General features: G+C 68.8%; 90 protein-coding genes, 1 tRNA gene, 1 other RNA gene and 1 riboswitch (2 of these 93 running past the window's edge). Of the genes, 49 read left to right on the forward strand and 43 right to left on the reverse strand.

All coding sequences use genetic code 11. The features are described from left to right. Window positions 1-243: the 3' end of a sulfotransferase family protein gene (locus tag LQ772_RS01795; RefSeq protein ID WP_231323446.1), read on the forward strand. It extends 600 nt beyond the left edge of the window; only the last 243 of its 843 coding nucleotides appear in the window; the start codon falls outside the window, past its left edge; it ends in the stop codon at window positions 241-243. A 263-nt stretch (window positions 244-506) separates the two neighbouring features. After that, on the forward strand, window positions 507-1,118 hold the full coding sequence (locus LQ772_RS01800; RefSeq protein WP_231323447.1) for a sulfotransferase family protein: 612 nt from the start codon (window positions 507-509) through the stop codon (window positions 1,116-1,118). 156 nt (window positions 1,119-1,274) lie between these two features. On the opposite strand, the gene LQ772_RS01805 is transcribed toward LQ772_RS01800, so the two are convergent. Next, the gene (locus LQ772_RS01805; protein WP_231323449.1) at window positions 1,275-2,168 is read right to left on the reverse strand and encodes an ATP-grasp fold amidoligase family protein; all 894 of its coding nucleotides are present in this window, start codon (window positions 2,166-2,168) and stop codon (window positions 1,275-1,277) included. 285 nt (window positions 2,169-2,453) lie between these two features. Next, window positions 2,454-3,317, reverse strand: coding sequence for a hypothetical protein (locus tag LQ772_RS01810; RefSeq protein WP_231323451.1), 864 nt, complete (start codon window positions 3,315-3,317; stop codon window positions 2,454-2,456). Between the two features lie 317 nt (window positions 3,318-3,634). Here LQ772_RS01810 and LQ772_RS01815 point away from each other — a divergent pair, with 317 nt between their 5' ends. The 3 genes from LQ772_RS01815 (at window position 3,635) to cysN (ending at window position 7,710) form a co-directional block, all read left to right on the forward strand. Next, window positions 3,635-4,489 (forward strand): hypothetical protein, encoded by an 855-nt coding sequence (locus LQ772_RS01815; RefSeq protein ID WP_231323453.1) that lies wholly within the window; start codon window positions 3,635-3,637, stop codon window positions 4,487-4,489. A 339-nt stretch (window positions 4,490-4,828) separates the two neighbouring features. Then, entirely contained in the window at window positions 4,829-5,806 is a 978-nt protein-coding gene (cysD, locus tag LQ772_RS01820; RefSeq protein WP_231323455.1) for a sulfate adenylyltransferase subunit CysD, read from the forward strand. Beyond that, window positions 5,806-7,710, forward strand: a complete 1,905-nt coding sequence (cysN, locus tag LQ772_RS01825) for a sulfate adenylyltransferase subunit CysN (protein WP_231323457.1) — start codon at window positions 5,806-5,808, stop codon at window positions 7,708-7,710. Before cysD ends, cysN begins: the two co-directional genes overlap by 1 nt. A gap of 402 nt (window positions 7,711-8,112) precedes the next feature. On the opposite strand, the gene LQ772_RS01830 is transcribed toward cysN, so the two are convergent. From LQ772_RS01830 to LQ772_RS01850, 5 genes are all read right to left on the reverse strand, one after another. Then, complete coding sequence (locus tag LQ772_RS01830) at window positions 8,113-9,078, reverse strand: ATP-grasp fold amidoligase family protein (protein WP_231323459.1); 966 nt, start codon at window positions 9,076-9,078, stop codon at window positions 8,113-8,115. 376 nt (window positions 9,079-9,454) lie between these two features. Beyond that, window positions 9,455-10,522, reverse strand: a complete 1,068-nt coding sequence (locus tag LQ772_RS01835) for an MraY family glycosyltransferase (protein WP_231323461.1) — start codon at window positions 10,520-10,522, stop codon at window positions 9,455-9,457. A 342-nt stretch (window positions 10,523-10,864) separates the two neighbouring features. Beyond that, window positions 10,865-12,682 carry an SLC13 family permease gene (locus LQ772_RS01840; RefSeq protein ID WP_231325840.1) on the reverse strand — a complete coding sequence of 606 codons (1,818 nt, stop codon included), beginning with the start codon at window positions 12,680-12,682 and terminating at the stop codon, window positions 10,865-10,867. Between the two features lie 406 nt (window positions 12,683-13,088). Beyond that, window positions 13,089-13,718, reverse strand: coding sequence for a tRNA (guanosine(46)-N7)-methyltransferase TrmB (trmB, locus tag LQ772_RS01845; RefSeq protein ID WP_231325841.1), 630 nt, complete (start codon window positions 13,716-13,718; stop codon window positions 13,089-13,091). A 171-nt stretch (window positions 13,719-13,889) separates the two neighbouring features. After that, window positions 13,890-16,142 carry a FecR family protein gene (locus tag LQ772_RS01850; protein WP_231323463.1) on the reverse strand — a complete coding sequence of 751 codons (2,253 nt, stop codon included), beginning with the start codon at window positions 16,140-16,142 and terminating at the stop codon, window positions 13,890-13,892. A gap of 217 nt (window positions 16,143-16,359) precedes the next feature. On the opposite strand from LQ772_RS01850, the gene LQ772_RS01855 reads away from it, so the two are divergent. The 5 genes from LQ772_RS01855 to LQ772_RS01875 all read left to right on the forward strand — a co-directional run bounded on the left by LQ772_RS01855 (window position 16,360) and on the right by LQ772_RS01875 (window position 20,159). Then, window positions 16,360-16,433, forward strand: a tRNA-Gly gene (locus tag LQ772_RS01855). Window positions 16,434-16,534: 101 nt separating this feature from the next. Further along, window positions 16,535-17,026, forward strand: coding sequence for an ATP-dependent zinc protease family protein (locus LQ772_RS01860; protein ID WP_231323465.1), 492 nt, complete (start codon window positions 16,535-16,537; stop codon window positions 17,024-17,026). Further along, a complete protein-coding gene (gene rimK / locus LQ772_RS01865; protein WP_231323467.1) occupies window positions 17,023-17,901 on the forward strand; it encodes a 30S ribosomal protein S6--L-glutamate ligase in 879 nt (292 codons plus the stop codon). The genes LQ772_RS01860 and rimK overlap by 4 nt, the downstream gene beginning before the upstream one ends. Window positions 17,902-18,199: 298 nt before the next feature. Beyond that, entirely contained in the window at window positions 18,200-18,886 is a 687-nt protein-coding gene (locus tag LQ772_RS01870) for a response regulator transcription factor (protein WP_091340102.1), read from the forward strand. Continuing rightward, the gene (locus LQ772_RS01875) at window positions 18,870-20,159 is read left to right on the forward strand and encodes a sensor histidine kinase (RefSeq protein ID WP_231323469.1); all 1,290 of its coding nucleotides are present in this window, start codon (window positions 18,870-18,872) and stop codon (window positions 20,157-20,159) included. The genes LQ772_RS01870 and LQ772_RS01875 overlap by 17 nt, the downstream gene beginning before the upstream one ends. Window positions 20,160-20,291: 132 nt before the next feature. Here the strand turns inward: LQ772_RS01875 and LQ772_RS01880 are convergent, their stop codons facing one another. The 3 genes from LQ772_RS01880 to metF form a co-directional block, all read right to left on the reverse strand. Then, window positions 20,292-21,209, reverse strand: a complete 918-nt coding sequence (locus LQ772_RS01880) for a branched-chain amino acid transaminase (protein ID WP_231323471.1) — start codon at window positions 21,207-21,209, stop codon at window positions 20,292-20,294. A gap of 61 nt (window positions 21,210-21,270) precedes the next feature. Next, a complete protein-coding gene (locus LQ772_RS01885) occupies window positions 21,271-21,768 on the reverse strand; it encodes a DUF4124 domain-containing protein (RefSeq protein ID WP_231323473.1) in 498 nt (165 codons plus the stop codon). Between the two features lie 37 nt (window positions 21,769-21,805). Then, window positions 21,806-22,630: a methylenetetrahydrofolate reductase [NAD(P)H] gene (metF, locus tag LQ772_RS01890; RefSeq protein ID WP_231323475.1), complete on the reverse strand. Its 825-nt coding sequence runs from the start codon at window positions 22,628-22,630 to the stop codon at window positions 21,806-21,808. Between the two features lie 257 nt (window positions 22,631-22,887). On the opposite strand from metF, the gene LQ772_RS01895 reads away from it, so the two are divergent. Next, a complete protein-coding gene (locus LQ772_RS01895; protein WP_231323477.1) occupies window positions 22,888-24,480 on the forward strand; it encodes a sensor histidine kinase in 1,593 nt (530 codons plus the stop codon). A 267-nt stretch (window positions 24,481-24,747) separates the two neighbouring features. Here LQ772_RS01895 and ahcY read toward each other — a convergent pair whose 3' ends face one another. Further along, window positions 24,748-26,187 carry an adenosylhomocysteinase gene (gene ahcY / locus LQ772_RS01900; protein ID WP_231323478.1) on the reverse strand — a complete coding sequence of 480 codons (1,440 nt, stop codon included), beginning with the start codon at window positions 26,185-26,187 and terminating at the stop codon, window positions 24,748-24,750. Between the two features lie 50 nt (window positions 26,188-26,237). After that, window positions 26,238-26,312: riboswitch (S-adenosyl-L-homocysteine riboswitch) on the reverse strand. Between the two features lie 151 nt (window positions 26,313-26,463). On the opposite strand from ahcY, the gene ppc reads away from it, so the two are divergent. From ppc to LQ772_RS01940, 8 genes are all read left to right on the forward strand, one after another. After that, the gene (ppc, locus tag LQ772_RS01905) at window positions 26,464-29,202 is read left to right on the forward strand and encodes a phosphoenolpyruvate carboxylase (RefSeq protein WP_231323480.1); all 2,739 of its coding nucleotides are present in this window, start codon (window positions 26,464-26,466) and stop codon (window positions 29,200-29,202) included. Window positions 29,203-29,438: 236 nt separating this feature from the next. Then, window positions 29,439-30,692, forward strand: a complete 1,254-nt coding sequence (locus tag LQ772_RS01910; protein WP_231323482.1) for an efflux RND transporter periplasmic adaptor subunit — start codon at window positions 29,439-29,441, stop codon at window positions 30,690-30,692. 112 nt (window positions 30,693-30,804) lie between these two features. Beyond that, window positions 30,805-31,569: an ABC transporter ATP-binding protein gene (locus LQ772_RS01915; protein ID WP_231323484.1), complete on the forward strand. Its 765-nt coding sequence runs from the start codon at window positions 30,805-30,807 to the stop codon at window positions 31,567-31,569. After that, a complete protein-coding gene (locus tag LQ772_RS01920) occupies window positions 31,566-34,049 on the forward strand; it encodes an ABC transporter permease (RefSeq protein ID WP_231323485.1) in 2,484 nt (827 codons plus the stop codon). Before LQ772_RS01915 ends, LQ772_RS01920 begins: the two co-directional genes overlap by 4 nt. Before the next feature lie 66 nt (window positions 34,050-34,115). Next, window positions 34,116-36,557, forward strand: coding sequence for an ABC transporter permease (locus LQ772_RS01925; protein WP_231323487.1), 2,442 nt, complete (start codon window positions 34,116-34,118; stop codon window positions 36,555-36,557). Window positions 36,558-36,561: 4 nt separating this feature from the next. Further along, a complete protein-coding gene (locus LQ772_RS01930; RefSeq protein WP_231323489.1) occupies window positions 36,562-39,000 on the forward strand; it encodes an ADOP family duplicated permease in 2,439 nt (812 codons plus the stop codon). A 78-nt stretch (window positions 39,001-39,078) separates the two neighbouring features. Beyond that, entirely contained in the window at window positions 39,079-40,461 is a 1,383-nt protein-coding gene (locus LQ772_RS01935; protein ID WP_231323491.1) for a sigma-54-dependent transcriptional regulator, read from the forward strand. Window positions 40,462-40,483: 22 nt separating this feature from the next. Then, window positions 40,484-41,803 carry a sensor histidine kinase gene (locus LQ772_RS01940; RefSeq protein ID WP_231323494.1) on the forward strand — a complete coding sequence of 440 codons (1,320 nt, stop codon included), beginning with the start codon at window positions 40,484-40,486 and terminating at the stop codon, window positions 41,801-41,803. A gap of 32 nt (window positions 41,804-41,835) precedes the next feature. Here LQ772_RS01940 and LQ772_RS01945 read toward each other — a convergent pair whose 3' ends face one another. Then, window positions 41,836-43,707 carry an ATP-binding cassette domain-containing protein gene (locus tag LQ772_RS01945; RefSeq protein WP_231323496.1) on the reverse strand — a complete coding sequence of 624 codons (1,872 nt, stop codon included), beginning with the start codon at window positions 43,705-43,707 and terminating at the stop codon, window positions 41,836-41,838. A 151-nt stretch (window positions 43,708-43,858) separates the two neighbouring features. On the opposite strand from LQ772_RS01945, the gene LQ772_RS01950 reads away from it, so the two are divergent. The 4 genes from LQ772_RS01950 (at window position 43,859) to LQ772_RS01965 (ending at window position 51,479) form a co-directional block, all read left to right on the forward strand. Next, window positions 43,859-44,935: a glycosyltransferase family 4 protein gene (locus LQ772_RS01950; protein ID WP_231323499.1), complete on the forward strand. Its 1,077-nt coding sequence runs from the start codon at window positions 43,859-43,861 to the stop codon at window positions 44,933-44,935. After that, window positions 44,932-47,064, forward strand: coding sequence for an amylo-alpha-1,6-glucosidase (locus tag LQ772_RS01955; RefSeq protein WP_231323501.1), 2,133 nt, complete (start codon window positions 44,932-44,934; stop codon window positions 47,062-47,064). The genes LQ772_RS01950 and LQ772_RS01955 overlap by 4 nt, the downstream gene beginning before the upstream one ends. A 241-nt stretch (window positions 47,065-47,305) precedes the next feature. After that, window positions 47,306-50,164 (forward strand): serine/threonine-protein kinase, encoded by a 2,859-nt coding sequence (locus LQ772_RS01960; RefSeq protein ID WP_231323503.1) that lies wholly within the window; start codon window positions 47,306-47,308, stop codon window positions 50,162-50,164. A 259-nt stretch (window positions 50,165-50,423) separates the two neighbouring features. Further along, window positions 50,424-51,479: a D-alanyl-D-alanine carboxypeptidase family protein gene (locus tag LQ772_RS01965; protein ID WP_231323505.1), complete on the forward strand. Its 1,056-nt coding sequence runs from the start codon at window positions 50,424-50,426 to the stop codon at window positions 51,477-51,479. Window positions 51,480-51,552: 73 nt separating this feature from the next. On the opposite strand, the gene metK is transcribed toward LQ772_RS01965, so the two are convergent. From metK to LQ772_RS02005, 8 genes are all read right to left on the reverse strand, one after another. After that, window positions 51,553-52,764 (reverse strand): methionine adenosyltransferase, encoded by a 1,212-nt coding sequence (gene metK / locus LQ772_RS01970; RefSeq protein WP_231323507.1) that lies wholly within the window; start codon window positions 52,762-52,764, stop codon window positions 51,553-51,555. 364 nt (window positions 52,765-53,128) lie between these two features. After that, on the reverse strand, window positions 53,129-54,115 hold the full coding sequence (gene dusB / locus LQ772_RS01975; RefSeq protein WP_231323509.1) for a tRNA dihydrouridine synthase DusB: 987 nt from the start codon (window positions 54,113-54,115) through the stop codon (window positions 53,129-53,131). Window positions 54,116-54,207: 92 nt separating this feature from the next. Then, complete coding sequence (locus tag LQ772_RS01980; RefSeq protein WP_231323511.1) at window positions 54,208-55,149, reverse strand: phosphatidate cytidylyltransferase; 942 nt, start codon at window positions 55,147-55,149, stop codon at window positions 54,208-54,210. Further along, window positions 55,146-55,745, reverse strand: coding sequence for a lysophospholipid acyltransferase family protein (locus LQ772_RS01985; protein WP_231323513.1), 600 nt, complete (start codon window positions 55,743-55,745; stop codon window positions 55,146-55,148). The genes LQ772_RS01980 and LQ772_RS01985 overlap by 4 nt, the downstream gene beginning before the upstream one ends. Next, a complete protein-coding gene (locus tag LQ772_RS01990; RefSeq protein WP_231323515.1) occupies window positions 55,742-56,362 on the reverse strand; it encodes a CDP-alcohol phosphatidyltransferase family protein in 621 nt (206 codons plus the stop codon). The genes LQ772_RS01985 and LQ772_RS01990 overlap by 4 nt, the downstream gene beginning before the upstream one ends. Before the next feature lie 61 nt (window positions 56,363-56,423). Continuing rightward, window positions 56,424-57,527, reverse strand: a complete 1,104-nt coding sequence (locus LQ772_RS01995; protein ID WP_231323517.1) for a PepSY-associated TM helix domain-containing protein — start codon at window positions 57,525-57,527, stop codon at window positions 56,424-56,426. Between the two features lie 2 nt (window positions 57,528-57,529). After that, window positions 57,530-59,650 (reverse strand): TonB-dependent receptor, encoded by a 2,121-nt coding sequence (locus tag LQ772_RS02000; protein WP_231323519.1) that lies wholly within the window; start codon window positions 59,648-59,650, stop codon window positions 57,530-57,532. An 80-nt stretch (window positions 59,651-59,730) separates the two neighbouring features. Further along, the gene (locus LQ772_RS02005) at window positions 59,731-60,999 is read right to left on the reverse strand and encodes a nucleoside permease (protein ID WP_231323521.1); all 1,269 of its coding nucleotides are present in this window, start codon (window positions 60,997-60,999) and stop codon (window positions 59,731-59,733) included. 304 nt (window positions 61,000-61,303) lie between these two features. On the opposite strand from LQ772_RS02005, the gene LQ772_RS02010 reads away from it, so the two are divergent. Continuing rightward, window positions 61,304-61,927: a LysE family transporter gene (locus LQ772_RS02010; protein WP_231323523.1), complete on the forward strand. Its 624-nt coding sequence runs from the start codon at window positions 61,304-61,306 to the stop codon at window positions 61,925-61,927. 67 nt (window positions 61,928-61,994) lie between these two features. Here the strand turns inward: LQ772_RS02010 and LQ772_RS02015 are convergent, their stop codons facing one another. The 4 genes from LQ772_RS02015 to LQ772_RS02030 all read right to left on the reverse strand — a co-directional run bounded on the left by LQ772_RS02015 (window position 61,995) and on the right by LQ772_RS02030 (window position 66,490). Continuing rightward, window positions 61,995-62,585 (reverse strand): uracil-DNA glycosylase family protein, encoded by a 591-nt coding sequence (locus LQ772_RS02015; RefSeq protein WP_231323525.1) that lies wholly within the window; start codon window positions 62,583-62,585, stop codon window positions 61,995-61,997. 84 nt (window positions 62,586-62,669) lie between these two features. After that, on the reverse strand, window positions 62,670-64,049 hold the full coding sequence (locus LQ772_RS02020; RefSeq protein WP_231323527.1) for an FAD-binding oxidoreductase: 1,380 nt from the start codon (window positions 64,047-64,049) through the stop codon (window positions 62,670-62,672). A gap of 126 nt (window positions 64,050-64,175) precedes the next feature. Next, window positions 64,176-64,532 carry a YraN family protein gene (locus LQ772_RS02025; RefSeq protein ID WP_231323529.1) on the reverse strand — a complete coding sequence of 119 codons (357 nt, stop codon included), beginning with the start codon at window positions 64,530-64,532 and terminating at the stop codon, window positions 64,176-64,178. After that, complete coding sequence (locus LQ772_RS02030; protein ID WP_231323531.1) at window positions 64,532-66,490, reverse strand: penicillin-binding protein activator; 1,959 nt, start codon at window positions 66,488-66,490, stop codon at window positions 64,532-64,534. The genes LQ772_RS02025 and LQ772_RS02030 overlap by 1 nt, the downstream gene beginning before the upstream one ends. A gap of 87 nt (window positions 66,491-66,577) precedes the next feature. On the opposite strand from LQ772_RS02030, the gene rsmI reads away from it, so the two are divergent. The 17 genes from rsmI (at window position 66,578) to lpxC (ending at window position 85,003) form a co-directional block, all read left to right on the forward strand. Next, a complete protein-coding gene (gene rsmI, locus LQ772_RS02035; protein WP_231323533.1) occupies window positions 66,578-67,405 on the forward strand; it encodes a 16S rRNA (cytidine(1402)-2'-O)-methyltransferase in 828 nt (275 codons plus the stop codon). A 111-nt stretch (window positions 67,406-67,516) separates the two neighbouring features. Beyond that, an RNA gene (gene rnpB / locus LQ772_RS02040) (RNase P RNA component class A) lies at window positions 67,517-67,882 on the forward strand. Between the two features lie 401 nt (window positions 67,883-68,283). Then, window positions 68,284-68,730 (forward strand): division/cell wall cluster transcriptional repressor MraZ, encoded by a 447-nt coding sequence (gene mraZ / locus LQ772_RS02045; protein WP_231325842.1) that lies wholly within the window; start codon window positions 68,284-68,286, stop codon window positions 68,728-68,730. Between the two features lie 46 nt (window positions 68,731-68,776). Then, window positions 68,777-69,697 (forward strand): 16S rRNA (cytosine(1402)-N(4))-methyltransferase RsmH, encoded by a 921-nt coding sequence (gene rsmH, locus LQ772_RS02050; protein WP_231323535.1) that lies wholly within the window; start codon window positions 68,777-68,779, stop codon window positions 69,695-69,697. Beyond that, on the forward strand, window positions 69,694-69,966 hold the full coding sequence (gene ftsL / locus LQ772_RS02055) for a cell division protein FtsL (RefSeq protein ID WP_231323537.1): 273 nt from the start codon (window positions 69,694-69,696) through the stop codon (window positions 69,964-69,966). The genes rsmH and ftsL overlap by 4 nt, the downstream gene beginning before the upstream one ends. Beyond that, a complete protein-coding gene (locus tag LQ772_RS02060) occupies window positions 69,963-71,774 on the forward strand; it encodes a peptidoglycan D,D-transpeptidase FtsI family protein (RefSeq protein WP_231323539.1) in 1,812 nt (603 codons plus the stop codon). The genes ftsL and LQ772_RS02060 overlap by 4 nt, the downstream gene beginning before the upstream one ends. Next, on the forward strand, window positions 71,771-73,249 hold the full coding sequence (locus LQ772_RS02065) for a UDP-N-acetylmuramoyl-L-alanyl-D-glutamate--2,6-diaminopimelate ligase (protein WP_231323541.1): 1,479 nt from the start codon (window positions 71,771-71,773) through the stop codon (window positions 73,247-73,249). Before LQ772_RS02060 ends, LQ772_RS02065 begins: the two co-directional genes overlap by 4 nt. Further along, window positions 73,246-74,616, forward strand: coding sequence for a UDP-N-acetylmuramoyl-tripeptide--D-alanyl-D-alanine ligase (locus tag LQ772_RS02070; RefSeq protein WP_231323543.1), 1,371 nt, complete (start codon window positions 73,246-73,248; stop codon window positions 74,614-74,616). Before LQ772_RS02065 ends, LQ772_RS02070 begins: the two co-directional genes overlap by 4 nt. Then, window positions 74,606-75,688, forward strand: coding sequence for a phospho-N-acetylmuramoyl-pentapeptide-transferase (gene mraY / locus LQ772_RS02075; protein WP_231323545.1), 1,083 nt, complete (start codon window positions 74,606-74,608; stop codon window positions 75,686-75,688). Before LQ772_RS02070 ends, mraY begins: the two co-directional genes overlap by 11 nt. A gap of 3 nt (window positions 75,689-75,691) precedes the next feature. Beyond that, a complete protein-coding gene (ftsW, locus tag LQ772_RS02080) occupies window positions 75,692-76,936 on the forward strand; it encodes a putative lipid II flippase FtsW (protein WP_231323547.1) in 1,245 nt (414 codons plus the stop codon). After that, window positions 76,933-78,006, forward strand: a complete 1,074-nt coding sequence (murG, locus tag LQ772_RS02085; RefSeq protein WP_231323549.1) for an undecaprenyldiphospho-muramoylpentapeptide beta-N-acetylglucosaminyltransferase — start codon at window positions 76,933-76,935, stop codon at window positions 78,004-78,006. Before ftsW ends, murG begins: the two co-directional genes overlap by 4 nt. Next, the gene (murC, locus tag LQ772_RS02090) at window positions 78,003-79,442 is read left to right on the forward strand and encodes a UDP-N-acetylmuramate--L-alanine ligase (protein ID WP_231323551.1); all 1,440 of its coding nucleotides are present in this window, start codon (window positions 78,003-78,005) and stop codon (window positions 79,440-79,442) included. The genes murG and murC overlap by 4 nt, the downstream gene beginning before the upstream one ends. Before the next feature lie 71 nt (window positions 79,443-79,513). Further along, window positions 79,514-80,413 carry a D-alanine--D-alanine ligase gene (locus LQ772_RS02095; protein ID WP_231325844.1) on the forward strand — a complete coding sequence of 300 codons (900 nt, stop codon included), beginning with the start codon at window positions 79,514-79,516 and terminating at the stop codon, window positions 80,411-80,413. Beyond that, window positions 80,410-81,141 (forward strand): cell division protein FtsQ/DivIB, encoded by a 732-nt coding sequence (locus tag LQ772_RS02100; protein WP_231323553.1) that lies wholly within the window; start codon window positions 80,410-80,412, stop codon window positions 81,139-81,141. The genes LQ772_RS02095 and LQ772_RS02100 overlap by 4 nt, the downstream gene beginning before the upstream one ends. Window positions 81,142-81,151: 10 nt before the next feature. Continuing rightward, window positions 81,152-82,384, forward strand: a complete 1,233-nt coding sequence (gene ftsA, locus LQ772_RS02105; RefSeq protein ID WP_231323555.1) for a cell division protein FtsA — start codon at window positions 81,152-81,154, stop codon at window positions 82,382-82,384. A gap of 112 nt (window positions 82,385-82,496) precedes the next feature. Beyond that, a complete protein-coding gene (gene ftsZ, locus LQ772_RS02110) occupies window positions 82,497-83,678 on the forward strand; it encodes a cell division protein FtsZ (protein ID WP_231323557.1) in 1,182 nt (393 codons plus the stop codon). Between the two features lie 410 nt (window positions 83,679-84,088). Further along, entirely contained in the window at window positions 84,089-85,003 is a 915-nt protein-coding gene (gene lpxC / locus LQ772_RS02115) for a UDP-3-O-acyl-N-acetylglucosamine deacetylase (RefSeq protein WP_231323559.1), read from the forward strand. Window positions 85,004-85,222: 219 nt separating this feature from the next. On the opposite strand, the gene LQ772_RS02120 is transcribed toward lpxC, so the two are convergent. After that, window positions 85,223-85,702, reverse strand: coding sequence for a DciA family protein (locus LQ772_RS02120; RefSeq protein ID WP_231323561.1), 480 nt, complete (start codon window positions 85,700-85,702; stop codon window positions 85,223-85,225). 27 nt (window positions 85,703-85,729) lie between these two features. On the opposite strand from LQ772_RS02120, the gene LQ772_RS02125 reads away from it, so the two are divergent. Together LQ772_RS02125 and secA are read left to right on the forward strand one after the other, a co-directional pair. Next, window positions 85,730-86,659 carry a M23 family metallopeptidase gene (locus tag LQ772_RS02125; RefSeq protein WP_231323563.1) on the forward strand — a complete coding sequence of 310 codons (930 nt, stop codon included), beginning with the start codon at window positions 85,730-85,732 and terminating at the stop codon, window positions 86,657-86,659. A 230-nt stretch (window positions 86,660-86,889) separates the two neighbouring features. Next, the gene (secA, locus tag LQ772_RS02130; RefSeq protein ID WP_231323565.1) at window positions 86,890-89,607 is read left to right on the forward strand and encodes a preprotein translocase subunit SecA; all 2,718 of its coding nucleotides are present in this window, start codon (window positions 86,890-86,892) and stop codon (window positions 89,605-89,607) included. Between the two features lie 153 nt (window positions 89,608-89,760). Here secA and LQ772_RS02135 read toward each other — a convergent pair whose 3' ends face one another. From LQ772_RS02135 to LQ772_RS02175, 9 genes are all read right to left on the reverse strand, one after another. Beyond that, window positions 89,761-90,612 carry a symmetrical bis(5'-nucleosyl)-tetraphosphatase gene (locus LQ772_RS02135; RefSeq protein WP_231323567.1) on the reverse strand — a complete coding sequence of 284 codons (852 nt, stop codon included), beginning with the start codon at window positions 90,610-90,612 and terminating at the stop codon, window positions 89,761-89,763. 58 nt (window positions 90,613-90,670) lie between these two features. Then, window positions 90,671-91,054, reverse strand: a complete 384-nt coding sequence (apaG, locus tag LQ772_RS02140; RefSeq protein WP_231323569.1) for a Co2+/Mg2+ efflux protein ApaG — start codon at window positions 91,052-91,054, stop codon at window positions 90,671-90,673. A gap of 48 nt (window positions 91,055-91,102) precedes the next feature. Continuing rightward, a complete protein-coding gene (gene rsmA / locus LQ772_RS02145) occupies window positions 91,103-91,885 on the reverse strand; it encodes a 16S rRNA (adenine(1518)-N(6)/adenine(1519)-N(6))-dimethyltransferase RsmA (RefSeq protein WP_231323571.1) in 783 nt (260 codons plus the stop codon). 13 nt (window positions 91,886-91,898) lie between these two features. After that, window positions 91,899-92,891: a 4-hydroxythreonine-4-phosphate dehydrogenase PdxA gene (gene pdxA, locus LQ772_RS02150; RefSeq protein ID WP_231323573.1), complete on the reverse strand. Its 993-nt coding sequence runs from the start codon at window positions 92,889-92,891 to the stop codon at window positions 91,899-91,901. A gap of 8 nt (window positions 92,892-92,899) precedes the next feature. After that, window positions 92,900-94,258 (reverse strand): peptidylprolyl isomerase, encoded by a 1,359-nt coding sequence (locus LQ772_RS02155; RefSeq protein ID WP_231323575.1) that lies wholly within the window; start codon window positions 94,256-94,258, stop codon window positions 92,900-92,902. Between the two features lie 117 nt (window positions 94,259-94,375). Next, window positions 94,376-96,799 carry an LPS-assembly protein LptD gene (locus LQ772_RS02160; RefSeq protein ID WP_231323577.1) on the reverse strand — a complete coding sequence of 808 codons (2,424 nt, stop codon included), beginning with the start codon at window positions 96,797-96,799 and terminating at the stop codon, window positions 94,376-94,378. A 157-nt stretch (window positions 96,800-96,956) separates the two neighbouring features. Next, window positions 96,957-97,874: a histone deacetylase family protein gene (locus LQ772_RS02165; protein WP_231325846.1), complete on the reverse strand. Its 918-nt coding sequence runs from the start codon at window positions 97,872-97,874 to the stop codon at window positions 96,957-96,959. 12 nt (window positions 97,875-97,886) lie between these two features. Continuing rightward, on the reverse strand, window positions 97,887-98,447 hold the full coding sequence (locus LQ772_RS02170; protein WP_231323579.1) for a cob(I)yrinic acid a,c-diamide adenosyltransferase: 561 nt from the start codon (window positions 98,445-98,447) through the stop codon (window positions 97,887-97,889). After that, window positions 98,447-99,046: a hypothetical protein gene (locus LQ772_RS02175; RefSeq protein ID WP_231323580.1), complete on the reverse strand. Its 600-nt coding sequence runs from the start codon at window positions 99,044-99,046 to the stop codon at window positions 98,447-98,449. Before LQ772_RS02175 ends, LQ772_RS02170 begins: the two co-directional genes overlap by 1 nt. 108 nt (window positions 99,047-99,154) lie before the next feature. Here LQ772_RS02175 and ubiH point away from each other — a divergent pair, with 108 nt between their 5' ends. From ubiH to LQ772_RS02190, 3 genes are all read left to right on the forward strand, one after another. Then, entirely contained in the window at window positions 99,155-100,375 is a 1,221-nt protein-coding gene (gene ubiH, locus LQ772_RS02180; protein ID WP_231323582.1) for a 2-octaprenyl-6-methoxyphenyl hydroxylase, read from the forward strand. 65 nt (window positions 100,376-100,440) lie between these two features. After that, window positions 100,441-101,619 carry an FAD-dependent monooxygenase gene (locus LQ772_RS02185; protein ID WP_231325848.1) on the forward strand — a complete coding sequence of 393 codons (1,179 nt, stop codon included), beginning with the start codon at window positions 100,441-100,443 and terminating at the stop codon, window positions 101,617-101,619. A 67-nt stretch (window positions 101,620-101,686) separates the two neighbouring features. Then, complete coding sequence (locus tag LQ772_RS02190; RefSeq protein ID WP_231323584.1) at window positions 101,687-102,469, forward strand: dienelactone hydrolase family protein; 783 nt, start codon at window positions 101,687-101,689, stop codon at window positions 102,467-102,469. Window positions 102,470-102,530: 61 nt separating this feature from the next. Here the strand turns inward: LQ772_RS02190 and LQ772_RS02195 are convergent, their stop codons facing one another. Then, entirely contained in the window at window positions 102,531-105,605 is a 3,075-nt protein-coding gene (locus LQ772_RS02195) for a ligand-binding sensor domain-containing diguanylate cyclase (protein WP_231323586.1), read from the reverse strand. 46 nt (window positions 105,606-105,651) lie between these two features. Continuing rightward, window positions 105,652-106,653, reverse strand: a complete 1,002-nt coding sequence (locus tag LQ772_RS02200; protein WP_231323588.1) for a polyprenyl synthetase family protein — start codon at window positions 106,651-106,653, stop codon at window positions 105,652-105,654. A 133-nt stretch (window positions 106,654-106,786) separates the two neighbouring features. Between LQ772_RS02200 and LQ772_RS02205 the strand changes: the two genes are divergently transcribed. The 3 genes from LQ772_RS02205 to ssb all read left to right on the forward strand — a co-directional run bounded on the left by LQ772_RS02205 (window position 106,787) and on the right by ssb (window position 109,804). Then, window positions 106,787-107,986, forward strand: coding sequence for an MFS transporter (locus LQ772_RS02205; protein ID WP_231325853.1), 1,200 nt, complete (start codon window positions 106,787-106,789; stop codon window positions 107,984-107,986). Window positions 107,987-108,049: 63 nt separating this feature from the next. Continuing rightward, a complete protein-coding gene (locus tag LQ772_RS02210) occupies window positions 108,050-109,027 on the forward strand; it encodes a DedA family protein/thiosulfate sulfurtransferase GlpE (protein ID WP_425600819.1) in 978 nt (325 codons plus the stop codon). Window positions 109,028-109,264: 237 nt separating this feature from the next. After that, window positions 109,265-109,804 carry a single-stranded DNA-binding protein gene (gene ssb / locus LQ772_RS02215; protein ID WP_231323590.1) on the forward strand — a complete coding sequence of 180 codons (540 nt, stop codon included), beginning with the start codon at window positions 109,265-109,267 and terminating at the stop codon, window positions 109,802-109,804. Window positions 109,805-109,865: 61 nt separating this feature from the next. Here ssb and ptsP read toward each other — a convergent pair whose 3' ends face one another. From ptsP to LQ772_RS02250, 7 genes are all read right to left on the reverse strand, one after another. Next, on the reverse strand, window positions 109,866-111,596 hold the full coding sequence (gene ptsP / locus LQ772_RS02220) for a phosphoenolpyruvate--protein phosphotransferase (protein WP_231323592.1): 1,731 nt from the start codon (window positions 111,594-111,596) through the stop codon (window positions 109,866-109,868). Then, window positions 111,593-111,862 (reverse strand): HPr family phosphocarrier protein, encoded by a 270-nt coding sequence (locus LQ772_RS02225; protein WP_231323594.1) that lies wholly within the window; start codon window positions 111,860-111,862, stop codon window positions 111,593-111,595. Before LQ772_RS02225 ends, ptsP begins: the two co-directional genes overlap by 4 nt. After that, window positions 111,855-112,247: a PTS sugar transporter subunit IIA gene (locus LQ772_RS02230; RefSeq protein ID WP_231323596.1), complete on the reverse strand. Its 393-nt coding sequence runs from the start codon at window positions 112,245-112,247 to the stop codon at window positions 111,855-111,857. The genes LQ772_RS02225 and LQ772_RS02230 overlap by 8 nt, the downstream gene beginning before the upstream one ends. Window positions 112,248-112,331: 84 nt before the next feature. Beyond that, entirely contained in the window at window positions 112,332-113,237 is a 906-nt protein-coding gene (gene rapZ, locus LQ772_RS02235) for an RNase adapter RapZ (RefSeq protein ID WP_231323598.1), read from the reverse strand. A 4-nt stretch (window positions 113,238-113,241) separates the two neighbouring features. After that, on the reverse strand, window positions 113,242-114,144 hold the full coding sequence (gene hprK / locus LQ772_RS02240) for an HPr(Ser) kinase/phosphatase (RefSeq protein ID WP_231325856.1): 903 nt from the start codon (window positions 114,142-114,144) through the stop codon (window positions 113,242-113,244). Window positions 114,145-114,397: 253 nt separating this feature from the next. Beyond that, window positions 114,398-114,721, reverse strand: coding sequence for a ribosome hibernation-promoting factor, HPF/YfiA family (hpf, locus tag LQ772_RS02245; RefSeq protein ID WP_231323600.1), 324 nt, complete (start codon window positions 114,719-114,721; stop codon window positions 114,398-114,400). Between the two features lie 131 nt (window positions 114,722-114,852). After that, window positions 114,853-115,343 carry the end of an RNA polymerase factor sigma-54 gene (locus LQ772_RS02250; protein WP_231323602.1) on the reverse strand. 949 nt of this gene lie beyond the right edge of the window, so the window shows 491 of its 1,440 coding nt (coding positions 950-1,440); the start codon falls outside the window, past its right edge; the stop codon is at window positions 114,853-114,855.

The following is a 115,343-nucleotide window of genomic DNA, read 5'->3' on the forward strand; positions in this document are numbered from 1 at the left end:
GCGGGTACGCCGGTGCACCTGGTGCGCTACGAGGATTTCCTGGAGGACCGGGCGGCGTTTATCGCGGACCTGGCCGACCTGCTCGGCCTCGAGCTCAGGACCGACGTGAACGAAAGGCTCGCCCGGCGACCGGTCCATCACGGCTACCGCTCCCTTTCCACCGAGACATTCTTCGGCAAGCGCAACCTGTCGATCATCGAGCGCACCTGCGGCGAGCACATGGCGAAGTTCGGCTACGCCTGACGGAAGCCGAACAGGCATCCGGCGGGCATCCGGGCAGGGCCAGGGAGCCCGACCATTCACCCGGTTGCGACGGCACGGATGGCAACGTCTGCAGCGTTGCGGCCGAAGGCCAGGCAACGGCAACCCATGGGGTGCCGGCATCCTCGCCTCCATTGCGAAGGGGGCGCCGGCAACGCCCGAACACCCGCAACGACGTGCATGACGCCTAGCCGTCGCACACACAACCGCGCGTACCCGGTACCGCACACAAGGAGGATCCCAAGGTGACGGCCAAAGTTTTCTGCATCGGTTTCCACAAGACCGGAACCACCAGTCTCGCCGAGGCGCTGCAAGTGCTTGGCTACCGGGTGACCGGGCCGAACGGGGTGAGGGATCCGGACATCGCCAACCGGGTGCGCCCGATGGCCTGGGAACTGGTCGAGAAGTACGACGCGTTCCAGGACAACCCCTGGCCGATCCTCTACAAGGAGCTGGACGCGCGCTACCCGGGCAGCAAGTTCGTGCTGACCGTGCGCAGCACCGAATCGTGGATGCGCAGCCAGCTCAAGCATTTCGGCGAACGCGAGACGGCCATGCGCAAGTGGATCTACGGCGATGCTCACGGCTGCCCGCAGGGCAACGAGGAGGTCTACGTCCGCCGCTACGAGACGCACAACCGCGAAGTGCTGGAATACTTCCGCGACCGTCCGGACGACCTGCTGGTGATGGAACTGGCCAAGGGCGACGGCTGGGAAAAGCTGGCCCCGTTCCTGGGCAAGCCCATGCCCGCCATCGCGTTCCCGCACGCCAACAAGGCCGGCGATCGCGCGCTGGTCGCGAAGCTCCTGAAAAAGGGCAAGGCGCAGCTCGCTCACATGGGCGTGCACCTGGCCTGATGCCCGCATCCGTCGCGCGCGGCGTGGCCGCGGCGACGGGCGGGAAGGCAGCTCGATCCGGGTTGATGCGCGGACATGAAAAAACGCCCCGTTCGGGGCGTTTTTTCTTACGCGGGTCAGGTCATCCCGCGCGATGTCGCCGTTCGCGCCACGGCGTCAGGCCTGCGCCAGGTGTTCCGGCCAGCCGAACCGCTCGCCGAGCGACCGGTCCCAGTCCCTGGGGGTGAATACGTAGGTACCGGCGCCGGGCGTGACCGTCAACTCGCCGACGTAGACCTTGCCCTGGTGCACGTAGAAATCCACGCGCAGGTAACCGAACGGTTGCGCGAGCTTTTTCGCCAGCGCCAGCATCTCGGGCAGCGCCTGGGGTTTCTCGGTCGTACCGGTGCTCGGCCGCAGCAGCGGCAGATCCATCTGGAAGGGCGCCGGCGACCAGTCCTCCAGGTACAGCTGCTGCTCGAGGTCGCGGAAGCGGCCGTGCATGTGCTGGATGAAAACGAACGGTTCCTGCCCCGACGCATTGAACACGTTGAACTTGTAGTCGTCCGGCGCGTCGCCGCCGTCCAGCAGCGCCTTTTCGAAAAGGATCTTCGGCGGGATCGACAGGTAGTGCTTTTCCCGGCTGCGCGAGGCCGCGCCCGCGGCGAGCCAGCCATTGGCCAGGGCGGACAGCTGCACCAGGTCTTCCTGGTGCTTGTCGCGGATGATCTTCACCTGCCCGAAGCCGTTGCTCGTCTTCATCACGAACGCCCGGGGCAGGGCGTCGAAGGTTTCGGGCGTGACCACGTCGCAGGAAAGATAGGCCGGCACCACATAGTCAGAGCCGATCGTCCTGGCCACGTAGTCCCTGGCCGCGACCTTGTCCGCCAGCGTGGTGAATACCGGCTCCGGATAGCGCATCCGGTAGAAGATCTTTTCGGAGAAGCGCTTGGGGTTGCGGAAGTTGCAGAACCGGCCGTGCACCTGCAGCGACTTGTACTGGTAGAACCCAGCGTCGGGGAGCGAATTGAACAGGCGCTTGATGGCCTTCTTGGGCGCGAGGATCTTCATGACGCTCTCTCTTCCTGTCCTTCCGGCAACACGTCCATGGACGGTACGCAAGGCTGGTTTCGTGCAATCCGACGACGCGCCTGGTCGGGCTACCACCACCGCCCGAAGGCGGTGGGGCGACTCTACTTCAAGGCCCTGGGATCGTCATCACGGCGCATGCCTGCCGGTGAGTGCCTCCAGGGTGACGACGCGTTGCGTTCCGGTAGGGGCATCGCCTGCACGTGGGCGCATGGGAAACCTACCGCTTTGTGGGGGGAGGCCGGGCGGCGTGACCGGCCGCAAGATTCAGATTGCCTGCCGCGCCCGTTGCGCCTGGTCGCAGGCGGCCCGGGCGCTCGGTGCGAGGTACCCGAACTTCTCCACGATGAACCGGTCGCGGTCGCCGACGAGCTTTTCCGTCTCCGCGTCGTAGTAGTAGGCCGGGCCGCGCTTCTTGGACGAGGTGTTGGTCTTGGGCCGTTCCATCAGTTCGGCCGCCTTCTGCTTGGGTACCTCGACGTTCGCGGCCCGCAGCGCCTCCAGCAGGTCGGTCTCCAGATGCTCGTTCCTGATGAAGCGATCGACGAAGCAGTGTTGCCGCTCGTGCTCGATCAATTGCTTCGGCGTGGTGACGGTCCTGAGCGTGCCGAACTGGTTCTTGCGGCAGGTGAACAGCCGCATGTAGCGGTAGGTGAGCAAGCCCGCGAAGCGGTTCAGCGGGCAGCTCCAGTAGCCCTCGCCGATGTCACGCCAATAACCCGGGTCGTGGAGCATGTGCACCCACTCGCGGAAGGCCGCCGGATCGTTCACGTCGCGGAAGGTGTGCTTCCACTCCTTCGCATGCCAGTTCGGTCGCATGCCCATGACAAGCCGCAGCGTCGAGAAAAAGTCGCGCTTCCAGCCATGGTCGCGCCAGCGGATGCCGGGCGTGCTCAGGTTGCTGTAAAGGTCGCCCCGCCCGTCGCAGCAATAGGCCCAGAGCGAGACGTGCCAATCCCAGGGGTCGCGCACCGAACCGAGGAAGAACCGGTCGCCGGCGAACAGGTCCGCAGGCGCCTGGTTGTGCCGCATGACCAGGCGGCCGCCGACGATCTCCTTGAGCAGGTTGCGGATGTGCGTGCACCCGGTCTTCTGCAGTTCGAGGAAGACGATCCTGTCGGAAACGAACATAGGGGCTCCAGGTTGCTTGGTCCGACGCGCCACGCCCGTCGACGCACGCGCGCCCGCGCCGTGGCGCGGGCAGGCATCGGGGCCGACAGCGTGTCGCGTCCGTAGGGGCGATCACCGTAGATGGGGACGTTGCCATCCGGACTGTCGTAGAGGGGTGAACTGCTGACCTCGCTTGTGCCGCGCGGCAGCCGCCGATTCACCCGCCTACGACAAACGCGATGGCAACGTCCCGGCGTTTCGTGGCGCCCACGGGTGCCGCGCACCGACCGCATGCACGGATGCCACCGCCTGCGGGCACAGCCACCGATGGAGCCGATATGTTTGTTTCCGACAGGATCGTTTTCGTGGAGTTGCAGAAGACCGGGTGCACGCACATCCGCAAGCTGCTCAAGGAGATCGTCGGCGGCGAGCTCATCGACAAGCACAACCAGGCCGGATCGCACCTGTTCACCGGCGACCGGTTCTTCCTCGGCTCGATCCGGAACCCGTGGGACTGGTACGTCTCGCACTGGGCCTACGGTTGCGATGGCAAGGGCACGGTCTATTTCAACGTCACCACCGAGGGCTGGCGCGGTCGCGGCCGCGGCTGGAAGAAGCACCCGATGCAGACGCTGGCCGAATTCCTGCAGAGCCGTCCCAACCGGCATGCACAGGAGTGGCGGCGTACCTACCGCGATGCCAACGATCCGGGCGCGTTCCGGCAGTGGCTGCACATGCTGCACGACCCGACCTACTGGCCGGACGTCGGCGAGGGCTACTGGAAGTGGCCGGCCAGCCGCGTTGCCGGCCTGCTGACTTGGCGCTACATGAAGCTGTTCACCTGCCGCGAAGGCGGACTGGGCGCGCTGATGTCCATCGCCACGCCGGAGCAGCTGGCCACGCACGAGAGCAGGGATTGCTTCATTGACTGCTTCGTTCGCAACGAGCGGCTGGAATCGGACCTGCTCGACGCCCTGGCGCGCGCCAACATCGCCGTGCCGCCGGCGACCGTGGAGGAAATCCGGCAGCGCCCGAAGACCAACGCATCTTCCAAGAAGCACGGCGCGCAGTACTACTACGACGCGGCCACGGAAAGGCTGGTCGCCGAGCGCGAAAAGCTGATCGTCGAGAAATTCGGCTACCTCGCCCCGGGCGCCGGGGCCGCCGATCGGCGCGCGACCGCGCCGGTCTAGCGGCCGCGTTCACGCATCGGTCATCCGCACATTCGATGCGTGGCGGTGCGCCGGCCTTTGGGATCGCTCGGTTTCGCTCCCGTCGTTTCATCTATCGAGCACGCGGTACTGACAGCACATCGACGCCGCCGTTGAAAGAATTGCCCAGTCCGCCGGTGTTCGTTCAAAAGGCGTATGCCGGCAGTGAAGCGGAGCCGTCCCGACCTGGAAGAAGGCATTCCCCGACGGGTTCTTGTTCCGGAATCGCATAACGCAAAGCTACCGATTTCTTTCACAAGCGCTTGCCCAAGATGCAACGTTCCGGTTGCCTTTTGGCGCCCCCCTGCAACAGGACTGCCCATGACCCTGGCCGCCACGCCCCAAGACCACGCCTTCCCGCGCCCCGAACAGGCGCCGGACAACGACCTCCAGCGCCTTGCCGCCTCCTCGCACCTGAAGCGCCTGGAGGCCGAGGCGATCCACATCATGCGAGAGGTGGCGGCGGAGTTCGCCAACCCGGTGATGCTCTACTCGGTCGGCAAGGACTCCTCGGTGCTGCTGCACCTGCTGCAGAAGGCGTTCTATCCGGCGCCGCCGCCGATCCCGATGATGCACGTGGACACCACCTGGAAGTTCCGCGAGATGATCGCCTTCCGCGATCGCCGCGCGAAGGAAACCGGCTGCCGGCTTATCGTGCACACCAACCAGGAAGGCGTGGCGCAGGGCGTGAATCCGTTCAGCCACGGCGCCAGCGTGCACACCGACATCATGAAGACCCAGGCGCTGAAGCAGGCGCTGGACAAGTACAAGTTCGACGCGGCCATCGGCGGCGCCCGCCGCGACGAGGAGAAGTCCCGCGCCAAGGAGCGCGTGTTCTCCTTCCGCAACGCGCAGCACCGCTGGGATCCGAAGAGCCAGCGCCCCGAGCTGTGGAGCCTCTACAACACGCGCATCCACAAGGGCGAGAGCGTGCGCGTGTTCCCGCTGTCGAACTGGACCGAGCTGGACATCTGGCTCTACATCTACCGCGAGAACATCGAGGTGCCCTCGCTGTATCTGGCCAAGGAACGGCCGACTGTCGAGCGTGACGGCCAGCTGATCATGGTCGACGACGACCGCATGCCGCTGGAGCCGGGCGAAGTGCCGCAGATGCGCAAGGTGCGCTTCCGCACACTCGGTTGCTACCCGCTCACCGCGGCGATCGAGTCCGAAGCGGACACGCTGCCGGCGGTGATCCAGGAAATGCTCATCGCGCGCACCTCCGAGCGCCAGGGTCGCATCATCGACCAGGACGCCTCGGCCTCCATGGAAAAGAAGAAGCAGGAAGGGTATTTCTGATGGATCTGCAAATAACCGACAGCCAGCCGGACAACGCCGTCACCGCGATCAACGATTACCTGCAGCGGCACGAGACCAAGAGCCTGCTGCGCTTCATCACCTGCGGCAGCGTGGACGACGGCAAGAGCACCCTGCTCGGGCGCCTGCTGTACGACACCAAGCTGCTGTTCGACGACCAGCTGGCCGCGCTCGAGGGCGACAGCCTGCGCCACGGCACGCAGAACGGCGAACTGGATTTCGCGTTGCTGGTCGATGGCCTGTCGGCCGAGCGCGAGCAGGGCATCACGATCGACGTGGCCTACCGCTTCTTCAGCACGGACAAGCGCAAGTTCATCGTCGCCGACTGCCCGGGGCATGAGCAGTACACGCGCAACATGGCCACCGGCGCGTCCACCGCGGACCTTGCCGTGGTGCTGGTCGATGCGCGCAAGGGCCTGATGACCCAGACCCGGCGCCATACCTACATCTGCAGCCTGCTCGGCATCCGCAACGTGCTGCTGGCGGTCAACAAGATGGACCTGGTCGACTACGCGCAGAGCACCTTCAAGCGCATCGAGAGCGACTACCGCCTGGTCGCGGCGCAGATGGGCATCGAGAACGTCACCGCGATCCCGCTGTCCGCCCTGCAGGGCGAGAACGTTTCCACCCGCTCGCAGGTGATGGGCTGGTACAACGGCCCCAGCCTGCTCGAACACCTGGAGACGGTGCAGGTCGAGCGCGTCGCCAGCAAGCTCGGTTTCCGCATGCCGGTGCAGTGGGTGTGCCGCCCCAACCAGAACTTCCGCGGTTACGCGGGCCAGGTGGTGGCCGGTTCGATCGCCCCGGGCGACGAGGTCGTCGCGCTGCCCAGCGGCGTGCGCTCGCGCGTGGCGCGCCTGGTCACCGCCGACGGCGACCTGCCGCGCGCGGTCGCCGGCGACGCGGTCGCCATCCAGCTCGAGGACGAGCGTGACATCAGCCGCGGCGACGTGATCGCGGCAACCTCCTCGCCGCCGCAGGTGGCCGACCAGTTTGCGGCGCACCTGCTGTGGATGGACAGCGCCGCGCTGCTTCCCGGTCGCCCGTACTGGATGAAGATCGGCGCGCGCATGGTCACGGCGCAGGTCACCGAGATCAAGCACCGCGTCGACGTGAACACGCAGGAGAAGCGCCCGGCCAAGCGCCTGGAGCTCAACGAGGTGGGCTACTGCAACCTCGGTCTCGACCACGCGATCGCGTTCGAGTCCTACGAGGACTGCCGCGAGCTCGGCGCGTTCATCCTGATCGACCGCCAGACCAACGCCACCGTGGCCGCCGGCACGCTCAACTTCGCGTTGCGCCGCGCGGACAACATCCACTGGCAGCACACCGACGTCGATCGTACGGCGCGCGCCCGCATCAAGGGCCAGACGCCGGCGTGCCTGTGGTTCACCGGCCTGTCCGGCTCGGGCAAGTCGACCATCGCCAACGTGGTGGAGAAACGCCTGCACGCGATGGGCTATCACACGTACATGCTCGATGGCGACAACGTGCGCCATGGCCTGAACCGCGATCTGGGCTTCACCGACGAGGATCGCGTGGAGAACATCCGCCGCGTGGCGGAGGTGTCCAAGCTGATGGTCGACGCGGGCCTCATCGTGATGGTGTCGTTCATCAGCCCGTTCCGCAGCGAGCGTGGCATGGCGCGCAGCCTGTTCGAGAACGGCGAGTTCCGCGAGGTGTTCGTCGACACGCCGATCGAGGTGTGCGCGCAACGCGACCCGAAGGGCCTGTACGCCAAGGCGAAGGCCGGGCAGATACGCAACTTCACCGGCATCGACTCGCCCTACGAGCGGCCGGAGCACCCGGAGATGCACCTGGACACGATGGGCGCCTCGGTGGACGAGCTGGCCCAGCGGATCATCGACGGCCTGCTCGGGCAGTGACCTCGGCCCTGCGGCCGGTATAAACAAGCCCGCGTTACTGAGCCCTCTCCCTTCGGGGAGAGGGCTTTTTGTTGCGCGGCGCCTTCCCGAGCCGACGCGGATCTTTGCGTGGGACCAAGGCCAGTGCGGTCTCCTATCCCTAGTCCTCTCTCCGGAGGGAGAGGGGCTGATCGATCGTGTCGCCAAGGCGTCGCCCTGCTGTTTGAAACTCGCTCCCTGCGGGCAGAGGGAAGAGGTCAGGGCTCGCGGGAACGCTGCTTGTGATGGTCAGCTTTTGCGGCCATGCGTGGGACCGCCGCCAGTGCGAACCCTCACCAGCCCTCTCACAGGGCGAGAGGGGCAAGCTGCTCGCATCAGCCGAACCTGGCGTGGCTGCCTTTGCAGGAAGAACCGGAAACCACCTCAATCGAGGGTGCTGGCCACATGCGTCGCCGGCGCCGTGGCGGTCCTGCCGCTCGGCGGTGGGTCTTCCCCGTACGGGCTGGGTTCGGGCCAGCCGAACTTCGCGCCCAGCGCATCGTCCCACTCCCTGGGCTCGAACACGTACCGGCCGGCGCCGGGCGTGAGCGTGAGTTCGCCCACGTACACGCGGCCCTGGTGCAGGTAAAGATCCACGCGCATGTAGCCCAGCGGCTCGGCCAGCTTGCGCGCCACGTGCAACATCTCGTCCAGTTGCTCGGGACGCGGGGCGACGCAGCCGCTGGTTTTCTGGTGCAGCAACTGGAACGGGGCCGGGCGCCAATCCTCCAGGTAGAGATCCTGGGTCAGGTGTTCGAAGCGTCCCTGCATGTGCTGGATGAAGACGTAGGGCTTCTGGCCAGGGCCCGGATTGAACACGTTGAACTTGAAGTCGGCCGGCGGGCGGCCGTCGGTCAGCAGAGCATGTTCGAAGATGATGCGCGGACGGATGTAGCGGTAGTGCTTCTCGCGCATCCGCATGGGGAATTCCGAGGTCATCCACTCGTTGGCCAGGCGGGCCAGCGCCACCGGATCCTCGTCGCGCTTGTCCAGCACGATGCGCAACTGGCCAAAGCTGTGGTTGGCCTTCATCACGAAGCAGCCCGGCAGGGCGTCGAAGGTTTCCGGCCCCACCTTTTCGGCGATCAGGTAGGCCGGCACCAGATACTGCGAGCCCACCGCATTGGCCACGTAGCCGCGCACTTCGACCTTGTCCGCCAATCGCGAGAACAGCGGCGAGGGATAGCGCATGCGGTGGAAGATCTTTTCGGAGAAGCGGCGCGGCAGCTCGAAGCGGCAAGGCCGCCCGTGGGTCATCAGGTACTTGTATTGATAGAAGGCGCAATCGGGCAGCGCCATCACCAGCGGCGACACCTGTTCCCTGAAGGCTTTGAGCTTCCGCGTCGTCATCGTGTCGCCTGCTGCGAGGCGGGAAGTGCGCGATCGCTCGCGTCGCCGCCCGCCCGGTTTTGTCCGCCGACCCGCTGTTGCAGCCGGGCCGGCAAGCTGTCCTGCATTTTCGGATGGACGGTCGAACTCACGCGCTGGCGGTTTCCATGGAGTGGGATGACGGTGATTGTCGGGCGTGCCCGGTCGATGCAACGTGCAGTCTCATGGAGAGCCGGACGCCTGCATGCGGAAGAGGCTGCTGCGGGCCACACGGCGACCGGGTGGGAAGGGCGTCGCTCGCCGGGTTGCCGGGCCGGCCGCATGGGGTCTTCCATGCGGCGGCCACGGGGAGCCGGAAGAGGCGCGACGGCCGTGCCACGGCGCCTGGAGGAGATCCTTACTTGGCAGCCGAGCCGCGCTTGGGGCCGCGGCTGTCCTTGCCGTAGGTGGACAGCAGGGTGACCGACGAGCGCAGCCGCACCACGTTGCTCGGCAGTTCTGCCGGTTCGAGCGTCGGCCGGGGCTGAGGCACCGAGGGCGCTGACTGCTGCTTCTGCCAGATGCGTCCCATCGCAGTCACGTAGATCACCGACAGCGCGCCGAAGGCGATCAGGTTGCTGCCAGGGGCCAGCGAGTGGGTCAGCATGCCGGTCAGCGCAAGCAGGATGGCGAGCATCACCAGCGCCACCAGCGTGGTGCGCGGGCCCAGCCCTGCACGCAGCATCATGTGATGGATGTGGCCGCGATCAGGCTTGAACGGGCTCTTGCCCTCGCGGATGCGGCGAACCAGAACCTGCAGCGTGTCGAGCACCGGCAGGGCCACGCACCAGAGCACGTCGATGGTGGAAAGCTCGGTGTTGTTCCCGCTCTGGCTCAGGTGGATCAATGTCCACGCCAGGATGTAGCCCACCACCATGCTGCCGGCGTCGCCCAGGAAGATCTTCTTGCCGACGAGGCCCAGGTTAGCCGCCAGGTAGGGCACCAGCGCACCGGCCAGCAATACCAGCACGATCACGCCAGGCCATTGGGGCTGACCCTGGTACAGGATGATGGCAGCGATGCTGACCAGTGCCAGCATGCCGGCGAGGCCGTCGATGCCGTCCATCATGTTGAAGGCGTTGAGCAGGCCAATTACCGCGAGCACCGTCAGCGGGATGCCGAACACGCCCAGCTCGAACTCGTGGCCGAACAGGTGGCCGAGCGTGTGGATCTGGACGCCGGTCACCGCGACCATCGTAAGCACCGCGACTGTCTGCACCAGCAGCCGCGCGCGCACGCTCAGGTCGAAGCGGTCGTCCAGCGCGCCCACCAGTGCAAGCACTGCTGCGGTGGCGAGCAGCACGTTGGTGAACAAGTGGGCCTGGCCGTCGACCACCGCGCCGGCCAGCACGCCGATGAAGGCGGCCAGTCCGCCGATCAACGGGATATGGCCGACGTGATGCTTGCGTTCATCGGGACGGTCCACCAGGCCCCAGGACCCGGCGAACCGATAGAGGATGGCGATCGCCAGCGCAGAAACGCAGGCAGCCGTCAGACAAGCAATAAGTATCCGGGAGTACTGCATAGTGGCTAGTCCCATCGTCCTGATCGGGCCATGCCTGCAGACGTAACTCTCCCGTCGCTGACACGGCACCACCTGCATACGCAGGCAAAAACCGGATATCCCCGTTCCCTGGCCCCGGTGAAGGGGCTTCCGGGGAGAGTAAGCAGGCCCCAGTGCAATTCTCGTCAACAGGAAAACGGGCGTCTCGCCTGCAAGGGCGGGGCCTGCGGGCCCGTCGCGTCCGCTTGACGATTCAGTGAAGAATCAGTCGAAAAGCAGGTTGATGACCACCAGCGTGGCCACCAGCATCGTCAGCGTCAGCGGTACGCCGACGCGCAGGAAATCCTTGCCGCGGTAACCGCCGGGGCCGGCCACCATCATCAGCGCCGGGTGGCCCGAGCTGAGCAGGAAGGTGTTGGACGAGGAGACGGCCACGATCAGGGCGTAGGCCGAGGGATTGCCGCCGGTGGCGACCGCCACGCTGATCGCGATCGGCACCATCATCACCGTGGCGCCCACGTTGGACATCACCTGCGAGAACAGCAGGGTGAGCACCGCCAGGCAGGTCTGCAGCACCCACGGCGAGGCGCCGCCCAGCTTGTCGAGCACTTCCTGCGCCAGCCACGCGGCGGTGCCGGTGGCGTCCATCGACCAGCCCAGCGGGATCAGGCAGGCGGTCACGAAGATGGTCTTCCAGTTGACCGCCTTGTAGGCCTCGTCCATGTTGAGCACGCCGGTCAGCAGCATGCCGATCGCGCCGGTCATCATCGCCACCGAAAGATCCAGGTGGGTGAACAGCGCCAGGCACTTGGCCAGCAGGAAGAAGCCGACCGCCTGCCAGATCTTGCCCGGGCGCTGCTCTTCCTTGGGGATGTCGGTGACGACGACCAGGTCCTTGTCCTCGGCGGCCAGCGCCAGGTCGCGCCAACTGGAGTGCAGCACCAGCGTGTCGCCCGCGCGCAGGCTCACGCCGCGCAGGTCATCGCGGAACACCTGCTCGCCGCGGTTCACCGCCAGCACCGAGATGCCGTAGCGCTTGCGCAGGCGCAGGTCGCCGACGCTCTGCTTGAGGAAGCGCGAGGACGGTGGCAGCACCGCCTCGGAAATGCCCGCGCGCGTCGGGTTGAACAATTCGCCCAGCTGGCGCATGCGCGGCGACACCTTGCACAACTGGTTGTTGGCAAAGTGGTTGATCTCCTCGCGCGGCGCGAGCACGCCAAGCACCGAGCCGACCCAGATGACGTAGTCGACCGGCGGCGCCATGCGCGCGTCGTTGCCGCTCTTGATCGCCAGGATCAACGGCGCGCCATGCAACTGCTCGACCTCGCCGATGCTCATGCCGACCAGCGGGCTTTCGGCGGTAACGGTCAGCTCCGCGGTCTCGCCGCCGATGCCGTAGGTTTCGGCGAAGTAGCTCTCGGTGCGGCCAGGGGTGACCTTCAGCCGCTCGTCCTCACGCTCGGGCAGCAGCTTGCGGGTGAACAGCCAGAAGTAGGTAATGCCCAGCAGCGCCAGCACCAGGCCGACCGGCGTCACGCTGAAGAGGCCGAACTTCGGGATCGTGTGCGCGCCCGGCGGCAGGTTGGCGTTCGCGCTGGCGATCAGGTCGTTGAGGACGATCAGTGGCGAGTTGGCGATCAGCGTGGTGTTGGTCGCGGTCAGGATGCAGAAGCCCATCGGCAGCAGCAGCCGGGACATCGGCACGCCGGTGCGCGCGGACAGGCGGCTGGTCACCGGGATCATCAGGGCGGCCAGTGCCTGGCTCGGGATCACCGCGCTGAACAGGCTGGTGACCGAGTTGATCACGACGCCCAGGCGCGATTCCTTGCCACGCGCCATGCGCATCACGAAGCTGGCGGTCAGCGAAAGCACGCCGGCGCGGTCGAGACCTGCGCCCATGATCATGATCGCGATGATCGCGATCACCGCGTTGCCCGCGAAGCCGTTGAAGACGCGGTCGGAGGGGATCAGCCCGGTCAGGCCGATCACCACCACCACCAGCAGCGCCACCATGTCGGCGCGGATCCACTCCAGCACCAGCATCAGCATGGTGAAACCCACCAGCCCGAGTACCAGGATCATTTCGGGGGTGAGCGCAAGGGCCACTAGCGAGCGTCCAGGTAGGGCTGGTGGTGGAAGCGGATGGGATTGTGCAGTGGAAGCCTCACGCGGCGGCGGCCCGTCCCTGTTTGCCGGCCAGTATAAGCGGGCCATCGCAGCGACTGGTGAAGCTCGGGGACTAAGGAAGGCGCTCTTGAACTCTGCCCCCTCCGGGGAGAGGGCAGGGTGAGGGGGCGGGGCTCGCGGGAGGAGCTGTTTTTGGTGGGAGCACCTTTCGGAAGCCTGGCGTCAGCAGCGCTCGAGGCAAGCGCAACCCCTCTCCCGGAGGGGAGAGGGAGCAAAGCACTGGACTGGGGCCAGTGCGTCCTTTGCCTATAACGGCCTTCCAGGCCGACCGACCTCGCCCGCAGGAAGCGGAAGCACCAGCTCAAACCCTGCGGTAAAGCAGATCCCACACTCCGTGCCCGAGCTTCAACCCGCGCCGCTCGAAGTGTGTCTCGATGCGCCAGGCCGGTTTCTCGGCGTACAGGCCCGGCGCGATGGCGTTGCGCCAGGCAGGCGCGGCTTCCATCACTTCCAGCATGTGCTCGGCATAGGGTTGCCAGTCGGTGGCCAGGTGCAGCAGGCCGCCGGGCGCCATGCGCGAGGCGAGCAGCGCGACGAATTCCGGCTGCACGATGCGGCGTTTGTTGTGGCGCTTCTTGTGCCAGGGATCCGGGAACCAGATGCGTGCCTCGGCGAGGGTCTCCGGCGCGATCTCATGCTCGAGCACCTCCACCGCGTCGTGCTTGTAGAGATGCACGTTGCCGGCTTCGCGCGCGGCCAGCGCGTTCATCAGCCGGCCGACGCCGGGACCGTGCACTTCCACGCCGATGTAGTCGCGCACCGGATCGTGTTCGCTCGCCCAGGCCAGGGCCTCGCCATTGCCGAAGCCGATCTCCAGCACGCGCGGCGCGACACGGCCGAAGCGCGCATCGAAGTCCTGGACCGCCGCGGTGTAGTCGATGCCGAAGCGCGCCCAGTGGGCGTCGAACGCGCGCTGCTGCGCGGGTGTCATGCGGCCCTCGCGCAGCACGAAGCTGCGGATGCGACGCAGGTAAGGGGAGCTATGGGGATGTTCGGGCTGGTCGTTCACGGCGTGCGCCTGGGGTGCGATGGCATGACGACGGGCGCGCCATGCCGCGGGGGCGCATTGTAGCGGCGGCGCCGCGAGGGCGCCGCCTGGAGGTCAGTGTTGCGGGTCGAAGCGGCGTGCCGATTCGTGTCGCGGACGTGCCGCCGGGGCCTGCGAGCGTGGGGCTGGCGCCTGCTGCGGCGCCGGGGCGGACTCGCGTTGCATGGGAGCCGCATGCGGTACCGGCCGCATCTGGCGGAACTCCGGCGGCCGCTGGTATTGCTGCGGCGGCGGAGTCGCGCGGGCGCGCGGCTGGGCATCGAAGTCCGGCCGGCGCATGTTCGCAGGCTGGCTCGGGCGGTCGTTGCCGCGGAAGGCCGGCCCACGTTGCATGGTCTGCCGGGGCGCGATCCGTGCGTCGTCGGGCGCGCGCTGCAGGCGCGGGCCCGCATCCATGTCCGGCCGGCGCACCGGCGCACGCGGCGCATCGTTGCGCTCGAAGCGCGGCACCTGCGGCAGCGTCTTCGCGGTGCGTGCAGCCCGTTCGCGATCGGCTTCGGCCGTGGAGATGAAGCTCACTCCGGGACGCGGTTCGGCGGGCTGCCGGGACGCATGCGTCCGCACGAAGCGGGCCGAGCGCAGTTCGCCCGGACGCAGCGGGGCTTCGCGCGGCGCCATGCGCGCGGGGACATTCACGCTGCGGACCGCTCGCGCGTCGTCGCTGCGGACGTCCCTTGCGCCGATCCGATCGCCGCGTGCGTCGTCGCGGACCGGCGCGCGGTGCACGTCCGGCGCCGTGTCGGCGCGCCCGGCCGGCGCGATGTGCGCGATCGCAGGCAGCGTGTCGCCGCGCGGCCGCAGCAAGCGCACGTGGGAGGGCGGGGCCGTGCGCGGACGGGTGGCGTCGATGCGGTCGGCCACACGCTCCACGCGGGGCGCATGCCGGGCCACCACTTCGCGACGGAAACCCTGTGCCGGCAGCGGTGGCGCCTTGGTTCCGCGCGGCGGCGCGAAGCTGTGCGGGGTCGGTTTCGGCGTGGCGTTGCGGGTCAGCAGCCGGGCGCCGGCGAGCTTGTCCGGGTCGATCTTCAGCCGATGGCGCTGCACGCGGTCGGCGCCGGCGAAATTGCGCCCCGGGACCGCGGTGAAGCCGCGCGGCCCGTGCCCATGCAGCGCCCGTACCGGCGGCGCGATGCCGCGGTGCCAGTCGCGGTAGCGGCGATCGACGCGGTTGACGATCACCGTGTTGTGCACGTGGATGTTGGTCACGTTGACCTGGGTGTAGTAGCGGCGGCTGCCGCGGTACCACGGGTCGTAGACGTCGCCCGGGCCGAGCGGGTACCAGCCGACCGGCGCGTCGCCCACCGACACGCGCCAGTGGTTGCCACCGACGAAGGCGACCAGCGCCGGCGCATATACCGGGCGCCAGCCGATCGGGCCGGGCACCCAGCACCAGCCGCGGCTGCGCCAGGCCCAGCGGCCGTAGTGGTAAGGCGCGAAGCCCCAGGGCGCGTCATCCACCCAGGTCCAGCCCCACGGGCCGACATAGGCCCAGTGACCGTTACGGTACGGCGCCCAGCCGGCGTCGACCTGCGCCGGGTACCAGACCTGTCCGTACTCGGGGTCGCTGCGCCAGTCGCCGTAGCGATCCAGGTCCTGGTAGCCGATCACGTCCTCGGACACGTAGCGGCGCGACTCGGAGTCGGCGTACCGGCGGCTGCGTTCGTCGCTCCATGCATCGAAGTCGTCGCCACCGGCGGCGTCTTCGACGTCCACGTCGGCCAGCGTGGAGTCGGCGAAGCGGTAGCTGCGACCGGCGATCACCAGCCGTTGCGCGTCGTTCTCGCCGTACACCGTGGCGCTGCCGTCGAACGCGGTGACACGCGTGCCCTGACCTTCGCGATCGACATCCACGCGGTAGCTGCCCGGGTGATCGACCACCAGCGCCACGGTCGGGGTGTCGATCTCGTAGCTTTGGCCCTCGCCGAGCCGGCGCACGGTGAGGTTGAGCGTGCCTTGGGTCAGCTCCAGCTGCGCGAGTTGGTCGTCCAGCTGCAGGAATCCGACGTCGGTGTTGCCGTCCAGGCGGACCGCGGCGCCATCCAGTTCCAGCTCGGCACGCGCGCCGTTGCTGCTGGAAAGCTTGTCGCCGGTGGTCAGCGGACGGTTGATCCCGGCATCGCCCCAGTCCTGCGCGCCCGATGGCAGCAGGCCGACGTCGCCCTCCAGGTAGGACAGGCGCGCGACCCGGTCGGGTGGATCGCCGGCGTCGTCGGTCGCCTGCGCGTGCAGGACTCCGGCGCCGCACAGCAGCAGGGTGGCGGCGCAGGAGCGCCAGAACAGCTGCAGTCTCGAGAGTGCACGCATGGGTTTTCCCTCCGTCGTGTACGCGCCATGGAAACGGCTGGCGTCACGAGGCGATGACCGATTATGGGCTGGCGATTCACCGGACAATGCATCGGGTCGCCAACGGTTCAGCCGGCCGCCATGTGCGGTTCATGCGCCATGCGGGTAGCGCGCCTGCCCCGACGCGTCCGCGCCCGTTCCCCAACTCCCGCCTCCCGGGTTACCATCGGCGGCGAACGCGGGTGTAGCTCAATGGTAGAGCTGTAGCTTCCCAAGCTACTGACGAGGGTTCGATTCCCTTCACCCGCTCCAGCCTGCACGCAGCCCGTCCGCCTGGTCGGGCTGTTTTCACTTCCCCTTGAGGGGACGCGCCGCCACGCTTTCCGGCCTTCCCGACACCCATCCGTGCAGCGATGACAGACGTGATCACCCTCGGTTGGCGGGAACGCCTGGCTCTGCCCCAGTTGGGCATCGACGTGCTCAAGGCCAAGCTCGATACCGGCGCCCGTTCCAGTTCGTTGCACGTGGATACGCTCGAGGCGCACGATCGCGGCGGCGCCACCTGGTTGCGGTTCTCGCTCACCCTCGGGCGGCGTCATCCGCGCGTCGTGCAGTGCGAGGCCCAGGCGCTGGGCCGGCGCGTCGTGACCGACACCGGCGGGCACGGCACCGAGCGCTGGTTCGTGCGCACCGACGTGTCGCTGGCCGGCGCGTGCTACCCGATCGAGGTCAGCCTCACCGACCGCCGGCACATGCTGTTCCCGATGTTGCTGGGCCGCAGTGCGTTGCTCGGGCGCTTTGCGGTCGATCCCTCGCTTTCCTATACCCAGCCGCGCCCGCAACCGGCCTTCGCCGAAGCGGTGGCGCGGGTCGCCCACGAACGTCACCACGGTCAGCTTCCATGAAGATCGCGATCCTCTCGCGCAATACGCGGCTGTATTCGACCCGCCGGCTGGTCGAGGCCGCGCGCGAACGCAACCACGTGGTGCGCGTACTCGACCCGCTGCGCTGCTACGTGCGCATCGCGCCGAACAACGTGTCCATCCGCTACAAGGGCAAGGCGTTGCGGGACATCGATGCGGTGATCCCGCGCATCGGCACCACCACCACCTTCTACGGCACGGCGGTACTGCGCCAGCTGGAGATGATGGGCGTGTACACGCCCAATTCCTCCGACGCGGTGCTGCGCGCGCGCGACAAGCTGCGCGCCCTGCAGATCCTCGCCTCGCACGGGCTGGACATGCCGGTGACCGTGTTCGGCGACAACCCCGACGACACCAACGACGTGCTGGCGATGCTCGGCGAGCCGCCGCACGTCATCAAGCTCAACGAGGGCAGCCAGGGCACCGGCGTGGTGCTGGCCGAGAAGCGCAGCGCCTCGCAGAGCGTGATCGAGGCCTTCCGCGGCCTGTACGCCAACTTCCTGGTGCAGGAGTTCATCGCAGAGGCCAAGGGCAGCGACCTGCGCTGCTTCGTGGTCGGCAAGAAGGTGATCGCCGCGATGCAGCGCGAGGCAAGCCCTGGCGACTTCCGCGCCAACCTGCATCGGGGCGGCAGTGCGGTGAAGGCCACCCTGAGCGCGGAGGAAAAGCGCATCGCCATCCGCGCCGCCGGCGCGCTGGGCCTGGGAATCGCCGGCGTGGACCTGCTGCGTTCGGATCGCGGCCCGCTGCTGCTGGAGGTCAATGCCTCGCCCGGGCTGGAAGGGATCGAGACGGCCACCGGGGTGGATGTCTCCGGCCACATCATCCGCCACCTGGAAGAGCAGGCGGGCGGCTGAGCTTTCCTTCACGCGAACTGCACTAGAACGGGCGTGCAGACACGTCCGTTAACGGCCGTGTGAGACGCGGTTAACCGCACCGTAACCGCCCGGGCCCTATAAAGGCTCCACTGCAATGTGCTGGCGGCGACCGCCTGGTCGAAGCCGGCAGATTCGGTATCGGGGCAGTAAGCTTGGGCCCAGGTGCGGCGACGATGAGTCGGGCATCTGGGCCTTTTTATTGGCCGCGGCTCGGAAAGAGCCGGCTACCCGTAAGGCAAGCTTGTTAAGCTTGCTCCCTTGGCCTCTGGAGTGGCGCATGCGTGTCCTTGTGATCGAAGACAACAGCGATATCGCGACGAATATCGGTGATTACCTCGAGGATCGCGGCCACGTGGTCGATTTCGCCGGCGACGGCGTGACCGGCCTGCACCTGGCCGTGGTGCACGACTTCGACGTGATCGTGCTCGACCTCACGCTGCCGGGCATGGACGGCCTGGACGTGGCCCGCAAGCTGCGCCACGAGGCGCACAAGCAGACGCCCGTCCTGATGCTGACCGCGCGCGACGCGCTGGAGCAGAAGCTCACCGGCTTCGAGTCCGGCGCCGACGACTACATGACCAAGCCGTTCGCGCTGCAGGAATTGGCCGCGCGGCTGGAAGTGCTGGCGCGCCGCGGCAAGGGTCCGCAGAGCCGCGTGCTGAAGGTCGCCGACCTCACCTACAACCTGGACACCCTCACCGTCAGCCGCGACGGCAAGTCGATCCAGTTGAATCCGATCGGCCTGAAACTCCTGCAGGCGCTGATGGAAGCCAGTCCGTCGGTAGTCACCCGCCAGGACCTGGAACAGCGCGTGTGGGGTGAGGAGTTGCCCGACAGCGACTCCCTGCGCGTGCACATCCATGGCCTGCGCGCGGCAATCGACAAGCCGTTCGACAAGCCGCTGATCCACACGCGCCACGGCATCGGTTACCGCATGGTCGAGCCGGATGCTGTCCAGGCGTAAGCTGCGTTTCCGCCTGATCGTCTCCTTCGCGCTGTTCGGCTTCGGCCTCAGCGCGTTGTTTGCGTTTTCGGCCCTGAACATCCGCGCGCGCGTCGAAGACCAGCTCGTTACCGCCACGCTGCTCGACGAGGTGGACAACCTCAACCGGCAGGTGCACGAGCATCCGGATCGCCAGCCGAAGTTCGGCATCGTCGAAGCGTGGACATGGAGCGATCGGACGATCTACAAGGCGCCGCTCGAGTGGCAGCATCTCGAGAACGGCGTCCACGACGTCAGCGATACCGGCGCGGACGGCAAGACCCACCATTACAAGCTCGCGGTCGAGCACAAGAACGGCATCTACAGCTTCCTGCGCTACGACATCTCGCGCGACGAACTGGGCAAGCAGCAACTGCTGATCAGCGTGATCGGCGCGGTCTTCCTGTTCGGCCTGCTCTCGCTGGTGCTGGGTCTGTGGCTGTCGCGCAAGGTACTCAAGCCGGTCAGCGAGCTGGCCACGCGATTGCGCGATTTCCGCAAGGCGGGCAAGGCCGATCCGCTGGCGCCGCATTTTGCCGATGACGAAGTCGGCGAACTCGCACTGGCGCTGGACGAGTACGCGGCGCGGCTGACCGCGATGGTCGAGCGCGACCGCGAGTTCAATTCCGACGTCAGCCATGAGCTGCGCACGCCGTTGGCGGTGATCGCCAGCACCACCGAGCTGCTGCAGGGTTCGCCCGACCTCACCGACAAGCTGCGCGAACGGTTGAAGCGCATCGAGCGCGCCTCGCGCCAGGCCACCGAGCTGATCGAGGCGCTGCTGCTGCTCTCTCGCGCTGAGCGGCGTGGTCCCACGCGCGGTGAAACCACGGAGGTGGCCAGGGTGGCCGCCGATGTGATCGAGAGCCAGCGTCCGCAGATGCGCGACAAGCCGTTGGGCATCGAGCTGGCCGTGCGCGAGCCGGTGAGCGTGAATGCGCCGGCTTCGGTGTTGTCGGTCGCACTTACCAATCTGATCGGCAACGCCATCAAGTACACGCTGGAAGGCCAGGTGCGGGTCGAAGTAGGCGCCGGCCGCATCGAGGTGATCGACACCGGCCCGGGCATCAAGCCGGAGGATGCCGAGCGCCTGTTCCAGCGCGGCGTGCGTGGCGAGGGCGCTGGTGGCAGCGGCGCGGGGCTGGGCCTGGCGATCGTGCGCCGGCTGTGCGACCTGTACGGCTGGCAGGTATCGATGCGTCCACGCAGCGACGCCAACGGCGCCATCGCCAGCCTGGTGTTCGAGCCGGCCTGACCTGCGCGCTCTCCCCTCGTGGGAGAGCCGGGAGTGAGGGCCGGGGCTCGCGGCAAGCCTGCTCATGAAAAGAAAAGGCCGCATCTCTGCGGCCCTTCGTTTTTGCGCCCAGCCTGCGAATCGCGGTGTCGGTCAGACCGGCTCCAGCCAGCCCCACTGGTCATTGGTACGACCATCGAACAGGCCGAAATACAGCTCCTGCAACCGGCGTGTCACGCGCCCGGCGGTGCCGTTGCCGACCTGCTTGCCGTCGATCGAGCGGATCGGGGTGACCTCCGCGGCGGTGCCGCACATCAGCACTTCGTCGGCCAGGTACAGGTACTCGCGCGGCAGGTCGCGCTCGACCACTTCGATGCCGTCCTCGTGCGCCAGCGCCTTGAGCGTGTCGCGCGTGATGCCGGTAAGGATCGAGGCGCTGGCCGGCGTGGTGTGCAGCACACCGTCGAACACCAAAAACAGGTTCTCGCCCGCGCCTTCGCTGAGCAGACCGGTGTTGGCCAGCGCGATGCCTTCGCCGAAGCCCAGGCGGCGCGCCTCGCGGGCGATCAGCTGGCCGGAGAGGTAATTGCCGCCGGCCTTGGCGCCGGCCGGAATGGTGTTGGGCGCGAACCGCTGCCAGCTGGACACGCAGGCGGTGATGCCCTGTTCCAGCGCCTCCGGGCCGAGGTACGGGCCCATCGGCCACGCCGCCACCGCCACGTCGATCGGCGTCTCGGCCGAGAGGCCGAAGCCGCCCAGGCCGCGGTACGCCACCGGGCGCAGGTAGGCGGCGGTCAGGCCGTTCTTCTTGATCACGTCGCGGCAGGCCGTGGCCAGCTCGTCCTGCGAGTAGGGCAGCACCATGTCGTAGATGCGCGCGGACTGATAGAGGCGCTTCAAATGGTCGGTCAGGCGGAAGATCGCCGCGCCATCGGGCGTGGCGTAGCTGCGGATGCCTTCGAACACGGAAGACCCGTAATGCAGCGCATGCGACATCACGTGGGTAGTGGCCTCGCGCCACGGCTTGATCGTGCCGTTCTGCCAGATCCACTCGGGGTATTGCTGCGCCATGACGGTTCTCCTTGCAGGGGACCGCCCATCATAACCGCTGGGCACCATCGCCCGCGCGTGCCTACTCCTGGCGCAACCACAGGCAGCCCGCGCGGGGCTCGATGGCAAAATGCGTTTCGCCGCTTTCCGTGCTGCCCTCGTCGGGCACCGTGCTCACCACCAGTTCCGAACCGCTTCCGTCGGGCGGCAGATCGATGCCGACCAACGGCCGTCGCATGAGTGCAGCCAGTGCGCCGATGTCGTTCACCACGGCATGTTCGCCATAACCACCCCAGAGCATGAGTCCGGCCAGGCGGTTGGCATCGGCGTTGGCGAACGCATCGATCACCGCGCCGCGCAACTGGTCCACATCGGCGGCGCAGGTGACCGCGGGCGGGCGCAGCGAAGGTGCCTCCGCGGCAGCCGACGAGGCCGGCGCGGGCGTGGCCTGTAGAGCGGCGCAGGGCTGGTCGGTGAAGACCGGATGCCCATCGGCGGCGATGCAATGGTAGATCGGCGACTGTGCGCGGGCGGGCAGGGCGGCCAGAACCAGCAAGAGCAACAGGGCGAGGCGCAGCATGGACATCGCCCGAGCATAGCCGCCCGGCATGGACGCTTCAGTGCAGTTGGGCAAGAACCGCCTGCGTCGCCTTGGCCCGGTTCAGCGTGTAGAAGTGCAGCCCCGGCGCGCCACCGTCGAGCAGGCGCCGGCACAGCTGCGCCACCACCTCGGCGCCGAGCGTGCGGATCGATTCGGCGTCGTCGCCGTGGGCCTGCATGCGCTTGACGATCCAGCGCGGGATCTCCGCGCCGCAGGCATCGGAAAAGCGCTTGAGCTGGCTGAAGTTGGTGATCGGCATGATGCCCGGCACGATCGGCACGCCGACGCCCAGCCGCCGCACGTCGTCGACAAAGCGGAAATACGCATCGGGGTTGAAGAAGTATTGCGTGATGGCGCCGTTCGCGCCGGCGTCGACCTTTGCCTTGAAATGGGCGAGGTCGCGCAGCGCGTCCTCCGCCTGCGGATGGGTTTCCGGATACGCGGCCACCTCGATCTGGAAATGATCGCCCGAGTGCTCGCGGATGAAGGCGACCAGTTCCGCGGCGTAACGGAAGTCTCCCGGCGAGGCCATGCCCGAGGGCAGGTCGCCACGCAGCGCCACGATGCGCCGGTAGCCGGCGGCGCGATAGCCGTCCAGCAACGCGGCGATCTCCGTCTTGGTGCCGCCCATGCACGACAGATGCGGCGCCACCGGCAGGCCGTGCTCCCGATGCAGCCGCGCCACGGTGTCGCCGGTATAGCTCAGCGTCGAACCGCCCGCGCCGAAGGTCACCGAAACGTAGTCGGGTGCGTGTGTCCTCAACATCTGTGCCGCGCGGTCGAGCTGGGCGCGCTGCTCGTCGGTCTTGGGTGGGAAGAATTCGAAACTGATGGCCGGCATCGGTGCATTCCTGCGGTGCGTGGGCGGCATTATACGTTCATCGCGATGAAGCGATAGATGGTTTGGGCCGCTTGCTCCAGAGGCCCGGATGCTAGTCTTTCCCGTCCGGCCTGCTGTCGTCCGCTGCCGGAAGATGCCGCGCGGCGCTTCCCCTGCCATCGCGGCCGGCCGCTGGGTCACTGGAGACGAGTCGAATGACGAGCGCACGCGGCGATCAGTCGCCGATCGCGGCCCCACCACGCGCCGGGCATTTGCCCATGACCACGAGCGCGGACGGCGGCGTGGTACCGCTGGAAGCTATCCTGAGAACCGACGAGCTGTGGCGCCGGCCGAACCGCGCCCCCGACTACGAGAACGAAAACCGCGCGCTCGCCAGGCTCACCCAGGCCCTGGGTGAAGCGCCGCAGTCGATCCTGCAGACGCTCGCGGACACGATGCTGGATGCATTGAACGCCGACTCGGCCGGCATGAGCCTGCTCACCGACGACGGCGACGCCTTCTACTGGGCCGCGATCGCGGGAGGCTGGAGCCCGCACCTGGGAGGCGGCACCCCGCGCGGCTTCGGGCCGTGTGGCGATGTGCTCGACCGCGACGCACCGCTGCTCTTCAGCCGCTGGGAAAAGCGCTATCCCTACCTCGCCGAGGCGGTGCCGCTCGCGGAGGAGGGGCTGCTGGTGCCGTTCCGCGTCGACGGCAAGGCGGTCGGTACGATCTGGGTGATCGCCCACAGCACACATCGCAGGTTCGACGCCGAGGACCTGCGTCAGCTCGAGAGCATGGGCCGCTTCGCCTCGGCCGCCTACCGGACGGTCAAGCTGCTCGATGCGCACGAGGCCGGCCGCGCCGCGCTGCAAAGCCTCCATCGGGCGCGCGAATCGGAGCACCGCTTCCAGCAGCTGCTGCAAGCGCTTCCCGCCGCCATCTACACCACCGACCCGGACGGCAGGATCGACTTCTACAACGAGGCTGCCGTCGACTTCGCCGGACGTCGCCCCGAAAGCGGGAATCACTGGTGCGTCACCTGGCGCCTGCTCAATCCGGATGGGTCGCCGCTGCCGCACGAGGCATGTCCGATGGCGGTCGCGCTGAAGGAAGGCCGGCCGGTCCGCGGCGCCGAAGCGATCGCCGAACGCCCCGATGGCACGCGACGTTGGTTCATGCCCTATCCGACACCCCTGCGGGACCCGTCGGGGAGACTGACGGGGGCGATCAACATGCTGGTGGACATCACCGAGCGGAAGGAGGCCGAGCAGCGGCAGAAGCTGTTGCTGGACGAGCTCAACCACCGCGTGAAGAACACCCTGGCCTCGGTGCAGTCGGTGGTGATACAGGCGGCCAAGAGCGCGCGGAACGTGGAGGAGTTCCGGCATGCCGTGGAAGGCCGGATCCTGGCGATGAGCCGGGCCCACGACCAGCTCAGCCGGCGCAGTTGGGCGGACGCCGAACTCCAAGAGCTGCTGGAGGCCTGCGTCGCGCCTTACCTCAGCAAGGCCAACGTCGTGCTCGAGGGAAGTCACACGATTGTCGCGCCGCGGGTCGGCCTGATGCTCTGCATGGCGATACACGAGCTTGCCACCAATGCTGCCAAGTACGGCGCCCTGTCCACGCCGTCCGGTCGGGTGGACCTGGGCTGGAGCGTCGAACAGGCGGGGGACCTGCACGTGCTCCACCTGCGATGGCTGGAACGGGACGGCCCGCAGGTCATGCCCCCGAAGCGCCAGGGCTTCGGCACGCGCCTGCTGGAGCGCGGCATCCAGGCGGAACTGCACGGGAAGACATCGATCCGCTACCCCACGGCTGGGGTGGAATGCGATATCGAGATCCCGCTCACGGCCGACGAGGCCGGGTAATGCGTGCGCCGAATAGCGCAGCGTGACGAAGCGAGCCGATATCCGGCCACTGATGGGCATGGCGAAGTTCGAGGCGGTGCAGAGGCCGGAAACCCGGGCCATCCGTGAACGCATCCGGGCCAGGCTTGCCGGCGCCCGATCCGTCGCCGCGCGTCCGTTTCCGATGCTCTCGCGTTGAGTGAAGTGTGTTGCGTAGCCGGATCGCGTGGGGGAAAGAAAAAAGGGCCGCATCGCTGCGGCCCTTTCCTCTGCAGAGCGGTGGATCGCTCAATAGCGGTAGTGGTCGGGCTTGTAGGGACCTTCCACCGGCACGCCCAGGTACGCGGCCTGCTCGTTGGTCAGCGTGGTCAGCTTCACGCCGATCTTCTCCAGGTGCAGGCGCGCCACTTCCTCGTCCAGCTTCTTGGGCAGGATGTAGACCTTCGGCCCGTAGAGGTCCTTGTTCGCCCACAGGTCGATCTGTGCCAGCGTCTGGTTCGAGAAGGAGTTGGACATCACGAAGCTCGGATGGCCGGTGGCGCAGCCGAGGTTCACCAGGCGGCCTTCGGCCAGCAGGAAGATCGAATTCCCGCCCTTGAAGGTGTACTTGTCCACCTGCGGCTTGATGTTCAGGCGCTCGGCGCCCGAGGCGTTCAGCGCGTCGACCTGGATTTCGTTGTCGAAGTGGCCGATGTTGCAGACGATCGCCTGGTCCTTCATGCCTTGCATGTGGGCAAGCGTGAGCACGTCCTTGTTGCCCGTGGTGGTGACGTAGATGTCGCCGCGACCCAGGGTCGACTCGACCGTGTTGACCTCGAAACCTTCCATCGCCGCCTGCAGCGCGTTGATCGGGTCGATCTCGGTGACCACCACGCGCGCTCCGTAGGCACGCAGCGAATGCGCGCAACCCTTGCCGACGTCGCCGTAGCCGCACACCACCGCGACCTTGCCGGCCAGCATCACGTCCATCGCGCGCTTCAAGCCATCGGCCAGCGATTCGCGGCAACCGTACAGGTTGTCGAACTTGCTCTTGGTGACCGAGTCGTTGACGTTGATCGCCGGGACGAGCAGCTTGCCTTCCTGCGCCAGCTGGTAGAGGCGGTGCACGCCGGTGGTGGTCTCCTCGGAGACGCCCTTCCAGTCCTTGACCACGGTGTGCCAGTAGCCCGGGCGCTCCTTGTGCACGCGCTTGAGCAGGTTCTTGATGACCTGTTCCTCGTGGCTGCCCGAGGCGGAGTTCACCCAGTCGCTGCCGTTCTCGAGCTCGTAGCCTTTGTGGATCAGCAGCGTGACGTCGCCGCCGTCGTCCACCACCAGCTGGGGGCCCAGAAAGCCGCCCTTGCCGTCGGGGAAGGACAGCGCGTCGAGCGTGCAATCCCAGTATTCCTCCAGCGTCTCGCCCTTCCAGGCGAACACCGGTGTGCCGGAGGCGGCGATCGCCGCGGCGGCGTGGTCCTGCGTCGAGAAGATGTTGCACGAGGCCCAGCGCACGTCGGCGCCGATGTCCTTGAGCGTCTCGATCAGCACCGCGGTCTGGATCGTCATGTGCAGCGAGCCGGTCACGCGCACGCCCTTGAGCGGGGCCTGCGGGGCGTACTTGCGGCGGATCGACATCAGGCCGGGCATTTCGTGCTCGGCGATGTCCAGCTCCTTGCGGCCGAAGTCGGCCAGCGAGATGTCGCGGATCTTGTAGTCGTGGTCGGGGTGGGCCTGGATGGCGGCGTTCATGCTTGTCTCCGGTTCTTTGGGGAACCTTGGCCTGTGCGGGCGAAGGTCCGCATGGGTGAGCGCCGTTGCTGCACATGTCCGCCGAGCCTGGCCGTCCCACGACGGTCGCAGCGCCCCTCGGTGGGCACGAAAGGCGCTCATTATACCGTCCGTGCGATTTCTCTGTAGGAGCGCCCGTGGGCGCGACCGGCACCGCCCCGGGTCGCGCCCGCGGACGCTCCCACAAGGTGTTGGCGGCCGATTGGCTAGTCTTGGGCAAACTCACCGGGAGCCGCCATGGAAGCAAGCCGCGACACCGACTACCTGCCCCACGACGGCCCCCTGCGCGAGGACGTCGGCCGGCTCGGCCAACTGGTCGGCCAGATGCTTGCCGAGCAGGGTGGCGAGCGCTTCTTCGAGCGGGTGGAAGCGGTGCGCCAGGCGGCCATCCACCGCCGCCGCGAGGGCGATCCGGTGGCCACGCTGGCGCGCTCGCTCGATGGTCTGGACGCGGACCAGGCCGAAGCGCTGGCGCGCGCCTTCGCCACCTACTTCCAGGCCGTCAACATCGCCGAGCGCGTGCACCGCATCCGCCGCCGCCGCGACTACCAGCGCGAGGGCGGCCCGGCGCAGCCCGAATCCCTGCTGGACGTGCTGGGTCGGCTCAAGCGCGAAGGCGTGGGCGCGGACGAATTGCTGGGCTGGCTGGCGCGGTTGTGGATCGAGCCGGTATTCACCGCGCACCCCACCGAGGCGATGCGGCGTTCGCTGCTGGAAAAGGAGCAGGCGATCGTGCGCGCGCTGGTCGACGGATTCGACCCGGGCCGCACGCCGCAGGAATGCGCCGAGGACCAGGACCGCATCTACATGGCGTTGTCCACCGGTTGGCAGACCGCCGAGGCCTCGCCGGTGCGTCCCACCGTGCAGGACGAACACGATCACGTGGGCTTCTACCTCTCCAACCCGATCTATCGCATCGTTCCGGCGCTGTACGAATCGCTGGCGGCCGCCCTGCAGGAAGTCTATGGCGTGACCATGCCGCTGCCGCGACTGCTCGGCTTCGCCAGCTGGGTCGGCGGCGACATGGACGGCAATCCGAACGTCGGCGCGGAAACCATCGCCGCCGCATTGGCGACCCAGCGCGCCCACGTGCTGGAGCGCTACGTCGCCGACGTCGCGAGCCTCGCGCGACTGCTCAGCCAGACCCGCGGGCGGGTAGCGGTCGACCCCGCACTTGCCGCACGCCTGGACGACTACCGTGAGCGCTTTCCGCAGGCCGCCGCACGCATCCGACCGCGCCATGCCGACATGCCCTACCGCTGCCTGCTCACGCTGATCGGCGCCCGACTGGAAGCGACCGGGGACAACGGCGCGGAGGGTTATGCGTCCGCGGCCGAATTGCTGGACGACCTGCAATTGATCGACGACAGCCTGCTAGGCCACTGCGGCCTGCACGCCGGCGCCTATGCCGTGCGCCGGGTGATCTGGCGCGTGCGTACCTTCGGTTTCCACCTCGCGCGGCTCGATGTACGGCAGGACTCGCGCGTACACGACGACGCACTGGCCGCGTTGCTCGACGATGCCGACTGGGCGAGCCGGCCGGCGGCTGATCGAGCGCGTGAACTGCGCGCCCATGCTGCCGGACAGGAGCGCTTCGCCATCAGCCATGCCGAGGCGGTGACCGCGCTGTACGACGTGTTCGCCACGCTGGGCGACGCCCGCCGCCGTTACGGCAGCGAGGCGATCGGGCTGTACATCATCAGCATGGCCCACTCGGCGGCCGATGTCCTGGCGGTGCTCGCGCTGGCGCGCTACGGCGGCCTGATCGAACCTGCCCGCGCGCAGTCCGTGTCCAGCGGGCAAAACGATACGGCGGTACCGCTGGACATCGCGCCGCTGTTCGAAACCGTCGACGACCTCAAGCACGCCCCCGCCACGCTGCGCGCGCTGCTCGCCGATCCCGTCTACCGCACCCACCTGCGCGCGCGCGGCGATCGCCAGTGGGTCATGCTCGGCTATTCCGACAGCGGCAAGGATGGCGGCACGCTCGCCTCGCGCTGGGCCCTGCAACGCGCGCAGGCCGAGTTGCTCGGCGTGGCGAAGGAAGCCGGCATCCACCTGGCTTTCTTCCACGGTCGCGGCGGCTCGGCCAGCCGCGGCGGCTCGCGCATCGCGCCCGCGCTGATGTCCTCGCCGCGCGGCTCGGTCGCCGGCGTGCTGCGGGTGACCGAGCAGGGCGAGGTGATCCATCGCAAGTACGGTATCCGCGCGCTGGCGCTGCGCAACCTGGAGCAGACCGTCAGCGCCGTGTTGCGGGCCTCGTTGCGCCCGCGCGCGCAGGAGCCGCGCGAAGCGCAGTGGCGCGATCAGATGGAAGCCCTCGCCGCGCACAGCCGCCAGCACTACCGCGCGCTCGTCGAGCGCGAGGGCTTCGTCGACTACTTCCGCACCGCCACGCCGATCGACGTGGTCGAGCGCATGACCCTGGGCTCGCGTCCGGCCAGCCGCCGCAGCATGCGCGGCGTGCAGGACCTGCGCGCGATCCCCTGGGTGTTCGCCTGGACCCAGTGCCGCTCGATCATCACCGGCTGGTACGGGTTGGGCACCGCGCTGGAGCAGGGTGCGGACGCGTTTGGCGAAGAGGCCCTGGCCCAGATGGCGCGCGACTGGCCGTTCTTTGCCAACGCGCTGGACGACGTGGCGATGGTGCTGGCCAAGTGCGATCTCGACATCGCCGAGGCGTTCTCGCGCCTGGCCGGCGACCTGCACGCGCCGTTCTTCGCGATGATCGGCGAGGAATTCGAGCGCACCCGTCGCTGGCTCCTCAAGCTCAAGGGCGGCGATGGGTTGCTGTCCGACAACCCGCGCCTGGCGGTCTCGATTCGCCTGCGCAACCCTTACGTCGATCCCATGAGCCTGCTCACCGTCGACCTGCTCGCGCGCTGGCGTAACGGCGGCAGCGAGGACGAGGCGCTGCTGCGTGCGCTGGTCGCCTGCGTCAACGGCGTCTCGCAGGGGTTGCAGAACACCGGCTGATTCCAAGCTTCGGGGGCAGGGCCGGCGGACCCCGGCGGCAGTCCAGCCGGCGGCGGAGACGCGGGATTCGCCGCGCCCGGCATCGGCAGGGCAAGTCACCAGCGCCAGGGACCCGCGCCGTGTCCGCCAGCGGATGGCGCGATCCGGAAACGGACGACGCGGCGTGCACCCGCGGGGGAAAAAGCCCGGCCGGCCTCTCTTGCGCGCGTTGGCACGCTGCTTGCCACGGTGCCTGCATGGACATCGCCAACACCGCCCTGAAACTCCGCAAACGTCGCCGCCTGCGTTGGGGCATGTCCGCGGGAGTGCTTGCGGCCGCGGCCCTTGCCATCGTGATCGCGCGCCTGGGGCCGGCCTTGCCGATGGCCGATCGCTCCAGCCTGTGGATCGATGCCGTGCAACAGGGCGAGATGCTGCAGGAAGTGCGTGCGACCGGCACGCTGGTGCCGCGCTCCAGCCGTTGGCTGGCGGCGGCCACCGCGGCGCAGGTGCAGGAGATCCTTATCTGGCCCGGTGCCACCGTGGCGCCCGATACCGTGCTGATGCGCCTGGCCAACCCGGAAGTCGAGGACGCGCTGCGCAACGCGCAGGCCCAGGTGGCGGCGGCCGAAGCGGAGGTCGCCGCCAAGCGCGCGGAACTGCATTCGCAGTTGCTGGACGAACGCGCCGCGCTGGCGCAGGCGCAGTCCGACTACGCGCAGGCGCAGGTCCGGGCGCAGGCCGACGCCAAGGCCGTGCAGAAGGACCTGATCCCGCGCGTGCAGTACGAGCAGGGCCTGATCGCGCTGAAGCAATTGAAGTCGCGCATGCAGATCGAGCAGGAACGCGTGGACAGCTTTGCCGGGAGCATGAAGGCGCAGATGGACGCGGCGCAGGCGCACGCGCAACAGCAACGCAGCAACCTGGTGCTGCGCCAGCGCCAGGCCGATGCGCTTGACGTCACCGCCGGCATCGCCGGCGTGCTGCAGGAGGTGGCCGTGCAGGAAGGTGCCCGCGTCGCCGAAGGGGCCAGCCTGGCGCGCGTGGCCCGGCCGGACGTGCTGATCGCGCGACTGCAGGTGCCCGAGGTGCAGGCCAAGGACGTGGCAATGGGCATGCCGGTCGGCGTGGATACGCACAACGGCATCGTGGCCGGTCGCGTGGAACGGATCGATCCGGCCGTGCGCAACGGCAGCGTGCAGATCGACGTGGCGCTGACCGGCAAGCTGCCTGCCGGCGCGCGGCCGGACCTTTCCGTCGACGGTCGCATCCGCATCGCCCAGCTGGATCACGTGTTGTCGGTCGGGCGCCCGGCGCTGGCCAAGCCCGACAGCGACCTGAGCCTTTTCCGTTTCGACCCGGCCGGCGACACTGCCACCCGCGTGCCGGTGCGCGTGGGCGCAGCCTCGGTCGATCGCGTGCAGGTGTTGCGTGGCCTGAAGGCCGGGGACCGGGTCATTCTTTCCGACACCAGCCAGTGGGATGGCTATGACCGCATCCGCATCGAATGAAGTCATGACCCCGAAGGTTGGGCTTGAGCCCACCACACACGCCACCACCCGCGGCAGGGATGGTGGGCTGAAGCCCACCTTACGCGGCGGGACCGCCCTCGCAGGAGAACCGATGAACACGAACGCCAACGTCATCACCCTCGAAAGCATCCGCAAGATCTTCCAGACCGACGAGGTGGAAACCCACGCCCTGTCCGACGTGCACCTGACCGTCGCGCGCGGCGAATACGTCTCGATCTCCGGTCCTTCCGGCTGCGGCAAGACCACGCTCTTGTCGATCCTCGGCCTGCTCGACACCGCCACCGACGGCCGTTTCGTCCTCAACGGGCACGACGTCGCCGCGCTGAACGCGGCCGAGCGCGCGCGCATCCGCAATGCGGAGATCGGCTTCATCTTCCAGGCGTTCAACCTGATCGGCGACCTGTCGGTCTACGAGAACGTCGAGCTGCCACTCACCTACCGCGGCGGCATCGGCGCCAACGAGCGCCGCGCGCGCGTGCAGGAAGCGCTGGAACGCGTGAGCATGGCCCATCGCATGCGCCACTATCCTGCGCAGCTTTCCGGCGGCCAGCAGCAGCGCGTGGCAGTGGCCCGCGCGCTGGTCGGGCGGCCGGCGATCCTGCTCGCCGACGAGCCCACCGGCAATCTCGACTCGCGCAACGGCGAGGCGGTGATGGCGCTGCTGGACGAACTGCACCGCGGCGGCGCCACGATCTGCATGGTCACCCACGATGCCCGCTACGCCGAACTCGCCCAGCGCAAGATCCGCCTGTTCGACGGCCGCGTGGTCGACGAGGAAACCTTCGACCGCCTCCGCCGCGAGGACGAGCAGCGGCTGGATGCGCTGATCGGCCAGCGCATCGAGATCGACGCGTGAACACCTGGCTCGCCGAGATCGGGCAAACCTGGCGCGCGAGCCTGCGGCGGCCCGGCTTCCTGGTGTTGGCCGCGGGCGTGCTGGCATTGGGCGTGGCCGCCAGCACGTCCGTGTTCGTGCTGATCGACGACGTGTTGTTGCGGCCGTTGCCCTATGCCGCGCCCGAACGCCTGGTGGTCCTGGGTCCGGTGAGCGACGGCGAACTTCAGGGCGTCATGTCGCCGCAGCAGTACCAGCACGTGCAGTCCATCGACGGCGTCGAATCCATCGGTCTGATCAAGGGTGACCTGAAGGCGGTGAACGTGGCCGGCGATGGCGAACCCGAGCAGATCGACGCGTTCCTGGCCGACCGCAGCCTCTTGCCCACGCTCGGCGTGCGGATGCGGCTGGGGCGTGGCTTCTCGGTGCAGGAAGACAGCCCGGGCGGTCCCCGGGCCGCGATCCTCGCCGAGGGGTTCTGGCGCCGCCGTTACGGCGGACAGGCCGTGCTAGGCCGCACCCTGCAGGTAGAGGGGGTCGCGCGCACCATCGTGGGCGTGTTGCCGGCCAGCTTCGACCAGTTCGGCGCGGGCGACATCATGCTGCCGTTGGCGTTGCCACCCCACACCTACGACGACGGCGCCGATTTCCTCGCCATCGCACGGATCGCGCCTGCCCGTTCCATCGCCGCGGTGAACGCGCAGGTGGACGCGGCCATCCGCGCCATGTTCGCCGACATGCCGGGCGTGCAACGGGACTACCTGGAAAAGGTGCACATCGGCAGCGTGCCGCTGGCGGCCATGCTGCATCAACAGCAGCGCCCGGCGATGCGGCTGTTCCTGGCAGGCGCCCTGTGCGTGCTGCTGATCGCGCTGGTCAACCTGGGCAACCTGATGCTGTTGCGCACCCTGTCGCGCCGCCACGATGCGATCGTGCGCCATGCGCTCGGCGCGCCGACCTGGCGCCTGGCATTGCCGGCCTGTGCCGAGGGCGTGCTGGTAGGCGCCATTGGCGCCATCGCGGGCCTCGGGCTCGCTGCGATCGGACTCGCCTTGCTCGGCGGTTACGTTCCGGCCGAGTGGACGCATGGCCAGTCGCTGCACATCTCGGGCGGGGCAGCCTTGCTGGCGCTGTCCATTGCCGTGCCGGGCGCGCTGGCCGCCGCGTCGTTCGGCGCTTGGCGTGGGGTGGCCACGGGCTCGGTGCGGGAGGCGCTCCACGAAGGGGGCCGCAGCCAGGGCAGCCACAGCGGACGCGTGGGCCGGGCGCTGGTGATCGCGCAGATGGCGCTGGCGACGTGCCTGATGTGCGGCGCCGGCCTGTTCCTGCATGCGCTTTACGACGCGGCGCGCACGCCGCTGGGATTTGCCAGCGACCACGTCCTCACCTTTGACCTCGCGCCCCTGCGCGCCAATCATCCTGATGGTGCTTCCACGCAGGACCTGGTGCAGGGACTGATGACCCGCCTTCGGGCGGTACCGGGCGTCGAAGGCGTCGCCGTCACCAATGGGCTGCCCGCGGGCACGTTCGAGCAGCAGTTCAGCATGGGCGGCATCCACCCGCCCGGCGGCGAGTACATTCGCCCGAGCCCGCAGATACGCGGAATCAGCGACGACTTCTTCTCGGTGTTCCGCATCCCCGTGCGCGAAGGGCGTGCCTTCCAGGCGACGGACGTAGCCGGCGGCGAACCGGTCGCCATCGTGAACCGGACGCTGGCCGAACAGCAGTACGGTGGCCACGCCGTGGGCAAGGAGATCGTCGTCAACGACTACAGCGGTTACGCCGCCGGCAAGGCCCTGGCCGATGACCCGGACATGCGTCCGGTCACGGCGCGCATCGTCGGCGTGGTAGGCGACACGCGGCAGTTCGGCCCGCTGGACGGGTACAAGCGCGGGTTCGTCTATCTGCCTCTGGCGCAGGTGCCTGAACATATCCTGCGGGTGTTTCGTTCCTACCAGCCGTTGCGCTTCGCGTTGCACGTGCAGGGTGATCCCAACGAGTTCCGTCGTGCCGCCCGTGCCGCCGTCGCGTCCGTCGCGCCGGAGCAGCCGATCGCCAACCTGTCGACCATGGACGACGTCGTGCACGCCACCACCGGCGACACGCGCCGCGACCTGTTCCTGATCGGCCTGTTCGCGCTGCTGGCGCTGGCGCTCGCCGCGACCGGCATGTACGCGGTCATGACGGTCGCCGTGACCGCGCGCCAGCGCGAGTTCGGCGTGCGCATGGCGCTGGGTGCGCCGCCCGCGGGCATGGTCCGGTTGGTGCTGCGTGGAGGCATCGGGCAGATCGCGATCGGCATGCTGCTCGGCGTGGGCATGACGCTCGCCCTGTCGCGGGTGCTCGGCGCGGTGCTCGAGGAGATCGGGCGTACCGTCCTCGATCCGCTCGCGCTGGCGGGCGTGTGCGCGGTGCTGGCCCTGGCCGGCCTGTTCGCCTGCCTGCTGCCCGCGTTGCGCGCTGCGCGCGTGCCGCCGATGCATGCGTTGCGCGGCGAGTAGGAATGGAGCCGCGATGAGACACCTTGCAGTCCGCACGCCACCCATGGTCCAGGAAGGGGATCGCTGATGAACGTCTGGTTGGCCGAGATCGTCCGGTCGTGGCGCGGCAACCTTCGTCGCCCGGGTTTCCTGCTGCTGGCCAGCGGCGTGCTGGCGCTGGGCATCGGCGCCAGCGTCGCCGTATTCGCACTGATCCAGAACACCGTGCTGAGGCCCTTGCCGGTGCCGCGTGCGGAACGGCTGGTGACACTGGGGCCATGGTGGGACAACGGCCACGTGGGCGGCATCTCGCCCCACGAATACCAGTACCTCGGGCCACCGGAAGGCTTGCGTTCACTGGGCCTGGTGCATTTCGGCGCGGCGGTGAACATTGCCGGCGCCGGCGATCCGGCGCAGGTGCCGATGATCCGGCTCGATCGCTACCTGTTGCCCACGCTGGGCTTGCAGCCATCGCTTGGCCGCAACTTCAATGCCCAGGAGGACCACCCCGGCGGCCCCGAGGCGGTGCTGCTCGGTTACGACCTGTGGCAACGCGCATACGGCGGCGACGCCGGCGTCATCGGCCGCCGGCTGGAGATCGAAGGCCGGCCGCACACCATCGTCGGCGTCCTGCCGGCGGCCTTCAACCGCCTGCTGGGCCCGGGCGACGTGATGTTGCCTACCGCGTTGCCGGTTGCCAGCCGCGACTACAACCACAACGGCGCCGTCGCGATCGGGCGACTGGCCGACGGCGTGGACGTGGCGACCGTGGCCGCGCAGGCCGACGCGCACGAGCGCGCGATGTTTCGCGACATGGGCATGGGCGGCGACTGGACGCGCCCGCGCTTCGGCGCCGAGCGCCTGGCCGATGCCTTCCAGCAGCAGACGCGGCCGATGCTCATGCTTTTTCTGGCGAGCGCCCTGGTCGTGCTGCTGATCGCGCTGGTCAACCTGGCCAACCTGATGCTGCTGCGCGCGCTGTCGCGCAATCACGACGCGGCCGTGCGCGGTGCCCTCGGTGCGTCCACCTTCAGGTTGATGCTGCCGGCGCTGGGCGAGGGTCTGCTGGTCGGCGGATGCGGCACATTGCTCGGCATGGCGTTGGCCGCCGCGGGCCTTGCCGTGGTGCAGGGCTTCATCCCCGCTTCCTGGCTATGGGGCGGGAGTATCCACATCGGCGTGGCCGACTGGCTGGGGGCTGCCTGCATTGGCGTGCTCGGAACATCGCTGGCCGCCGTGCTGGGATTGTGGCGCAGTCGCGGCGCCTCGACCCTCGAAGAGCTGCGGCAAGGAGGGCGCCACGGGATCGGTTTGCGCAGCGGCCGCCTGAGCCGCGCGTTGGTTGTCGCACAGGTCGCGCTGGCGGCGGTCCTGCTCAGTACCGCGGGCATTTTCATGCATGCCCTGTACGACGCCTCGCGCCTCCAGTTGGGCTATGACCAGGACAACGTGCTCACCTTCGAACTGGCTCCGGTGAAGGGCGATTACCCGGACATGGCATCCCTGCTGGAGCTTTCCCGCAGGCTGGTGGAGCAGTTGCGCGCGGTGCCCGGCGTGACCGGGGCGGCCGTAACAACCAACCTGCCGACCAGCGACGATAACTACGGCTCGTTCAACAACGGCGTGCGTACGCCGGCAGGCACCGAGTTGCAGGCGCAGTTGCACGGCATTGGCCAGGGCTTTCTCGATCTCTTCGCCATCCCGCTGCGCGAGGGCCGCGATTTCGACGCGAGCGACGTGCGCGGCGGCGAGCCGGTGGCCATCGTCAGCCGGGACCTTTCCGACAAGTACTACGACGGGCATGCAGTGGGACATGCCATCGACGTGGAGGTCCCCAACACCACGCCCGTGCGGGCGCGGATCGTCGGCGTGGTGGGCGCCACTTACCAGCGCGGGCCGCTGCAGCCCCACCAGCCGGTGGTGTACGTGCCGCTGGCGCAGATGCCGGCGTCGACGATGATGGTCTTCCGCGAGCTGGAATCGCTGCGTTTCGCGCTGCGCGGCCAGGGCAACCCCGCAGACTGGGGCGCGGGCGTGCGTGCCGCGCTGGCCGGGATCGCTCCGAGGCAGCCGATCGCCCGAATGCGCACGATGCGCAGCATCGTCCATGCGACCACCGCCGATGCGCGGCTGAACCTGTTGCTGATCGGCGTGTTCGCGGCACTGGCGCTGCTGCTGGCGGTGGCGGGCCTGTATGCGGTGATGGCGGTAGCTGTGGCCGCGCGCGAACGCGAGCTCGGCGTACGCCTGGCGCTGGGCGCGCCGCCCGGGCGACTCGCACGGCTTGTGCTGCACGGCGGTTTGCTGCAGGTCGCCCCGGGCCTGGCGATCGGCATCGCGGCCACGCTCGGCCTGTCGCACGCCTTCATGGCGCTGCCGCTCATGATGCTCAACGGAACCCGCGGGTTCGACGCGACCGTGGTGGGCGGCGCCTGCGTGGCGTTGGCCGTGGCCGGGCTGTTCGCCTGCCTGCTGCCCGCGCTGCGCGCTGCGCGCGTGCCGCCGATGCGTGCCTTGCAAGGGGAGTGAAGAGATGCTGCTGCGAGAACTGCAGGCCGCCTGGCGCAGGCTGGCGCACCGACCCGGGTATGCCGCGCTTTCCATCGCCGTGCTCGGCGTGGGGCTGGGCGTGGTGGTGTTCCTGTTCAGCCTGATCAACACGCTGATCCTGACGCCCCTGCCGCTGCCGTATGGCGACCGTTTGATGGCGGTGGGCGAACTCAACCGCGGCAACGGAAGTGTCGGCGATACCGGCATCGGCATCGGCGACCTCGACACCGATCAATATCTGCGCCTTGCGGCATCGTTGCGCGGCGTGGATGCCACCGGCGGCTACCTCGGCGTCGGGGTGTCGCTCGATACCGGCGGCGGAGCCACGCGTATGGATGGCGTGCGGCTGACCGCCTCGATGATGGACCTGCTGGGCGCCAGGCCGCTGCTCGGCCGTGGCCTGCTGGCCACAGACGACCAGCCGGGCACGCCGCCGGTGGTGCTGCTGGGCGAGGACCTGTGGCGGCACGCCTTTGCCGCAGATCCGCATGTCGTCGGCCGCGCGGTGCGCGTCAATGGCGACTGGGCCACCGTGGTCGGCGTGATGCCGGCCAGTTTCGCCTTCCTCGGCGGCGATCCCCAATTGTGGATGCCGCTGCGCCTGGATCCCGCGCACGGCACGGACCTGTACATGGTCGCGCGATTGAAGACCGGTACCACGCTCGCGGCGGCGCGGCAGGAACTCTCCGCGCTGGACGCGCGCCTGCGTCGCGAGCTGCCCAAGTGGCGCGAGCAGCAGCAACTGGTGATCAAGCCGTTTTCAACCAGCTTCGTGCAGGAGGACACCCGCCACTGGGTTTGGCTGATGTTCGGCGCCGGCGTGCTGGTGCTGTTGCTGGCCTGCGTGAACGTGGCCAACCTGCAACTGGTGCAGACGCTCAACCGCCGCCGCGAGATGGCCGTGCGCAGCGCACTGGGTTGCGGCCGCGCGCGGCTGATGGCAGGCGCGCTGGCCGAAAGCCTGTGGCTGTGCGCCGCGGCGCTGGCGGCCGCGCTGCCGATCGCTCACTACGGCAACCGCTGGCTGCTGGCGACCTTCGCCGAAAGCGACAAGGCACCTGCTACGTTCCTGCGTTTCGGCGTCGACGGCAGCGTGCTGGGCTTCGCCGTCGCCGTGGCGCTGGCAAGCACCGCGCTGGCCGGCGTCGTTCCCGCCTGGCGCGCCGGGCGCACTGACCTGAAGGACGCGCTGCACGATGGCGGCAAGGGTTCCGCCGGCGGCTTCGCGCGGGTGGCCCGTGGGCTGGTGGTGGCGGAGATCGCCTTGACCGTGGTGCTGCTGGTCGGCGCCGGCATGTTCGTGCGCGCGCTCGACCATCTGCTTTCCCAGCCGCTCGCCGGCGCGCAGCACGCCGACCAGGTGCTGACCGCGCACGTCGCGCTGCCGCGTCCGGGCTATCCCGACAGCGCCGCGCGCATCGGCTTCCTCGAACGCGCCGGCGAGCGCCTGCGGGTCGACGCGGGCGTGCTGGCGGCGACCGCCACCAACACCGTGCCGGGCGCCGAGCTGGGCAGCCACGAAACCGTCGCCGCCGAAGGCCAGCCGCGTCCGGTCGACGGGTGGCCGGAAGCGCAGATGGGTATCGTCGACCCGTACTTCCTCGACGTGTTCGGCGTGCGCCTGCTCGAAGGCCGCTTCTTCGACGCGCGCGACGCGGCCGGCAGCCTGCCGGTGGCGGTAGTGGACCGCAAGACCGCCGCGGCCCTGTGGCCAGGACGCGACGCGCTGGGCCAACACCTGGTGCTTTATCCCGATCGCGAATACACCAGCACGCTCACCGTGGTGGGCGTGACCGAGCCGCTGCAACTGGACAGCGCGCTCGAGCGGGCGCGGCCCGGCCTGCTGGTGCCGCTGGCGCAGTCCGCACACATGGGTCCGCTGCAGGCGGTGGGCCTGGCGGTGCGCGTGCGCGGCGCCGCGGGGACCTACGCACCGCGGCTGGCCGCCGTGGTGCACGGCGTGGATGCGCAGGCCGCCGCCTATGCATTGCACAGCCAGGCGCGCGGCGCCGCGACGGACCGCGTCTACCTGGTCGTACTGACCGAGGTGTTCAGCGCGCTGGGCCTGGTGGCACTGCTGCTCGCTGCGGCAGGCCTGTACGGCGTGCTCGCCTTCTCGGTGGCGCAGCGCACGCGCGAAATCGGCATCCGTCGCGCGATCGGCGCCGGCCATGGCGCCGTGGTGCGCGAGGTGGGGCGGCAGGTGTCGTGGCAGCTCGGCCTGGGCCTGGCGATCGGGCTGGCGCTGGCGTGGCCGTGGTCGAACCTGCTGGCCGATCCGGGCCTGCATACGCGGGCGCACGATGCGGCCGTGCTGCTGCCGGTGATGGTGCTGGTGGCCGGCATCGCGCTGCTGTCGTCGCTGCTGCCGGTGGTGCGCGCGTTGCGCGTCGATCCGGCGGTGGCGTTGAGGTACGAGTGACGCGCTCCAGCTCTCTCTCTCCCGGGAGGGGCGAGTGAGCAGGGCGCTATGCTGCATTTCCATAAACCAGGCGACCGCATGACCAAGCCCGACCCCACCGTGTTGCTGGCCGACGACCAGGCCGACGTGCGCGAAGCGCTGCGCCTGCTGCTGAAATCCGACGGCCTGGCCAGCGTGGCCGCCGACGGTCCGTTCGCGGCGCTGGACGCCTTGCGCCGACGGGAGTTCGCCTGCGCGCTGATCGACCTCAACTACACCCGCGACACCACCTCGGGCGAGGAGGGACTCGACCTGCTGGCGCGCTTGCGCGAACAGGCGCCGGAGCTGCCGGTCGTGGTGATGACCGCCTGGGGCAACGTGCCGCTGGCCGTGGAGGCGATGCGCCGGGGCGCCGCCGATTTCATCGAGAAGCCGTGGGACAACGCGCGCCTGCTGCGCGTGCTGCGTGCGCAGATCGCTCTGTCCGAGGGCTCGCGCCGGCAGCGCCGCCTGGAGGCCGAGAACGCACTGCTGCGCGGCTCGGCCGACGTGATCGCCGAATCGGCGTCGATGCGCCGCGTGCTGGAGCTGGTCGCGCGCATCGCGCCCAGCGACGCCAACGTGCTGGTGCTCGGCGAGAACGGCACCGGCAAGGGCGTGATCGCGCAACTGCTGCACGAACGCTCGGGACGGGCCGCGCGCTCGCTGGTCAAGGTCAACATGGGCGGCATCGCCGAGAGCGTGTTCGAGTCGGAGATGTTCGGCCACGTGCGCGGCGCGTACACCGACGCCAAGGGCGAGCGCATCGGCCGCTTCGAACTGGCCGACGGCGGCACGCTGTTCATGGACGAGGTCGGCAACGTGCCGGCCGCGCAGCAGCCCAAGCTGCTGCGCGTGCTGGAGGACGGGGAGTTCGAACGGCTCGGTTCCTCGCGCACGCAGAAGGTCGACGTGCGGCTGGTGTCGGCGACCAATGCCGACCTCGACGCCGACGTCGCCGCCGGCCGCTTCCGCAAGGATCTGCTCTACCGCCTCAACACGCTGGAGGTCCGCCTGCCGCCGCTGCGCGAGCGCGTGGAAGACATCCTGCCGCTGGCCCGCGCATTCCTGGCCCGCAGCGCGCAACGCTACGGTCGCCACGGCCTGGCGCTGGGGCCCTCGGCCGAGCGCGCACTGCTCGCCTGGCGCTGGCCCGGCAACGTGCGCGAACTGCAGCACCTGATGGAGCGCGCCGCGCTCCTGGCCGACCGCGACCAGGTGGACGCGGCGGCGCTCAATTTCGGTGCACCGGCCCAACCGTCGCTGGATCTCGACGGCATGACCCTGGAGCAGGCCGAGGCCTGGCTGGTCGCGCGAGCGGTCGAGCGCCACGAAGGCAACCTGCAGCGCGCGGCCGATGCGCTGGGCATCACACGCCAGTCGCTGTACCGCCGGCTGGAGAAACACGACCTGCGCGCGGCCGGTACCGATGCCGGGGACTGAGCCGCTCGCACGTGCCGGTCGCATGCCGCGCTTCGAGCGGCGCGTGCTCGCCGGCAGCCTGCTGGTGGCCGCACCGGCGTTACTGGCCGCGCTGCTGCTCGTTCTGCGGCCGCCGGCGGAAGCCGCCCTGCGCTGGGTGCTGCTCGCCGTAGCCGCCATCCTGACCATCGCGCTGACGCGGTGGCAGTACCGCCGCGTGGTGTTCCCGCTGTACACCCTGTCCGGCCTGCTCGAAGCGCTGCGCGAGGGTGACTACAGCCTGCGCGGCGTACAGGGCGGCGTACTGGGCGACGTGGTCTACGACATCAATGCGCTGGCCGAGCGGCTGCAGAAGGAACGCCTCGAGTTCGAGGAGTCGGCGCACCTGCTGGGCAAAACCCTGACCGCGCTGGACAGTGCCGTATTCGTGTTCGACGAGGCGCTCACCTTGCGCCTGATGAACCCGGCGGGGCAGCGCCTGCTCGATGCCGGTCGCCACCGGTTGTTCGGCCTGGGCGCCGCCGAGCTCGGCCTTGCAGGCCTGCTGGATGGGCCGCCGGACCAGGTCGCCCTGCACGCGTTTCCGGGCCGCAGCGGCCGCTTCCAGGTGCGCCATGCGGCGTTGCGCAGTGGCGGACGCGGCGGGCGGCTGCTGGTGATCAACGACGTCGGCCGCGTGCTGCGCGAGGAGGAACGTGCCGCCTGGCAGCGCCTGCTGCGCGTGCTCGGGCACGAGGTCAACAACTCGCTGGCGCCGATCCAGTCGATGGCCGGCACGCTTGCCACGCTCGCGGCGCGCGAACCGTTGCCGGAGGATTGGCGGGAGGATTTCCGCAAGGGGCTGGAAGTCATCGGGAACCGCGCCGGGGCGCTGGCGCGCTTCCTCACCGGCTACGGGAAGCTGGCGCGCCTGCCCTCGCCGCAACGCACCCCGCTGGACCTGCGCGACGTGGTCGCGAAGGTTGCGCGGCTGCCATTGGCGCACGCATGCGAGGTCACGCTGGAAGAGGGCGGCCCGCTGATGGTCGACGGCGATGCCGATCAGCTGGAGCAGGCCTTGATCAACCTGGTGCGCAACGCGGTCGAGGCTGCGGAAGGCCATGTGCGCGTGCGCTGGCGCCGGCAGGGCGAGCGGGCGTCGATCGAGGTCCTGGACGACGGCCCCGGGCCGCCGCCGAGCGAGAACCTGTTCGTGCCTTTCTTCACCACCAAGCCCGGCGGTTCCGGCATCGGCCTGGCGCTGGCGCGGCAGATCGCCGAGGCGCACGACGGCGGCGTGGCGCTGTCCGCGCGCGACGATGGGAAGCCGGGCGCGCTGGCGTGCCTGTGGTTGCCCGCCCGGCCCGCGGGTACATCCTCGTAGGAGCGCACCCCGTGCGTGGCCGCTAGCCCGGCTCAGCCTTCCAGTTCGCTCCAGCGGGCGTAGGCCGTGTCGAGCTCGGTCTGCAGCTTCGCGAGGGCTTCGTTGGCCTGCACGATGGTGGCGCTGTCCTGCTGGAAGAACGCGGGCTCGTTCATGGCGGCCGAGCGCTCGGCGACTTCGCTTTCGAGCTGCTCGATGCGCACCGGCAACAGCTCCAGCTCACGCTGGTCCTTGAAGCTCAGCTTGCGCCGGACGGGAACCGGCGCGGGCGCGGCGGCGGGACTGGCGGCGGGTGCAGCTGTGCTCCTGGCCGGGGTGGCAGCCGGCGGCGCGGGGCGCTGGCGCAACCAGTCGCTGTAGCCGCCCACGTATTCGCCGACCTGGCCCTCGCCCTCGAGCACCAGCGTGCTGGAGACCACGTTGTCCAGGAATGCGCGGTCGTGCGAGACCAGCAGCAGCGTGCCGGTGTACTCGGTCAGCAGCTCTTCGAGCAGCTCCAGCGTTTCCACGTCCAGGTCGTTGGTCGGTTCGTCCATCACCAGCAGGTTGGATGGCTGGGCGAACAGCTTGGCCAGCAGCAGGCGGTTGCGCTCGCCGCCGGAGAGGCGGGTGATCGGTGCGCGCGCGCGCTCGGGCGAGAACAGGAAATCCTGCAGGTAGCCGATCACGTGCTTGCGCTGCCCGCCGAGCTCGATGTACTCGCGCCCCTGTGCCACGTTGTCGAGCGCGTTGAGCCGCTCGTCCAGTTGCACGCGGTGCTGGTCGAAATACGCGATCTGGATGCCGGTGCCGAGCTCCACCGTGCCGCGCTGGGGCTTAAGTTCGCCGAGCATGATCTTCAGCAGCGTGCTCTTGCCCGCGCCGTTGGGACCGATGATGCCGATGCGGTCGCCGCGCATGACGGTGGTCGAGAGATCGTCGATCAGCACGCGGCCGCCGTAGGCCTGGTGCACGTGGTCGAGCTCGATCACCTTCTTGCCCGAGGCCTGCGCGCTGGCCAGCGTCATCTTCGCGTTGCCCGAGAGCTCGCGCCGCTCGGCGCGTTCGCGACGCATCGCCTTGAGCGCCCGCACGCGGCCTTCGTTGCGGGTGCGCCGGGCCTTGATGCCCTGGCGGATCCACACTTCCTCCTGCGCCAGCTTGCGGTCGAAGTGCGCGTTGGCCTGGGCCTCGGCGTGCAGTCGTTCCTCGCGCCGGCGCAGGTAATTGTCGTAGTCGCCGGGCCAGTCGGTGAGCTGGCCGCGGTCGATCTCCACGATGCGCGTGGCCAGTGCGCGCAGGAAACTGCGATCGTGGGTCACGAACACGATCGAGCCGTCGAAGGACTTGAGGAAACCTTCGAGCCAGTCGATCGCCTCGATGTCCAGGTGGTTGGTCGGTTCGTCCAGCAGCAGCACGTCGGGCTTCTGCACCAGCGCCTGCGCCAGCAGCACGCGGCGCTTCATGCCGCCGGAGAGCGCGGCGAAGTCGGTTTCGCCCGGCAGCTCGAGCCGCGCGAGCACCTCGTTCACCCGGCGGTCAAGATCCCAGCCCTGGCGCGCCTCGATCTCGTGCTGGACATCGCCGAGCGCCTCGAGGTCGCCCGCGGCCAGCAAATGGTGGTAACGCGCCAGCAGCAGGCCCAGGTCGCCCAGGCCCTCGGCCACTACGTCGAACACGGAGCCGGCGGTCGATTGCGGCACCTCCTGCGCCATCCGAGCCACGACGATGCCGTTCTGCACCCTCACTTCACCGTCGTCGGGGTGCAATTCCCCGGCGATCAACTTCATCAGTGTGGACTTCCCCTCGCCATTGCGGCCGACGACGCAAACGCGTTCGCCGCGCTCGATCGACAGGTCGACATCGGCAAGCAGGAGGGGGCCGCCGATGCTGAAATCGACGCGCTGCAATTGGATCAGGGACATCCGCCGATTCTAATCGATATGGCCTGGACCATAGGGCCCGATCGACAGGGTCTGGACGCTTCGGCCCAAGGAATGACGGCCCGGCGGTTGCGGCGTGCACGAGGCCCGCTGATGGCGCCTCAGGCCTGGAGGCCGGACGCCGAGGATTCCCATGCGCATCGCCCAGATCACCCCGCTCTGCGAATCGGTTCCGCCGCGCCTTTACGGCGGCACCGAACGCATCGTCTCCTGGCTCACCGATACCCTGGTCGAACTGGGCCACGACGTGACCCTGTTCGCCAGCGCCGATGCCCGCACCCGCGCGGAGCTGGTGGCGGTGCGCGACCAGGCGATCCGGCTCGACCCCACGACGCAGAAATCCGAACTGGCCGCGCACCTGTCGATGCTGCAGGAAGTGCGTCGCCGCGCGGACGAATTCGACGTCCTGCACTTCCACGTCGACATGCTGCATTTCCCCATGTTCGAAGATTGCGCCGGGCGCACGCTGACCACGCTGCACGGCCGGCTTGATTTGAAGGACCTGGCCGAGGTGTACCGGCGCTGGCCGCGGTACCCGCTGGTATCGATCTCGCACCACCAGCGCCAGCCGCTGCACTTCGCCAACTGGGCCGGCACCGTGCCGCACGGCCTGCCCGAACACCTGCTTCGCCCGCATCCCAATCCGGCGGGCGGCTACCTTGCCTTCCTCGGCCGCATCTCGCCGGAGAAGCGGCCCGACCGCGCCATCGCGATCGCCCGTGCCAGCGGCATGCCGCTGAAGATCGCGGCCAAGGTCGACCTGGCCGACCGCGCCTACTTCCACGAGGAGATCCAGCCGCTGCTGGACGACCCGCTGGTGGAATTCATCGGGGAGATCGGCGATGGCGACAAGGAGGCTTTCCTGGGCAATGCCGCGGCGCTGCTGTTCCCGATCGACTGGCCCGAGCCCTTCGGTCTGGTGATGATCGAGGCGATGGCCTGCAGCACGCCGGTGATCGCGTGGAATTGCGGTTCGGTGCCGGAAGTGATCGACGATGGCGTCAACGGCTTCATCGTCGATAGCGAACCCGAAGCCGTGGACGCCGTGCGCCGGTTGCCGCAGATCGACCGGCGGCAGGTGCGCGCCACCTTCGAGCGGCGTTTCTCCGCCGAGATCATGGCAAGCAACTACGTGGACCTTTACGAACGACGCTGCCGTGTCGCCCCGGCGCTGCCGGCGTGGCCGGTGGCCTGGGAGGCGGCACGATGAGTGAAGCGACGCAAGACGACGAAACCCCTTCGGCCGGCACCTCGCGCGGGCAATATTCGCTCAAGTCCGGCGACACCTTCGTCGTCTGCGACGCCTATGGCGACATCCGCGGCGACTCCAGCGGACTTTTCCACAACGACACCCGCATGCTGTCCGCCTTCACGCTGGACCTGGGCGGCAAGCCGCCCTCGTTGCTCAGTGCGGCGATCGCCCACGACAACGTGCTGTTCACCGCCAACCTTTCCAACAAGCCGCTGCCGCCGATGGGCGAGCGCGCCACGCCGCAGGGGGTCATCCATCTGCAGCGCACGCGCTTCCTGTGGGGCGCGCGCATGTACGAGCGCATCTCCTGCGTCAACTACGACGACACCGAGGTGCAGGTGACCCTGACGCTGCACTTCGCGGCGGACTTCCGCGACATCTTCGAAGTGCGCGGAACGCCGCGGAGGAAACGGGGCGTGCTGCATGCGCCCAGGGTGGGGGACGCCTCGGTGGCGTTGCGCTACGACGGCCTCGATGGCGTCACGCGTAGCTCGGTCATCTGCTTTTCGGCCACGCCCGATCGCGTGGATGGCGAATCGGCCGAGCTCACCCTGACGCTGCCGCGGCTGAGCAACACCGAGCTCTACGTCGAGATCGGCCCCGAGCACGCCGAACCCAGCCGCCAGCGCTTCCGTGCCGCCGCCGCCAAGGCGCGCCGCGCCATGCGCCGACGCCTCGTCCATGGCGCGCGCCCACGCAGCAACGCGCGGCTGTTCAATGCATGGCTCGAGCGTTCGCGCGCGGACATCGCGCTGCTGGTCAGCGAATTTCCCACCGGTCCGTATCCCTGCGCAGGCATCCCGTGGTTCGCCACGCCGTTCGGGCGCGACGGCATCATCACCGCCTTGCAGCTTCTGTGGCTGGATGCCGGCCTGGCCCGCGGTGTGCTCGGCTACCTGGCCGAGCACCAGGCGCATGAAACGTCGGCCTTTCGCGACTCGGCGCCGGGCAAGATCATGCACGAGACGCGCAAGAGCGAGATGGCCGATCTGGGCGAGGTGCCGTTCGGCCGCTACTACGGCGGCGTCGACACCACGCCCCTGTACGTGATGCTCGCCGGTGCGTATGCCGAACGCACCGGCGACGACGTCTTCGTCGACAAGCTGTGGCCTGCGCTCACCGCCGCGATGGGCTGGATCGAGCGCACCTGCGACCGCGATCCGCACGGTTTCCTCACCTACGCGCAGGGCGAGAAGGGTGGCCTGCTCAACCAGGGCTGGAAGGACAGCGAGGATTCGGTGTTCCACGCCGACGGGCGCATTCCGGCGGCGCCGATCGCGCTGGTGGAAGTGCAGGGCTACGTGTACGCCGCGCTGTCGGCGATGGCGCGCCTGGCCGAGCGGCGGGGCGACGACGATTCGGCGGCCGGCTGGCGCCACCGCGCGCTCCTCATGCGCAAAAAGGTCGAGGAGCTGTTCTGGGACGAGGAGATGAGCAACTACGGGATCGCGCGCGACGGCGACGACACGCTCTGTCGCGTGCGCGCGTCCAACGTGGGGCACCTGCTGTACGTCGGCCTGCCCAAGCTGTGGCGGGCGAAGAAGGTGATCCGCCAGTTCCGCACGGCGCCCTTCGACAGCGGCTGGGGCGTGCGCACCCTGGCCATGCAGCAGGCGCGCTACAACCCGATGTCCTACCACGACGGTTCGGTATGGCCGCATGACGTGGCGATCTGCGCCGCCGGCATGGCGCATTACGGCGAGCGCGAAGACGCCGTGCGCCTGCTCGGCGAAACCTTCGAGGCGGCGGTGCACTTCGGCATGCGCCTGCCCGAACTGTTCTGCGGCTTCCCGCGCGCCACCGGCGAACCGCCGATCGCCTACCCGGTCGCCTGCCTGCCGCAGGCCTGGGCGGCCGGCTCGGTGTTCATGATGCTGCAGGCCTGCCTTGGCGTGACCGTCGATGGCCGTCGCGGCGAGGTGCGCATCGACCGCCCGCAGCTGCCCGAGGGCGTCGACCGGCTGACCCTGCATCGGCTGGACGTGGGTGGCGACACCATCGACCTGGGCTTCGAGCGGATCGGCTCGCGCACGGTGGCGTTCCGTGCCGGTGGGTCGGTCGACGTGCGCATTCTCGCCAAGGTCTGACGGCGGCGCGAAGCCTTCCCCCATCCGCCTTTCGGGACCCTTCACCGTTGACGGAGGAAGGAACGAGGCGCTGCATGAGCCTTCCCCGTGAGCGCGGGAAAGGGCGCCGACAGGCGGTTGGGGGCGCCTTTTGGCAGAGTCCTCGGAACAAATCGTCCCCACACCGCCGGCCTACGTGCCGCGACATGTGATTTCCGCGTGAAATCGGCGCCATAATCCCCGTCCGGGACCGGGGGATCGCATGGCAGGGCAGCTGACCGATCGCTACGTCGAAGCGAAACGCATCGCCATGGCCGCGATGGACGTGGATGCGTCCGCGCGCGACGCGCTGATCGGCGGGCATGTGGGCGAGGACGCCGAACTCGAGCGCGAGGTGCGCTGGATGCTCGAAGCGATCGAGCGCACGCACACCGCCACCTTGCCGTTTTCCCCCGCCGCCGTCCCGCCCGACCTCAGCGGTCAGCAGACGCAGGCCACCGCACCGCGCAACTACCGCATCCTGCGCCTGCTCGGCGAGGGCGGCATGGGCATGGTCTACCTGGCCGAGCGTTGCGACGAGGGGTTCACCCAACAGGTTGCGCTGAAGTTCCTGCATGCGTCCGCGCAGGGTTCGCCGATCCTGCACGAGCGCTTCAGCCAGGAACGCCGGCTGCTGGCGCGACTGGAGCATCCCGGCATCGCGCGCCTCCTCGATGGCGGCGTGATGGACGGCGGCCAGCCGTTCCTGGCGATGGAATACGTCGAAGGGCGGCGCATCGACGAGTGGTGCGACGCGCATGCGCTCCCGCTCAACGAGCGCATCGCGCTGTTCCTGAAGGTCTGCGATGCGGTCGAGTTCGCCCATCGCAACCTGGTGATCCATCGCGACATCAAGCCGGCCAACATCCTGGTCACCGCCAACGGCACGCCCAAGCTGCTGGACTTCGGCATCGCGCGCATCATCGAGGAGGGCGGGCAGGTGCTCGCCACCGCCACCGCGGCGCACGCATTGACGTTGGCCTACGCCAGCCCCGAACAGATCGAGCAGCAGCCGTTGACCACCGGCGCGGACGTCTATTCGCTGGGCGTGGTGCTTTACCAGCTGATCGCCGGCCGCCGGCCCTACCAGCATCTGGTCACGCCGCATCTGCTGTCCAACGCCATCGTCGGCGGCCAGGTCGAGGCGCCCAGTCGCAGCCTGCGCGCGGCGCCGGCCGACCAGCGCCGGTCGCGGCGGTCGATTCCGGCCGACGTCGATGCCATCGTGCTCAAGGCCTTGCGCCGCCAGGTGAGCCAGCGCTATGCCAGCGTGGCCGAGTTCGCGCAGGACCTGCGGCACTACCTGGCGCAGCGGCCGGTCAAGGCGCGCCGCGGTCGCCAGTGGTATCGCCTGCGCCGCTACGTGCAGCGCAACCGCTGGCCGCTGGCCGCCGCGGGCATGGTGCTGGCGACCGTGCTGGCCGGCCTCACCGCCTCGTTGCTGGCGCTGGCCCAGACACGTGCGGCGCAACGGCTGGCCGAGCAGCGCCAGCACGACCTCGAGCGCATGGTTGCCTTCCAGCAATCGATGCTGCAGAGCGTCGACATCGACGCCATGGGCCACGCACTGACCCACGACGCCCGCACGCTGGTGCTCGCGCGCTTCGACGCGCTGGGGCGCCAGACCATCGACCGGCGACAGCTGGAGCAGGTCTTCGCCGGGATCGATGCCGCGGGACCGGCGAGCGATGCGCTGGATACGTACGTAGTCAGCCACGCGCTGGCTCGGCTGGACAGCGATTTCGCGGATGCGCCGCTGCTGGCTGCGGACATGCGCCAGTCGCTGGCACGCGTGCTGCTGACGATCGGTAGCTACGCGCACGCGGCCGTGGAACTGCGCAACGTGGTCCAGGTGCGCCGGCAGCGCCTGGCCGCGGGCGACGCGGCACTGGTGTCGGCGCGCGCCGACCTGGCCGAAGCGTTGTTCCGGGGCGGCCAACTGGACCAGGCGGCGGAGGTCTACGACACCGCGCTGCCGGCCGCGGCGGCCCTGCCGCCGGCCGATCCCCTGCAGGTGGCCGTGCTCTCCGGACGGGCCCGCGTGCTGGCCGCGCAGGGTCATTTAGGGCAGGCGCTCAACCGGCAGGAAGCGCTCTACGCCGGCCTGGCGCCGCGCCTGCCCGCCACCGACGAAGGCCTGTTGCGGCTGCGCCGCGATCGCGTCGAAACGCTCACCCAGCTGGGCGAGCGCGATCGCGCGCGGGCGGAGCTGGAGTACCTGGTGCCGCTGTACCGTCAGGCTTTCGGCGCCGAGCACCCGGAGGCCCTGGCCACCACCCTCACGCTGGCCACGCTGCTTTATTCGCAGGACAACGAGTACGAGCGCTCGCTCGTGCTGGCGCAGGACGTAGCGGCGATCCGCCAGCGCCGGCTGGGCGCCGACCACCCGCTGACCCTGCAGGCACGCGCGCTGGCGGCGTCGAACGAGGTTCGGCTGGCGCTCGATCCGGCGACCATGGCGCAAGTGCACGAGCGCCTGGACGCGATCATCCAGGGCTACCGGCGCGTGCTCGGCCCCGACAATCCGCAGACGCTCGAGGCGATGACCGACATGGTGCGGCTGCTGTCCAAGCAGGACCGCTATCCCGAAGCCATCGCGATGGAGCGCGAAATCCTCGACGGGCGCACCCGCACGCTGGGCCCGAATCACTTCAGCACGCTGTACGCGCGGGGCAGCCTGGCCAGCCTGCTCTGCGGGAACGGCCAGTACGCCGAGGCCAGCAAGCAGGGCGAGCAGGTACTGGCCGCGCTGCGCCGCCAGCTCGGCGATGATCACCCGATGACGCTGGCGACCTGGGACCTCATCGGCCGCATCGAGGCGAGCGCCGGCCATTGGGCGCGGGCGCGCGATGCCCATGCGAAGGCGCTGGAGGGCCGCGCGCGCACGCTCGGCAACACCGATGCGCATACCATCGAGAGCGCGTCGCGGCTGTACGCGGTGCTGCGCCGGTTGCACGACACGTCGGGCGCGCAGCACGTGCTCGCGACCTACCTGCAGCCGGTCATTGCCATGAAGCCGGAAACGCTCAACGCCGGCATGCGCAGCGTGCGGGAAGAGGCGATCGCGGCGGTCGAGGGCTAGGCAGCGCCATGTGTGCCTTGCCGACAGGGCTGGCCACGACAAAAGGAGTGGCCCAGGCCGCTGACCTGCGCTGCCGCCAGCCCCTACAAAAAAGGGCCTTCTTCCAAGCGGACTCGACCGGACCTGCTCGACATCCTCGCCACAAAGCGCCGGCACAACAGCCATTTGCATGACGAACTTGTGGCTTTTCAGAGCTGCCGTGCGTTAAGGTCTGTTCAACGCTACATGACGTCGTCGGCGGCGGCGGGGACTAACAGGTGTGACTACAGAATCGTTTTCGCCCAGCCGGCTCGGCGCCCTGTGGGTCGTTGCCCTGTTGTGGCTGGTCGCCAGCGTGGCCCACGCCGGACAGGCGGCCATCGTGGTCGACGCCACTACCGGACGCGTGCTGGGCCAGGTCAACGCCGACGAGCAGAACTACCCTGCCTCGCTGACCAAGATGATGACGCTCTACCTTACCTTCCGCGAACTCAAGGCCGGTCGCCTGACGCTCGAGGACAACCTGCCGGTATCCCGCTGGGCCTCCAATCGCCAGCCGAGCAAGTTGGGCCTGCGCCCGGGTCAGAACATCTCGGTGGAGAACTGCATCCTTGCGATGGTGACCAAGTCGGCCAACGATGCGGCCACCGTGGCGGCGGAAAGCATTGGCGGATCCGAAGCGGGTTTTGCCGACATGATGAACGCCCAGGCAGCGCTGCTCGGCATGGCCGGCACGCATTTCGACAATGCCTCGGGCCTGCCCGATCCGAAGAATTATTCGACCGCGCGCGACCTGCTGACGCTCGCGATGGCGCTGTACCGCGACTTCCCGCAATACGCGCACTACTTCTCGGCCACGGAGTTCACCTTCGAGGGGCGGGTGGTGCATGGCCACAACCACCTCATGGAACGCTACGAAGGCATGGACGGGTTGAAGACGGGCTATATCGCGGCCTCGGGCTTCAACCTCGCTTCCACCGCCGTGCGTGACGACCACCGCCTGTTCGCCGTGGTGCTGGGCGGGCGCACCGCGGCCAAGCGCGACCAGCTGATGGCGAGCCTGCTCGATGCCGGCTTCGAGCAGGCCGACGCGGCTGCCGCGCTGGCCGCCGCCGGCCAACCGGCCACGGGCGTGGCCCATCGCGTACTGGCCGCGCTCTCGCCCATCGCGAACGCCGAGGCCGATCCGGCGCCGGCGTCGGTGCCGCGGCATGCGAAACATCATGGCAAGGCCGCGACGGCCCGTCGTTCCAGCCATCGCGCGAGCCATCACGCGGTCAAACTGGCCGACCGCAAGGCCCGGCGCGTGGCGACCGCCAAGAACGGCGACGACTGACGCCGCGTCGAGCGTCCTTCGAGACATAAAAAAACCCGCGGCAGGCCGCGGGTTTTTTTCGTGCCGGAAACGCTTACTTGCGCTTGCCGTTCAGCCCGGCATCGGCGCGCAGCGCCTCGGCCTTGTCCGTCTTCTCCCACGAGAACGCGGTGAAGGTCGAGCCGTCGGCCGCCTTCATCTCGTAGGGCTGGCGGCCGAAGTGGCCGTAGCTGGCGGTCTGCTGGTACATCGGGTGGATGAGATCCAGCATCTTGATGATGCCGTACGGACGCAGGTCGAAATGCTTGCGGATCAGCTTCTCGATCTTCTCGTCGCCGATCTTGCCCGTGCCGAAGGTGGTCACCGAGATCGAGGTCGGCTCGGCCACGCCGATGGCGTACGAGACCTGCACCTCGCAACGGTCGGCGAGACCGGCGGCCACGACGTTCTTGGCCACGTAACGCGCCGCGTAGGCCGCGGAACGGTCGACCTTGGACGGATCCTTGCCCGAAAACGCGCCGCCGCCGTGGCGAGCCCAGCCGCCGTAGGTGTCGACGATGATCTTGCGGCCGGTCAGGCCGCAGTCGCCCACCGGACCGCCGATGACGAACTTGCCGGTCGGATTGATGTGGAACTTCGTGCCCTTGTGCAGCAGCTTGGCCGGCAGCACGGGCTTCAAGATCTCCTCGCGCACGGCCTCGATGAGGTCCTTCTGCTTGACGCCCGGGTCGTGCTGGGTCGAGAGCACTACCGCGTCGATGGCGACGGCCACGTCGTTCTCGTAGCGCAGGGTAACCTGGCTCTTGGCGTCCGGGCGCAGCCACGGCAGCGGCGAATTCTTCTTCTTGCGGACCTTCGCCTGCTGCTCGACCAGCCGGTGCGAGTAGTAGATCGCCGCCGGCATGAAGTCCTTCGTCTCGTTGGTGGCGTAGCCGAACATCAGGCCCTGGTCACCGGCGCCCTGTTCCTCGGGCTTCTTGCGGTCCACGCCCTGGTTGATGTCGGGCGACTGCTTGCCGATCAGGTTGAGCACGCCGCAGGTGGCGCCGTCGAAGCCGACTTCGGAGGAGTCGTAACCGATGTCCAGGATCACCTTGCGGGTCAGGCCCTCCAGGTCGATCCAGGCGGAGGTGGTGATCTCGCCGGCGACGATCGCCACGCCGGTCTTCACCATTGTCTCGCACGCCACGCGCGCACGCGGGTCCTGCGCGAGGATCGCGTCGAGGACGGCGTCGGAGATCTGGTCGGCGACCTTGTCGGGATGGCCTTCGGAGACCGACTCGGAGGTGAAGAGGTAGTTGCTCATCGCGGGTTATATCCTTCCTTTCGGATACAGAGATAAAGAAGCCGCGCATGATACACGCGAGCGCGGCGGATTGCAGGCCAGCGTACTACCCGGGGGTCAAGGTTTCATACCTGTTCAGGCGGCGGACGGCTGGATGGCCAAATGCCCGGGGCTCGTTTTCGCCTGGGAGGGCTGGTGCCTGGCGAGATGAGGATGGACGCGCCGCGGCCCTGCGCCCTCCCTCCGCTGGACTGGAGGCGAGGGACCAGCCTTGCCACAAGGGCATCTGGTGCGAGCTTTGTAGCAAGCGCGGCCTGATGAGGTTCCCCGCAAGCCGCGGCTTCTCATCCGACCCTCTCCGGAAGGGTGGTTCGATCTGCGGGTGTCAGGCCGCGGCGCGCTGAAGGTCGCCCAGGCCGGCGAAGTACTCGGCAGTCAGTCGCAACTGCTCGCCAGCGCTCTCGGCCCGGTTGACCACATGCCGGAACGCCGCGTTCTCCGGCCGATCCTTGGCATACCACCCCAGATGCTTGCGCGCGATGCGAACCCCCGCATGCTCGCCGTAGAAGGCGTAGAGGTGTTCCAAGTGGCCGAGCAGGATCGCGGCGACCTCCGCCGGCGTGGGCTCGGGCAGCCTCTCGCCGGTGGCAAGGTAATGGGCGACCTCGCGGAAAATCCATGGTCGTCCCTGCGCGCCGCGCCCGATCATCACCGCGTCGGCACCGGTCACGTCGAGCACGTGGCGGGCACGCTCGGGGCTGGTGACATCGCCGTTGGCCAGCACCGGGATACTTACGGCGGCCTTCACCGCAGCGATGGTCGCGTACTCGGCCTCGCCCTCGTACTTGTCCGCGCGCGTGCGCCCGTGCACCGACAGCGCGGCGATGCCGCTGTCCTCGGCGATGCGCGCGATGTTCAAGGCGTTCCTGTGCTCGCGATCCCAGCCGGTACGGATCTTCAACGTCACCGGCACCTCGACCGCGTCGGCCACCGCCTTGCAGATGCGCGCCACCAGTGGCTCGTCCTGCAACAGCGCCGAGCCCGACCACACGTTGCAGACCTTCTTGGCCGGGCAACCCATGTTGATGTCGACGATCTGCGCGCCGTTGGCCACGTTGAAGCGCGCCGCCTCGGCGAGCATGCCCGGGTCGTAGCCCGCGATCTGCACGCTGACCGGCTCCGGTTCACCGGCGTGGTCCATGCGGTGCAGCGACTTGCGCGTATGCCAGAGCTTCGGATCGGCGGTGGTCATTTCCGACACGGCCAGCCCCGCGCCCAGCCGTTTGCACAGCAGGCGGAAAGGCTTGTCGGTGACCCCGGCCATGGGTGCGAGCACCACGGGAGGGTCGATGCGGTAGGGACCGATCTGCATCCGGCCATTGTACGAGGTCCCGCGGGGCGGGCTTCAGCCCACCGCTCTTCCGCGATCCGGGCGGCGGGCTGACGCCCACCCTACGAAGGGCATCACATCAATGCGTAATGCACGACGTGGAAGAACACCGGCGCGGCGAAGCTGACCGAATCGAGCCGATCCAGCATGCCGCCGTGCCCCTCGATCATGTGTCCCCAATCCTTGGCACCCAGGCTGCGCTTGACCGCCGACAGCGCAAGTCCGCCCAGGAAGCCCGCGATCACGATGACCAGCGACATCCCGGCCGAGCCCCAGAACGAGAACGGCGTGATCCACCACAGGCACGCGCCCACCGCCACTGCGCACAACCCACCGCCCACCAGACCCTCGACCGTCTTGGACGGGCTCACCGACGGCGCCAGCTTGCGCCGCCCGAACAGCTTGCCGACCACGTACTGGAACACGTCGCTGATCTGCACCACCAGCAACAGGTAAAGCAGCAGCAACAGGTTCTGTCCTTCGTAGCCGGGTACGTGCAGCAGCAACACCGCGGGCGCATAGCTGATGCAGTAGACGGTGAGCATCAGGCCCCACTGGATCTTGGTGGTGCGCTCCAGGAACGACTCGGTATCGCCGCCCAGCGCGGTGATCGCCGGCAGCAGCAGGAAGCCATAAACCGGAATGCAGATCGCGAACAGCCCGTACCAGTCGATGCCGATCAGCCAGTACTGCAGCGGGATCGCCAGATAGAAGCACAGCACCAGCGGCAGGTGGTCGCCGCGACGGGTCGGCGTCAGCGTGAGGAACTCGCGCAGTGCGAAGAACGAGGCCAGCGCGAACAGCACCAGCGTGGCGACGCGCCCGAGCAGGAAGCAGACGCAAAGGATCGCCACCATCCACCACCAGGCGCCGATGCGGGCATTCAGGTTGGCGATGACCTCGCGCGAGCCATCGCTGCGCGCGCGCCGCGCCAGCGCCCAGCCGACCAGGCTCGCCACCACCAGCAACGCCAGCACGGCGCCCATCACGGTCCAGAATTTCTGTTGCGGGCTCATGCCAGCTCCACCACCGCCGCGTGGGCGCGTTGCAGGAAGGTTTCCTTGTCCTCGCCCTCGGCCAGGCGCAGCGCGCGGCCGAAGCGCACCATGCAGGTCAGCGGCACCGGCAGCAGGCTGCCCTTGGGCATCGCGCGGTGCAGCGTGTCCAGGTAGACCGCCACCAGCTCGGCCTGCGGATGGCGCTGGGCCAAGTGGTAGAGGCCGGCCTTGAAGGGCTGCGGCAGGGGATCGGGGCTGCGTGTGCCTTCGGGAAAGATGATCAGCGAGTCGCCCGCGGCCAGCGCTTGGCACAAGGGTTCGAGCGGATCTCCTTGGCGGCGCTCGCGATCGCGCTCGATGTACACGGCGTGGAAGCCGTGCTCGGCGATGAAGCCGCGCAGTCCACCCTTGCCCCAGTAGTCGCGCGCGGCGACCGGTCGCGTGCGCTGGCGCAGCAAGGGCGGCAGTGCGGCCCATAGCGCCAGCGTGTCCAGGTGGCTGCTGTGGTTGGCGAAGTAGATGCGCTGCACCGGCTTGGGCTCGCAGCCGAGCCAGCGGCCGTGCGCGCCGACCAGCAGGCGCACCAGGCCGACCAGGAGCCGCGAGGTGATCATGCGCCGGCGTCCTTTAGCCGCTCTGCGATCGCGCGGGTGCGCGTCACGCAGGTCAGCGCCGAGCCGATCGCGATGATCGCCGCGGTCGCCAGCAGGATCGGCTGGCGCCACGCCGGCAGCAGTGCCACCAGTACCAGCGCGATGCCGAGCAGCCACATGCGATGCGGCTTGGCCATGGGTCCGCGGAAGTCCTGCGCTTGGCCCAGCGCGCCGCCCAGCGCGCGGATGTAGGCGGTGAGCGCGGCCAGCAGGGCGGCCAGCCAACCGAGCCAGGGCAGCGCGATCGCGTAGCCCAGCGCAACAAGGAACAACGAATCGGCCAGCCGATCGGGCAATTCGTTGTACAGCGCCCCGGTCGCGGTGCCTTTGCCGCCTTCGACGGCGACCATGCCGTGGAACAGGTTGCACAGCAGCCGCAGCAGGATCGCCAGCGCGCAAAGCAGCGCGCCGACCGCGCCGGGCAGGGCGAGCAGCGTCCAGGCGCCGGCCAGCGCGAACAGCACGCTGAGGAGGGAGATCTGGTTGGGCGTCAGCTGGCTGCGTGCCAGTACTTCGGCGATGCGCTGCGTCCAGCCGCTACCGCGCACGGCAATCGGGCGTCGATTGGCGTCCTGCATGGCGTGTCCCCCGTGGCCTGCGCGCATGCTAGCGCGAGCACGGAAAGGCGGGTTGTCAGGCTCAGCCGCGGCGTTTTGTGCGCGCGCGCCAGAACAGGAAGCCGGTCACCAGGAAGAACGGCGGCAGCAGGCCGGAGACGATCACCAGCGCGTGCCAGAGCGGCCCGGTGGTGCCGGCGTGCACCGGATAGATCGCATTGTTCACCTGCACCCCGGTGTCGGCGCGGGTGGCGTCCGACGTACCGAGCACGCGTGCGTCATACGGGTCGATCCAGATGATGCTGCGCCCGGTCGGGTTCCACTCGCCCGGCACACGGGCGCGAAGGGTCACGCGACCGTCGCGTGCATCCGGGAAGGTCAGCCGCCCCAGCGTCGCGCCCGGCAGCGCCTGTCGCGCGGCGGCAAGCACGGCAGTCCAGTCGATCGGACCCTGCCGCAGGCTGATGGTCGCTGGCTGCGGCGCCTCCGGCGCGTCGCCGAACAAGTCGTGCAGCGCTTGCCGGGTGCCCGCGTGGTAGCACATCAGCGTGCCAGTGAGGGTCACCAGCAGCACCACCGGCAGGCTCAGCGCCCCGAAGCTGCGGTGCCAACTCAGCCAGCGCCGCACCGGCGGCTGCGCGTGAGGCTTGAGGTGTGCCAGGAATCGTCCGCGCCCGGGCCACCACAGCACCACGCCCGACACCAGCATGAACAGGCTGAACCAACCGATCACGCCGAGCCAGGTTTCGCCCGCATGACCGGCGAGCAGGTGCGTGTGCCAGTCGCGAAGGGCGAGCAACGCATCGTTGCCTGGCGTGCGGGTGAGCAGCAACTCGCCGTTGGCCGGATCGAGGTAGCGCCGCACGCCGCCGTTGAAGTAGAGCTGCCATACCGGCAATTCCGTGACCGGCAGGTCGGCGCTGCGCAAGCCCCTTGGCGACCACTCGCGCGCGATGCGTTCCAGCACCGTCGCTTCCTGCGCCGGCGTGGGCAGGGTGTGCGCGGACATTTCCGGATGCAGCGTGCGCAGCAACGGCCCCTGCAGTGCCAGCACGCTGCCGCTCAAGGCGATCAGCGCGTACACCGTTCCCAGGCTCACGCCCAGCCACAGGTGGAGCTTGCGGAGCCAGTGGCGGATCCCGCGGGAGGAGTGCGGCGGCGCGGCCTGATGGACGACCTCGCGCATGCTCAGAACACCTGCTGCCAGGCGAGGGACATGGTGCGTCCGCGGCCGGCGAAGTACGAGTCGTCGTCGCCGACCGTCTGCGAGACGTAGTTGATGTACTGCTTGTTGGCGAGGTTCTGCACGCCCAGCGTCCACTCGCCCGCGGTGCCGGCGTGCCACTTCAGGTAAGCGTCGGCGGTGACGTAGCCGTCGAAGTGCGCGGTGCGCTCGCCCAGCGTGGCGAAGTCGCGGCTGGCCAGACGCGAGAGCTGCAGATAGCTCGACAGCGCACCGTTCCAGCGCTGGGTCCATGAAAGGTTCAGGCGGTTCGGCGCGATGTTGGCGCCATCGAGGTCCGAATCCACCCGGCCGTCGCCGTCGCGGTCGGAGCGGCCGTGGTTGATCGCGTAGGAGGCGTCCAGCCGCGTTCCCTCGCGCGGCGTCCAGCCGGCGCGCGCTTCCCAGCCGCTGATCTCGGTGCGCTGGCGTGCCACGTTGTAGACCTGGTTGGGCGCATCGAAAACGAGCAGGGCGCCGAGCTTCGATGCGGACGTCCAGTAGCTGATGCGCGCGTTGAACGCCGCGCCCGCGTACTCGGCGCCGGCCTCGCGGTTGTCCGACACCACGGGCTTGAGGTCGAGGAAGTCGTTTACGCGCTGGCCCGGCGTGCTGATCGCGCGCAGTACGCGGCCGACGTCGGGCAGGGTGTAGCCCTCGGCATAGCTGGCGAACAAATTGAGCGTGTCGGTCAGGTACCAGACCGCGCCGATGTTCGGCAGCGTCTTCTTGAAGCTGCGCGAGCCGCCGTCGACGGTCACGCCGCCATAGGACGCCAGCGTGCGGAAGGTCGGCACTTCCAGCCGGCCGTGTTCCTGGCGCAGGCCGGCATTGATCGACACCACCTGCAGCGGCCAGTACTCGGCCTGCAGGAAGGGCGCCCAGCCGGTGTAGGTGCTCGGCGGGACCCAGTTGCGGTTCGTCTGCACCAGCGACTGGTGGGTGCGGTCGCGGTAGCCGTCGGCGCCGGCCAGCACGGTCAGCCTGTCCTCGAGCAGGCCGCGGCGCGACCACGACAGCCGCGCGCCGTCCTTGACCGATTCGTTCTGCGACTGGTCGAACACCACCGCGCCGTAGGCCGGGTCCTGGAAGGTACCGAAGGTGCCGCCGCCGAACAGCTCGCGGTTGCGCTGGTGGTAGAGCTGCGCGCGCAATTCGCCGTCGGCCAGGTGCGGGTCGCGGTAGTCCAGGCTCGTGGTCAGCACGCGATTGCGCGGCGCCTCGCCCGGCTGCTTTTCACGGACGGAAGTGGTGGGAATGCCCGCGTCCATGTCGCCGGGGACGGCGGTGTAGTCGCCGTTGCCCTGCAGGTCGAAGCGGTTGGCGGTCAGCTGCAGGCGGCGCTCGCCGGCGAAGGTGTACCCGAGCTTGGCGAAGCCGTCCCGGCTTTTCGAATCCATCAGGTCGCCCTGGGTGCCGTCGACACCGATCAGCCGGCCGTGCGCGTCCGAATACATGCCGCGCTTGCGCCAGGAGGCGCCAGCGACCAGGTCGAACGCACCCGATCGCGCGCCGACCAGCCAGGCCGCGCCGTAACCCAGGCCATCGGCGCCTTGGGTCGGCGCACTCGCATCCAGCGTGACTTCCTGGCGGATGCCGTCCTTCGCCGGGGCGTGCTTGGTGATGATGTTGATGATGCCGCCCGCGGCTCCGAGCCCCTGCAGCGAGTTGGAGCCTTCCACGATCTCGATCCGCTCGATCATCGCCGGGTCGATGGTGTAGCCATCGCGCGAGCCGTTGCGCAGCGGGCTGGACTGCGGCACGCCGTCGATCATGTAGAGCGGGTTGCGCCCGCGCAGAGTCTGGCCGCGCACCGAGAGCTTCTGCGTCGATGGCGCGAAGGAGGGCACCAGCGCGCCGATGGCGTCGCCCAGGTCCGGCGTGATGGCCAGCTGGTTGGCGAGGTCCTGTCGGTCGATCACGGTGATCGTCATCGGCAGCGCGCCCTGGCTGCGCGGCAGGCGCAGGGTGCTCTGGGAAACCTCGACCCGCTCCAGGTTGGTCGCCTGCTGCGCGTCCGCGGCGTGCAGCGGGGCCGCCAGGGCCAGGGTCAGGGCGAGCGCGAGCGGGCGTACGGACGACGACATGACAGCCTCCAGCGGGGAAGGCTGTGCATGCTAATGAAAATGATTCTCAACAACAAGCAAGAAATGACGCGCGACTGCGGTCAGATGCCTGCCTGATGCCCCAGGTTTGCCCGAGCCGCATTCTCCGGAATGTGCTTGTGGCGGAACAGGATCACGAACAGCACCGCCACCACCAGCGCGTAGCCGGCGAAGCTCAGCCAGATGCCATGCCACAGCAGCGCGCCGTCCGGGGCGGTGAAGAACCGTTCGATCACCTGCCCGCTGATCGAGCTGCCCAGCACCGCGCCCACGCCGTTGGTCATCAGCATGAACAGGCCCTGCGCGCTGGCGCGGATCTTCGGGTCGGCCTGGCCCTCGACGAACAAGGAGCCGGAGATGTTGAAGAAGTCGAACGCCATGCCGTAGACGATGTTCGACAGGATGATCATCCACAAAAGTTCGGCCGGGTTGCCGTAGGCGAACAGGCCGAAGCGCAGCACCCAGGCGACCATGCTGATCAGCATCACGGTCTTGATGCCGAAGCGCTTGAGGAAGAATGGGATCGCCAGGATGAACAGCGTTTCGGACATCTGCGAGATCGACAGCACGATGTTCGGATAGCGCACCGTGATCAGGCCTTTGTACGCATCGATCTTGCCGAAGTCGTGCAGGAAGGTGTCGCCGTAGGCGTTGGTCAGCTGCAGCGCGGCGCCCAGCGCCATCGCGAACAGGAAGAACACCGCCATCTTGTAGTTCTTGAACAGCGCGAACGAGCGCAGGCCGAGCACGTCGACCATCGAGGTGTGGCGCGTATCGCGCGGCGGGCAGGCCGGCAGCGAAAACGAGTACAGACCCAGCAGCACGGCCGCGATGGCCGCGATGCGGAACTGGTCGGGCGAGGTTTCGATGTGCAGCAGGCTGATCGCCCACATCGCCGCGATGAAGCCGACCGTGCCCCACACGCGGATCGGCGGATACACCTTCACGATGTCCACGCCCTCGGTCTTGAGCGCGTTGTAGGCCACCGTGATCGAGAGCGCGATGGTCGGCATGTAGAAGCACATGTTGACCAGCATCACCCAGAACAGCGTGGATGGGTTGTCGATCGTCGGCACGATGAAAAGCATCAACGCGCCGCCCAGGTGAAGGATGCCGTACAGGCGCTCGGCGTTGATCCATTTGTCGGCGATGATGCCGGTGATCGCCGGCATGAACAGCGAGGCGATGCCCATGGTGGAGAAGATCGCGCCGAACTCGGCGCCGCCCCAGTGGCGGGTCTGGAACCAGTAGGCCCCGATGGTGGTGAGCCACGAACCCCACACGAAGAACTGCAGGAAGTTCATCACGATCAGACGCAGCTTGATGTTCATGGCGCAAAGTCCCGCATGTGCTTTTTCCCCTGCAAAAGCCGCGGGACGAGGACCCTGGCTGCAAAGTTGGGCAGGTTAGAGAAAGGGATGCGGGCGGGCAAGGCGCGGCGCAGCGTGTGCGCTCACCTCCGTGCTGACCAACCCATCCCGCCCGACCTTGGCTTGGGGGACGGCAACAGACCGTCCAAGGCGCAGGTGAAAGCCTCGGCTGCTTCCCTTCGAGGGAGCGCCAGGTGGAGGGGGTACCCGCAAGCAGGGCGCGACCCCCACTAGACTGACCGCACGCCGCACCGAACGAAACGCCATGCACCTGTTCCTCACCATTGCCCTCGTTCATCTGGTCGCGCTGCTCAGTCCCGGCCCCGATTTCTTTTTCGTCTCGCAGACTGCCGTCAGCCGCTCGCGCAGACAGGCGCTTTTCGGCGTGCTGGGCATCACCCTGGGAATCACGTGGTGGTCGGCGCTGGCGCTGCTCGGCCTGCAGCTGGTGCTGCACAGGCTGGCATGGCTGCAACAGGTGATCGCCATTGCCGGCGGGTCGTACTTGGCTTGGATGGGGTTGCGCATGCTGCGTGGTGCGTTTACGCAAGCGTCGGTGACGCATGGCGGTACGGCCGCCATGCCGGGCGGCGAACTGGCCACGCTGCGCGCCGGACTGCTGACCAACCTGGCCAATCCCAAGGTGGTGGTCTATTTCGGGAGCGTGTTCTCGGCCTTCCTGGGCGAGGGCGTGGATGTGGCGACGCGTTGGGGCTTGTGGGCGCTGATCGTGGCCGAGACGTTCAGCTGGTTCGCGCTGGTGGCTGCGTTCTTCGCCTTGCCGGCGATGCGTCGCGGTTACCTGCGGCTGGCGCGGTGGATCGATGGCCTTGCCGGCGCGGTGTTTGTCGCCTTTGGCTTGCACCTCATCCTCGCCCGCCGCGGCTGATCCATCAGGACGCATAGAGTGGGCCTCAGCCCACCACTCCACCGAGGCCTGATGGGCTGAAACCCATCTACGGGCGCAATGCGTGCGCTACGCGCTCGCGCAACACCGGCAGCAGCTCCTCCGCGAACCATGGGTTGTGCCGGGTCCAGGGCTGGTTGCGCGGGCTCGGGTGTGGCAGCGGCAGCACGCCGCGAGCCAGGTGCGTGCGCCAGTCGCGCACGGTCTCGGTGAGGCTGGCGCCCGCCTGCGTGCCGAGCAGTCCGACCTGTGCGTAGCGGCCGATCGCCAGGGTCAGATCGACCTTCTTCAGCAGCGGCATCAGCCGCGGATGCCAGGCCGGTGCGCATTCGCGCCGCGGCGGCAGGTCGGCGCCGCGCGCGCTGCCCGGGAAGCAGAAACCCATCGGCACGATCGCCACGCGGCGGGCGTCGTAAAAGGTCGCCTTGTCGATGCCCAGCCAGTCACGCAGGCGCTCGCCGCTCACGTCGTTGAACGGCACGCCGCTCAAGTGCACCTTGCGCCCGGGCGCCTGGCTGACGATCAGCAGCCGCGCGGTGGCCGAGGCCTGCAGCACGGGGCGCACGCCATGTGCGAGGTCGGCGGCGCAGAGCTGGCATGCGCGGATTTCGGCGAGAAGGCGATCGAGCTTGGAAGGCATCGCGAAATGGTGGCACACCGCGCGCATCTTTTAGGAACACGCTTGTGGGCGAGCTCCCGCTCGCACCTCGCATCGCCCACGCTCCTACGCAGAACCGGCAGGCAGCAGTTTGCCGGGGTTGAGGATGGCGTCGGGATCGAACGCGCGCTTGACCTCGCGCATCAGATGGAGGGTTTCAGGCGCCAGCGCCAGCGGCATGAACTCACGCTTGATCCGTCCGATGCCGTGTTCGCCCGAAAGCGTGCCTTCGAGTTCGATCACCAGCGCAAAGATCCCGGCGAGGCAGGCGTGTGCGCGCTCGCGTTCGGCGGCATCGCGCGGCAACAGGTTGACGTGCAGGTTGCCGTTGCCGGCGTGGCCGAAGCTGTCGATCAGCACGTCGTGCTTTGTTGCCAGCCGCTGGATGCCTTGCACCAGCTCCGGCAGGCGGCTGACCGGCACCACCACGTCTTCGTTGATCTTGTCCGGCGCGATCGTGCGTTGTGCGGGCGAGAGGGCTTTGCGCGCGGCCCACAGTTGCTGCGCCTCTTCGGCGGTGGCCGCCGCATCGAGGGACAGGAGGCCGTCGCCGCGGGCGGCAGCGGAAACGGCAGTAACGGCGGAGTCGAGCGTCTCCGGCTCGCCATCGACCTCGATCATCAGCAGCGCACCGGCCAGCGGTATGTGGTCGCCGGCATGCGCACGGGCGAGCTTCAGCGCCGTTTCGTCGATGAACTCCAGCGCGCACGGCGTGACAGGCTGGCCCATGATGCGCGCCACGGCCTGCGCGGCGGCGCCGACGTCGCGGTAGGTCGCGCGCAGCGTGCGGATGGTCGAGGGGCGAGGCGTGAGCTTGAGCGTGGCTTCGGTGATCAGCGCCAGCGTGCCCTCCGAGCCGATCAGGAGGCGCGTGAGGTCGTAGCCGGTGGAACCCTTGGTGGTGTATGTGCCGCAGCGGAATCCTTCGCCCGTGCCGGCGACCGCGCGCAGGCCCAGCGTGTTCTCGCGCGGCGTGCCGTACTTGACCGCGCGCGGTCCGGCGGCATTGCAGGCGAGGTTGCCGCCGATGCTGCACCACGGCGACGAACTCGGGTCCGGTGGCCAGAACAGGCCATGCGGCGCCAGCGCGCGTTGCAGGTCGCCGTTGATCACGCCCGGTTCGACCACCGCCAGCCGGTTGGCCGGGTCGATGCGCAGGATGCGGTTCATGCGCTCGAAGCTGGCGACCACGCCGCCCTCGACAGGCACCGTGGCGCCCGTGGTGTTGCTGCCGCGCCCGCGCGCGGTGAGCGGGACGCGGTGGTCGCGACAGGCGCGCACCAGCGCCTCGACCTGCGCGTGCCCGGTGGGAAACACCACCGCGTCGGGCTGCGCGTTGAGGCGCGAGTTGTCGTAGGCGTAGGCCAGTCGCTCGGCGGGACCGGTGTGGAGGGCGTCACCGAAGATCGAATGGAGCGTTTGGAGCAGCGAGTCGGATAACGGCATGGAGCATGGCTCCCACTGGGCGTTTCGGAAGGAGCGGGCGGAGTGGCCGATCGACAGTAGCGCAAGCGGCGCGGTTGTTCCTGAGACCTCCCGGGAGCACGGGGTGCTCGCCTCGCGGAGCAGCGGTCATTCCGCTTCGAAGGCACCCTTCAGCCAATGCATCGATGCGTCGGCCGCGGGGCCGTCGTAACTGACCACGTCGAAGCGGCACGGGCGGTTGGCGTGCTGGCCGTGCGCCGCCAGCCACAGCTGCGCGGTGCGGATCAGCCTCTCCTGCTTGGACCGCGTGACCGACGCCGCGGCATCGCCATGGCCGGCCCGCACGCGGTAGCGCACCTCGACGAACACCACGGTGTCGCCATCGCGCATCACCAGGTCCAGCTCGCCGTGGCGCGTGTTGTAGTTGCGCGCCAGCGCCTTGAGTCCGGCACGCTCCAGCTCGCGGCAGGCGCGCTGTTCGAAGGCGGCGCCTGCGGCGCGCATCAGTGGCCGGCGGGCGGCAGGGTGGTCGAGGCGGCCGGCGGTACACCGGCGGATGTCGCCGGTATCGGGGTGCGCGTGCCTTCGTCCACCGGCGGGGCGGCCGAGGGCACGTCATCCAGCTGCAGGCTGCCGGTCAGCGGACGGGCGATCCCGTCCTGGAAGCGCGCCCAGATCAGCACGCGGCGGATGCGCCCGAACTGGTCGGCGGCGAGCTGGCCACTGGCGCCTGGCAGGTAACTGCCCGGGTGGTCGCGCAGCCAGTCGAGGTAGGGCACCAGGTTCCATGCGTCCATGCCGAAGGCGAACAACCGCGCCGAGGTGCCGCGCGCGGCGGGCAGTCTGGAGGCGATCGCATCATGGCTGGGCATCCCCGGTTGGGCGTCGAACAGCCACGGCGCATCGGAGAACTCCACGCCATCGAGGTCGCGATTGGCGGCGGCGTCATCCACGCCGGCATAGATATGCGACGTGGCGAATACCGGCAGGCCGACGTGTGCGACGTGCAACTGCGGCAGCAGCAGGCGCGCCTGCTCCGGTCGCATGCTGACGAAGATGCCGGTGTCGCCCGTCGGCACCGGCGCGGGAAGGGTCTCCGCGCTACCGGCCGCGGCTGGCGCCGAGGCGGCCTCCGCCGGTTCGGTTCCGGCCAGCGGAGTGGCCGTGGTCGGCATGTTCAGTCCGGCGATGGTGTTGGCGTAGTTCACCTTGCCGGGCGGCAGCGTGGCCATCCCGGCGACGCGGCCGCCGCGGGCTTCGAGTTCGGCCTTGAACGCGCCGGCGGCACGCTGGGCGAAGTCGTCGTCGGATACGACCACGTAGGCGTTATGGATGCCACGCTCGACCATGTGGTCAGCGGCCAGTGCGCCTTCGCTCTCGGGCAGCAGGCCGAACTCGGTGGCGCCGGCGGCGGGCAGGCTTCTGTCGTCCGGATGGTTGAGCGCGAGCAAGGGGACCGGCAGCTGGGGCTGCCCGAATACGGCGGCCACTTCGGTGCGGGTGAGCGGGCCGACGATCAGTTGAGCGCCATCGCTGGTGGCCTGCTGGTAAGCCTTGATCGCGCCGTCTGCGGTACCGCCGCTGTCGTACACCCGCACGTTCGCGCGCGGCGCCTTGGTGCGCGCGGCATCGGCGTAACCGGCGAAGAAGCCCTGGCGGATGGCGCCGCTGGCCCCGGCGAAGTTTCCACCCAGCGGCAGCAGCAGTGCCACGTTCGCGGGCATGCGGTAGCCCTCGCGCACGTTGGCGTCCGCGCCGGGAAGCATGGTGCCGACCGGCTGGTCCAGATCGGGCTGCGGCTGCGCCACCGGCACGCCGAGCTGGGTCAGCGCCTCGTTGATCCATGGCAGCATGCGATCGCCAGCCTGCATCGCGGCGCCCCGGCGCTTGAGCGGCTCGACACCCAGGCGGCCGAGCAGGTCCAGGATCTCCTTGCGGTTCTGCGTGTGGTCGAGGCCCTCGAGCTGCGGATCCATCTGCACGCGTGTGCGCGCCGCACCCCACAGGTCGCCGGTGGCTTCCATCGCCCGCGCGCGCAGTTCGAGCAGGCGCAGTTCGAGCGTCGGCGGGACGGGCGAGGGCTGGGTGGTCAGCTGCAGCGCGGTGTGCGCGTCGTGGTGGGCCAGCGCCAGCTCCGCGCGGAGCAGGTCGTAGCGGGCGGCGTCCTCGTCCTGCAGGCGCGGGCGACGTACCTGGTCGAGCAGCGGTGCGGCCTGCTCGAGCGCGCCTTCCTCGCGGTACACCTCGGCCGCCAGGATGTTGTAGTGGTCGGTGTCGCCGGTCTGGCGGCCCAGGTCGAGGTAGGCCTGGATGGCCTGGTCGAATTGCCCCTGGTTGGCGAGCTGTCCGGCGTGCTGCGCGGCGGCAAGTTCCTGGGGCGAGCGGGTCACCTTGGTCGGCACGCAGGCGCTTGAGGCCAAGGCGATCAGCAGGCCGAGGCCGGCGGCGCGGAGCAGTCGCATGGAGTGTCCCTTGGTCGTGATCGACATGGTGAGCGATCATAGCCGATCGTGCCGCGAGCCCTTTGCGCGCCGCCTTTTGGAGTTCCCATGCCTACTGTCCAGCCCGGCAGCCTGTCGGTGGTCGCCACGCCGATCGGCAATCGCGACGACATTTCGGCGCGCGCGATCGCCACGCTGCGCGCCGCCGACGTGATCGCCGCGGAGGACACCCGCCACAGCCGTCCGTTGCTGCTTCACCACAACGTCGACGTGCCGCTGGTGGCGCTGCACGAGCACAACGAACGCGAGGTCGTTGATGGACTGGTGCGGCGGATGCTGGAAGGACAGGCGGTGGCGCTCATCTCCGACGCGGGGACGCCGCTGGTGAGCGATCCGGGATTCCGCCTGGTGCGGGCGGCACGCGCGGCGGGCATCCGCTGCGTGCCGGTGCCGGGTGCCTGCGCGGCGGTCGCGGCACTGTCGGTGGCAGGGCTCCCCAGCGACCGCTTCGTGTTCGAAGGTTTCCTGCCGCCGAAGGCCGCGGCACGGCGCAGCCGCCTTCAGGAGCTGGCCGGCGAGCCCCGCACGCTCATCTTCTATGAGTCGTCCCATCGCGTGGCCGAAAGCCTGGCGGACATGCGCGAGGTATTCGGTGGCGCGCGCGAAGCGGTGCTGGCACGCGAGCTGACCAAGCTGTTCGAGACGGTGATCGGCGAACCGCTCGACGAACTGGCTCTTCGCGTGGCAAGTGACCCGGACCAGCAGCGCGGCGAGTGCGTGATCCTGGTGGCTGGCCGCGGGGAAGAGACGGACGCGCGGCTGGCTGAAGGGCAGCGCGTGTTCGCGCTGCTGCGCGAAGAGTTGCCTCCGGCCAAGGCGGCCAGGCTTGCCGCGGCCATCACCGGTGCGCCGCGCAAGGCGCTCTATCAGATGTAGGGTGAGCTTCAAGCCACCGTTGCGCATCGGGACCGGTAGGCTGAAGCCCGCCCTGCCGCGCCTGTCTTTCCCAATCCCCAATCCCTGCCCGGGCCCATTACAATGGCTCGCGGAGTCGGCCGGACAGTCGCGTCGCACCGCAAGTGCGTCGAGGAAAGTCCGGGCTCCACAGGGCAGGGTGCCAGGTAACGCCTGGGCAGCGCGAGCTGACGGCCAGTGCAACAGAGAGCAGACCGCCGATGGCCTCGCAAGAGGATCAGGTAAGGGTGAAAGGGTGCGGTAAGAGCGCACCGCGTGCGGGGACAACGTCGCACGGCACGGTAAACCCCACCCGGAGCAAGACCGAATAGGGGAACGATAACGCGGCCCGCGTTGTTCCCGGGTAGGTCGCTGGAGCCAGGCGGTGACGCCTGGCCGAGAGGAATGACTGTCGCGTCGCAAGACGTACAGAACCCGGCTTACAGGCCGGCTCCGCCTCTTGCGGCGGCGCGCTTCGGGCGCGCCGCCAGGGAAGGGCCAGGGTGGCGCGGAAGATTGCGCCGCCCTGGCCCTTTTCGTTCCACCCGGTGGTGGCGACGCGGTGGCGCCCGGGTGGATGCATGCCAGCCGCCCCTACGGGCGCCCCGGTCCGGGCCCTGAACGGCAGTTCATGTCCAGGCTGTCCGGGTAGCGAAACGCCCGTGACGTGCCTCACATCCTGTTCGGAAAAACCCCTTGCTTTCAACCACCTTGCAGACCTTCCTCTGAAACGGCTGGAAATACGTCCACACTTCCGCCTTTCTCTTTGATTCGCAAGCAAAATTCCCTTGACGTCTCAAAAGGCGAGACGTATCGTGGGACCCTGTGTGAAATCGTGGGAATCAGTGGAGTCCGCACGGGTGTTCCAGGGCGAAACCGCCATCACCGTTGACGACAAGGGCCGACTGGCCATCCCGACTGCGTATCGGGAGCTGGTCGCGGGCGAGTGCGCCAATCGTCTGGTGGTCACCTACAGCCCGTTCGAAATGGGCTGCCTGTGGATCTACCCCTACGCCGAGTGGGAAACGGTGCGCGACCAGGTCAATGCGCTGCCGATGGTCAAGGCGTCCCACCGTAACCTGCAGATGAAGCTGGTGGGTGCGGCGACCGTGGTTGAGCCGGATGGCGCCTCGCGCATCCTGCTGCCGGCCAGCCAGCGTGGCGCCGCCGGCATCGAGAAGAAGGCGGTGCTGCTGGGCATGGGCAACAAGTTCGAGCTGTGGAGCGAACAGGCCCACCTGGCCAAGATCCGCCAGACCCTCGGCGAAGACGACATCACTGACGACATGGCGGACCTGCGCCTGTAAGGCGCGGGCTTCGGTGCGGAACGAATACGGGACGGGAGGGTGCGGCGTGGCCGAGTTGCGGCACATCCCGGTGATGCTGGGCGAAGCGGTGGAGGGCCTAGCCGTGCAGGCAGGCGGGCGGTATCTGGATGGCACCTTCGGGCGCGGCGGTCACGCACGCGCGGTGCTGTCGCGCCTGGGGCCCGACGGCCGCCTGCTGCTGATGGACCGCGACCCCGCCGCGATCGCCGCGGCCCGCGAAGCGTTTGCCGGCGATCCACGCGTGTCGATCCGCCACGGCAACTTCGCCGAGCTCGCCGAATGGGACGAGACCGCCGCCGGCCTCGACGGCGTGTTGCTCGACCTCGGCGTCTCCTCGCCGCAGCTGGACGAAGCCGAGCGCGGCTTCAGCTTCATGGCCGATGCGCCGCTGGACATGCGCATGGACACTACCCAGGGCGAGAGCGCGGCGGAGTTCCTTGCCCGGGCCGACGAGCACGAGATCGCCGACGTGTTGTGGACCTTCGGCGAGGAGCGCTTCAGCCGCAAGATCGCCCGAGCCATCGTGGCGCGTCGTGCCGAGTCGCCGATCGCGCGCACCGGCGAACTGGCTGCGCTGATCGAGCGCACCATCGGTCGCCGCGAGCCGGGCAAGCACCCGGCCACGCGCAGCTTCCAGGCCCTGCGCATCCGCGTGAACGGCGAGCTCGATGCCGTGCAGCGCGGCCTTGATGCGGCGCTGGAGCGGCTCAAGGTCGGTGGGCGGCTTTCGGTGATCAGCTTCCACTCGCTGGAGGACCGCGCGGTCAAGCAGTTCATCCGCGACCACTCCGGCCGCGTGCAGGGCAGCCGGCGCGGCCCGCCGGTGGCTGCCAGGCCAGCCCGGCTGGCAGCGGTGGGCAAGGCGCGCTTCCCGTCCGACGAGGAGCTGGCGGTCAACCCACGGGCCCGCTCGGCGGTGCTTCGCGTGGCGGAGAAACTCGCATGAGGGCGCTCGGCGGCGTCACGCTCGTGATCCTGCTGCTGGCCGTGCTGGCCAGCGCAATCGGCGTGGTGTGGACGCGCCACGAGAGCCGCGTGCTGTTCGTCGACCTGACCCGCCTGCAGAACCAGCGCGACGAACTCAACGTCGAGTACGGTCGGCTCGAACTGGAGCAGGCGACCTGGGCCGAACCGCGACGCATCGATGAAGAGGCGCGCAGCAAGCTCGGCATGGTCACGCCCAGGCCGCAGGACATCCAGCTGGTGCGCCGATGAGCCTGCGCCGCCCGCTCCCGCAACCTTCCGCCGGCCGCCGCCGTGGCGCCGGCCCCAGCGTGCGCAAGCGCATGCTGCTGGTGGTCGGCGTGCTGTCGCTGGCCTCGCTGGGGCTGGTCGCACGCGCGTTCGACCTGCAGGTAATGCGCAAGCAGTTCTACCAGGACCAGGGCGACGCGCGTTTCCTGCGCGAAGTGAAGATCCCGGTGTCGCGCGGCACCATCTTCGATCGCAACGGCGAGCCGCTGGCGGTGTCCACCCCGGTGATGTCGATCTGGGCGAACCCGCCGCAGGTGCTGGAGAGCGCCGACCGCATTCCCGACCTGGCCGCCGCGCTCGGCGTGGACGCGGGCGAGCTCAAGGAGCGCCTGGCGCAGCGCGCCGACCGCGAGTTCGTCTACCTGCGCCGGCAGATGCCGCCGGAAGCAGCCGAAGCCGTGCTCGACCTGGACATCCCGGGCATCAATGCGCAGCGCGAGTACCGCCGTTACTACCCGTCGGGCGAAGTAACCGCGCACGTGCTCGGCTTCACCAACATCGACGACCATGGCCAGGAAGGGCTCGAGCTTGCCTTCGACGATTGGCTTTCCGGCAAGCCGGGCGCCAAGCGGGTCATCCGCGACCGCATGGGGCACGTGGTCGAGGATGTCGAGCAGGTGCGCGAGCCCAAGCCGGGCAAGAGCCTCATGCTCAGCATCGACCGGCGCATCCAGTTCCTGGCCTACAACGAGCTGAAGAACGCGCTGACCGAGTTCGATGCGTCCTCCGGGTCGATGGTGATCCTGGACGTGCCGACCGGCGAAGTGCTGGCGATGGTCAACCTGCCGACCTACAACCCCAACTCGTTGTCCGGCAGCAAGTTCTCCGACCGGCGCAACCGTGCCGTCACGGACCTGATCGAGCCCGGCTCGACGATCAAGCCGGTGCTCATGGCCGCGGCGCTCTCCAGCGGCAAGTACACGCCGACCAGCCCGCTGATCGACACCACCGGCGGCCACTGGTACTTCCAGGGTCACGACATCCACGACACGCACAACTACGGCCTGCTCACGCCCACCGGCGTGATCACCAAATCGAGCAACGTCGGCGCCGCGCGCATCGCCATGACGCTCGACACCGCGCTCATGTACAACACGTACCGCGCGTTCGGTTTCGGCAACAGCACCAGCAGCGGCTTTCCAGGCGAGTCCTCGGGCCTGCTGCGCATCGGTCGCGACTGGCGTCCGCTGGAACAGGCGATCATGGGCTACGGCTACGGCCTGAACGTGACGCCGCTGCAACTGGCCAATGCGTACGCCACGCTGGGCGACCACGGCGTCATGCATTCGCCCAGTTTCATCAAGGACGCCGACAACGAAGCCAAGGCGATCGTGTCGCGGCAGGTCGCCGACGAGATCGTGCGGATGATGGAAACGGTTACCGCCCCGGGCGGCACCGCCACCACCGCACGCATCGCCAATTACATCGTGGCCGGCAAGACCGGCACGGCGCACAAGGCCGCTGCCGGCGGCTATTCGCGCAACAACTACACCGCCGCCTTCGCCGGCCTGGTGCCGGCGAGCAACCCCCGGCTGGTCGGCGTAGTGATCATCGACGACCCGCAGAAGCGCAGTTACTACGGCGGCATGGTTTCAGCGCCGGTGTTCGCGCGCGTCATGGAAGGGGCGCTGCGCCTGCTCGACGTGCCGCCGGACAACATCGGGCGCTGGTACGCCGGCGGGCCGTTGATGAGCCCGAATGGCTTGGCCGGCAGCAAACCGCCGGTCGATCCGCCGATCGACGACGCACCTGTCGAGGACGAGCCGTGACCACGCGCCTCCTCGCTGATCTGCTCGATGGTTTCGCCGACGCGGGTGCGCTCGGCGATCTTCGTATTTGCGGACTGAGCCTGGACTCGCGCCAGGTGCGTCCCGGTGAAGCTTTCATCGCATTGTCCGGCACCCGCACGCATGGCATCGCCTTCGCCGCCGAGGCAGTGGCGCGCGGCGCCGCGCTGGTGCTCGCGGAGGCGCCGGCGGTCCCCGGCTTCACGCCCGGCGTGCCGGTGCTGTGGATCGACGACCTGCACGCGCGCCTGGGCGAGATCGCCGCGCGCTTCTACGACCACCCCTCGCGCGCGTTGCGCATCGTCGGCGTCACCGGCACCAACGGCAAGACCTCGACCGTGCAGCTCATTACCCAGGCCCTGTCGCGACTTGGCTGCACCGCCGCGAGCATCGGCACTCTCGGCGCCGGCCTGTATGGCGCGCTGGACGAAGGCGAGCGCACTACGCCGGATGCGATCAGCGTGCAGCGCCTGCTCGCACGGTTCCGCGACCGGGGTGCGACGCACGTGGCGATGGAGGTCTCCTCGCATGCCCTGGAGCAAGGCCGGGTGGGTGCGGTGGGTTTCGAGGTCGCGGCTTTCACCAACCTGACCCGCGACCATCTCGACTACCACGGCACGATGGAGGCCTACGGCGCCGCCAAGGCCAAGCTGTTCGCCTGGCCGGGTTTGAAGGCGGCCGCGATCAACGTGGACGACGCGTTCGGCTGCGCCCTGGCCGATCGCCTGCCGGTCGGCGTGCGCGTACTGCGCACCAGCATCGTGGGCGCCGCCGACGTCGGTGCCCAGGCCATCGTGACCTCCGCCGAGGGCCTGGCCTTCCAGCTCATTACGCCCTGGGGCGCGCATGCAATCCGCAGCGCGTTGCTCGGCGGCTTCAACGTGGCCAACCTGCTCGCCGTGGTGGCCTGCCTCGGGGCACTGGGCGAGCCGTTCGCACGCATCGTCGAGGTAATCCAGACGCTCACGCCGGTCAACGGCCGCATGAATCGCCTCGGCGGCGATGGCCGGCACCCGCTGGTAGTGGTCGACTACGCGCACACACCCGATGCGCTGGAGCAGGCGCTCACCGCGCTGCGTGCGCATTGCGCCGGCCGCCTCATTTGCGTCTTCGGCTGCGGCGGCGAGCGTGATGCGGGCAAGCGTCCGCAGATGGGCGCGATTGCCGAGCGCCTGGCCGACGTGGCGATCGTCACCGACGACAACCCGCGTGGCGAGGACGGCGACGCCATCGTGGCGCAGATCCGCGCCGGCATGCGGCGTCCGGCCGCGATCGAGCGCGACCGCGCCGCCGCGATCGGCACGGCCATCGCCCAGGCCGGCGCGGACGACGTCGTGCTGATCGCCGGCAAGGGTCACGAAACCTACCAGGAAGGTGCTGCCGGCAAGCGTCCGTTCGACGATCTCGCTGTCGCCCGCGCCGCCCTTGCGCAACCGGCCAGGGAGAACCACGCATGATGCGCCTCTCCGAAATCGCGGTATGGACACACGGGCGCCTGCTCGGCGCCGACCTCCAGGTGGATGGGGTGGCGATCGATACCCGCCGACTGCAGGCGGGTGAGCTGTTCGTGGCGATCAAGGGCGAGCGCGTCGACGGCCACGACTTCGTGCGCGAGGCCGCGCTGCGCGGTGCTGCCGCGGCGCTGGTCACGCGCCGCGTGGACGTCGACCTGCCGCAGGTGCTGGTCAACGACACCCAGGCTGCGCTCGGCGACCTCGCCAGCGCGGTGCGCGCACAGCGCGACGTGCGCGTGGTCGGCATCACCGGTTCCAACGGCAAGACGACGGTCAAGACGCTGACCGCCTCGATCCTTTCGCGCCACGGCCGCACACACGTCAACGCGGGCAACTACAACAACGAACTGGGACTGCCGCTGACGCTGCTGGCGATGCCCGCCGACACCGAATACGCGGTGCTCGAAATGGGCGCCGGCAAGCCCGGCGACATCGCCTACCTCGCCGCCATCGCGCGGCCCGATATCGGCCTCGTCAACACCATCGCGCCGGCGCACCTTGAGCGGATGCGCAGTCTGGAGGGCGTGGCCGAAACCAAGGGCGCGCTATACCAGGCGCTTCCGGCCGACGGCGTGGCGATCATCAATGCCGACGATGCCTTCGCCGGCTTCTTCGAAGGCCTGGCCGGTTCGCGCGCGACGCTGCATTTCGGCCTGGACGGCCACGTCGACGTGGGCGCGACCATCCTGGAGCAGCGCGTGGACGGTTCGCGCTTCCTGCTGCGCACGCCCGAGGGCGAGGCCGAGGTGGCGCTGCCGCTGGCCGGGCGCCACAACATCGCCAATGCGCTGGCGGCCGCCTCGATCGCGCTGGCGCTGGACGTGCCGCTGGCGACCATCGTCGCCGGCCTGCAGCACGTGCCTGGCGTGGCTGGGCGGCTGCGCAGCGAGGCGATGCCGGGTGGCTGGACGTTGATCGACGACAGTTACAACGCCAACCCCGGCTCCGTGGCCGCGGCGATCGACACGCTGGCGCTGGCCACCGGCGAGCGCTGGCTGGTGCTCGGCGACATGGCCGAGCTCGGCGCCGACGCGCGCGCGCTGCACGAAAGCATCGGCGCGCGCGCGAAGGCGGCTGGCATCGACCGGCTGTTCGCGGTCGGGCCGCTGAGCGCAGGCGCGGCCAAGGCCTTCGGCAGCGGCAGCGAACACCACGCCGACAAGGCCGCGCTGGCCGCGTCGCTGGCACGCCAGCTGCACGCGGGCGTGACCTGCATCGTCAAGGGTTCACGCTCGGCCGGCATGGAGCAGGTCGTGTCCTTACTCAAAGAACAAACCCACGCCTCCGGAGGCCCTGTCGATGCTGCTTGAGCTGGCCGACTGGATGGCACGGCACTTCACCGCCCTGCACCTTTTCCAGTACATCACCTTCCGCACGATCATGGCCGCGCTCACCGCGCTGGCGATGTCGCTGCTGCTGGGTCCGGGCCTGATCATGCGGCTGGCCGCCCTCAAGGCCGGGCAGGTGGTGCGCAGCGACGGCCCGCAGACGCACCTGGTCAAGGCCGGCACGCCGACGATGGGCGGTGTGATGATCCTGCTGGCGATCGCGATCGCTACGCTGTTGTGGGCCGACCTGCACAACCGCTACGTGTGGATCGTGTTGGCCGTACTGATCGCCTTCGGCGTGATCGGCTTCTATGACGACTACAAGAAACTGGTGCTCAAGGACAGCCGCGGGCTGGCCTCGCGCTGGAAATATTTCTGGCAGTCGGTGTTCGGGCTGGCGGCGGCGCTGTTCCTCTTCAAGACGGCCCAGCTCCCGGCCGAGACCGCGCTGTACGTGCCGCTGTTCAAGCAGGTGGCATTGCCGCTGGGCGTGCTGTTCGTGGTGGTCGCCTACTTCATGGTGGTCGGCTTCTCCAATGCGGTGAACCTCACCGACGGCCTGGATGGCCTGGCGATCATGCCCTCGGTGCTGGTGTCCGGGGCGCTCGGCGTGTTCGCCTACCTCGCCGGCAACAAGGTGTTCTCCGAATACCTGGGCATCCCCTCGATTCCCGGCGCGGGCGAGCTCTCCATTTTTTGCGGGGCTTTGGCCGGCGCGGGCCTGGGTTTCCTCTGGTTCAACACCTATCCGGCGCAGGTCTTCATGGGCGACGTCGGCGCGCTGGCCATCGGTGCGGCGCTGGCCTGCGTGGCGGTGATCGTGCGCCAGGAAATCGTGCTGATCGTGATGGGCGGCGTGTTCGTGCTGGAGACGGTGTCGGTGATGTTGCAGGTGGCGAGTTTCAAGCTCACCGGCAAGCGCATCTTCCGCATGGCGCCGATCCACCATCACTTCGAGCTCAAGGGCTGGCCCGAGCCGCGGGTGATCGTGCGCTTCTGGATCATCAGCGTCGTGCTGGTGCTGATCGGCCTTGCCACGTTGAAGGTGCGCTGACCCATGTTCGGCTTCGGTACCAGCCAGGCGATCAAGCGGAACGGGCCGCGCGGCAGCTTCGACCTGCCGTTGCTGGTCGCGCTCGTCGGGCTGGCCAGCATGGGCGTGGTCATGGTCACCTCCAGCTCGATCGCGGTGGCCGACAGCCAGCACATCGGTGCGTTCTATTACCTGAAGAAGCACCTGTTCTATCTGGCGCTCGGACTGGGGCTTGCCGGCATCGCGATGCGCACCGAGCTGAAGCAGGTGGAGAAGTACGCCTTCCCGCTGCTGCTGGTCGGCGGCGTCATGCTGCTGGCGGTGTTCGTGCCGCACCTGGGCATGCGCATCAACGGCGCGCGGCGCTGGCTCAACTTCATCGTGCTCAGTTTTCAGCCAGTCGAGGCGGTGAAGCTGATCCTGGTCGTCTACGTGGCGAGCTTCCTGGTGCGCCACCGCGAGAGCGTCGAAACGAAGTTCTGGGGCCTGCTGCGACCGATCATCGTGGCCGGCGTCATCGTGTTGCTGCTGCTAGCTCAGCCGGACTTCGGCTCGGCCACGCTGGTGATCGCGGTCACCATCGGCATGGTCTGGCTGGGCGGCGCGCGACCGCTGTACCTGTTCCTGATGGGCCTGCCGCTGATGCCGGCGCTCGTCGTCGCGGCGACCAGCGAGAGCTACCGCATGAAGCGGCTGACCTCGTTCATGGACCCGTGGAAGGACCCGTTCAACGATGGTTTCCAGTTGACCCAGTCGCTGATGGCGATCGGCCGTGGCGAATGGACCGGCGTGGGCCTGGGATCGAGCGTGCTCAAGCTTTCCTACCTGCCCGAGGCGCACACCGACTTCATCCTGGCAGTGATCGGCGAGGAACTCGGCCTGGCGGGCATCGCGCTGGTGATCGGGCTGTTCGCCACCGCGGTCGGGCGCGGTCTGTATCTCGGCCTCAAGGGCGTGGAAGTAGGCCAGCGCTTCGCCGGCTACGTGGCCTTCGGCATCTCGCTGATGCTGGGCTTGCAGGCGATGGTGTCGATCGGAGTGAACCTCGGCGCGCTGCCGACCAAGGGTCTGACCCTGCCGCTGATCAGCTCGGGCGGCTCGTCGGTGCTGATGACCTGCGCCATGGCCGGCGTGCTGCTGCGCGCCACCTTCGAGATCAACCGCGCGCTGGACGCGCGGCAGATGGCCACGCGCATGCCTGCGATGGCCGTGGCGGACGCGAACGCCGCGGTGGCACCGCCGCGCGAGCGCGAGGCGGTGGCCGCATGAGCGCGGACCGTCCCGTGCTGATCATGGCCGGGGGAACCGGCGGCCACATTTTTCCGGGCCTGGCCGTGGCCGACGTGCTGCGCGCGCAGGGCATCCCGGTGGCCTGGCTGGGCGCGGCCGGCGGGATGGAGACGCGCGTGGTGCCGGCCCACGGCATCGAGTTGCACACCGTCGCGGTCGGCGGCCTGCGCGGCAAGGGCTTGAAGACCCGACTGCTGGCACCCCTGATGCTGGCGCGCGCTCTGTTCGCCTCTCTTCGCGTGTTGCGTCGGGTACGCCCGCGCAGTGTGTTGTCGATGGGTGGCTACGTCGCCGGTCCCGGCGGGGTGGCGGCGCGGATCACCGCAACGCCGCTGCTGGTCCACGAGCAGAACCGCGTTGCGGGCTACACCAACCGCAAGCTCGCCGGTTTCGCGAGGCGCGTGCTGGCTGGTTTCGCCGATGCGCTCCCGAACGGCGAATGGGTAGGTAACCCGGTGCGCGCCAGTATCGCGGCACTGCCGCCGCCGGCGGAGCGTTTCGCCACACGCAGCGGCCGATCGCAATTGCTGGTGCTGGGCGGCAGTCTCGGCGCGCGTGCGCTCAACCTCGCGTTGCCGCAGGCGCTGGCTCTGATCCCCATCGACCAGCGCCCGGTCGTGCGCCACCAGTGCGGAAGCCGCGGGCTCGACGAGGCGCGCGCGGCTTATGCACAGGCGGGAGTCGAGGCCGACGTGGTGCCATTCATCGAAGACATGGCCGCCGCCTACGGCTGGGCCGACCTCGCCGTGTGCCGTGCCGGCGCGCTGACGATCGCCGAGCTTACCGCCGCGGGCCTGGGCGCCGTGCTGGTGCCTTTCCCCTATGCGGTCGACGACCACCAGACCGGCAACGCGCAGGCGCTGGTGGAAGCGGGCGCCGCCGAATTGATCCAGGAACGTGATTTGGACGTAGAGAAACTGGCGCAGCGCCTTGCCGCGCTGCTCGCCGACCGCCGCCAGCTGACCGCGATGGCGGAAGCTGCGCGCACGCAAGCCAAGCCCGACGCGGCCGCAACGATTGCCCGCGCTTGCCTGGAGGTGGCCGCATGACGCCGCGCCGCCTGCTCGCGCACGAAGACCTGATGACCACCTTCCGCCGCGTGCATTTCATCGGCATCGGCGGCGTGGGCATGAGCGGCATCGCCGAGGTGCTGCACAACCTGGGCTACGCCGTGTCCGGTTCGGACAAGGCCAACTCGCCCACCGCGCAACGGCTGGCCGCGCTCGGCATCGACGTGCGCATCGGCCACGAGGCCGCGCACGTGGGCGACGCCGACGTAGTGGTGACCTCGAGCGCCATCCGCCAGGACAACCCGGAACTGGTCGCCGCGCGTGCCGCGCGCATCCCGGTGATCCCGCGCGCGGAGATGCTGGGCGAGCTGATGCGCTTCCGCCGTGGCGTCGCCATCGCCGGCACGCACGGCAAGACCACCACGACCAGCCTGGTCGCCAGTGTGCTGGCGGAAGCCAATTACGATCCGACGTTCGTGATCGGCGGCCAGCTCAACGCCGCCGGCGCCAACGCGCGCTTGGGCACCGGCCAGTATCTGGTCGCCGAGGCCGACGAGTCCGACGGCTCGTTCCTGCTGCTCTCGCCGGTGATCGCCGCCGTCACCAACATCGACGCCGATCACCTGGAGAACTACGGCGGCGATTTCGCCCAGGTGAAGAAGGCCTTCGCCGATTTCCTGCACCGCCTGCCGTTCTACGGCCTGGCCGTGCTCTGCGTGGACGACGAGGAAGTGGCGAAACTGGCGAAGGGCACCACGCGCCGCGTGATGACCTACGGCATCCGCGCGACCGACGCCGACGTGCGCGCGATCAACGTGCGCCAGAGCGGCTTCCAGATGCTGTTCGACCTGCAGCTGCCCGGCCGCGCCGAACCACTGCCGGTCACGCTCAACCTGCCGGGCCAGCACAACGTGCTCAACGCGCTGGCAGCCGCCACGATCGGCTGGCAGCTGGGAGTCGAAGCCGAGGCGATCGCTCGCGCGCTGGAGAATTTCCAGGGCGTCGGTCGGCGCTTCCACCGCCGCGGCGAGTTGAAGCTGGAGCAGGGCAGCGCGCTGCTGGTGGACGACTACGGTCACCACCCGCGCGAACTGGCCGCCGTGTTCGCGGCCGCCCGCGGCGGCTGGCCGGACCGGCGCCTGGTGGTCGGCTTCCAGCCGCACCGCTACAGCCGTACGCGTGACCTGCTGGACGACTTCGCCAACGTGCTGGCCGAGGCTGACGTGCTGGTGCTGACCGAGGTGTACCCGGCCGGCGAAGCGCCGATCGCCGGCGCCGATGGCCGCGCGCTGGCTCGCGCCGTGCGCGCGCGCGGCAAGGTCGATCCGGTGCTGATCGAACACCCGCGCGACTTCAAGGACACCCTGCCGACGCTGCTGCGCGACGGCGACCTCCTGCTGCTGCTCGGCGCCGGCGACATCGGCGCGGCGGCGGTGGAGCTCGCGCAGGTCGGTCACCTGAGGACTACGAAGTGAACGCTACGACGAACAGGACCACGCCTTCCAGGATCACCGATCCCGCCCAGTTCGGCCGCGTGGCCGTGGTGATGGGCGGCAGCTCCGCCGAGCGCGAGGTGTCGCTCGATTCCGGCCGCAACGTGCTGGCCGCGCTCAAGAGCCGCGGCGTCGACGCCCATGCGATCGACGGTATCCCGGCGCTGCTCGATGCGCTGCGCGCCGGCCACTTCGCGCGCGTGTTCAACATCCTGCATGGCCAGCACGGCGGTGGCGAGGATGGCGTACTGCAGGGAGCGCTCGAATCGCTCAACGTGCCCTACACCGGCTCGGGCGTGCTCGGCTCGGCGTTGTCGATGGACAAGGTGCGGTCCAAGCGCGTGTGGCAATCGCTAGGCTTGCCTACGCCGACCTTCGTCGCGCTGCCGCGCGGCGCCGGCGCGGATGCCGTGCACGCGGCGGCGAAACGGGTCGGTTTCCCGCTGATCGTCAAGCCAGCCTGCGAGGGCTCCAGCGTGGGCGTCACCCGCGTGTTCGAGGAAAGCCAGCTCGACAGCGCCGTGCAACTGGCCGCCCGCTACCCGGGCGACCTGCTGATGGAAACCCTGATCGAGGGCGACGAGATGACCGTCGCCATCCTCGGCCGCCAGGTGATGCCCTCGATCCATATCGTGCCCAAGGGCGCGTTCTACGACTACAACGCCAAGTACGTGGCCGAAGACACCCAGTACCTCTGCCCGGGCCTCGAGGGCGCGGCCGAGGACGAACTGCGCGCGCTGGCGCTCGAGGCCTTCGATGCGCTCGGCTGCCATGGCTGGGGCCGCGTGGACGTGATGCGCGACCGCCAGGGCCGCAACTTCCTGCTCGAAGTGAACACCGCACCGGGCATGACCTCGCACTCGCTGGTGCCCAAGGCCGCCAAGGCCGCCGGCATCGACTACGAGGACGTGTGCTGGCGCGTGCTGGAAACCAGCTTCCGGGAGGGCTTGTGAGGGGAGCCATCCGCCTCGTTGCCTGGTGCCTGGCCATCGCACTGGTGGTGCTGCCGGTCGTCGGCGTGCTGCGCGGCTGGTTCGCTGCCGACCGCTGGCCGGTGACGCAGCTGACCGTGCAGGCCGAGTTCAAGCACGTGACTACCGACGAGATTCGCGCTGCCGTGCTGCCGCGCCTGGGGCACGGTTTCTTTGCGCTGGACCTGGATTCGGTGCAGCAGGCAGTGGCGGCGCTGCCGTGGGTGGAATCGGTCGAGGCGCGCAAGCGCTGGCCGGACACGCTGATCCTGCGCATCTACGAACGCCAGCCGTTCGCGCGCTGGAACGGTACCCGGCTGATCAGCCGCCAGGGTGTGCTGTTCGACGGCGGCAAGATCGCGCCGGCCGCGCCTCTGCCTGACCTGCGCGGCCCGGACGCGCAGATGCCCGAAGTGGTGGCGTTCTATGCCGATGCGCTCAAGGCCGTCACCCGCACGCCGCTCAAGGTGTCCGGCGTGGCGCTGTCCGAGCGCGGCAGCTGGAGCCTGACCACCGAAGCGGGCGCGCAGATCGTGCTGGGCGACCGCGCCCAGGCCGGCAAGCGTCTGCGCCGCTTCCTCGACGTCTACCCGCAGGTGATGGCCGGCCACCCGGCCGCCTTTGCCTACGCCGACCTTCGCTACACCAACGGATTTGCCGTGCGCTGGCCCGACGCTGCCGCACCTGCCGCGGGGGTGCCCCGCACATGAGCCTGACCCTATGAAGACGCGCAACGACAAGCAGCTGGTCGTCGGCCTGGACATCGGCACCAACAAGGTGACCGCGATCGTGGGCGAGTACGAGCCGGGCGAACCGATCGAGGTGATCGGCATCGGCTCGCACGTCTCGCGCGGCATGAAGCGCGGCTCGGTCGTGGACATCGAATCGACCGTGCACTCGATCCAGCGCGCGGTGGAAGAGGCCGAGCTGATGGCCGGCTGCGACATCCGCTCAGTGTTCGCCTCGATCTCCGGCAGCCACCTGGAGACCAAGAACTCGCACGGCACCGCCGCGATCCGCGACCGCGAAGTCACCCCCGGCGACCTGGAGCAGGTGCTGGAGGCGGCCAGCGCGGTGGCGATCCCTGCCGATCGCAAGGTCCTTTATAAGGAGTCGCAGGAGTACCGCATCGACGGCCAGGACGGTATCCGTTCGCCGGTCGGCATGAGCGGCGTGCGCCTGGAAGCCTCCGTGCACCTGGTCACCGGCGCGGCCGCCGCGGTTCAGAACATTTCCAAGTGCATCCAGCGTTGCGGGCTCTCCGTGGACGAACTGGTGCCGTCGGCGGTGGCCAGCGCCAAGTCGGTGCTCACCGACGACGAGCGCGAACTGGGCGTCTGCCTGGTCGATATCGGCGCCGGCACCACGGACATCGCCATCTATACGCAGGGCTCGATCCGCTACACCAAGTCGCTGCCGGTCGGCGGCGACCAGGTCACCAACGACATCGCCTATGGCGTGCACACGCCGACCGCGCATGCCGAGGAGATCAAGATCAAGTACGCCTGCGCGCTGGCGCAGCTGGCGCACGCCGAGGAGACGATCCAGGTGCCCAGCGTCGGCGACCGCCCGCCGCGCCGGCTCGCCCGGCAGTCGCTCGCGCAGAGCGTGCAGGCGCGCTACGAGGAGATCTTCGAGATGGTGCAGGACGAGCTGCGCCGCTCCGGCTACGACAGCCTGGTCGCCGCGGGCGTCGTGCTGACCGGCGGCGCCTCCCGCATGGAAGGCGCGCTGGAGCTGGCCGAGGAGATCTTCCACAAGATGGTGCGCATCGGCGTGCCGCAGCACGTCACCGGCCTCGGCGACGTGGTCGCCAACCCGCTGCATTCCACCGGCGTGGGGTTGTTGCTGCATGGCGCGCGCGCTGGCGGCGTGCGGATCAGCCATCCGGTCGGCGGCAGCGTTGGCGGTCTGGTGGACAAGGTGCGCGGCTGGATTACCAAGAACTTTTAAGTGATGGCGCGGAGCGCCATCGCGGGCGAATGGAGGTTCGCCCACCACCGCAGGCCGGCAGGACGTCGGACCCGCGGTTACAACGACAACGAAGCTCTACGGAGGACGGGAAATGTTTGAATTGATCGAAAAACTGGCACCCAACGCGGTCATCAAGGTCATCGGCGTAGGCGGCGGCGGCGGCAACGCCGTGGCACACATGCTGAGCGCCAACATCGAAGGCGTCGAGTTCGTCGTCGCCAACACCGACGCGCAGGCGATGAAGAACTGCGGCTCGCGCACCCACCTGCAGCTAGGCGCCAATGTCACCAAGGGCCTGGGCGCGGGCGCCAATCCGGAAGTCGGCCGCCAGGCCGCGTTGGAGGATCGCGAGCGCATCGAGGAGATGCTCGACGGCGCCGACATGGTGTTCATCACCGCCGGCATGGGCGGCGGCACCGGTACCGGCGCGGCACCGGTCGTGGCGCAACTGGCCAAGGAGAAGGGCATCCTCACCGTGGCGGTGGTCACCAAGCCGTTCCCGTTCGAGGGGCGTCGCCGCATGCAGGTGGCGATGAAGGGCATCGAGGACCTGTCCCAGCACGTCGATTCGCTGATCACCGTGCCGAACGAGAAACTGCTGTCGGTACTCGGCCGCGAAGTCACGCTGCTCAATGCCTTCAAGGCCGCCAACGACGTTCTCCAGGGCGCCGTGCAGGGCATCGCCGACCTGATCACCGCCCCGGGCCTGATCAACGTCGATTTTGCCGACGTGCGCACCGTGATGTCCGAGATGGGCATGGCCATGATGGGCTCGGGCACCGCCCGCGGCGACGACCGTGCCCAGGCCGCGGCCGAGGCGGCGATCAACAACCCGCTGCTGGAAGACGTCAACCTCAATGGCGCCTGCGGCATCCTGGTCAACGTCACCGCCGGTCCGAACCTGACCATGCGCGAGTTCGACGAGATCGGCCGGGTCATCCACGACTTCGCCAGCGAAGATGCCACCGTGGTGATCGGCACCTCGCTCGACCCGGAAATGCAGGACGACGTGCGCGTGACCGTGGTCGCCACCGGCCTCAATCGCGCGACGGCCACCCGCCAGGCCCCGCGTGCCGTGGCCACCCAGCAGGTGGAGATGCGCCAGCGTCCGCGCCCGGTGGTGCTGCGCACCGGCACCGGCAATGAGGTGGTGGACTATGCCGCCCCGGAGGCGGTCGTGTCGCATACCCGCGCCGAGCCGCCGGCCAAAGGTGCCGATCCCAGCTTCGACTATCTGGATATTCCGGCGTTCTTGCGCCGTCAGGCCGACTGAATAGCACTCACCGGAGGCCCTTGCGAAAATTGAACAAAACACCAGATCGACGAGTCAGTAAATGACGCGGCCCGCCAGGCGTCTATCACCTGTGTGATTTCCGTGACCGTCCGATGGTGATTTTGAGGTGAAGGCAGCGCACCGAGGACCGGTGCGCGCACCGGCCGGCAAAGGAACCGCCGGCCTGTCCGCCCCCTTGCGCCGGATACCCGTCCTCCCGGCGCAAGGGGGTGTGTCGCGGTAAATGGTTGAGGCGGCGGGGAATTGCCGGGCTTAGTGACCGGCGTCACGTATGAAGGAAAGCTAAAGAGGCGACCAGACTGTACGGTACGGTTTGCTATTGCCACAGGTTAAGACTGTGTTAGCATCCGACCCCTGATTGGCTGCTGCCTACACTGGTACCTATAAAAATGATCAAGCAGCGTACGCTCAAGAACATCATCCGTGCGACCGGCGTCGGCCTGCACACCGGCGACAAGGTCTACATGACCTTGCGCCCCGCCGCGCCGAACACGGGCATTGTGTTCCGCCGTACGGATCTCAATCCGCCGGTCGACATCCATGCGCGCCCGGATTGCGTGGGCGATACCCGGCTGTCCACCACGCTGGTCAAGGGCGACGTGCGCGTCTCCACCGTCGAGCACCTGCTCTCGGCGATGGCTGGCCTGGGCATCGACAACGCCATCGTGGAGCTGTCCGCGCCGGAAGTGCCGATCATGGACGGCAGCGCCGGTCCCTTTGTGTTCCTGCTGCAGTCGGCAGGCATCGAGGAGCAGGGCGTCGCCAAGCGCTTCATCCGCATCAAGAAGCCGATCAAGGTGCAGGAAGGCGACAAGTGGGCCAGCTTCGAGCCGTTCGAGGGCTTCAAGGTCGGCTTCTCGATCGAGTTCAACCACCCGATCATCTCCAAGCGCACCTCGCGCGCCGAGATCGACTTCTCCACGACCTCCTTCGTCAAGGAAGTCAGCCGCGCGCGTACCTTCGGCTTCATGCGCGACATCGAGATGCTGCGCGAGCACAACCTGGCGCTGGGCGGCTCGATGGACAACGCCGTGGTGCTGGACGACTACCGCGTGCTCAACGAGGACGGCCTCCGTTACGAGGACGAGTTCGTCAAGCACAAGATCCTGGACGCCATCGGCGACCTGTATCTGCTCGGCCACAGCCTGATCGGCGCCTACCACGCGCACAAGTCGGGCCACGAGCTCAACAACAAGCTGCTGCGTACCCTGATCGCCGATCCCGCCGCTTGGGAAGAGGTGGTGTACAAGGACGATCCGGCCGTCTCGCCGATCTCCTACGCGCATCCGGCCCAGGCGATCTGATCCGACCGACGCCTGCCGCGAAGGCCGCCCCGCAAGAGGCGGCCTTCGTCGTTTCTGTGACGCAGGCCGTCCGCAATACACGCCCGGATTCACGCTACGGCGACATGTCGGGGTGTACCTGCCCTCCCACCGTGCTATAAACCTTCTGCCGCCCTCGGGGTGGCAAGGGGGAAAACGGTGCCCGCCGGGCACACGCGAAGGCACGGCGCCCCGCGCCAGTCAGTCCTTGGCGACCGGGAATCCAGCAGTTTCGGCGATGGACGCCAGCTCGAGGAACAGTCCCTTCAGTTCGGGGTCTGTGATTGATGCTGCGGCGGCTTTGAGATGGATGGCTGCGGCAGGCGAAAGCGGTTTTGACCGATCCGGTTCCGTTGCGGCCGGTCGGGGGGGAGCCACTTTCACGGTGACCGAACCGGCGCTCGTGCCGATGGCACGTGCGGTAGCGAGTATCTGCGCCTGCATCAGGCGCAGGCGAGCTGCCCAGGCCGGTGAGGACGCCAGGAAGACGAGGCGGCCGTTGCGCAGGTGGGCGAATCGCACCTGTTCGCGCAAGGGCGTCGGCAGCGTCTGGCGCAGGGCACGATCCAACGCATCCAGCTCACCGGCCTTCTTGGCCAGCGAGGCGAACGAACCGCATTCGGCCAATGGTTTGGGGCCACGGTCGAGGCGGCGGGAGGCGGGAGAATCGGCGCGCTGCATGGCCGTCATCTGAAGTGAAGAAAAGCAATGCAGATCATACTCGTATCCCGCTCCCGAAAAGTGCCCAAGACCCTCGACCTGGGCCAGCGGCGGTTGCGCTGGCGGCTGGCGGGGCTGGCGATGGCGGCGGTGGTCGGGTGTGGCGTACTGGGCGCCGCGGTGGCGCTGACGGTATCCAGCCCTCGCGACCGCGCGCTGGCCGAAATCCAGCAGCTCAAGCAACAGATTCGCGACCAGGACACGCAACTGGCGGGCGTGCGCAAGGACTCCCAGCGTGAACTCGACGCCCTGGCGGTCAAGCTCGGCCAGCTCGAGGCGCAGTCCACCCGTCTCAACGCATTGGGCGAACGGCTGACCGAGGTCGGCAAGCTCGATCCGGACGAATTCAACTTCGACCAGCAGCCCGCGATGGGCGGTCTGGAAGACACCGCCGGCAGCGCCTACGCCCTGCCGCCGACGCTGGACAAGAGCATCGACCAGCTCGCTGGCCAGTTCGACGTCCAGCAGGCGCAGCTGTCCGCGCTGCAGAGCCTGCTGCTGGACGCCAAGATCGATTCCAACCTCAAGCCCACCGGCATGCCGGCCTCGGGTTACATTTCCTCCTATTTCGGCGTGCGCCCGGATCCGTTCGACGGCCACAGCGCGCGCCACACCGGTCTGGACATCGCTGTGCCGTTCGGCTCGGCGGTCCATGCCGTGGCCGAAGGCATGGTCACCTTCACTGGCGTGCGCAGCGGCTACGGCAAGGTGGTCGAGATCGACCACGGCAATGGCTACATGACCCGCTATGCCCACAACAGCAAGTTGCTGGTGCATCCGGGCCAGCGCGTGCACGTCGGCGAGGTGGTCTCGCAGGCCGGCTCCACCGGTCGTTCGACCGGTCCGCACGTGCATTTCGAGGTCTGGTACAAGGGTCGCGTGGTCAATCCGCTGGCCTACGTGAAGAGCCACCGCTGAGCCCGTAGCCGGCCTTCAGGAGCCGGCGTGCGGGAGGTACTCCTGGCCTTGCGCTGGGCGATTGCCTTCGCCGCAGGCGAGCTCCTGCGGTTCCCGCGCGGGCGTGACGCTCGACCCTCTTGAATCCCCCGCCCTCCGCCGCCATCCCGGCCAGCTGGAGCGGCTGTAGTAACATGTCTCCTTTCGCCCGTGGCCGCCGCGGGCCTTCAGCCTTCACTGACGGAAGATCGATGTTCAATCGCGCCCTGACCAGCCTTTTCGGTAGCCGCAACGAGCGGGTGCTGCGCCAGCTTTCCAAGACCGTCGCGCGGATCAACGCGCTGGAATCGGAGTTCGAGAAGCTGGACGACGCGGCGCTGCGCGGCAAGACCGACGAGTTCAAGGAGCGCGTGGCCAAGGGCGAGACGCTCGACAGGCTGCTGCCCGAGGCCTTCGCCGTGGTGCGCGAAGGCGCCAAGCGCGTACTCGGCATGCGCCACTACGACGTGCAGATGATCGGCGGCATGGTGCTGCACCAGGGCAAGATCGCCGAGATGCGCACCGGCGAAGGCAAGACGCTGGTGGGCACGTTGCCGGTCTACCTCAACGCCCTCGAAGGCAAGGGCGTGCACGTGGTCACAGTGAACGACTACCTCGCCCGCCGCGACTCGGCACAGATGGGCAAGCTCTACAACTTCCTTGGCCTGAGCGTGGGTGTGGTGTATCCGGGCATGGACCACGGCGACAAGCATGCCGCCTACGCCGCCGACATCACCTACGGCACCAACAACGAATTCGGCTTCGACTACCTGCGCGACAACATGGCGTTGTCGAAGGAGCAGCGCTACCAGCGCGGACTCAACTACGCGATCGTCGACGAGGTCGACTCGATCCTGATCGACGAGGCGCGCACGCCGCTGATCATCTCCGGCCCGGCCGAGGACTCCCCGCAGCTCTATCTGGCGGTCAACCGCATCGTGCCGCAGATGAAGCGCCAGCCGACCGAAGATGGCGCTGGCGACTACTGGGTCGACGAGAAGCAGAAGCAGGTGCACCTGTCCGAAGAAGGCATGGCGCACGCCGAGGAACTGCTGCGCAAGGCCGGCGTGATCGATCCGGAGAGCGGACTGTATGACGCGCGCAACCTGGCGGTGGTGCACCACCTCAACGCCGCGCTGCGCGCCAACGCGATCTACCAGCGCGACGTCGATTACATCGTGCGCGACGGCGAAGTGATCATCGTGGACGAGTTCACCGGCCGCACCCTGGCTGGCCGGCGCTGGTCGGACGGCCTGCACCAGGCGGTCGAAGCGAAGGAGGGCGTGCCGATCCAGCGCGAGAATCAGACGCTGGCGACGGTGACCTTCCAGAACCTGTTCCGCATGTACAAGAAGCTGGCCGGCATGACCGGTACGGCCGATACCGAGGCGTACGAGTTCCAGACCATCTATGGCCTGGAGGTGGTGGTCATCCCCACCCACAAGCCGATGATCCGCAAGGACAACCTGGACATCGTGTTCCTCAGCCAGCAGGCCAAGTACCGCGCCGTGGTCGAGGACATCAAGGACTGCCACAAGCGTGGCCAGCCGGTGCTGGTCGGCACCACCTCGATCGAGGTGTCGGAGCTGTTGTCCGACATGCTGACCAAGGCCAAGGTCCCGCACGAAGTGCTCAACGCCAAGCAGCACGAGCGCGAGGCGCACATCGTGGCGCAGGCCGGCGCGCCCGGCTCGGTGACCATCGCCACCAACATGGCCGGCCGCGGTACCGACATCGTGCTCGGCGGCAGCCTGGAAGCCGCGCTCGCCGCTCTGCCGGAGGACGCCTCCGAGGTGGACCGCCAGCGCGTCAAGAGCGAATGGAAGAAGCGCCACGAGCAGGTGCTCGCCGCCGGCGGCCTGCACATCGTCGGCACCGAGCGGCACGAATCCCGCCGCATCGACAACCAGCTGCGTGGTCGCTCCGGTCGCCAGGGCGATCCGGGTTCGTCGCGCTTCTACCTGGCGCTGGAGGACAACTTGCTGCGCATCTTCGGCGGCGAGGGCCTGGTGCGCTGGATGAAGCGCTTCGGCATGAAGGAGGATGATCCGCTCGAGGAGCGCATGATCAGCCGCCAGATCGAGAAGGCGCAGCGCAAGGTCGAGCAGCACAACTTCGACATCCGCAAGCACCTGCTCGAGTTCGACGACGTCGCCAACGACCAGCGCAAGGTGATATACCGCCAGCGCGACGAATTGCTGGAGGGCGAGGACGTCTCGGCAACCATCGCGGATATCCGCGAAGACGTGGTCGAGTCGATCGTCAATGCCCACGTGCCGCCGGACAGCATCGACGAGCAGTGGGACATCGCCGGCCTCGAGCGTGCGCTGGACAGCGAGTTCGGCATCGCCACCGGCCTGAAGGCCTGGGTCGAGCAGCAGCACGAGCTGGAAGCCGCGCAGATCCGCGACCACGTACGCGAGGCGATGGACCAGGCCTTCAAGGCCAAGGAGGCGCAGATCGGCGCCGAGACCATGCGCCAGCTCGAGAAGCACATCATGCTGAGCGTGGTCGACAATGCCTGGAAGGAGCACCTGGCGAGCATGGACTACCTGCGCCAGGGCATCTACCTGCGCGGTTATGCGCAGCAGGATCCCAAGCAGGCGTTCAAGCGCGAGTCGTTCGAGCTGTTCGCCGAGATGCTCAACCGCATCAAGACCGAAGTCGTGCAGATGCTCGCGCGCGTGCGCATCCGCAGCGAGGAAGAAGTCATCGCGATGGAAGCCGAACAGCAGCGCCTGGCGGCGCGCCTGCAGCAGCAGATGCTCGCCAGCGGCGGTGGTGCCCCGGTCAACGCGCTGGGCAACGATGCTCCGCCCTCGGCCGCCGCGGGTACCGTGCACCACGAAGGCCCGAAGATCGGCCGCAATGATCCGTGCCCGTGCGGTTCGGGCAAGAAGTACAAGCACTGCCACGGCCAGCTGGCCTGATTACGCGATGCGTCCTCCCCCTTCGGGGAGAGGACCAAGATGGTGGCCGGGGCTCGCGATGAGCCACTACGGCGGGCCTTGATGACGCGTAGGTGAGGTCGTGGCAAGAACGTCCCCGCACCCCTAGCCCTCTCCCCCGAGGGAGGTGCAGAGTCAGTCCCCGCCGCCAGGCGGCCGCTTGCGATGCGGCTCCGCATTGACCGTGATGTACTGCGGTTCTTCCTGGTCCAGCCGCAGCGCAGTCAGCTGGCCGCCCCATACGCAGCCGGTGTCGATCGCGTACACGCCCAGGCCGGCGAAGCGGCCGAGCGCGGACCAGTGCCCGCAGACCATCCTGCCTTCGCGCCGGCGCATGCCCGGCACGGCGAACCACGGATACAGCCCGGGCTTCTGCGAACCCGGGATGCCCTTGGCCTCGAAGTCGATCCGTCCGTTGACGTCGCAGTAGCGCATGCGCGTCATGGTGTTGATCGACGCGCGGAAACGCTCGATCCCCTGCAGCCGGCTCGACCAGGCGGCCGGGCGGTTGCCGAACAGGTTGCGCAGCAATCGCGGGTGGCGCGGGCTGGACAGCTCGCGCTCCACTTCCTGCGCCGCGCGCAACGCCTGGCGCAGCGTCCACGACGGGGCCAACCCGGCGTGCACCATGCCCCATCCCGATACTTCGTCGTAGTGCATCAACTTCTGGTTGCGCAGCCACTCGAAAAGTACCGGCGCGTCGTCGGCGAACAGTACCTCCCGCAGCTCAGGATTGACCCGCGACTGCGCGTCCGGCTTGCGCTGTGCGATCGCCAGCAGGCTCAGGTCGTGGTTGCCCAGCGTGACCACCACGTTCTCGCGCAGGCCGTGAAGCATCCGCAGCACCTGCAGCGATTCGCCGCCCCGGTTGACCAAATCGCCGCAGAACCACAACTGGTCATCGGCAGGGTCGAACCGCAACTTGTCGAGCAGGCGCGACAGCTCCGGGTAACAGCCTTGCACGTCGCCGATTGCATATGTCGCCATCAGAACTCGTCCGTCCAGAACCGATCCATGGCAGGCGAACCCTCGGGTGTGCGTTCCATCAGTGCAGGGTGCGCGGTATGGACAGCGTGAACGGGGGAATCGGCGTCTCGAAGCGCGTGCCGTCGTCGGCGAGCATCTGGTAGCTGCCGCGCATCGTGCCGACGGCGGTGTCCAGCACGGCACCGGAACTGTACTGGTAGCGGTCGCCCGGCCGCATCCACGGCTGGTCGCCGACCACGCCCTCGCCGCGCACTTCTTCCACCTTGCCGTTGGCGTCGGTGATCACCCAGTGGCGGGTGAGCAGCCGCGCGGGCATGTCGCCGGCGTTGTGCAGCGTCACGGTGTAGGCGAACACGTAGCGGTTGTCGTGCGGCTTGGACTGGTCGGGGACGAAACGGGTTTCGACCTGCACGTCGATCGTGTAGGAAGCTTTGGGATTCATGCGCCGATTGTACGGCCTGCGCGCAAGCCTGCGCGTGTAGACGGCGCGTCAGGCGGGAAGCTTTGCCAGGCGCACGAAGTCGCCGGGCGCGAGAGTCTCGGCGCGCGCCTTCGGATCGACTCCCGCGCTGGCAATGGCATCGCTGTCGAGCAGGTTCTTCAACCCATTGGCGAGGGTCTTGCGCCGCTGCGCGAAGGCGGCCTTGACGATCGCGTGCACGCGATCGGGATCGGCGTCGTGGCGCTCGTGCGCGGCCAGCGGCACCAGCCGCACGACCGCCGAATCCACCTTCGGCGGCGGGCGGAACGCGCCCGGTGGCACCGTGAACAGCGGCTCGACCCAGCAAGCCAGCTGCAGCATCACCGACAGACGGCCATAGACCTTGCTGCCGGGCGCCGCCGCCATGCGATCGACCACTTCCTTCTGCAGCATGAAATGCATGTCCTGGATCGCGGCGGCGTGGTCGACGCAATGGAACAGGATCGGGCTGGAAATGTAGTAGGGAAGGTTGCCGGCCAGGCGTACCCGCGGCACGCCCAGACGCTGCGCCAGTGCGGTGAAGTCCACCTTGAGCACGTCGGCATGGACGATTTCCAGCATGCCCACGGTGTTTGCGCGCGCCTGAAGAGCGGGAATGAGGTCGGTGTCCAGTTCGATCGCGACGAGCTGGCCCGCGGCGGTCAGCAGCGGCAGCGTAAGCGCGCCTTCGCCCGGGCCGATCTCAACGACGCGATCGCCCGCCTTGGGCGCGATCGCGCCGACGATGCGCTCGATGTAGCGCTTTTCGTGCAGGAAGTGCTGGCCGAAGCTTTTCTTGGGGCGGGCGTTCATCGGAATTTCTCGCTTACCCCGGAGAGCCGGAGCGGCTGGCCAGCTCCACCGCCATCCGGGCGGCGGCGATCAGGCTGGACGGATCCGCGCGGCCGGTGCCGGCCAGGTCCAGCGCGGTGCCGTGATCGACCGAGGTGCGGATGAAAGGCAGGCCGAGGGTAATGTTGACGGTGCGATCGAAGGCTTCGCTCTTGAGTACGGGCAGCGCCTGGTCGTGGTACATCGCCAGCACGGCGTCGTAGCGTCCCCGCTGCGCCGGTACGAAGGCGGTATCCGCCGGCAACGGGCCAAGCAAGTGCATGCCCAGGTCGCGAAGCCGCGCCAGCGTGGGCTCGATCACGTCCAGCTCCTCGCGGCCGAGGTGACCGCCCTCGCCGGCATGCGGATTGAGACCGAGTACCGCGATGCGTGGAGCGGGAATGCCGAACCTGGCCTTGAGTTCGCCGTGCATGATGCGCAGCGTGCGCGCCAGCGTCTCGCCGGTGATCGCCGCGGGCACTGCGCCCAGCGGCAAATGCGTGGTGGCCAGCGCAACCCGTAGCTCAGGACTGGCCAGCATCATCACCACGTCCGCGCCGGCGCGATGGGCGAAGAACTCGGTATGACCGCTGAAGGGGATGCCGGCCTCGTTGATCGACGCCTTCTGCAACGGCGCCGTGACCACCGCCGCATAGCTGCCGGCCAGGCAGCCATCCGCGGCCTCCGCTAGCGTGGTCAGGACGTGGCGCGCATTGCGTGGATCGGGCTTGCCGGGGTGCTCCTCCACCACCAGCGGCACATGCTGGACGCGCAGGCTGCCCGGCACGTGCGCATGCAATTGGCCGTCGTCTTCATGCAGTTCCAGCGGTACGCCGCAACGCGCTGCAGCGCGGCGCAACAGGTCGCGGTCGGTGATGGCGACCAGTCCGGCCGCGAGCGGCGTCGATGCGAGCCGGACAAGCAGTTCGGGGCCGACGCCGGCCGGTTCCCCGGCGGTCAGCGCCAGTCGGGGCAGGCCGGCGTTCAAGGCACGACTCAGCTCTTGTCCCGCGCGTCGGGATCCTTGAGCTCCGGCACCAGGATGTTGACGTAGGCATCCGAGCGCAGCTGCCGCAGGAAATCCTCATAGGCCTGCTCGGCCTTGCGGTTGCCGATCGCCTGGCGCGCCTGGTTGCGCTCGCTCTCCTCGGTCACGTCGCTCTTGCGCGTGCCTTCCAGCTGCAGGATGTGCCAGCCGGCCTCGCTCTGGAATGGCTGGGAAACCTCGCCGTCCTTGAGCTGGGAGAGCTGCTGGGCGATCGTGCCGCCCCACTGGTCGCGCTGGAACCAGCCCATGTCGCCGCCGGCATTGGCGGTGGTCGGGTCCTTGGAGTTCTCCTTCGCCAGCTTGGCGAAGTCCTCATGCTTGTTGACGATGCGGTTGTACAGGTCCTGCGCCTTCTGCTGCGCCTGCTCGGGCGTCACCAGCTCGCTCGGGCGGATCAGGATCTGGCGGGCGTGGTACTCGGTGACCACCTGCCGGCTGGGCTCGCGCTGGTCGACCAGCTTGAGGATGTGGAAGCCGGTGGGGCCGCGCAGCGCCGCGCTGACCTGGCCAGGCTTCATGCCGGAGATGGTGTCGGCGAAAGCCGGCGGGATCTCGTCCATCTTGCGCCAGCCGAGGTCGCCGCCTTCGAGCGCGTCCTGAGCGTCGGAGTAGCGGATCGCCGCGGCGTTGAAGTCCATGCCGCCCTTGATCGCATCGAGCGCCTCCTGTGCCTTGGCCTGCGCCGCGGCGATGTCGTCCGCACTGCCGCCGGCCGGAATCGAGACCTGGATGTGCGCCAGATGCACTTCACCCGCCTTGTAGGTGGGGCTGTTGAGCAGGTTGTTGATTTCGCTGTCGGTGATGTTGACCGAATCGCGCACCACGCTCTCGTGCAGGCGCTGGACCATGAGCTGGTCGCCCAGCTGGGTGCGGAAGGCGGCAAAACCCTGCCCGCTCTGCTCGACCGCCTGCTGCAACTGCTCTGGCGTCAGGTGGTTCTGCTGGGCGACCGCGGCGACGGCCTGGTCGATGTCCGAATCCGACACGCGGATGCCCTGGTCGGCGGCCTTGGCCACCTGCAGTTTCATCAGCACCAGGCGGTCGAGCACCTGGCGCTTGAGCACGTCCTCCGGCGGGAGCTGGCCGGGGTTGCTGGCGTACTGCTGCTTGACCGAGCGCATGGCCTCATCCAGTTCGCTCTGCAGGATCACGCTGTCGTCGACCACCGCGATGATGCGGTCGAGCGGCTGCGTGCCCGAGGCCGAGGCGTCGCCCTGGCCCTGGGCCTGGGGCAGCAGCTGGGCCTGGACGGGCAGGACGGTGGCCGCGGCGAGCGCGAGGAGGAGCAGCGCGGTGGGTTGCTTCATCGGTCGGAACCTTCAATCGCCTGCGCGGCGATGGTTGAGGAGGCGGTGCCAGGGGGCCGGTCGTGCCGGTCGACAACCGTGGATCGCAACGGCAGCGGAAAGTTCGCGGCCAGGCCGTTACTGATAGCCAAGAATACCACGCCGCAGCACATCTTCCGTCTGGCCGTTGAAGGCGCCCAGGCCCTTGAAGACCAGCTCGAACATCAGCGCGTTGTTGCTGTTGCCGCGGTTGATGAGCGGGCCCTGGGTGATGACGTAGTGGCGCCCGACCATCCGTACCGCGACGCAACAACTGTCGTACTCCACCCCAGCCAGGGCCTCGACCGTGCGGTTGTCGCGCACCGAGTACACCCAGCGCCCGAGCAGGCGCCAGCGCTCGGAAATCGGGTAGATCGCCGAGGCGTCGTACTGCTCCACCAGGTTGCGGCGGAAGCGGTAGGAGAAGTTGAAGATACCGTCGGCACCGACGCGCCGTTGCAGCTCCAGCGTGCCCAGGTCGGTCTGGCGGGAGTTCGGGCTCCACTGGTAGGCGCTGTTGAGACGCCAGCGATCGTTCAACTGCACGCCCAGCTGGGCCACGTAGTCCGAACGCGTCCAGTCGGTCGGCGCGGCGGTGGTGATCGTGCTATTTGGCAACTGCACCCGCTGCGGCGCGAAGTAGTGGATCTGGCCAATGCTGGCCGACACCCGCTCGACGCCGTCGTCGTCCAGCAACCGGGTGGTCAGCGCCGCGGTGAGGTTGTTGGCGTTCATCTGGCGGTCGGCGCCGGAGAACTGGTTGGGCGAGAACAGCTGCCAGTAGTCGAACGACATCCGACGCGAGTCGAACACGGGCAGGTCGTCCTGGTTGCGGTAGGGCACGTAGAGGTAATACAGCCGTGGCTCCAGCGTCTGCCTGTAAGACGTGCCAAACAGCGAGGTCGGGCGTTCGAAAATCAAGCCGGTATCGAGGCTTGCGATCGGCAGCGCGCGGCTGGGTGTTCGGTCATCGAAGGGAGACACCAGGGTGCTGGGAAGGGGACCGTTGTAGCCGTAGTCGCGGTAATTGCCATCGAGCTGGTAAGCCGTGTAGCGGTAGGCAAGCTTCGGCCGCACGAACCATGCGGCACCGCGGAAATCGGCGGCGAGATACGGGTAGAGGTCGAGGCGGTCGCCCTCGATGCGCTCGTCCTTGCGGAACGCGGTCGCTTCAGTGTCGGCACCGAACTCGAGCCAGCGGTTGATCGGGATGTTCAGTCCAAGAGTCGCGGTCGGCCAGCGCTTGTACTGCAACACGGTGTCCGGAAGGTAAGGGTCGGCGTTCTGGTAGCTGGTGGCGCCGAAAGAGGCGTTCCACCAGTCGCCGTTGCCATGGAGGTAGCCGCTGGAGCTGAGAATGCCTACCGAGGTCGTGTACAGGTCGTTGCCGAAGTCGCGCAAATAGCTGCGGTCGGATACGCGGTTGATCGAGGTGCTGAAGTTCCACGGCCCGCCCAGGCGCGTGACGTTGGTGTAATTGAGCCACCAGCGGTCCGTGCCCTTGGTCGGTTCATCCTCAGAGCTATTGTCCCCGCGGTCGTTGGGGAGGTACTGGAAGTTGAGCTGTCCGCGCGTGTCCGGAACCAGGTAGCGGAACTCGCCGGCCAGCATCGCACCGCGTTGGGTATAAATGCGCGGCTCGATCGTGGCGTCGTAGTTCGGCGCCAGGTTCAGGTAGTAGGGGATGGCGAACATCGTCCCCGACCGGTTCGAACTGCCGAAGGTCGGGTACAGGAAGCCGCTCTTGCGCCGGTTGTCGACCGGAAAGGTGAAGTAGGGCAGGTACAGGAACGGCACATCGGCGAAGCGCATGGTCGCGCCGTGCGCCTTGCCCACGCCGGTGGACTTGTCGATCTCCAGGCTCTTTGCGCGCACTTCCCAGAGATGGTGGCCGACATCGCAGGTCGAATAGCTCACCAGGTTGTAGCGGCTGCGCTGGGCGTCGAGCAGTTCACCGCGCGCGGCGGTGCCATTGCCGCGCGACTGCAGCAGCTGGTAGCGCACGTTCTCGGCCACGCCGCGGTTGGCCTGGGTGTTGCCGCGCAGGCGGTCGGCGCTGAGCAGCTCACCGGCTTCCTGGTAGCGCACGTTGCCCTGCGCGTCGTAGTCGGTGGTGGTGTCGTTGTAGTCGATCCGGTCGCCACGCAGCAGCTGGTCGGCGCGCTCGATGCGCACGTTGCCCGAAAGCCGGTAAACCGCGCGGTTGGAGCTGTCCACGTGGGCGGCGTCGACGACCGTGTCGGAGGTCTCGCGCAGCGCGGCGTCGCGCGGGAGCGTTGGATCGTAGAACTCCAGCAGGGCGTTGGGCCGGCACAGCGCGAAGCTTTCCGGGCGCGCCGGACAGTGGAACGCACCCAGCGGGCAGCTCGATACCCCGGCGGCGCTGGCTGGCGCGGCGGGAGCCGCCGCCTCGGGTGCCGCGGTCTGGGCCTCGACCGGGCCGCCGAACAGGGCGAGGGCTGCGGCGACCGCCAGCAGGCGGCGTGGGGGCAAAGCGCGCGGGATCGTGTGGCTCAGCGTCACGGTGGGCTGTCGGCGTTCGTCAGGACGCGTAAAACTAGCAGAAAGGGTGCATGGCCGGCAGGAGCGCCCCGGGCCTGACGCCCCGTAGGGTGGGCTTCAGTCCACCGCTTTCCCCCGAGGAGGTTGGCTGGAAAACCCACCCGACGGGGCGCTGCACTCAGCTCATCAACGCCGCGACGTGCGCGGCGGCGCTGGTGGCCAGGGCGTCGAGGTCGTAGCCGCCCTCGAGGGTGGAAACGACGCGGCCGCCCGCGTGCAGACGGGCGATGTCCACCAGTTGCGCGGTCAGCCACGCATAGTCGTCGGCGTCCAGCTGCCACTGCGCGAGCGGGTCGGCGCGGTGGGCGTCGAAGCCGGCCGAGACCAGCAGCAGTTGCGGGCGGAAGGCGTCCAGCCGCGGCAGCAGCCGTTCCTCCCAGATTTCCCGGAAAGCCCGCGAGCCGGTCTGCGGCGGCAGGGGGACATTGAGCAGGTTGCCTACGCCGGTTTCATCCGCCCCGCCGGTTCCGGGGTAGAGCGGCGACTGGTGGCTGGAGACGAAGAGCACGCGCGGCTCGCGCGCGAAGATGTCCTGGGTGCCGTTGCCGTGGTGCACGTCGAAGTCGGCGATCGCCACGCGCTCCAGGCCATGTTCCGCCAACGCGTGCGCGGCGCCGACCGCGACGTTGTTGAACAGGCAGAAGCCCATCGCCTGGTCGGCCGTGGCGTGATGGCCGGGCGGGCGCACGGCGCAGAACGCTCGGCTGGCACGTTCGTTGAGCACGGCATCGACCGCGGTGGCGACGGCGCCGGCAGCGCGCAGCGCGGCTTCGGCCGAGGCGGGCGACATCAGCGTGTCTTCGTCCAGCCGCACGACGCCATCGACCGGCGCGCTGGCGAGGATGCGCGCCACGTACGCCGGATCGTGCACGCGCTCGAGCGCATCGATGCTGGCGCGTGGCGCCTCGATGCGGTCCAGCGTGGCAAAACGGTCGCGGTCGAGCGCCGCCAGGATGGCGTGCAGGCGCACGGGAGATTCGGGATGGCCAGGACCGGGGTCGTGCTGCAGGCAGGCAGGATGGGTATAGAGCCGCAGCATCGGGGTGGGTCAGCCGCGCGGGCGGCGCTCGTGCTGCCAGATCACCTCGCCGTGGCCGCCGGCACGCGCCAGCACGCGGCAGATCACGAACAGCAGGTCCGACAGCCGATTGAGGTAGCGCTGTGCCTGCGGCCGCACCGCTTCGACGCGCGCCAGCGAGATCACCTCGCGCTCGGCGCGGCGGCACACCGTGCGCGCCAGATGGCAACAGGCCGCCGCCATGCCGCCGCCGGGCAGGATGAACTCCTTCAGCGGCGGCAGCGGTTCGTTGAAGCCGTCCAGTACCGATTCCAGCCGCGTGATGTCGGCATCCTGGACCATGGCCATGCCGGGGATGCACAGCTCGCCGCCAAGGTCGAACAGCTCGTGCTGGACCTGGGTCAGCGCCTCGTGCACCTCGGCCGGCACGTCCGGGCAGGCGAGCACCATCCCGATCGTGCTGTTGAGTTCGTCCACTGTGCCGTAGGCGGCCACGCGGGCCGAGTCCTTCGGCACGCGTGAACCATCGCCCAGGCCGGTGCTGCCATCGTCGCCCGTGCGCGTGTAGATCTTCGACAGGCGGTTGCCCATCAGCGCGTCTGGCCTTCGTGCGCGAGAGCGCGGGTCAGCTGGGTCGCCAGCACGTGCACCGCCGCGCCGAGTCCGACGTACAGCGCGGTCACCTGCAGGAACGGCAGATACCAGTCGCCCATGTTCTGGAACCAGGCAGCCATGCTGCGCGGCGCCGGCACGCTGTCGCTCAGCCAGTAGAAGCTGCCGTTGGAAACCACGAAACAGACCGCCTCGCTGACCAGCAGCGCGGCAACGGCCAGACCCGCGGTGGAAAGCTTCAGGCCGGCCTGGCGGCGGGCCAGCCAGCTGCCACCCAGCCACAGCGCGCCGTAGGCGGCGACCAGGAACCAGTAGGCCGGCGAGACGCAGTAGTGGCTCCAGAAGTTCAGGCCCTGGCCGCTGATCACCAGGTAGTCGACCAGCACGGCCTCGGCCATCAGCAGCGGGAACGCCCAGCGCCCGGCGCCGCGCAGCCAGAAGCCGGCGAGGAAGAACACGCCCCAGGACGCGTCCGGGAACGCCTCGAAATGATGGGTGTGCACGGCGCCACGGGTAATGGCCATCACCAGGGCAAGTGCCAGGAAGATGCCGAGGCGCTGGTTTCGCGTCATAGCCATGAGGTGCTCCGTAAGCAGGCGGCGTGAAGGGAGAAGGTAGACGGCTAGTTTAGCCGAAGCCCGTCCGGCTCATGCGACGCCTGCGTGTTCGGCCGTATCATCCGCCGCATGACCGTTCCCCCTTCCCCACGCGGGCCCGTGCTGATCGTCGGCGGCGGCCTGGTCGGCGCCAGCCTGGCGATCGCGCTGGACGTGGCCGGCGTCGACACGATGCTGGTCGAGGCTGCCGCGCCGCGCACCGATGCGCAGCCCAGCTACGACGAGCGCAACCTGGCGCTGGCCCGCGCCACCGTCAACGGGCTGGAGGCGATCGGCGTGTGGACCCACGCGCGCGAGGGCGCCACCGCGATCGAGCGCATCCACGTCAGCCGTGCCGGCGAATTCGGCAGCGTGCGGCTGCAGGCGCGCGAGGCCGGCGTGGATGCACTGGGCTGGACCTTGCCCGCGCGCGAACTGGGCGCGGCCTTGCTGCGCCGCCTGGACGAATGCACCCGCCTGCAGCGGCTGGCGCCCGCGACCCTGGAGTCAATCGAGCCGTTCGCAGAAGGCTGGCGCGCGCAGGTGCGTACCGCCGAAGGCGTGCGCCAAATCGACACGCCGCTGCTGGTCGGCGCCGACGGCACCGGTTCCTTCGTGCGCGGGCGACTGGGCATCGGCGCTGAAACTTTCGATTACGGGCAGACGCTGTTCGTGTGCACCGTCACCCCCGAACGCGAGCACGGCCATCGCGCGTACGAGCGCTTCAGCGACGAGGGTCCGGTCGCCCTGTTGCCGCTGGCCGGCCGTCGTTGCGGCCTGGTGCTCACGGTGCCGGGGTCGCAGGCCGAGGCGGTGGCGGCGATGGACGATGCGCAGTACCTCGCTCTGGCCCAGCGTCGCTTCGGCTGGCGGCTGGGACGACTGGCGCGGCCCGGCAAGCGCTTTCCGTACGCGATCCAGCGCGTGGCGGCCAACCGCCTGATCGCACCGCGCGCGGTGCTGGTCGGCAACGCCGCGCAGACGGTGCACCCGATCGGCGCGCAGGGCTTCAACCTGGGCCTGCGCGACGCGCTGACGCTGGCCGAACTCGTCGCCGCCGCGGCCGACCCGGGGGGCGAGCGCCTGCTCGCCACCTACGCGGCCCGGCGCGCGCCCGACCGCGAAGGGACCATGGCGATGAGCCATGGACTGGTGCAACTGGCCTGCCTGCCGCAGCCCTGGCTCGCCCCGCTGCGTTCGCTGGCGCTGCTCGCCTGCGACCGCGTGCCACCACTGAAGCATGCAGTGCTCCGCCGCGGCATGGGCTTCCGCGGGCAACCGCCGCGGGCGGTGCTGGAGCGTGCGCCGTGAGCACGCTCCGTTCCGAATCGCGCCGTCGCGCGCCGCTGCTCGACGTGGCGGTGGTCGGTGGCGGCATGGTCGGCGCCGCGGCGGCGCTGGCGCTGGCGCGTGCGGGTTTCGCCACTGCCCTGCTGGAAGCCCGCCCGCCGGCGCCATGGCGTGCGGAGGACGAGGTCGACCTTCGCGTGGTCGGGTTGGCCTCCTCGTCGATCGCGCTGCTTGGCGACATCGGCGTCTGGACGTCCATACGCGACCATCGCGCGGCGTCCTACGCACGGATGCACGTGTGGGATGCGCGCACCGGCGCCGCGGTCGACTTCGACGCCACCGCCGAGGGGCGCGCCTGGCTGGGCTGGATCGTCGAGAACAGCTTGGTGCAATGGACGCTGTGGCAGACGCTCGAATCGGCAGGCGTGCAGCGGCTTTGCCCCGCGGAAGTGACCGGCTTCCAGGCACAGGCCGACCGCATCACGCTCGATGTCCGCAGGAGCCACCTTGTGGGCGATGCTCCTGCTCCGGGACATGAGGATGCGGGGACGTTGTCCGCACGTCTGCTGGTCGCGGCCGACGGTGCTGGGTCGCCACTGCGCCGACTGGCCGGGCTGGACACGCATGGCCATGACTACGGCCAGCGCGGCGTAGTCGCGCACGTCACCACCGAGCGTCCGCACCAGCACACCGCGTGGCAGCGTTTCCTGCCCGGTGGCCCGCTGGCGCTGCTGCCGCTGGCCGACGGGCGCAGTTCGATCGTGTGGTCGTTGCCCGAGTCCGAAGCGCAACGCGTGCTGGCGCTGGACGACGCGGCATTCTGCGCCGAACTCGGCGTGGCCAGCGATTTCCGCCTCGGTCCGGTGCTCGCGACCACCCGCCGCGCGGCCTTCCCCCTCAAGTTGCAGCTGGCCGATCACTATCAGGCCGAGCGCCTGGTGCTGCTGGGCGATGCGGCGCACGCGGTGCATCCGCTGGCAGGGCAGGGCGTGAACCTGGGCTTGCGCGACGTCGCCGAGCTGCGCGACACGCTGGTGGCCGCCCGCGAGGCAGGACGCGACATCGCCGCGCCGCACGTGCTGCGCCGCTACGCGCGACGCCGGCGCAGCGCCGACACGCTGGATGCGTGGAGCTTCGATGCGCTGGGTCGCATCTACGCATGGCAGGCGCCGCCGCTGGTGGCGGCGCGGGCGCTGGGCGTGTGCCTGGTCGACCGGTTGGCGCCGCTCAAGCGCCGCCTCGCCGCGCACGCCGCGGGCCGCTGATCCCACGCCGCGGCCGGACGCCGCGGAACCCGGCGCGGAGCGCCATCCCACCACCGGAGTCGTCGCCATGCGTCGCATCCTGTTTGCCCTGCTCTCGCTCCCCCTGGCCTTCGCTGCGTCGGCGAAGATGGTCCACCGGTCGGTCGAGTGGACCGATGGCGGCACCCGCTTCCACAGCGTGCTGGTCTACGACGATGCCGGCGCCGCCAAGCGGCCCGGCCTGGTGATGGTGCCCAACTGGTACGGCGTGAATGACGAGGCGATCAAGAAGGCCGAGATGATCGCCGGCAAGCAGTACGTGATCCTGCTGACCGACATGTACGGCCAGAACGTGCGCCCGACCAGCAACGACGAAGCCAAGGCCGCGGTCCAGCCGCTGTACGCCGATCGCGCTTTGATGCGCCATCGCGTGAACACGGCGCTGGCGCAACTGAAAGCGCAGGCCGGCGCGGCGCCGCTGGATACCGGCAAGCTCGCCGCGATCGGTTTCTGCTTCGGCGGCTCGGCGGTGCTGGACCTGGCCCGCAGCGGCGCGGACGTGGCCGCGGTGGTGTCCTTCCATGGCGCCCTGGCGGCCGGCAAGCCGGCGTTGCCCGATCACTTCAAGGCACGCGTACTGGCGCTCAACGGCGCCGACGACAAGGGCACCATGCCCGATGCCGACGCGTTCATGGACGAGATGCGCGCCAGCGACGCGGATTGGCAGTTCGTGGTGCTCGGCAACGCGGTGCATTGCTTCACCGAGACCGGCGAGGACTCGCCCGGCTGCAAATACGACGCCCGTGCCGCGGCGCGCAGCTACCGCATGATGCACGACTGGCTGGACGCGGCATTCGCCGGTCGGCCGTAGCCGGGGCGCCTGAGCCGCCCCGCAGGGTGGGCTGGATCCACCCTGCGATGTTCCACCCGGCCTAGGAGGCCGCGACCCGGTTGCGGCCGTCGCGCTTGGCTCGGTACAGCCGCGCATCGGCACGCGCGATCAGCTCGTGCGTGCGCTCGCCCGACTTGAGCTGAGCGGCGCCGAAGCTGGCGGTCAGCCGCAGGCAATGTTCGCCATGGTCGACTTCCATGGCTTCGATCGCCGAGCGGATCACCTCGGCGCGTTGCGCGGCCGTGGCGAGGTCGGCACCCGGCATCACCACCATCAGTTCCTCGCCGCCGTAGCGTCCGAGCCGGTCGTCCTTGCGGCACAGGGACGCCACCTGCTGCGCCGCGCTGTGGAGTACCGCGTCGCCGGCCTGGTGGCCGTGGGTGTCGTTGAGTGCCTTGAACGCGTCCAGGTCGAGCATCAGGATCGACAGCGGCGCACCGGTGCGCTGCGCGGCGTCGTGCGCGAGTTCGAGCTGGTGCATCAGCTCGCGCCGGTTGAGCAGGCCGGTCAACTCGTCGACGCTGGCCAGCCGGTTCAACCGCTCGTTGGCCTCCTGCAGCTCGCGCGTGCGCTCGCGCACGAGTTGTGTCAGACGGTCGGCGCGGGCGAGCAGGTAGCGGGTGCGCAGGCGCACCAGCAAATAGACCAGGGCGGCGGCCAGCAGTGCCAGTCCGGTGCGCACCCAGGCCCGTTCGTACCAGCGTCCGCGGACTTCCAGTGGAATCAGGCTCCGCACCGTGCGCGCGTGCAGGCCGGGGATGTCCGCCTGCAACCACAGGCGGTAGCTGCCGCCGGGCAAATTGGTGAAGGCGGCGGCGGGCGGCACGCCTGGGTCGAGCTCGGTCCACTGCGCGTCGAAACCCTCCAGCCGGTAGCGGTAGCGCACGTCATCGGTGGCGGTGTAGTCGAGCAGGGAGAAGCCCAGCCGCAGCGCGTGCACGTCGTCCAGCGACAGCGACCGTCGCGCGGTCGGCAGCGCGGCATAGGGCAGCGGCCTGCCGTCGCGTGCCGCCATGGTCACTGCCAGCGGGGCATCCGGCTGGCGCGGGCGCGCCTGTGGCGCGGGTTCGATCACGGTCAGGCCGGTGAGCCCGCCGAACAGCAGTTCGCCGGAAGGGCCCAGCGCCGCGGTGCGATGGTTGTAGAAGCGCGCGCCGAGTCCGTCGCGCTCGCCCAGCGAGCGGATGCGGCCGGACGCCGGCTCGTACACCGCCAGCCCGCTCGCAGTGGCGATCCATAGCCGGCCCAGGCGGTCGGCCAGCACGCTGGCGACGTTGTCGCTGCCCAGGCCGTCGTGGCCGCGCAGCACGGTGAAGCGGTAGCCGTGCGGGCCGGGCGGTACCGCCGGCGTGGAGGCCAGCCCGCCATAGGTGCCGACCCAGATACGCCCGCCGAGCTCGACCACGGAGCCGGCGTAGTTCTGCGGCAGGCTGCCCGGGTCGCCGTCCTCGTGCACGAGGTTTTCGAAGCCACGCGCACCCGGGCGAAGGATGCTGATGCCACCACTGGTAGCGATCCACACGCTGCCGTCGGACAGCTCGGCGATGTTGCGCACCTGGTCATCGACCAGGCTGCGCGGATCGTCCGGATCGTGCCGGTCATGCGTGACATGACCGGCGCCATCGATGCGATAAACGCCGTCGTAAGTCCCGACCAGCAGTTCGTCGCGCCAGGCACGCAGGGCCAGGATCGGGCGCGCGTCGAGGCCGTCGACCGACCAGGGGCGGATCGCCAGCGACACCGGGTCGATTGTGACCAGACCGCGCGCGCCGGCCACGATGCGCCCGTCGGGCAGCGCGTCGATCGCGCGCACGTCCTGGTCCTGCTGCGCGCCGCCGAGCGTTAGCAGCCGGATCTGGCCGCTGGCCGGCTCGACCCGGGCAAGGCGACCACGGTTGAAGCCCAGCCAGATCGTGCCGTGGCGGTCGGTGTAAACACTGCGCACGTTCTCGTCGAACGTGGCGTCGTGGCGGTCGGACAGCGCCAGTGCGTCCAGCGTGTGCACGATCGTCGGGCGCGTGTCGCAGCGCGAGGCGTCGATCTCGGTGGCGGCCCACAGGCCGCTGGAGCGGTCCAGGAACAACGCACGCACGATGTTGCCGCCGAGCGAGGTGGCGCGGGCGTTGTCGTGCCGCAGGGTTCCAAGCGTGCGGACCTTGGGGTCGTATATCGCGACGCCCACGCCGTCGGTGGCGATCCACAGCCGGCCATCGGGACTTGCCAGCACGTCGCGGACGGTGCGGTGCTGGATTGCAGGCGCGTCGCCGTCCAGCCCGGGCGGCACGCGCGCATGGCCCTGGCGATCGATCACCGCCACGCCGCGCGTGCCGCTGCCGACCCAGAGGTTGCCGGCCGCGTCCTCGCGCAAGGCCCAGACGTCCTCATCCAGCACGGGTCCGGCGGCGGCATCGTCACCATGGAAGCGGACGAACCGTGCGGCGCCGGCGCGGCGCAGGTAAAGGCCTTCGCCGCTGCCGACCCACAGGTTGCCGTGCCGGTCCGCGCGCACGGCGAATACGGCCGGGTTTGCGGGCAGCCCGGTGCCGACCGGGCGCTCGATCGTTCGCAGGCCGGCACGCAGGTGGCTGAGCCCGTTCTGCCCGCCGATCCAGAAGCCGCCGGCACCGTCGGGCGCCAAGGCAAGGATGTGCGGGCCCGTGCCGTGGTCGGGCGAGGCGTCGTAGGTCGAGAACCGGTTGTCGCGCGGATCGAAGCGGGCCAGCCCGCCGGCCGACGTGCCGACGATCAGGCTGCCGTCGGGGGCCGCCTGCAGCGCGCGGATGTAGTTGTCGGGCAAACCGTCGGCCTGGCGGAACACCTGCACGCGGTAGCCGTCATAACGCACCAGCCCGCCGAAGGTGCCGATCCACATCAATCCATCGCGATCCTGCGCGAAGGCGGTGGTCGTGGCGTGCGGCAGGCCGGCGCGCACGGTCAGGTGCTCGAAGGCCAGATGGTCCCAGCGCGACCAGTCGATGGCGGGCGCGGCGGCAACGGTCGTCGAGGGCAGCAGCAACGCCAGCCCCAGCAGTACCAGGGCCAGCCAACGGATGGATGGGAAGGAGCGCATCCGGCCCGTCATCGGCCGATGTGCGAACAGCTTGACCGAAGGCATCGGGCGCGGTCCGGTGAAACGGTCGGCCGCGCGCGGTGCATGCGTCTCAGGCGCTGCGCTCGACTGCGTAGGCGGCCAGCGCGTCCAGCGCCTCGCGATAGGGCGAGGCGGGCAGGACGGCGAGCGCGGCTCGGGCCGCGTCCGCGTGCGCCACGGCGCGGGCATGCGTGCGCTCCAGCGCGCCGCTGCGGCGGATCGTCGCCAGCACGCGATCCAGCGACGTGAGATCGCCATGCTCGATGGCCTGGCGCATCGCCTGGGTCTCGTCCGCCGTGGCCTGCTGCAGCGCGTAGATCACCGGCAGGGTCGGCTTGCCCTCGGCCAGGTCGTCGCCGATGTTCTTGCCCAGCGTGTCGGCGTCGCTGGTGTAGTCCAGCAGGTCGTCGGCGATCTGGAAGGCGTAGCCCAACTCCATGCCGTAGCGGCGCAGCGCCGCGACCTGGGTATCGGGCAACCCGCCAAGCAAACCGCCCAGCTCGGTGGCGGCGGCGAACAGTACCGCGGTCTTGCGCTCGATCACCGCCAGGTAGGCCACCTCGTCCACGTCGGCGTTGCCGATGTTGAGCAGTTGCAGCACCTCGCCCTCGGCGATGGTGTTGGTGGTGTCGGCCAGGATGCGCATCACGCGCATGTCGTCCAGCTCGACCATCAGCTGGAACGAGCGCGAGTACAGGAAGTCGCCGACCAGCACGCTGGCGGCGTTGCCCCACAGCGCGTTGGCGGTCTTGCGGCCACGACGCAGGTCGGACTCGTCGACCACGTCGTCGTGCAGCAGGGTCGAGGTGTGGATGAATTCGATCACCGCGGCCAGCTTGATGTGCTGCGCGCCGGCGTAGCCGGCGGCGCCGGCGGCCAGCACGTGCAACATCGGGCGCAGGCGCTTGCCGCCGCTGGCGATGATGTGGTCGGCGATCTGGTTGATCAGCACCACGTCGGAGGCCAGCCGCGCGCGGATCAGCGCGTCCACGCGCTGCATGTCGGCGGCGGCCAGCTCGCGCACGGCGGCGAAGTCGGCGGTTCGGCTGGCGTCGGCGGGCATCGGTTGCATGGGTGTCCGGGTGGCAAGACGGGCGATTATAGGGCCAGCTCTGCCATGTGCGGCGGCGCGACATGGCGCCGCAATCGGGTTCCGGAGGCGCTCCCTATAATGGACGGATGACTTCCCGTCCGTGCCCCTCCCGGTGAGCAAGCTCTCGCCCCTCGAGCGCCGTAGCGCGCTGACCCTGGCCTGCGTCATCAGCCTGCGCCTGTTCGGGCTGTTCCTGATCATGCCGGTGTTCTCGCTGTACGCGAAGCAGATGCCCGACGCCAGCGGCCTGCTGATCGGCCTGGCGCTGGGCGTGTACGGGCTGGGCCAGGTGCTGCTGCAGATCCCGCTGGGCCTGTTGTCCGACCGGATCGGGCGCAAGCCGGCGATCACCATCGGGCTGCTGATCTTTGCCGTCGGCGGCCTGGTGGCGGCGATGTCGCACACGCTGATGGGGATCGTGGCAGGCCGCGCGCTGCAGGGCATGGGCGCGGTGGCCGGCGCCGGCACCGCGCTGGCCGCCGACCTCACCCGCGAGGACCAGCGCAGCAAGGTGATGGGCATCATCGGCGTGTCGATCGGCGTGGCGTTCCTGCTGGCGCTGATCCTGGGGCCGCCGCTGGAAGCGGTGGCCGGGTTGCCCGGCCTGTTCGGCGCCACCTCGCTGCTGGCGCTCGCCTCGCTGGTGCTGTTGTGGCTGATCGTGCCCACGCCCGAACGGGCGAAGGCGCCTGCCGCGGCGAGCCTCGGCGGGGTGATGGCGATGCTGCGCGACGGCCGGTTGCTGGTCCTCAACGGGTCGGTGTTCTTCCTGCACCTGCTGCTGACGGCGAGCTTCGTCGGCCTGCCGCTGCTGCTGGCCGAGCGGCTGCACCTGCCGGTGGAGCGCCACTGGGAGCTCTACCTGCCGGTGATGACGATCGCCGCATTGGTGATGGGGGCTTCGCTGCATCGCATGAAGGAGATTGGCCAGAGCCTGCGCATCGTGCTGGTGTGCGTGGCGGCGATCGGGCTGGCGTTGCTAGGTTTCGCGCAGTCGGGCGGCCACCTGGCCTGGCTGGGCGTGTCGGCGGCGGCGTTCTTCTCGGCCTTCAACCTGCTGGAGGCCGCGCTTCCCAGCCTGGTGTCCCGGCTCGCGCCGGCGCACCTGCGTGGCGCTGCGATGGGCGCGTACTCGACCAGCCAGTTCATCGGCGCCTTCGTCGGCGGCGCCATCGGCGGCATCGCGTTGGGCCGTCTGGGCGTGAGCGGGGTGTTCCTGTGCGCGGCGGCGACCACGCTGCTGTGGCTGCCGCTGGTCGCGTTCGGTGCGCGGCGCATCGCCGCGCGCGCCGTGGCCGAACAGGTGGCCTGACGGGATTGCGTTGCGCGGCTGCCGCCCCCATCTGCGGCGGCATCACCCCACGAGAGCCTGCCCGTGGCCCACCAGATCGTCGCGCTGATCGCCGAATACGGCCTGCTGCTGGTCTTCCTCAACGTGCTGGTCGAGCAGGCCGGGCTGCCGCTGCCGGCCGTGCCCACGCTGGTGGTGGCCGGCGCGCTGTCCGCCGGTGGCCAGCTGCCCTTGTGGGGCGTGCTGCTGGTGGCGCTGGCCGGTTGCCTGCTCAGTGATTTCGCCTGGTACGCCGCCGGGCGTCGCTATGGCGCGGGGGTGATGCGCACGCTTTGCCGCATCTCGCTTTCGCCCGATTCCTGCGTCAAACAATCGGAACTGCGCTTCCAGCGCTGGCGGGCACCGGTGCTGCTGGTGGCCAAGTTCGTGCCGGGCCTGTCGACCGTGGCGCCGCCGCTGGTCGGCGCCATGGGGCTCGAAGCGCGGTCGTTCCTGCTGTTCGACGCGCTCGGCTCGCTGCTGTGGGCCGGGGTGGCGGTGGCATTGGGCTACGTCTTCGCCGACGGGGTGGAGCGTGCGCTGGCGGCGTTCGAGGGCACGGGTACCGTCGCAGTCCAACTGCTGGGCGCGCTGCTGGCGCTCTACATCCTCTACAAATGGTGGCAGCGCCGGCGACTGCTGGTGGCGCTTCGCATGGCCCGGATCGAAGTGGATGAGCTGGCGCAGGCGTTGCGATCGGCGCGCCCGCCGCTGGTGTTCGACGTGCGCGCCGCCGGTTCGCGCGAGCTCGACGATCGCGCGATCCCCGGCGCGCTCGATTTCGACCCGCTCGCCCTCGACGCGCTGCTGGCTGGCGTGCCGCGCGAGCGTGAACTGGTCCTCTACTGCAATTGCCCCAACGAGTTTTCTGCCGCCCGCGCCGCGCAATTGCTGAAGGCGCAGGGTTACCGCCAGGTCCGCCCGTTGCGCGGCGGACTGGATGCCTGGGCGGCGGCCGGCCATGCGGTCGAACGCGCGCACGTCGCCTCGCCGGCCCCCTCCAGGGCGTCGCCGGCGGTGTGAAGGCACACGCGGCCCATGTGCCCTGACAATCGGCGCCGGGCTTCCGCGCGAACGCAGGGAAGGAGCCGACAGGCGGATGGGGATGCCCTTTCCGCACCGGCCGGCAAAAGCGCACGCGGCCCCGGCGCGCGGAGGGGGGCGGGTCGGTATGATAGGGACTGACCCGCCGGCCCCGCCGGTGGAATCTCTTGACGAGGCGGGCGCGCGCGCCGGCCGCCAGCAAAGCGAGGAAAACCCATGGCACGCGGCATCAACAAGGTCATCATCGTCGGCAACCTGGGCGCCGATCCGGAGGTGCGTTACACCGGCGGCGGCACCGCGGTGTGCAGCCTCAGCGTGGCCACCTCCGAGCAGTGGACCGACAAGCAGTCCGGCGAAAAGCAGGAACGCACCGAGTGGCACCGCGTGAAGCTGTTCGGCAAGCTCGCCGAGATCGCCGGCGAGTACCTGAAGAAGGGCCGCCAGGTCTACATCGAGGGTTCGCTGCGCACCGACAAGTACACCGACAAGAGCGGCGTGGAGAAGTATTCCACCGACATCATCGCCAACGACATGCAGATGCTCGGCGGCATGGGTGGTGAAGGTGGTGGCGGCGGCGGTGGCGGTGGCGGCTTCCGCGAGCGTCCGCAGGGCGGCGGCCAGCGCCAGGGGGGCGGCAACTACGGCGGTGGCCAGTCCCGCGGCGGCGGCAACGACTACGGCAACGCCCCGCGCCAGAACGCGCCGGCGCCGGCCGAAAGCAGCAGCGGCTTCGACGACGACGACATTCCGTTCTGAGCGCTATGTCGCGTCCGGAAGAGGCCCGCAGCAATGCGGGCCTCTTTCGTTGGGACAGCCCTCAACCGGCAAGTTGCGCGAGCAGCGCCTCGACGTCTTCGTGGGTGTGCGCGCGAAGCAGGCGCGGCGCCTCGCGGCGCATGGCAGCGTGGTCGAGGGTGGCCAGGCGGTCGCGGACGTGCAGGATCTGGCTGGGGTGCATGCTGTATTCGCACAGGCCCAGCGCCAGCAGCAGGGCGGTGAAGCTCACGTCGCCGCCGATCTCGCCGCACAGGCTCACCGGCTTGTTGGCGCGGCGGCCGGCGGAAATGACGTAGGCGATCAGGCGCAGCAGCGCCGGTTGCAGCGGGTTGTAGATGTTTTCCAGGCCGTCGTTGCCGCGGTCGGCGGCGAGCACGTATTGCGCCAGGTCGTTGGTGCCGATGGCGAGGAAGTCGGCATGCTCCAGCAGCGCGCGCACGTTGAGCGCGGCGGCGGGGACTTCGACCATGGCCCCCAACGGCAGTTTTTCCGGCAGGTCGATGTTCTCGCGCTTGAGGTCCTGGCGCGCGAGCTTGAACAGCGTGCGCACGGCGATCAGTTCGTCAGGCTGGGTGATCATCGGCACCAGCACGCGCACCGGGCCGTAGCAGGCGGCGCGCAGGATCGCGCGAATCTGCGTGGTGAACACGGCCGGGTAGCGCAGCGAAAGGCGCACGCCGCGCACGCCCAGCGCCGGGTTGTCCTCGCCGCGCAATGCCAGGCCGGCGGCGTCGGCCTTGTCGGCGCCAAGGTCCAGCGTGCGGATGGTGACCGGCAGGCCGCCCATGCCCAGCACCAGGTCGCGGTAGGCGTTGAACTGCTCGTCTTCGGAGGGCAGGCCCTTGTGCTTGAGGAACAGGAATTCGGTGCGGTAAAGGCCCACGCCGTCGGCGCCGCGGGCGCGCGCCATGGCGATGTCGGTGGCGGTTTCCGCGTTGGCGAACAGCTTCAACGCCACGCCGTCGCGGGTGCGCGTGGGTGCGTTCGCGAGCTTGGCCAGGCGTCGCCCTTCGGCTGCCGCTTCGCGCTGCCAGGCGCGGTAGCGGGCCAGGTCCTGCGCGGTGGGGTGGACAATGGTCTCGCTGCGCTCGGCGTCGAGCAGGATCAGATCGTCATCGTGAATGGTGGCCAGCGCGTCGCGCGTGCCCACCAGCATCGGCAGATCCAGGCTGCGCGCCAGGATCGCGCTGTGCGAGTAGACGCTGCCAGAGCTTGCCACCACGCCGAGCAGGCCGTTGCCGACCAGGTGCGCCATGTCGGCCGGTGCGATGGTGTCGGCGACCAGGATCTCGCCCACGCGCGCGGCGAGCTTGCGCTCCTCGCGGCTGGTTTGGCGCTGCAGGGCGGAGATCACCCGGTTGATGACCTGGTCGACGTCCTCGCGGCGGCTGCGCAGGTACGGATCGTCCATGGCCTCGAACACCTTGGCCAGGCGGTCGCGCTGCTTCTTGAGCGCCACGCCGGCGCGGTAGTGGCCGACGCGGACCAGGTCGTCGAGGCCGCGCAGCAGTTCCTTGTCGTCGAGCAGGAGGCTGTGCGCGTCGATGAACTCGTTGACTTCGCGCGCCAGCGCGCCGTGCAGGCGACCGCGCAATTCGTGCAGTTCCTGCCGCGCGGTGTCGAGCGCGCGATGCAGGTTTTCCAGCTCGCCCTCGACTTCGTCCTCCGCCAGCGGGCGGGTGTCGACCAGGTAGCGGCTCGGCTGCACGAGGCGCGCGCGACCCAGGGCCATGCCCTTGGAGGCGGCGGTGCCGGGCAGCAACTGCCTCATGCGCCCTCGTCGAACTTGCGCTCGAACAGCGCCACGACGCCGGCGAGGGCCTGCGCCTCGTCGGGGCCGTCGGCACGCACGGTGAGCGGGGTGCCCAGGCCGGCCGAGAGCATCATCACGCCCATGATGCTCTGCGCATTGACCTCGCGGCCCTTGCTGACCAGCCACACCGTGGATTTGAAGCCCTGCACCAGTTGCACCAGCTTGGCCGAGGCGCGCGCGTGCAGTCCGAGCTTGTTGGAAACGACGAGATCCTGTTCAAGCATGATCGATGAAAATTCCCCCGCGGCCGCCATGGGCTGCCACCTGTGCCAGTTCGTCCAGCGGTTTCTCGGCGTAGTTGAGCACGCGCAGCAGCATCGGTAGGTTGAGCCCGGACACACAACGCAACCGTACGCCCAGCGACGTGAGCGAAAGGCCGATGTTGCACGGCGTGGCGCCGTACAGGTCGGCCAGCACCAGCACGCCGTCGCCCTGGTCGAGCTCGCGGGCGTGGTGGGCGGTGAGCGTACGCATCACGTCCGGATCGGCGTGCGCCGGCACCTCGACCGCATCGACCTTCAGCGGCAGCTTGGGCATGACGTGATGCGCGGCGGAGATCAGCGCCCTGCCGACTGCCTCGTGCGTCATCAGGAGGACGCCGACGCTCATGGGCCTGCTCCTGCCGCATGGCCGGTGATCATCGTAGTGCGCTCCTGCAGCGAGTGTTTCGTGCGCGCGGGGATGCGGGCGCGTTCATTCGAGTTCACGGTGAAAGGTGAGAACGCCTTCGCGCTTCGCACGGTAATGCGCGGCCAGGCACTCGACCAGGTAGACCGATCGATGCCGCCCGCCAGTGCAGCCGACGGAAATGGTGACGTAGCTGCGGTCGTCCTGCTCGAAGCGCGGCAGCCAGGCGTCGAGCCAGCGCGCGGTGTCGGCGAAGTATTCGCCGACCATCGGATCGGCCTCGAGGAATTCGCGCACCGGCGCGTCCTTGCCCGAGAGTGGGCGCAGCTTGGGCTGCCAATGCGGATTGGGCAGGCAGCGGGCGTCGAAGACGAAATCCGAGTCCAGTGGCAGGCCGCGACGGAAGGCGAACGACTGGAACATCAGCGTCAGGCCTTCGGTGGCCGCCGCGTAGCCGGTGGCGATCAGCCGGCGCAGCTGGTGGACGTTGAGGTCGCTCGAATCGATCACCTTTTCGGCAATACCGATCAGCGGCCGCAACAGGCGGCGTTCCTCGGCGATCGCGTCGGCCAGCGACACGCCGCGGATGGCCAGCGGATGTCGGCGGCGGGTTTCCGAGTACCGCTTGATCAGTACTTCGTCGCTGCAATCGATGAAAACCAGGTGGACGTGCACGCCGGCGGCGGCCAGTTCGGAGAGCACCAGAGGCATGTGCTCGAAATCCTCGCCGCGGTTGCGCACGTCCACGCCCACGGCGATGCGCCGGCGGCGGCCGCCGCCATCGCGGCGCACCGACTGCACCAGTTGCGGCAGCAGCCCGCTGGGCAGGTTGTCGACGCAGTAGAACTCCAGGTCCTCCAGCGCGCGCAGCGCGACCGTCTTGCCGCCGCCGGACATGCCGGTCAGCACCACCAGGTGCACGGCGTTGGGATCGTTGAGGCCGTTCGAGGGCGCGGGATCGTTCGTACTCATGGGTTCACCACGGCGGAAGCCGGCGCATCTGGTGCGCCTGGCGGTCGATGAATGTCTGCGCGGGATCGATGCCCTTGCTCTTGAGCATATGGTGGCGCACCGCCGCTTCCACCAGTACCGCCAGGTTGCGGCCGGGGGCCACCGGGATGGTGATCATCGGCACGGAGACCTCCAGGATCTCGCGGTGGCTGGTGTCGCCGGTCAGGCGCGTCGCCGCGTCGATGTCTTCGCCCTCGCGCAGGGGCTTGAGGTGCACCACCAGGCGCAGGTATTTCGAATGCTTGACCGCGGTGTGGCCGAACATCTCGCGCACGTTGAGCACGCCCAGGCCGCGCACTTCCAGAAGATCCTGCAACAGTTCCGGACACGTGCCGTCGATCACGTCAGGGGCGATCAGGGTGAACTCGGTGGCGTCGTCGGCGACCAGGCGGTGGCCGCGGCTGATCAGTTCCAGCGCCAGCTCGCTCTTGCCCGAACCGGACTCGCCGGTAATCAGCACGCCGATCGAAAACACCTCCAGGAACACGCCGTGCAGGGTGATCCGCGGCGCGAGCAGGCGCGCGAGGTGGTACTGCATCCAGGTCAGGAGCTCGTGGCCGCGCTTGGCGCTGATCCACAGCGGGGTGTGGGTTTCCTCGGCCACCTCGCGCAGGTCCGATGGGATGGTCTGGTCCTTGGTCACGATCAGCGCCACCGGCTGGTAGGCAGCGATCTTGTGCATCGCTTCCCAGCGCTGGCGCGAATCCAGGCTGTCCAGCCAGTTGAGCTCCTCGGTACCGATGATCTGCACCTTGTTCGGGTAGATCACGTTGAGGTAGCCGATCAGCGACGGGCGGCGCGTGGCGGTGGCGCCGGGTTCGAGCACGCGCCCCTCGCCACGCATGCCCGCCACCCAGCGCAGGCCCATGCGCTCGTGGACGCCGTCGAAGAGTTGTCGTGCAGTCAGGCGTTCCAAGGAGTGTCCCTGCCGGGTGGCAATGGGCGCCATTGTGCCAGCTATGCGGGGGAGGGCGGGCCGGGAGGGTGTCGCGAGGCCGGCCATCCGCCCGTGGCTTGGTATCTTCCCTGCGCTCGCGGGGAAGGCTCGGCTTGCGGCATCAAGCTTCGAGCAAAAAAAGACCCGCCACCGGGGCGGGTCTCTTTCGCAGGAGCCGGACGAATCAGCCGATCTGGCGCGCTTCGCGCGCTTCCTGCTGATGCTTGTCGGTCACCTTGTCGCGGTGGCGGCGCAGTTGCGCGGCGAGTTTGTCGAACACCATGTCGATGGAGGCATACATGTCGGCGCCGCAGGCCGCCGCATGCAGGGCGGCACCCGTGGTGCTGAGGGTAGCGTCGGCGCAGTGCTGCAGCTTGTCGATCGACAGCACCATGCTCAGGCCCAGGCACCTTTCGTCGAGGCGGGTCAGGCGATCGAGCCGGGATTCGGCATGCGCACGCAGGGCGGGGGTGACTTCGATCTGCTGGCCGGTGAGTTGGAACTGCATGGGGCGCCTCCTCTGGTACAGGCCGCCGTGGGGCGGCGGGTTCGCATGCCGGTGATTGGTGCCGGCATGCCGGTCTTCATTCGGTATGGGATCGTTCGGGCCGGTTCCAAGTGGTGGGTTTCAGGCGCCGGTCAGCCGGCGCGTTGTCGCTCGCTCGAGCTGGGGATGCGCAGAGCCTCGCGGTACTTGGCCACCGTGCGGCGCGCGACCTGGATGCCCTTGCGGTTGAGCTCCTCGGCCAGGGCCTGGTCGGACAAGGGCTTGCGTGTGTCCTCGCCGTCGATGAGCTTCTTGATCATCGCCTGGATGGCCGTGGCCGAAGCGCCGCCGCCATCTTCGGTGGAGACGCCACTGGAGAAGAAATACTTCAGTTCGAAAGTGCCGCGCGGCGTGTGGATGTACTTGCGCGTGGTCACGCGCGAGATGGTCGATTCGTGCATGCCGACCTCTTCAGCGACTTCGCGCAGGACCAGCGGGTGCATCGCTTCCGGGCCGTAGTCGAGGAAGGCGCTCTGACGGCGCACGATCGCATCGGCAACCTTCAGCAACGTTTCGGCGCGCGACTCCAGGCTCTTGATCAGCCAGCGCGCCTCCTGCAATTGGCCGCGCATCCAGCTGGCGT

The sequence above is a fragment of the Frateuria edaphi genome, assembly GCF_021117405.1.
GTDB classification, from domain to species: Bacteria; Pseudomonadota; Gammaproteobacteria; order Xanthomonadales; family Rhodanobacteraceae; genus Frateuria_A; species Frateuria_A edaphi.

Coding starts and splice junctions, on each gene's coding strand:
- rsmI (WP_231323533.1), top strand. CDS start 66,578: ATGCCTACTGTCCAGCCCGGCAGCCTGTCGGTGGTCGCCACGCCGATC.
- LQ772_RS01910 (WP_231323482.1), top strand. CDS start 29,439: ATGGACATCGCCAACACCGCCCTGAAACTCCGCAAACGTCGCCGCCTG.
- LQ772_RS01940 (WP_231323494.1), top strand. CDS start 40,484: ATGCCGCGCTTCGAGCGGCGCGTGCTCGCCGGCAGCCTGCTGGTGGCC.
- LQ772_RS01945 (WP_231323496.1), bottom strand. CDS start 43,707: ATGTCCCTGATCCAATTGCAGCGCGTCGATTTCAGCATCGGCGGCCCC.
- ubiH (WP_231323582.1), top strand. CDS start 99,155: ATGACCGTTCCCCCTTCCCCACGCGGGCCCGTGCTGATCGTCGGCGGC.
- LQ772_RS01830 (WP_231323459.1), bottom strand. CDS start 9,078: ATGACGACGCGGAAGCTCAAAGCCTTCAGGGAACAGGTGTCGCCGCTG.
- LQ772_RS01805 (WP_231323449.1), bottom strand. CDS start 2,168: ATGAAGATCCTCGCGCCCAAGAAGGCCATCAAGCGCCTGTTCAATTCG.
- LQ772_RS02125 (WP_231323563.1), top strand. CDS start 85,730: ATGCAGATCATACTCGTATCCCGCTCCCGAAAAGTGCCCAAGACCCTC.
- LQ772_RS02155 (WP_231323575.1), bottom strand. CDS start 94,258: ATGAAGCAACCCACCGCGCTGCTCCTCCTCGCGCTCGCCGCGGCCACC.
- secA (WP_231323565.1), top strand. CDS start 86,890: ATGTTCAATCGCGCCCTGACCAGCCTTTTCGGTAGCCGCAACGAGCGG.
- ppc (WP_231323480.1), top strand. CDS start 26,464: ATGGAAGCAAGCCGCGACACCGACTACCTGCCCCACGACGGCCCCCTG.
- ahcY (WP_231323478.1), bottom strand. CDS start 26,187: ATGAACGCCGCCATCCAGGCCCACCCCGACCACGACTACAAGATCCGC.
- metK (WP_231323507.1), bottom strand. CDS start 52,764: ATGAGCAACTACCTCTTCACCTCCGAGTCGGTCTCCGAAGGCCATCCC.
- LQ772_RS02015 (WP_231323525.1), bottom strand. CDS start 62,585: ATGCCTTCCAAGCTCGATCGCCTTCTCGCCGAAATCCGCGCATGCCAG.
- LQ772_RS02020 (WP_231323527.1), bottom strand. CDS start 64,049: ATGCCGTTATCCGACTCGCTGCTCCAAACGCTCCATTCGATCTTCGGT.
- metF (WP_231323475.1), bottom strand. CDS start 22,630: ATGCCGGCCATCAGTTTCGAATTCTTCCCACCCAAGACCGACGAGCAG.
- ftsZ (WP_231323557.1), top strand. CDS start 82,497: ATGTTTGAATTGATCGAAAAACTGGCACCCAACGCGGTCATCAAGGTC.
- LQ772_RS01935 (WP_231323491.1), top strand. CDS start 39,079: ATGACCAAGCCCGACCCCACCGTGTTGCTGGCCGACGACCAGGCCGAC.
- LQ772_RS01860 (WP_231323465.1), top strand. CDS start 16,535: ATGACAGACGTGATCACCCTCGGTTGGCGGGAACGCCTGGCTCTGCCC.
- LQ772_RS01985 (WP_231323513.1), bottom strand. CDS start 55,745: ATGATCACCTCGCGGCTCCTGGTCGGCCTGGTGCGCCTGCTGGTCGGC.
- rsmA (WP_231323571.1), bottom strand. CDS start 91,885: ATGAACGCCCGCCCCAAGAAAAGCTTCGGCCAGCACTTCCTGCACGAA.
- cysD (WP_231323455.1), top strand. CDS start 4,829: ATGACCCTGGCCGCCACGCCCCAAGACCACGCCTTCCCGCGCCCCGAA.
- LQ772_RS01815 (WP_231323453.1), top strand. CDS start 3,635: ATGTTTGTTTCCGACAGGATCGTTTTCGTGGAGTTGCAGAAGACCGGG.
- LQ772_RS01895 (WP_231323477.1), top strand. CDS start 22,888: ATGACCACGAGCGCGGACGGCGGCGTGGTACCGCTGGAAGCTATCCTG.
- LQ772_RS01875 (WP_231323469.1), top strand. CDS start 18,870: ATGCTGTCCAGGCGTAAGCTGCGTTTCCGCCTGATCGTCTCCTTCGCG.
- LQ772_RS01850 (WP_231323463.1), bottom strand. CDS start 16,142: ATGCGTGCACTCTCGAGACTGCAGCTGTTCTGGCGCTCCTGCGCCGCC.
- LQ772_RS02225 (WP_231323594.1), bottom strand. CDS start 111,862: ATGCTTGAACAGGATCTCGTCGTTTCCAACAAGCTCGGACTGCACGCG.
- LQ772_RS01915 (WP_231323484.1), top strand. CDS start 30,805: ATGAACACGAACGCCAACGTCATCACCCTCGAAAGCATCCGCAAGATC.
- dusB (WP_231323509.1), bottom strand. CDS start 54,115: ATGCAGATCGGTCCCTACCGCATCGACCCTCCCGTGGTGCTCGCACCC.
- ftsL (WP_231323537.1), top strand. CDS start 69,694: ATGAGGGCGCTCGGCGGCGTCACGCTCGTGATCCTGCTGCTGGCCGTG.
- LQ772_RS01980 (WP_231323511.1), bottom strand. CDS start 55,149: ATGAGCCCGCAACAGAAATTCTGGACCGTGATGGGCGCCGTGCTGGCG.
- mraY (WP_231323545.1), top strand. CDS start 74,606: ATGCTGCTTGAGCTGGCCGACTGGATGGCACGGCACTTCACCGCCCTG.
- LQ772_RS02175 (WP_231323580.1), bottom strand. CDS start 99,046: ATGGCTATGACGCGAAACCAGCGCCTCGGCATCTTCCTGGCACTTGCC.
- hpf (WP_231323600.1), bottom strand. CDS start 114,721: ATGCAGTTCCAACTCACCGGCCAGCAGATCGAAGTCACCCCCGCCCTG.
- LQ772_RS02120 (WP_231323561.1), bottom strand. CDS start 85,702: ATGCAGCGCGCCGATTCTCCCGCCTCCCGCCGCCTCGACCGTGGCCCC.
- LQ772_RS01880 (WP_231323471.1), bottom strand. CDS start 21,209: ATGGCGCAGCAATACCCCGAGTGGATCTGGCAGAACGGCACGATCAAG.
- LQ772_RS02195 (WP_231323586.1), bottom strand. CDS start 105,605: ATGCCTTCGGTCAAGCTGTTCGCACATCGGCCGATGACGGGCCGGATG.
- LQ772_RS01990 (WP_231323515.1), bottom strand. CDS start 56,362: ATGCAGGACGCCAATCGACGCCCGATTGCCGTGCGCGGTAGCGGCTGG.
- ssb (WP_231323590.1), top strand. CDS start 109,265: ATGGCACGCGGCATCAACAAGGTCATCATCGTCGGCAACCTGGGCGCC.
- LQ772_RS01925 (WP_231323487.1), top strand. CDS start 34,116: ATGAACGTCTGGTTGGCCGAGATCGTCCGGTCGTGGCGCGGCAACCTT.
- LQ772_RS02095 (WP_231325844.1), top strand. CDS start 79,514: ATGGGCGGCAGCTCCGCCGAGCGCGAGGTGTCGCTCGATTCCGGCCGC.
- LQ772_RS01870 (WP_091340102.1), top strand. CDS start 18,200: ATGCGTGTCCTTGTGATCGAAGACAACAGCGATATCGCGACGAATATC.
- LQ772_RS02030 (WP_231323531.1), bottom strand. CDS start 66,490: ATGCGACTGCTCCGCGCCGCCGGCCTCGGCCTGCTGATCGCCTTGGCC.
- trmB (WP_231325841.1), bottom strand. CDS start 13,718: ATGACACCCGCGCAGCAGCGCGCGTTCGACGCCCACTGGGCGCGCTTC.
- ftsW (WP_231323547.1), top strand. CDS start 75,692: ATGTTCGGCTTCGGTACCAGCCAGGCGATCAAGCGGAACGGGCCGCGC.
- LQ772_RS01840 (WP_231325840.1), bottom strand. CDS start 12,682: ATGATCCTGGTACTCGGGCTGGTGGGTTTCACCATGCTGATGCTGGTG.
- LQ772_RS01810 (WP_231323451.1), bottom strand. CDS start 3,317: ATGTTCGTTTCCGACAGGATCGTCTTCCTCGAACTGCAGAAGACCGGG.
- LQ772_RS02135 (WP_231323567.1), bottom strand. CDS start 90,612: ATGGCGACATATGCAATCGGCGACGTGCAAGGCTGTTACCCGGAGCTG.
- LQ772_RS02000 (WP_231323519.1), bottom strand. CDS start 59,650: ATGTCGTCGTCCGTACGCCCGCTCGCGCTCGCCCTGACCCTGGCCCTG.
- LQ772_RS02005 (WP_231323521.1), bottom strand. CDS start 60,999: ATGAACATCAAGCTGCGTCTGATCGTGATGAACTTCCTGCAGTTCTTC.
- hprK (WP_231325856.1), bottom strand. CDS start 114,144: ATGGGCCTGCGCTGGGTGGCGGGCATGCGTGGCGAGGGGCGCGTGCTC.
- LQ772_RS02070 (WP_231323543.1), top strand. CDS start 73,246: ATGATGCGCCTCTCCGAAATCGCGGTATGGACACACGGGCGCCTGCTC.
- murG (WP_231323549.1), top strand. CDS start 76,933: ATGAGCGCGGACCGTCCCGTGCTGATCATGGCCGGGGGAACCGGCGGC.
- rimK (WP_231323467.1), top strand. CDS start 17,023: ATGAAGATCGCGATCCTCTCGCGCAATACGCGGCTGTATTCGACCCGC.
- LQ772_RS01930 (WP_231323489.1), top strand. CDS start 36,562: ATGCTGCTGCGAGAACTGCAGGCCGCCTGGCGCAGGCTGGCGCACCGA.
- LQ772_RS02190 (WP_231323584.1), top strand. CDS start 101,687: ATGCGTCGCATCCTGTTTGCCCTGCTCTCGCTCCCCCTGGCCTTCGCT.
- lpxC (WP_231323559.1), top strand. CDS start 84,089: ATGATCAAGCAGCGTACGCTCAAGAACATCATCCGTGCGACCGGCGTC.
- LQ772_RS01885 (WP_231323473.1), bottom strand. CDS start 21,768: ATGCTGCGCCTCGCCCTGTTGCTCTTGCTGGTTCTGGCCGCCCTGCCC.
- rapZ (WP_231323598.1), bottom strand. CDS start 113,237: ATGAGTACGAACGATCCCGCGCCCTCGAACGGCCTCAACGATCCCAAC.
- ftsA (WP_231323555.1), top strand. CDS start 81,152: ATGAAGACGCGCAACGACAAGCAGCTGGTCGTCGGCCTGGACATCGGC.
- apaG (WP_231323569.1), bottom strand. CDS start 91,054: ATGAATCCCAAAGCTTCCTACACGATCGACGTGCAGGTCGAAACCCGT.
- LQ772_RS01950 (WP_231323499.1), top strand. CDS start 43,859: ATGCGCATCGCCCAGATCACCCCGCTCTGCGAATCGGTTCCGCCGCGC.
- LQ772_RS02010 (WP_231323523.1), top strand. CDS start 61,304: ATGCACCTGTTCCTCACCATTGCCCTCGTTCATCTGGTCGCGCTGCTC.
- LQ772_RS02230 (WP_231323596.1), bottom strand. CDS start 112,247: ATGAGCGTCGGCGTCCTCCTGATGACGCACGAGGCAGTCGGCAGGGCG.
- murC (WP_231323551.1), top strand. CDS start 78,003: ATGACGCCGCGCCGCCTGCTCGCGCACGAAGACCTGATGACCACCTTC.
- LQ772_RS02200 (WP_231323588.1), bottom strand. CDS start 106,653: ATGCAACCGATGCCCGCCGACGCCAGCCGAACCGCCGACTTCGCCGCC.
- cysN (WP_231323457.1), top strand. CDS start 5,806: ATGGATCTGCAAATAACCGACAGCCAGCCGGACAACGCCGTCACCGCG.
- LQ772_RS01955 (WP_231323501.1), top strand. CDS start 44,932: ATGAGTGAAGCGACGCAAGACGACGAAACCCCTTCGGCCGGCACCTCG.
- LQ772_RS02060 (WP_231323539.1), top strand. CDS start 69,963: ATGAGCCTGCGCCGCCCGCTCCCGCAACCTTCCGCCGGCCGCCGCCGT.
- LQ772_RS01995 (WP_231323517.1), bottom strand. CDS start 57,527: ATGCGCGAGGTCGTCCATCAGGCCGCGCCGCCGCACTCCTCCCGCGGG.
- LQ772_RS01960 (WP_231323503.1), top strand. CDS start 47,306: ATGGCAGGGCAGCTGACCGATCGCTACGTCGAAGCGAAACGCATCGCC.
- ptsP (WP_231323592.1), bottom strand. CDS start 111,596: ATGAGGCAGTTGCTGCCCGGCACCGCCGCCTCCAAGGGCATGGCCCTG.
- LQ772_RS02185 (WP_231325848.1), top strand. CDS start 100,441: ATGGTCGGCGCCGCGGCGGCGCTGGCGCTGGCGCGTGCGGGTTTCGCC.
- LQ772_RS02025 (WP_231323529.1), bottom strand. CDS start 64,532: ATGCGCGCCGCAGGCGCCGCCTTCGAACAGCGCGCCTGCCGCGAGCTG.
- LQ772_RS02170 (WP_231323579.1), bottom strand. CDS start 98,447: ATGGGCAACCGCCTGTCGAAGATCTACACGCGCACGGGCGACGATGGC.